The sequence below is a fragment of the Pseudonocardia sp. CA-142604 genome (genome assembly GCF_050948475.1).
Lineage (GTDB): Bacteria > Actinomycetota > Actinomycetes > Mycobacteriales > Pseudonocardiaceae > Pseudonocardia > Pseudonocardia alaniniphila.
The window spans coordinates 5,059,598-5,174,940 of the sequence record NZ_CP192045.1 but is presented as its reverse complement, the minus strand read 5'-3'; the positions used below and the strand labels follow the sequence as shown (position 1 = coordinate 5,174,940).

The 115,343-nt window shown below is 71.3% G+C and carries 100 protein-coding genes (2 of these 100 running past the window's edge); 62 read left to right on the top strand and 38 right to left on the bottom strand.

Features of this window, described 5'->3' with window-relative positions:
- The 5 genes from ACQPZQ_RS23385 to ACQPZQ_RS23365 form a co-directional block, all read left to right on the top strand.
- On the top strand, nucleotides 1-313 hold the final stretch of the coding sequence (locus tag ACQPZQ_RS23385; protein WP_433284006.1) for a hypothetical protein. 734 nt of this gene lie to the left of the window's left edge; the window shows 313 of its 1,047 coding nt (coding positions 735-1,047); its start codon lies off the left edge, out of view; the stop codon is at nucleotides 311-313.
- 104 nt (nucleotides 314-417) lie between these two features.
- Nucleotides 418-741, top strand: coding sequence for an ArsR/SmtB family transcription factor (locus ACQPZQ_RS23380; protein ID WP_433284004.1), 324 nt, complete (start codon nucleotides 418-420; stop codon nucleotides 739-741).
- A complete protein-coding gene (locus ACQPZQ_RS23375) occupies nucleotides 738-1,220 on the top strand; it encodes an SRPBCC family protein (RefSeq protein WP_433284002.1) in 483 nt (160 codons plus the stop codon). The genes ACQPZQ_RS23380 and ACQPZQ_RS23375 overlap by 4 nt, the downstream gene beginning before the upstream one ends.
- Entirely contained in the window at nucleotides 1,221-1,679 is a 459-nt protein-coding gene (locus ACQPZQ_RS23370; RefSeq protein WP_433284001.1) for an SRPBCC family protein, read from the top strand. It abuts the gene before it with no gap.
- 76 nt (nucleotides 1,680-1,755) lie between these two features.
- A complete protein-coding gene (locus ACQPZQ_RS23365) occupies nucleotides 1,756-2,523 on the top strand; it encodes a 3-oxoacyl-ACP reductase (RefSeq protein WP_241035629.1) in 768 nt (255 codons plus the stop codon).
- Between the two features lie 4 nt (nucleotides 2,524-2,527).
- Here ACQPZQ_RS23365 and ACQPZQ_RS23360 read toward each other — a convergent pair whose 3' ends face one another.
- Nucleotides 2,528-4,843 carry a HelD family protein gene (locus ACQPZQ_RS23360; RefSeq protein ID WP_433299319.1) on the bottom strand — a complete coding sequence of 772 codons (2,316 nt, stop codon included), beginning with the start codon at nucleotides 4,841-4,843 and terminating at the stop codon, nucleotides 2,528-2,530.
- A gap of 257 nt (nucleotides 4,844-5,100) precedes the next feature.
- On the opposite strand from ACQPZQ_RS23360, the gene ACQPZQ_RS23355 reads away from it, so the two are divergent.
- Nucleotides 5,101-5,874 (top strand): RNA polymerase sigma factor SigF, encoded by a 774-nt coding sequence (locus ACQPZQ_RS23355; RefSeq protein ID WP_433283999.1) that lies wholly within the window; start codon nucleotides 5,101-5,103, stop codon nucleotides 5,872-5,874.
- Between the two features lie 12 nt (nucleotides 5,875-5,886).
- Here the strand turns inward: ACQPZQ_RS23355 and ACQPZQ_RS23350 are convergent, their stop codons facing one another.
- Nucleotides 5,887-6,441, bottom strand: a complete 555-nt coding sequence (locus ACQPZQ_RS23350) for a DUF6328 family protein (RefSeq protein ID WP_433283997.1) — start codon at nucleotides 6,439-6,441, stop codon at nucleotides 5,887-5,889.
- Nucleotides 6,442-6,513: 72 nt separating this feature from the next.
- Nucleotides 6,514-6,990, bottom strand: a complete 477-nt coding sequence (locus ACQPZQ_RS23345) for a type 1 glutamine amidotransferase domain-containing protein (RefSeq protein WP_433283995.1) — start codon at nucleotides 6,988-6,990, stop codon at nucleotides 6,514-6,516.
- On the opposite strand from ACQPZQ_RS23345, the gene ACQPZQ_RS23340 reads away from it, so the two are divergent.
- Nucleotides 6,935-7,117, top strand: coding sequence for a DUF2945 domain-containing protein (locus ACQPZQ_RS23340; protein WP_433283994.1), 183 nt, complete (start codon nucleotides 6,935-6,937; stop codon nucleotides 7,115-7,117). The two genes, ACQPZQ_RS23345 and ACQPZQ_RS23340, sit on opposite strands and share 56 nt — an antisense overlap.
- A 22-nt stretch (nucleotides 7,118-7,139) precedes the next feature.
- Here ACQPZQ_RS23340 and ACQPZQ_RS23335 read toward each other — a convergent pair whose 3' ends face one another.
- The 5 genes from ACQPZQ_RS23335 to ACQPZQ_RS23315 form a co-directional block, all read right to left on the bottom strand.
- Complete coding sequence (locus ACQPZQ_RS23335; protein WP_433283992.1) at nucleotides 7,140-8,198, bottom strand: DNA topoisomerase IB; 1,059 nt, start codon at nucleotides 8,196-8,198, stop codon at nucleotides 7,140-7,142.
- Nucleotides 8,199-8,258: 60 nt separating this feature from the next.
- The gene (locus ACQPZQ_RS23330; RefSeq protein ID WP_433283991.1) at nucleotides 8,259-8,618 is read right to left on the bottom strand and encodes a TraR/DksA family transcriptional regulator; all 360 of its coding nucleotides are present in this window, start codon (nucleotides 8,616-8,618) and stop codon (nucleotides 8,259-8,261) included.
- A 129-nt stretch (nucleotides 8,619-8,747) separates the two neighbouring features.
- Nucleotides 8,748-11,108 carry a glycoside hydrolase family 65 protein gene (locus tag ACQPZQ_RS23325; protein ID WP_433283990.1) on the bottom strand — a complete coding sequence of 787 codons (2,361 nt, stop codon included), beginning with the start codon at nucleotides 11,106-11,108 and terminating at the stop codon, nucleotides 8,748-8,750.
- The gene (locus ACQPZQ_RS23320) at nucleotides 11,105-11,851 is read right to left on the bottom strand and encodes a beta-phosphoglucomutase family hydrolase (RefSeq protein ID WP_433283988.1); all 747 of its coding nucleotides are present in this window, start codon (nucleotides 11,849-11,851) and stop codon (nucleotides 11,105-11,107) included. Before ACQPZQ_RS23320 ends, ACQPZQ_RS23325 begins: the two co-directional genes overlap by 4 nt.
- Before the next feature lie 25 nt (nucleotides 11,852-11,876).
- On the bottom strand, nucleotides 11,877-13,478 hold the full coding sequence (locus tag ACQPZQ_RS23315) for a histidine kinase (protein ID WP_433283986.1): 1,602 nt from the start codon (nucleotides 13,476-13,478) through the stop codon (nucleotides 11,877-11,879).
- 107 nt (nucleotides 13,479-13,585) lie between these two features.
- Here ACQPZQ_RS23315 and ACQPZQ_RS23310 point away from each other — a divergent pair, with 107 nt between their 5' ends.
- Both ACQPZQ_RS23310 and ACQPZQ_RS23305 read left to right on the top strand, forming a co-directional pair.
- Nucleotides 13,586-16,111 carry a DEAD/DEAH box helicase gene (locus ACQPZQ_RS23310; protein WP_433283984.1) on the top strand — a complete coding sequence of 842 codons (2,526 nt, stop codon included), beginning with the start codon at nucleotides 13,586-13,588 and terminating at the stop codon, nucleotides 16,109-16,111.
- A 94-nt stretch (nucleotides 16,112-16,205) separates the two neighbouring features.
- Nucleotides 16,206-16,589 carry a hypothetical protein gene (locus ACQPZQ_RS23305; protein WP_241035617.1) on the top strand — a complete coding sequence of 128 codons (384 nt, stop codon included), beginning with the start codon at nucleotides 16,206-16,208 and terminating at the stop codon, nucleotides 16,587-16,589.
- Nucleotides 16,590-16,661: 72 nt separating this feature from the next.
- On the opposite strand, the gene ACQPZQ_RS23300 is transcribed toward ACQPZQ_RS23305, so the two are convergent.
- Nucleotides 16,662-17,411, bottom strand: a complete 750-nt coding sequence (locus ACQPZQ_RS23300) for a DUF742 domain-containing protein (RefSeq protein WP_433283983.1) — start codon at nucleotides 17,409-17,411, stop codon at nucleotides 16,662-16,664.
- A 351-nt stretch (nucleotides 17,412-17,762) separates the two neighbouring features.
- Here ACQPZQ_RS23300 and ACQPZQ_RS23295 point away from each other — a divergent pair, with 351 nt between their 5' ends.
- Complete coding sequence (locus ACQPZQ_RS23295) at nucleotides 17,763-18,251, top strand: NUDIX domain-containing protein (protein WP_433283981.1); 489 nt, start codon at nucleotides 17,763-17,765, stop codon at nucleotides 18,249-18,251.
- Nucleotides 18,248-19,246, top strand: a complete 999-nt coding sequence (locus ACQPZQ_RS23290) for a hypothetical protein (protein WP_433283979.1) — start codon at nucleotides 18,248-18,250, stop codon at nucleotides 19,244-19,246. The genes ACQPZQ_RS23295 and ACQPZQ_RS23290 overlap by 4 nt, the downstream gene beginning before the upstream one ends.
- A 49-nt stretch (nucleotides 19,247-19,295) precedes the next feature.
- On the opposite strand, the gene ACQPZQ_RS23285 is transcribed toward ACQPZQ_RS23290, so the two are convergent.
- The 5 genes from ACQPZQ_RS23285 to ACQPZQ_RS23265 all read right to left on the bottom strand — a co-directional run bounded on the left by ACQPZQ_RS23285 (nucleotide 19,296) and on the right by ACQPZQ_RS23265 (nucleotide 26,741).
- Nucleotides 19,296-21,440: an FAD binding domain-containing protein gene (locus tag ACQPZQ_RS23285; RefSeq protein WP_433283977.1), complete on the bottom strand. Its 2,145-nt coding sequence runs from the start codon at nucleotides 21,438-21,440 to the stop codon at nucleotides 19,296-19,298.
- A gap of 7 nt (nucleotides 21,441-21,447) precedes the next feature.
- A complete protein-coding gene (locus ACQPZQ_RS23280) occupies nucleotides 21,448-22,227 on the bottom strand; it encodes an enoyl-CoA hydratase/isomerase family protein (protein ID WP_433283975.1) in 780 nt (259 codons plus the stop codon).
- A complete protein-coding gene (locus ACQPZQ_RS23275) occupies nucleotides 22,218-24,653 on the bottom strand; it encodes a xanthine dehydrogenase family protein molybdopterin-binding subunit (protein ID WP_433283973.1) in 2,436 nt (811 codons plus the stop codon). The genes ACQPZQ_RS23280 and ACQPZQ_RS23275 overlap by 10 nt, the downstream gene beginning before the upstream one ends.
- Complete coding sequence (locus ACQPZQ_RS23270) at nucleotides 24,646-26,154, bottom strand: class I adenylate-forming enzyme family protein (RefSeq protein ID WP_433283972.1); 1,509 nt, start codon at nucleotides 26,152-26,154, stop codon at nucleotides 24,646-24,648. Before ACQPZQ_RS23270 ends, ACQPZQ_RS23275 begins: the two co-directional genes overlap by 8 nt.
- A gap of 95 nt (nucleotides 26,155-26,249) precedes the next feature.
- Nucleotides 26,250-26,741, bottom strand: a complete 492-nt coding sequence (locus tag ACQPZQ_RS23265; protein WP_433283970.1) for an N-acetyltransferase family protein — start codon at nucleotides 26,739-26,741, stop codon at nucleotides 26,250-26,252.
- Between the two features lie 156 nt (nucleotides 26,742-26,897).
- Here ACQPZQ_RS23265 and ACQPZQ_RS23260 point away from each other — a divergent pair, with 156 nt between their 5' ends.
- From ACQPZQ_RS23260 to ACQPZQ_RS23225, 8 genes are all read left to right on the top strand, one after another.
- Nucleotides 26,898-27,458: a PadR family transcriptional regulator gene (locus tag ACQPZQ_RS23260; RefSeq protein ID WP_433283968.1), complete on the top strand. Its 561-nt coding sequence runs from the start codon at nucleotides 26,898-26,900 to the stop codon at nucleotides 27,456-27,458.
- 58 nt (nucleotides 27,459-27,516) lie between these two features.
- Complete coding sequence (locus ACQPZQ_RS23255; RefSeq protein WP_433283966.1) at nucleotides 27,517-28,125, top strand: sulfite oxidase-like oxidoreductase; 609 nt, start codon at nucleotides 27,517-27,519, stop codon at nucleotides 28,123-28,125.
- A gap of 3 nt (nucleotides 28,126-28,128) precedes the next feature.
- Nucleotides 28,129-28,857 (top strand): ferredoxin reductase, encoded by a 729-nt coding sequence (locus ACQPZQ_RS23250; protein WP_433283964.1) that lies wholly within the window; start codon nucleotides 28,129-28,131, stop codon nucleotides 28,855-28,857.
- 328 nt (nucleotides 28,858-29,185) lie between these two features.
- Nucleotides 29,186-30,865 (top strand): purine-cytosine permease family protein, encoded by a 1,680-nt coding sequence (locus tag ACQPZQ_RS23245; protein WP_433283963.1) that lies wholly within the window; start codon nucleotides 29,186-29,188, stop codon nucleotides 30,863-30,865.
- On the top strand, nucleotides 30,862-31,665 hold the full coding sequence (locus ACQPZQ_RS23240; protein ID WP_433283961.1) for a 5-oxoprolinase subunit B family protein: 804 nt from the start codon (nucleotides 30,862-30,864) through the stop codon (nucleotides 31,663-31,665). Before ACQPZQ_RS23245 ends, ACQPZQ_RS23240 begins: the two co-directional genes overlap by 4 nt.
- Nucleotides 31,658-32,677, top strand: a complete 1,020-nt coding sequence (locus ACQPZQ_RS23235; protein ID WP_433283960.1) for a biotin-dependent carboxyltransferase family protein — start codon at nucleotides 31,658-31,660, stop codon at nucleotides 32,675-32,677. The genes ACQPZQ_RS23240 and ACQPZQ_RS23235 overlap by 8 nt, the downstream gene beginning before the upstream one ends.
- Complete coding sequence (gene pxpA, locus ACQPZQ_RS23230; protein ID WP_433283958.1) at nucleotides 32,674-33,438, top strand: 5-oxoprolinase subunit PxpA; 765 nt, start codon at nucleotides 32,674-32,676, stop codon at nucleotides 33,436-33,438. The genes ACQPZQ_RS23235 and pxpA overlap by 4 nt, the downstream gene beginning before the upstream one ends.
- A gap of 115 nt (nucleotides 33,439-33,553) precedes the next feature.
- Entirely contained in the window at nucleotides 33,554-36,400 is a 2,847-nt protein-coding gene (locus tag ACQPZQ_RS23225; protein WP_433283956.1) for an aminotransferase class III-fold pyridoxal phosphate-dependent enzyme, read from the top strand.
- Here ACQPZQ_RS23225 and ACQPZQ_RS23220 read toward each other — a convergent pair.
- Nucleotides 36,390-37,616, bottom strand: a complete 1,227-nt coding sequence (locus ACQPZQ_RS23220) for a PucR family transcriptional regulator (protein WP_433283954.1) — start codon at nucleotides 37,614-37,616, stop codon at nucleotides 36,390-36,392. The two genes, ACQPZQ_RS23225 and ACQPZQ_RS23220, sit on opposite strands and share 11 nt — an antisense overlap.
- Before the next feature lie 229 nt (nucleotides 37,617-37,845).
- Between ACQPZQ_RS23220 and ACQPZQ_RS23215 the strand changes: the two genes are divergently transcribed.
- The 10 genes from ACQPZQ_RS23215 (at nucleotide 37,846) to ACQPZQ_RS23170 (ending at nucleotide 49,991) form a co-directional block, all read left to right on the top strand.
- Nucleotides 37,846-40,680, top strand: a complete 2,835-nt coding sequence (locus tag ACQPZQ_RS23215; RefSeq protein WP_433283952.1) for a hypothetical protein — start codon at nucleotides 37,846-37,848, stop codon at nucleotides 40,678-40,680.
- Nucleotides 40,681-40,719: 39 nt separating this feature from the next.
- The gene (locus ACQPZQ_RS23210) at nucleotides 40,720-41,463 is read left to right on the top strand and encodes a GntR family transcriptional regulator (RefSeq protein ID WP_433283950.1); all 744 of its coding nucleotides are present in this window, start codon (nucleotides 40,720-40,722) and stop codon (nucleotides 41,461-41,463) included.
- An 85-nt stretch (nucleotides 41,464-41,548) separates the two neighbouring features.
- The gene (locus ACQPZQ_RS23205) at nucleotides 41,549-42,961 is read left to right on the top strand and encodes an extracellular solute-binding protein (protein WP_433283948.1); all 1,413 of its coding nucleotides are present in this window, start codon (nucleotides 41,549-41,551) and stop codon (nucleotides 42,959-42,961) included.
- Complete coding sequence (locus ACQPZQ_RS23200; RefSeq protein ID WP_433283946.1) at nucleotides 42,933-43,868, top strand: carbohydrate ABC transporter permease; 936 nt, start codon at nucleotides 42,933-42,935, stop codon at nucleotides 43,866-43,868. The genes ACQPZQ_RS23205 and ACQPZQ_RS23200 overlap by 29 nt, the downstream gene beginning before the upstream one ends.
- Nucleotides 43,865-44,698, top strand: coding sequence for a carbohydrate ABC transporter permease (locus ACQPZQ_RS23195; RefSeq protein WP_433283944.1), 834 nt, complete (start codon nucleotides 43,865-43,867; stop codon nucleotides 44,696-44,698). The genes ACQPZQ_RS23200 and ACQPZQ_RS23195 overlap by 4 nt, the downstream gene beginning before the upstream one ends.
- Nucleotides 44,698-45,828, top strand: a complete 1,131-nt coding sequence (locus ACQPZQ_RS23190; protein WP_433283942.1) for an ABC transporter ATP-binding protein — start codon at nucleotides 44,698-44,700, stop codon at nucleotides 45,826-45,828. The genes ACQPZQ_RS23195 and ACQPZQ_RS23190 overlap by 1 nt, the downstream gene beginning before the upstream one ends.
- Before the next feature lies 1 nt (nucleotide 45,829).
- Entirely contained in the window at nucleotides 45,830-47,032 is a 1,203-nt protein-coding gene (locus tag ACQPZQ_RS23185; RefSeq protein WP_433283940.1) for a CehA/McbA family metallohydrolase, read from the top strand.
- 127 nt (nucleotides 47,033-47,159) lie between these two features.
- Nucleotides 47,160-48,074 carry a sulfotransferase domain-containing protein gene (locus tag ACQPZQ_RS23180; protein ID WP_433283938.1) on the top strand — a complete coding sequence of 305 codons (915 nt, stop codon included), beginning with the start codon at nucleotides 47,160-47,162 and terminating at the stop codon, nucleotides 48,072-48,074.
- Nucleotides 48,075-48,117: 43 nt separating this feature from the next.
- On the top strand, nucleotides 48,118-49,068 hold the full coding sequence (locus ACQPZQ_RS23175; RefSeq protein ID WP_433283936.1) for a sulfotransferase domain-containing protein: 951 nt from the start codon (nucleotides 48,118-48,120) through the stop codon (nucleotides 49,066-49,068).
- Nucleotides 49,065-49,991, top strand: coding sequence for a sulfotransferase domain-containing protein (locus tag ACQPZQ_RS23170; protein WP_433283934.1), 927 nt, complete (start codon nucleotides 49,065-49,067; stop codon nucleotides 49,989-49,991). Before ACQPZQ_RS23175 ends, ACQPZQ_RS23170 begins: the two co-directional genes overlap by 4 nt.
- A 45-nt stretch (nucleotides 49,992-50,036) precedes the next feature.
- Here the strand turns inward: ACQPZQ_RS23170 and cysC are convergent, their stop codons facing one another.
- Nucleotides 50,037-50,657 carry an adenylyl-sulfate kinase gene (gene cysC, locus ACQPZQ_RS23165; RefSeq protein ID WP_433283932.1) on the bottom strand — a complete coding sequence of 207 codons (621 nt, stop codon included), beginning with the start codon at nucleotides 50,655-50,657 and terminating at the stop codon, nucleotides 50,037-50,039.
- Between the two features lie 304 nt (nucleotides 50,658-50,961).
- Between cysC and ACQPZQ_RS23160 the strand changes: the two genes are divergently transcribed.
- The gene (locus ACQPZQ_RS23160; RefSeq protein WP_433283930.1) at nucleotides 50,962-51,105 is read left to right on the top strand and encodes a hypothetical protein; all 144 of its coding nucleotides are present in this window, start codon (nucleotides 50,962-50,964) and stop codon (nucleotides 51,103-51,105) included.
- A gap of 95 nt (nucleotides 51,106-51,200) precedes the next feature.
- Here ACQPZQ_RS23160 and ACQPZQ_RS23155 read toward each other — a convergent pair whose 3' ends face one another.
- The 8 genes from ACQPZQ_RS23155 to ACQPZQ_RS23120 all read right to left on the bottom strand — a co-directional run bounded on the left by ACQPZQ_RS23155 (nucleotide 51,201) and on the right by ACQPZQ_RS23120 (nucleotide 60,061).
- Nucleotides 51,201-52,028, bottom strand: a complete 828-nt coding sequence (locus ACQPZQ_RS23155; protein WP_433283928.1) for a DUF1932 domain-containing protein — start codon at nucleotides 52,026-52,028, stop codon at nucleotides 51,201-51,203.
- 43 nt (nucleotides 52,029-52,071) lie between these two features.
- Nucleotides 52,072-52,875, bottom strand: coding sequence for a metal-dependent hydrolase (locus ACQPZQ_RS23150; RefSeq protein WP_433283926.1), 804 nt, complete (start codon nucleotides 52,873-52,875; stop codon nucleotides 52,072-52,074).
- A gap of 90 nt (nucleotides 52,876-52,965) precedes the next feature.
- Nucleotides 52,966-53,949 (bottom strand): methylmalonyl Co-A mutase-associated GTPase MeaB, encoded by a 984-nt coding sequence (gene meaB / locus ACQPZQ_RS23145; protein WP_433283924.1) that lies wholly within the window; start codon nucleotides 53,947-53,949, stop codon nucleotides 52,966-52,968.
- Between the two features lie 35 nt (nucleotides 53,950-53,984).
- Entirely contained in the window at nucleotides 53,985-56,156 is a 2,172-nt protein-coding gene (gene scpA, locus ACQPZQ_RS23140; RefSeq protein ID WP_433283922.1) for a methylmalonyl-CoA mutase, read from the bottom strand.
- Nucleotides 56,153-58,117, bottom strand: a complete 1,965-nt coding sequence (locus ACQPZQ_RS23135; protein WP_433283920.1) for a methylmalonyl-CoA mutase family protein — start codon at nucleotides 58,115-58,117, stop codon at nucleotides 56,153-56,155. The genes scpA and ACQPZQ_RS23135 overlap by 4 nt, the downstream gene beginning before the upstream one ends.
- A 165-nt stretch (nucleotides 58,118-58,282) precedes the next feature.
- The gene (locus tag ACQPZQ_RS23130) at nucleotides 58,283-58,747 is read right to left on the bottom strand and encodes a Rieske (2Fe-2S) protein (protein WP_433283918.1); all 465 of its coding nucleotides are present in this window, start codon (nucleotides 58,745-58,747) and stop codon (nucleotides 58,283-58,285) included.
- A gap of 10 nt (nucleotides 58,748-58,757) precedes the next feature.
- Nucleotides 58,758-59,354 (bottom strand): DUF6529 family protein, encoded by a 597-nt coding sequence (locus tag ACQPZQ_RS23125; protein WP_433283916.1) that lies wholly within the window; start codon nucleotides 59,352-59,354, stop codon nucleotides 58,758-58,760.
- Nucleotides 59,351-60,061 carry a hypothetical protein gene (locus tag ACQPZQ_RS23120; RefSeq protein WP_433283914.1) on the bottom strand — a complete coding sequence of 237 codons (711 nt, stop codon included), beginning with the start codon at nucleotides 60,059-60,061 and terminating at the stop codon, nucleotides 59,351-59,353. Before ACQPZQ_RS23120 ends, ACQPZQ_RS23125 begins: the two co-directional genes overlap by 4 nt.
- Before the next feature lie 209 nt (nucleotides 60,062-60,270).
- Here ACQPZQ_RS23120 and ACQPZQ_RS23115 point away from each other — a divergent pair, with 209 nt between their 5' ends.
- From ACQPZQ_RS23115 to ACQPZQ_RS23085, 7 genes are all read left to right on the top strand, one after another.
- Complete coding sequence (locus ACQPZQ_RS23115) at nucleotides 60,271-60,810, top strand: sigma-70 family RNA polymerase sigma factor (RefSeq protein ID WP_241035578.1); 540 nt, start codon at nucleotides 60,271-60,273, stop codon at nucleotides 60,808-60,810.
- On the top strand, nucleotides 60,807-61,517 hold the full coding sequence (locus tag ACQPZQ_RS23110) for an anti-sigma factor family protein (protein WP_433283912.1): 711 nt from the start codon (nucleotides 60,807-60,809) through the stop codon (nucleotides 61,515-61,517). Before ACQPZQ_RS23115 ends, ACQPZQ_RS23110 begins: the two co-directional genes overlap by 4 nt.
- 225 nt (nucleotides 61,518-61,742) lie before the next feature.
- Nucleotides 61,743-63,176, top strand: coding sequence for a cytochrome ubiquinol oxidase subunit I (locus ACQPZQ_RS23105; protein WP_433283910.1), 1,434 nt, complete (start codon nucleotides 61,743-61,745; stop codon nucleotides 63,174-63,176).
- Nucleotides 63,177-63,194: 18 nt separating this feature from the next.
- Entirely contained in the window at nucleotides 63,195-64,199 is a 1,005-nt protein-coding gene (gene cydB, locus ACQPZQ_RS23100; RefSeq protein WP_433283908.1) for a cytochrome d ubiquinol oxidase subunit II, read from the top strand.
- Nucleotides 64,196-65,947, top strand: a complete 1,752-nt coding sequence (gene cydD / locus ACQPZQ_RS23095; protein WP_433283906.1) for a thiol reductant ABC exporter subunit CydD — start codon at nucleotides 64,196-64,198, stop codon at nucleotides 65,945-65,947. Before cydB ends, cydD begins: the two co-directional genes overlap by 4 nt.
- Nucleotides 65,944-67,695 (top strand): thiol reductant ABC exporter subunit CydC, encoded by a 1,752-nt coding sequence (gene cydC / locus ACQPZQ_RS23090; RefSeq protein WP_433283904.1) that lies wholly within the window; start codon nucleotides 65,944-65,946, stop codon nucleotides 67,693-67,695. Before cydD ends, cydC begins: the two co-directional genes overlap by 4 nt.
- Before the next feature lie 42 nt (nucleotides 67,696-67,737).
- Entirely contained in the window at nucleotides 67,738-69,078 is a 1,341-nt protein-coding gene (locus tag ACQPZQ_RS23085; RefSeq protein WP_433283902.1) for a hypothetical protein, read from the top strand.
- Nucleotides 69,079-69,186: 108 nt separating this feature from the next.
- Here ACQPZQ_RS23085 and fabG read toward each other — a convergent pair whose 3' ends face one another.
- The 5 genes from fabG to ACQPZQ_RS23060 form a co-directional block, all read right to left on the bottom strand.
- Complete coding sequence (fabG, locus tag ACQPZQ_RS23080; protein WP_433283901.1) at nucleotides 69,187-69,948, bottom strand: 3-oxoacyl-ACP reductase FabG; 762 nt, start codon at nucleotides 69,946-69,948, stop codon at nucleotides 69,187-69,189.
- A 122-nt stretch (nucleotides 69,949-70,070) separates the two neighbouring features.
- Nucleotides 70,071-70,826, bottom strand: a complete 756-nt coding sequence (locus tag ACQPZQ_RS23075) for an IclR family transcriptional regulator (RefSeq protein WP_433283899.1) — start codon at nucleotides 70,824-70,826, stop codon at nucleotides 70,071-70,073.
- A 50-nt stretch (nucleotides 70,827-70,876) separates the two neighbouring features.
- Nucleotides 70,877-72,256, bottom strand: a complete 1,380-nt coding sequence (locus ACQPZQ_RS23070; RefSeq protein WP_433283897.1) for an MFS transporter — start codon at nucleotides 72,254-72,256, stop codon at nucleotides 70,877-70,879.
- A 264-nt stretch (nucleotides 72,257-72,520) separates the two neighbouring features.
- The gene (locus ACQPZQ_RS23065) at nucleotides 72,521-73,450 is read right to left on the bottom strand and encodes an SDR family NAD(P)-dependent oxidoreductase (protein ID WP_433283895.1); all 930 of its coding nucleotides are present in this window, start codon (nucleotides 73,448-73,450) and stop codon (nucleotides 72,521-72,523) included.
- Nucleotides 73,451-73,891 (bottom strand): MarR family winged helix-turn-helix transcriptional regulator, encoded by a 441-nt coding sequence (locus ACQPZQ_RS23060; protein ID WP_433283893.1) that lies wholly within the window; start codon nucleotides 73,889-73,891, stop codon nucleotides 73,451-73,453.
- Nucleotides 73,892-74,229: 338 nt separating this feature from the next.
- Here ACQPZQ_RS23060 and ACQPZQ_RS23055 point away from each other — a divergent pair, with 338 nt between their 5' ends.
- From ACQPZQ_RS23055 to ACQPZQ_RS23020, 8 genes are all read left to right on the top strand, one after another.
- Nucleotides 74,230-76,782 (top strand): ATP-dependent Clp protease ATP-binding subunit, encoded by a 2,553-nt coding sequence (locus ACQPZQ_RS23055; RefSeq protein ID WP_433283892.1) that lies wholly within the window; start codon nucleotides 74,230-74,232, stop codon nucleotides 76,780-76,782.
- Between the two features lie 80 nt (nucleotides 76,783-76,862).
- Entirely contained in the window at nucleotides 76,863-77,486 is a 624-nt protein-coding gene (locus ACQPZQ_RS23050) for an HAD family hydrolase (protein ID WP_433283890.1), read from the top strand.
- A complete protein-coding gene (locus ACQPZQ_RS23045; RefSeq protein ID WP_433283888.1) occupies nucleotides 77,479-78,504 on the top strand; it encodes a LacI family DNA-binding transcriptional regulator in 1,026 nt (341 codons plus the stop codon). Before ACQPZQ_RS23050 ends, ACQPZQ_RS23045 begins: the two co-directional genes overlap by 8 nt.
- 75 nt (nucleotides 78,505-78,579) lie before the next feature.
- Nucleotides 78,580-79,473: a carbohydrate ABC transporter permease gene (locus tag ACQPZQ_RS23040; RefSeq protein ID WP_433283886.1), complete on the top strand. Its 894-nt coding sequence runs from the start codon at nucleotides 78,580-78,582 to the stop codon at nucleotides 79,471-79,473.
- Entirely contained in the window at nucleotides 79,470-80,363 is an 894-nt protein-coding gene (locus tag ACQPZQ_RS23035; protein WP_433283884.1) for a carbohydrate ABC transporter permease, read from the top strand. Before ACQPZQ_RS23040 ends, ACQPZQ_RS23035 begins: the two co-directional genes overlap by 4 nt.
- Before the next feature lie 73 nt (nucleotides 80,364-80,436).
- Entirely contained in the window at nucleotides 80,437-81,828 is a 1,392-nt protein-coding gene (locus ACQPZQ_RS23030) for an ABC transporter substrate-binding protein (RefSeq protein WP_433283882.1), read from the top strand.
- On the top strand, nucleotides 81,825-82,475 hold the full coding sequence (locus tag ACQPZQ_RS23025; protein WP_433283880.1) for a hypothetical protein: 651 nt from the start codon (nucleotides 81,825-81,827) through the stop codon (nucleotides 82,473-82,475). Before ACQPZQ_RS23030 ends, ACQPZQ_RS23025 begins: the two co-directional genes overlap by 4 nt.
- Nucleotides 82,476-82,517: 42 nt before the next feature.
- Entirely contained in the window at nucleotides 82,518-83,171 is a 654-nt protein-coding gene (locus ACQPZQ_RS23020; RefSeq protein ID WP_433283878.1) for a 2'-5' RNA ligase family protein, read from the top strand.
- A gap of 135 nt (nucleotides 83,172-83,306) precedes the next feature.
- On the opposite strand, the gene ACQPZQ_RS23015 is transcribed toward ACQPZQ_RS23020, so the two are convergent.
- Complete coding sequence (locus tag ACQPZQ_RS23015) at nucleotides 83,307-84,416, bottom strand: alpha-hydroxy acid oxidase (RefSeq protein WP_433283876.1); 1,110 nt, start codon at nucleotides 84,414-84,416, stop codon at nucleotides 83,307-83,309.
- Between the two features lie 616 nt (nucleotides 84,417-85,032).
- On the opposite strand from ACQPZQ_RS23015, the gene ACQPZQ_RS23010 reads away from it, so the two are divergent.
- On the top strand, nucleotides 85,033-87,153 hold the full coding sequence (locus ACQPZQ_RS23010) for a GAF domain-containing protein (protein WP_433283874.1): 2,121 nt from the start codon (nucleotides 85,033-85,035) through the stop codon (nucleotides 87,151-87,153).
- A gap of 23 nt (nucleotides 87,154-87,176) precedes the next feature.
- On the opposite strand, the gene ACQPZQ_RS23005 is transcribed toward ACQPZQ_RS23010, so the two are convergent.
- Genes ACQPZQ_RS23005 through ACQPZQ_RS22995 form a run of 3 tightly spaced genes read right to left on the bottom strand, consistent with a single transcriptional unit; the run spans nucleotide 87,177 to nucleotide 91,004 of the window.
- Entirely contained in the window at nucleotides 87,177-87,770 is a 594-nt protein-coding gene (locus ACQPZQ_RS23005) for a UdgX family uracil-DNA binding protein (RefSeq protein WP_433283872.1), read from the bottom strand.
- 46 nt (nucleotides 87,771-87,816) lie between these two features.
- Nucleotides 87,817-89,661, bottom strand: coding sequence for a bifunctional homocysteine S-methyltransferase/methylenetetrahydrofolate reductase (locus tag ACQPZQ_RS23000; RefSeq protein ID WP_433283870.1), 1,845 nt, complete (start codon nucleotides 89,659-89,661; stop codon nucleotides 87,817-87,819).
- The gene (locus ACQPZQ_RS22995; RefSeq protein ID WP_433283868.1) at nucleotides 89,658-91,004 is read right to left on the bottom strand and encodes a PucR family transcriptional regulator; all 1,347 of its coding nucleotides are present in this window, start codon (nucleotides 91,002-91,004) and stop codon (nucleotides 89,658-89,660) included. Before ACQPZQ_RS22995 ends, ACQPZQ_RS23000 begins: the two co-directional genes overlap by 4 nt.
- Nucleotides 91,005-91,141: 137 nt before the next feature.
- Between ACQPZQ_RS22995 and ACQPZQ_RS22990 the strand changes: the two genes are divergently transcribed.
- From ACQPZQ_RS22990 to asnB, 10 genes are all read left to right on the top strand, one after another.
- Nucleotides 91,142-91,435: a hypothetical protein gene (locus tag ACQPZQ_RS22990; RefSeq protein ID WP_433283867.1), complete on the top strand. Its 294-nt coding sequence runs from the start codon at nucleotides 91,142-91,144 to the stop codon at nucleotides 91,433-91,435.
- A gap of 80 nt (nucleotides 91,436-91,515) precedes the next feature.
- On the top strand, nucleotides 91,516-92,130 hold the full coding sequence (locus tag ACQPZQ_RS22985; protein ID WP_433283865.1) for a methylenetetrahydrofolate reductase C-terminal domain-containing protein: 615 nt from the start codon (nucleotides 91,516-91,518) through the stop codon (nucleotides 92,128-92,130).
- Complete coding sequence (locus ACQPZQ_RS22980) at nucleotides 92,127-93,071, top strand: methylenetetrahydrofolate reductase (protein ID WP_433283863.1); 945 nt, start codon at nucleotides 92,127-92,129, stop codon at nucleotides 93,069-93,071. The genes ACQPZQ_RS22985 and ACQPZQ_RS22980 overlap by 4 nt, the downstream gene beginning before the upstream one ends.
- A complete protein-coding gene (locus ACQPZQ_RS22975) occupies nucleotides 93,061-94,536 on the top strand; it encodes an SAM-dependent methyltransferase (protein ID WP_433283861.1) in 1,476 nt (491 codons plus the stop codon). Before ACQPZQ_RS22980 ends, ACQPZQ_RS22975 begins: the two co-directional genes overlap by 11 nt.
- Entirely contained in the window at nucleotides 94,536-95,645 is a 1,110-nt protein-coding gene (locus tag ACQPZQ_RS22970; protein WP_433283859.1) for a hypothetical protein, read from the top strand. Before ACQPZQ_RS22975 ends, ACQPZQ_RS22970 begins: the two co-directional genes overlap by 1 nt.
- Nucleotides 95,646-95,650: 5 nt before the next feature.
- Nucleotides 95,651-96,856, top strand: coding sequence for a methionine adenosyltransferase (gene metK / locus ACQPZQ_RS22965; RefSeq protein ID WP_433299317.1), 1,206 nt, complete (start codon nucleotides 95,651-95,653; stop codon nucleotides 96,854-96,856).
- Entirely contained in the window at nucleotides 96,856-98,556 is a 1,701-nt protein-coding gene (locus ACQPZQ_RS22960; protein WP_433283857.1) for a formate--tetrahydrofolate ligase, read from the top strand. The genes metK and ACQPZQ_RS22960 overlap by 1 nt, the downstream gene beginning before the upstream one ends.
- Nucleotides 98,557-98,644: 88 nt before the next feature.
- Nucleotides 98,645-98,824 carry a hypothetical protein gene (locus ACQPZQ_RS22955; RefSeq protein ID WP_433283856.1) on the top strand — a complete coding sequence of 60 codons (180 nt, stop codon included), beginning with the start codon at nucleotides 98,645-98,647 and terminating at the stop codon, nucleotides 98,822-98,824.
- A 60-nt stretch (nucleotides 98,825-98,884) separates the two neighbouring features.
- The gene (locus ACQPZQ_RS22950) at nucleotides 98,885-99,826 is read left to right on the top strand and encodes a 1-phosphofructokinase family hexose kinase (RefSeq protein ID WP_433283854.1); all 942 of its coding nucleotides are present in this window, start codon (nucleotides 98,885-98,887) and stop codon (nucleotides 99,824-99,826) included.
- Between the two features lie 332 nt (nucleotides 99,827-100,158).
- On the top strand, nucleotides 100,159-101,994 hold the full coding sequence (gene asnB / locus ACQPZQ_RS22945; protein ID WP_433299315.1) for an asparagine synthase (glutamine-hydrolyzing): 1,836 nt from the start codon (nucleotides 100,159-100,161) through the stop codon (nucleotides 101,992-101,994).
- 127 nt (nucleotides 101,995-102,121) lie between these two features.
- Here asnB and ACQPZQ_RS22940 read toward each other — a convergent pair whose 3' ends face one another.
- The 3 genes from ACQPZQ_RS22940 to ACQPZQ_RS22930 all read right to left on the bottom strand — a co-directional run bounded on the left by ACQPZQ_RS22940 (nucleotide 102,122) and on the right by ACQPZQ_RS22930 (nucleotide 105,842).
- A complete protein-coding gene (locus ACQPZQ_RS22940) occupies nucleotides 102,122-103,411 on the bottom strand; it encodes a glycosyltransferase (RefSeq protein WP_433299313.1) in 1,290 nt (429 codons plus the stop codon).
- A gap of 191 nt (nucleotides 103,412-103,602) precedes the next feature.
- Complete coding sequence (locus ACQPZQ_RS22935; protein ID WP_433283852.1) at nucleotides 103,603-104,022, bottom strand: STAS domain-containing protein; 420 nt, start codon at nucleotides 104,020-104,022, stop codon at nucleotides 103,603-103,605.
- Nucleotides 104,023-104,147: 125 nt separating this feature from the next.
- A complete protein-coding gene (locus ACQPZQ_RS22930; protein ID WP_433283850.1) occupies nucleotides 104,148-105,842 on the bottom strand; it encodes an MFS transporter in 1,695 nt (564 codons plus the stop codon).
- A gap of 218 nt (nucleotides 105,843-106,060) precedes the next feature.
- Between ACQPZQ_RS22930 and ACQPZQ_RS22925 the strand changes: the two genes are divergently transcribed.
- The 6 genes from ACQPZQ_RS22925 to ACQPZQ_RS22900 all read left to right on the top strand — a co-directional run bounded on the left by ACQPZQ_RS22925 (nucleotide 106,061) and on the right by ACQPZQ_RS22900 (nucleotide 110,644).
- On the top strand, nucleotides 106,061-107,272 hold the full coding sequence (locus tag ACQPZQ_RS22925) for an acyl-CoA dehydrogenase family protein (protein ID WP_433283848.1): 1,212 nt from the start codon (nucleotides 106,061-106,063) through the stop codon (nucleotides 107,270-107,272).
- A gap of 190 nt (nucleotides 107,273-107,462) precedes the next feature.
- Nucleotides 107,463-108,524 carry an AbrB family transcriptional regulator gene (locus ACQPZQ_RS22920; protein ID WP_433283846.1) on the top strand — a complete coding sequence of 354 codons (1,062 nt, stop codon included), beginning with the start codon at nucleotides 107,463-107,465 and terminating at the stop codon, nucleotides 108,522-108,524.
- Nucleotides 108,525-108,592: 68 nt separating this feature from the next.
- The gene (locus ACQPZQ_RS22915; RefSeq protein WP_433283844.1) at nucleotides 108,593-109,327 is read left to right on the top strand and encodes a class I SAM-dependent methyltransferase; all 735 of its coding nucleotides are present in this window, start codon (nucleotides 108,593-108,595) and stop codon (nucleotides 109,325-109,327) included.
- A 40-nt stretch (nucleotides 109,328-109,367) separates the two neighbouring features.
- On the top strand, nucleotides 109,368-109,751 hold the full coding sequence (locus ACQPZQ_RS22910; protein WP_241035540.1) for a VOC family protein: 384 nt from the start codon (nucleotides 109,368-109,370) through the stop codon (nucleotides 109,749-109,751).
- A 136-nt stretch (nucleotides 109,752-109,887) separates the two neighbouring features.
- Nucleotides 109,888-110,061, top strand: a complete 174-nt coding sequence (locus tag ACQPZQ_RS22905) for a CsbD family protein (RefSeq protein ID WP_433283843.1) — start codon at nucleotides 109,888-109,890, stop codon at nucleotides 110,059-110,061.
- 415 nt (nucleotides 110,062-110,476) lie between these two features.
- Entirely contained in the window at nucleotides 110,477-110,644 is a 168-nt protein-coding gene (locus ACQPZQ_RS22900) for a CsbD family protein (RefSeq protein WP_433283841.1), read from the top strand.
- 80 nt (nucleotides 110,645-110,724) lie between these two features.
- Here the strand turns inward: ACQPZQ_RS22900 and ACQPZQ_RS22895 are convergent, their stop codons facing one another.
- Entirely contained in the window at nucleotides 110,725-111,264 is a 540-nt protein-coding gene (locus tag ACQPZQ_RS22895; protein WP_433283840.1) for a response regulator, read from the bottom strand.
- Nucleotides 111,261-115,343, bottom strand: partial view of a HAMP domain-containing protein gene (locus ACQPZQ_RS22890; protein WP_433283838.1) — the 3' portion only. 342 nt of this gene lie beyond the right edge of the window; the window shows 4,083 of its 4,425 coding nt (coding positions 343-4,425); its start codon lies beyond the right edge, outside the window — the gene reads right to left on this strand; it ends in the stop codon at nucleotides 111,261-111,263. Before ACQPZQ_RS22890 ends, ACQPZQ_RS22895 begins: the two co-directional genes overlap by 4 nt.

Below are 115,343 nucleotides of genomic sequence, written 5' to 3'. Positions count from 1 at the left end.
GTCCGATCACCGTCTGGAGCTCGTCCACGCACCCCTGGCCGCGGGTGGCGAGCCCCCACCGCTCGACCCGGCGTTCTACGCGCGGCTCTCGGCGCTGCGCCTGCCCCCGGACACCCGGTTCGTCGCCGGGCTCCTGCACGAGGGCCGCACGGCCGACGAGCTGCGCTCGACCATGACGGCAGTCGAGGAGGCCCTCGGTCGCCCGGCCGATATCGGCGCGTCGTGCGGGCTGGGCCGGCGCGACCGGGAGATGGCCCGCACGATCCTGCGCCAGGGGGCGGCGCTCTGCGGGCCGGGGGTCTCCACGGCGTAGCGGAGCGTCCGAGCCCGGACACAAGGACCGTCCGCACCAGCCCGGATCTCTCCCGGGTTGACCCCCTTGACACCCGCAGCTCCATTAGAGAACGCTAACCGTTAGTGGATCCTGACCGAGTAGTTGATGGGTGGAGCGCGCTGGCGGACGGCACGCGGCGCGCCATCGTGAGCCGCCTCGCTGAGGGGCCGCAGGCGGTGGGGCAGCTCGCGGCCGAGCTGCCGGTCACCAGGTCCGCGGTCTCCCAACACCTGAAAATCCTCAAGGACGCCGGCCTGGTCAGCGAGCGCGCGGTCGGCACACGACGGATCTACCGACTCAATCCGACGGCAGTGGCCGCGTTGCGAGATCAGCTCGACACCTTCTGGCAGAGAGCTCTGGCCAGCTACGTGGATGTTGCCCAACAAGCGACAGAGGAGAGCTCATGACTCGAACCGAGGCCGCTGTTGTCCGCAAGCAGGTCGTGGTCAACGCGGGGATCAGGCAGGCCTTCACGGCGTTCACCGAACGGTTCGGTGACTTCAAGCCGCCAGAGCACAACCTGCTCGCAGCCCCGATCTCCGAGACGGTGTTCGAGCCGCGCGTCGGTGGGCACATCTACGACCGTGCGATCGACGGCAGTGAGTGCCGCTGGGCGCGGATCCTGGACTACCAGCCGCCGAACCGCGTGGTGTTCAGCTGGGACATCGGCCCGCAGTGGCGGGTCGAGTCCGACCCGGAACTGACCAGCGAGGTCGAGGTCCGGTTCGTCCCCGAGGGTCCGAACCGCACCCGCGTCGAGCTGGAGCACCGCCACCTCGACCGACACGGTCCCGGATGGCAGTCAGTCGGTGAAGGTGTCGACGCAGACCAGGGATGGCCGCTGTACCTGGCCCGATACGCCGCTCTGTTCGAGTCGGAGAGCTGAATGTCGCCGATCACCACCACGGCGGACGTGGACCGTCCCGCCGCCGAGGTTTTCGCCTACGCCACCGACCCGACTCGGTTCAGGGAGTGGCAGGCAGGCGTCATCGACGCCCGCATGGACCACCCCGGCCCTCCCCAAACGGGCACCAGGTGTTTGACCACCCGGCGCATCGGCGGAGCCAACCGGGCCGTCACTTCCGAACTGACCCACATCGACCCACCGAGGACGTGGGGCGTGCGTGGCATCGACGGACCCATCCGTGCCACCGTCGATCTCGAGGTGGATCCACTGACGGAGACCAGCTCCCGGCTGAGAATCACAGTCGACTTCGAGGGGCACGGCATCGGCAAGATCCTCGTCCCGCTCCTCGTCCGCCGCCAAGCGCAGAAGGAAATGCCGGCCAACGTCGCGAACTTGAAGCGACACATCGAATCTCTGCAGGCTCCACCCCAGGCGTAGGACGACAGGTCGCGAGTCCACTCCACGGCGCTCGTGATCACAAGGACGTGACAGCGCCGGGCTAGTGTCCGGTCTCATGATCGAGCGGTTCGCGGGACGCACGGCGGTCGTCACGGGCGGTGGCAGCGGTATCGGGCTGGCGACGGCCCGCAGACTGGCGCAGGAGGGTGCGAACGTCGTCGTCGCCGACATCGACACGGGCCAGGGGCAGGCGGTCGCCGACGAGGTCAACGGCCTGTTCGTGCGCACCGACGTCACCTCCGAGGAACAGGTGCAGGCGCTGTTCGCAGCGGCGGCGGAGCACTACGGCAGCGTGGACGTCGCCTTCAACAACGCCGGCATCTCCCCACCGGAGGACGACTCGATCCTCACCACGGGCCTCGAGGCGTGGCAACGCGTCCAGGAGGTCAACCTGACCTCCGTCTACCTGTGCTGCCGGGCCGCGATCCCGCACATGCAGCGGGCCGGACGCGGGTCGATCATCAACACGGCGTCGTTCGTGGCGGTGCTGGGAGCGGCCACGTCGCAGATCTCCTACACCGCGTCCAAGGGTGGGGTGCTCGCCATGTCGCGCGAGCTGGGCGTGCAGTTCGCCCGGGAGGGGATCCGGGTCAACGCGCTCTGCCCCGGCCCGGTGGACACCCCGCTGCTGCAGGAGCTCTTCGCCGCCGACCCCGAGCGCGCGCAGCGCCGGCTGGTGCACATCCCGATGGGCCGCTTCGCCCGGCCCGAGGAGATCGCCGGCGCCGTGGCGTTCCTCGCCAGCGACGACGCCTCCTTCATCACGGCCTCGACGTTCCTGGTCGACGGCGGCATCTCGGGTGCGTACGTGACTCCCCTCTAGCAGTTCAGGCGTGGTGCAACCGGTGCAGCATCGCCGGTAGCGGCTCCGCGTGCACGACCGCCAGCCGCTGGGTGGAGCGGGTGAGGGCCACGTAGAGGTCGTTCGCACCGCGCACCGACTCGGCCAGGAGCTCGGCCGGTTCCACCACCACGACGGCGTCGAACTCGAGGCCCTTCGCCGCGGTGACCGGGAGCACCACCACGGGCGCAGTGAGGTCGACGTCCAGCTCGGTGCCGGCAACGTCGGCTTCGGTGTCGTTCGTTCCCAGCAGGCGCTCCCGCAGCGAGGCGACCCGACCGGCCGGGGCGAGCACCGCGGTGCGGCCGTCACCCACGGACCCGGTCTCCTCGGCCAGCACCTTCGCGACGGTGTCCTCCAGCGCCGTGGCCGTGCGGACGCCGTCGGGGCCCGGGACGAGGTCGACGCGCACCGCGCGCGGGGGGACACCCGTGCTGCGCACCGAGCGCGGCGCGGCGAGCCCCGGCTCGATCGCGGCGAGCACGTCGTCGGCGACGTCCGCGATCTCCGACGGTGTGCGGTAGTTGACGGTGAGCTGTTCGAGCCGCCACCGGGCGGCCACGAACGGCGAGAGCACCTCGCCCCAGGACGCCGCGCCCGACAGGTCGCCGGTCTGCGCGATGTCTCCCACGATGGTCATCGAGCGGGTGGGGCAGCGGCGCATGACCAGCCGCCAGGCCATCGGCGAGAGCTCCTGCGCCTCGTCCACGATCACGTGGCCGTAGGTCCACTCGCGGTCGGCCGCGGCCCGGTCGGCGGTGGAGTCGTAGCGGCGCACGGCCTGACGCTCGGCCAGCCGGTCGGCGTCGACGACGTCGGTGGCGCGCAGCAACTCGGGGTCGAGGTCCTCCTCCAGGTCGAGCACGTCGAGCACGCCCTGGGCGTACAGCACCTCTTCACGCAGCGCGGCGGCCTCCCGTGCCGCCGCCTCGGCGCCGTCGTCGCCGAGCAGCTCGGCGGCCTCGTCCAGCAGCGGGACATCGGCGGGCGTCCACCGCAGGTTCGCCGGGATGTCGTCGCCGGGGGCGTCGCGCAGCAGGAGCTCCCGGTCGGCGGCAGGGAGCCGCCGGGCCACCATGTTGAGCCGCTTCGACGAGGAGAACAGGTCGGTGAGCAGCTGCTCGGCCGAGAGCGTCGGCCACAGCGCATCGAGCTCGCGGGTGAGCTCTCTGCTCTCGGTGAGCTCTTCCCGGATGTCGGACAGGTCGCCGGAATCGAGCAGCCCGCGGCCGCCGAGCGTGCGCGCCACCTGGTCGGCCAGCAGCCGCACGGCCTCCTTGTGGAAGATCCGCTTCGCCTCGTTGTGGGGGCGCCGCGAGCGCCGGGCGCGCGTGCGCGCAGCGTTGGCGATGTCCCGGTCGAGCCGCACCCGCTGCTGCTCCACGACGAGCTCGATGGGATGGCGGGGCACCTGCTGACGGTCGCGGACGGCTGCGGAGATCACGGCCGCCATCTCGGCGCGGCCCTTGACCGCGGCCGTGAGCGGCGACTCCGCACGCCGGGCATCGAGGCCGGGATGCAGCTGCCCGACGGTGCCGAGCACCACCGCGGTCTCACCCAGCGACGGAAGGACCTGCCCGATGTAGCTCAGGAAGGTGGGGTTGGGGCCGACCACCAGCACGCCGCGGCGGGCCAGCCGGTCGCGGTGTGTGTAGAGCAGGTAGGCGGCGCGGTGCAGCGCCACCGCCGTCTTGCCCGTGCCCGGGCCGCCCTGCACCACGAGAACACCGCTGGGCTTCGACCGGATGATCGCGTCCTGCTCCGACTGGATCGTGGCGACGATGTCGCCCATGCGCCCGGTACGACGGGCTCCGACCGCGGCGAGCAGCGCGGCCTCACTGGTCAGGCCACCGGCCTGCGACGCGGCCGTGGCGTCGTCCAGGTCCAGCACCTCGTCGTCGACGGCGGTGACCTCGCGGCGGCGGGTGCGCAGGTGGCGGCGGCGCCGGATGCCCTCGGGCGAAGCCGCCGTGGCGGTGTAGAACGGGCGCGCCGCAGGCGCGCGCCAGTCCATCAGCAGCGGTTCGTACTCGTTCTCCTCGTCGAGCAGCCCGAGGCGCCCGACGTAGCGGCGCTCGCCCTCCTCGGTGTCGAGGCGGCCGAACGCGAGCCCGTGCTCCGCGGCACGCAGCGCCGCGAGACGGTCGGTGTACATCGCCGCGGCGGCGTCCCGTTCGGTGAGTGCCTGCGGGGTGCCCACCGTCTCGTCGTGCAGCACGGACTCGAGCCGCCGCGCCGTGTCGGCACGACGGGCGTCGAGCCGCTCGTAGAGCATTCCGACGTAGCGGCGCTCGTACTCGATTCCGTCGTCGCCGTTGCGGAGAACGTCGGCGGAGGAGCTGTCGCTGGTACGGGGGTCCCCCGTCGGTGTGTCACCCGCCGGAGTGTCGCTGCCGCTGCGAGCGTGGGACGTGCTGTTCGACACCGGCAATTCACCTTCGCGAAGCGGACGGACGGAATGGCAGCTTACGAACGTACCAGCGCGAGCGTTTTCTCCCGACTGCTCGCGGGTAGCTCACACGGTGCGACCCGATCCCTGCCCCAGGTGCCCGGTGCGCCGTGTCTGACTCCTCCCGCGAATCCGACTACGCCCACTTGGCGCCGTTGTTCGCCGAGTTCGCGTCCCTGCCGCCGGACGATCCTGGCCGAGCCGGGCTGCGCCAGAAGCTCGTGACAGGTTACCTGCCGGTGGCGCAGCACATCGCCCGGCGCTTCGCCGGGCGCGGCGAGCCGGTCGACGACCTCGAGCAGGCCGGCACCGTCGGCCTGCTGAACGCGGTGGATCGGTTCGAGCCGAACCGCGGCGTCGACTTCCTCTCCTACGCCGTACCCACCATCACCGGCGAGATCCGGCGGCACTTCCGCGACCGCACCTGGTCGATGCGGGTGCCGCGGCGCCTCAAGGACCTGCAGAGCGCCATCAACTCGGCCATCGGCCCCCTGTCCCAGGAACTGGGCCGGGCTCCGCGGCCCAGCGAGATCGCGATGCGTATCGGCATCCCGCCCGCGGAGGTCGTCGAGGGCCTGGACGCCCAGCAGGCCTACCGCAGCACCTCGCTGGACGAGCTCGTGGCGGGCGCCGACACCACGTTGACCGACACGCTCGGCAGCGCCGACACGGAACTCGAGAAAGTGGAGTACCGGGAGGCCCTCGCCCCGCTCCTCGAAGAGCTCCCCGAACGGGAACGGACGATCCTGCTGCTGCGCTTCTTCGGCAACCTCACGCAGACGCAGATCGCCGACCGCGTCGGGATCTCGCAGATGCACGTGTCGCGGCTACTGTCCCAGACGCTGGCGCAGATGCGCAGGCGGATCACCGAGGACGACGCGTAGCCGGACCGGCGCCTAGGTTCGCGCCGGGGTGCGTTCCTCGTCCGGCCGGCCGCTGGCCACGGTGCCACCGTTGCGAGGCCGCCGCAGGAGACGCAGCGGGAGCACGAACCACAACCCGAGCAGGATCACCCCGACCGCGCTCGCGACCGGTACCGCGATCTCGTCGGTGGTCGCCACGTCGAGCACGAGCAGCACCGACCCCGTGAGTGTGAGCGCCAGCGTCGCCAGTCCGGCAGTGAAGAGCTTGTGTCCGAGCTGCACCGTCTGCTGCTTCACCCCGCGGCGGAACGTCATGCGGTGGGCGGCGGCAGGCGCGACCAGCAGTCCAGCGGTGATGACCGACAGCAGCAAGGTGACGATGTAGGTCCACCGCTGCATCTCGTCGAGCCTCGTGAACCGGTCCGTGAACGACAGCGACAGCAGGAACGCGAAGAGGATCTGCACGCCTGTCTGCGCCACCCGCAGCTCTTGCAGCAGCTCGATCATGTTGCGGTCGGCCCGCTGCAAGGGGCCCTCGCCGGGGCGCTCCTGCCCGGCTTCCGGCATACCGCGGTCCGGGCCCTTCATGCTGCGAGGGTACCCGGGCCACAGGGCGCGAGTCGTCCGTCGAGAGCCTTCCTGGACCCGCCGAATGCCCGGTCAGCCTGCCGTCGTTCCGCTCGCCTGCACCTGGCGTGCTCCCTCCGCGAACTCCTCGACGATCGTCGCGCAGAACGCCTGCAGGTCGCCCGGGTTGCGGCTCGACACCAGACCGTGGTCGGTGACGACCTCCTCGTCGACCACGGTGCCTCCGGCGTTGCGGATGTCGGTGCGCAGGCTCGGGTAGGACGTCAGCGTCCGGCCGCGCACGAGGTCGGCCTCGACCAGCGTCCACGGGCCGTGGCAGATCACCCCAACCGGCTTCCCGGCACGGAAGATCTCCTGCACGAAGCCGACGACGTCAGGATCCATCCGCAAGCGGTCGGCGTTGACCGTGCCGCCGGGCAGGATGAGAGCGTCGTAGTCCGCTGCGGATGCCGTCCTCACCGCTTTGTCCACGGTGACGGTGTCAGCGGGCTCGATGTCGTGGTTCATCGCCTGGATCTCGCCCTCGGAGAGCGAGAGGATCTCCGTCACCGAGGACACGGAGGCCGCCGGACGCACCGTCCGGGCTTCGCGCGACGATCCTCAGTACAAGGTCCGGAGCGAGAAGAGCGGCGGCTCCGCCGTGCACAAGCCGGGTGCGCTGAAGAAGGAGAGCTGACCCCGCGGCGCGGACGTGGGCGTCAGGAGTCGATCAGGCGCACCACGGCCCGCTCGATCGCCGCCCGGATCGCGTCGTCGGTCAGGTCGGGGACCGGCGAGGAGCCGTTCATCCGGCGCAGCGCCGGCAGCACCGTTCGGCCGTCCTCGAAACGCTCGAGCACCCGCGGGTCGACGTAGGAGCTGCAGGCCACCGTCGGGGTGTTGCCGAGGTGCTCCGCCACCTCCTTGATCGCCCGGTTCACCACGCGCCCCCGCGCCCGCTCCTTCTCCGGGACGCCGCCCTGTGCCACACCCGCCGCCAGCGTGACGGCGGCCAGCACCGTGGCGTTCCAGGTGCGTAGGTCCTTGCAGGTGTGCTGCTCCCCCATCAGCTCCTTCACCGCCGCGTTCAGGTCCTCGGCCCGCACGTCGTGCCAGCCCCGGCCCACGCGGTAGACGAGCAGGTCCTCCCCGCCGCCGCGGCGGCGCAGCAACGAGTTGACGACCTTGTGCAGCAGTGGGTCCCGAAGCGCGATGGTGCGCGGGATCCCGCCCTTGGCCGGGTAGGAGAACAGGACGGCGCCGCGCTTGAGCTGGACGTGCTCGCGGCGCAGCGTCGCCAGTCCGAACGTGCCGTCCTCGTCGTCGTCCCCGGGGGCGTACTCCTCGCCACCCGACCGGAAGACCCCGATGTCGAGCATCCGCACGCCGGCGGCCAGCACGCGGTCCCGGCCGAGGCCCTTCCCCGCCAGCCGGTCCAGCAGCTCGACCCGCACGTCGGGCAACCGTCTCCCCAGGCAGAGGACCCGGTCGTACTTCTCCTGGTCCCGCAGGCGCCGCCATTCCTCGTGGTAGCGGTACTGGCGCCGGCCCGCCGCATCGACGCCGACCGCCTGGATGTGCCCATCCGGGTCCGAGGAGATCCACACGTCCTGCCAGGCGGGCGGGATGACCAAGGCCTTGAGCCGGGCGATCTCCGCGGGGTCGGCGATCGGGCTACCGGCGGCGTCGTAGTAGCTCCATCCGCGCCCACGGCGGCGTCGGCTCATGCCGGGCGTCTCGGGATCGACGCGGACCAGCCCGAGTGGTGCCTCACTCACACTGCGCTCAATACCCGCCCGGACGGCCCCATATCCCACCGAACCACGCGGGAGCGCCAGTCAGGTGACCACGGGGGTGTCCGCGTGCTCCCTGCAGGTCGCCGCCTCGGGCCGGGCCTCCAGCCGCTCGTCGTCGATCTGGTGGTCGCAGACGGCGCAGCGGCCGTAGGTTCCCGCGTCGATCCGCTCGACGGCGTCGATCAGCCGGCGGCGCTGCTCCGCGATGGTGCCGACGCTGAGCTCGGCCTCCATCGTGCTGTTCACCTCGGAGCCGTAGTCGGCGGGATGCTGGCCGAGGGCGCCTTCGTCGCCGACCATGTCGGCCGACGCCTCCGCCAGTCTCGACTGGGCGAACCGTTCACGTTCGCCGAGTTCGGCCAGCTCGGTGGTGAGCAGCGTGCGGGCACGGTCGAGGTCCACATTCGTCCTTCCGTCGGGCACGGGGAGCATCAGTGGACTCGCATACCCACCCCGCCGAGCCGGTACGCCTCCACCACGGGCGGTCCGCCCGATGGTGGAGACGACCAGCTCAGCGGGTTCTCCGGAGGCTCAGCTCCCGGGGTGGCGGGCGTTGGGAGCGCGACCGTAGGGCTGCTCGACGGGCTCGACGGGCTCACACGGCACGATCGGCCGCACCTGCGGGGCGTCGGCGAGGGCCAGCGGCTCGCCGTGGTGGCGCAGTCGCATCGGAGGCCCGCTGACGAGCCGGTACTCGGCCTCGCCGGGGCGGATCTCCACACGCAGCTGCCGGCCCTGCCACTTCAGGCCGAACGAGATCCGCGACAGCGCGGGCGGCAGCTGCGGGGCGAACGCGATGCCGCCGTTGTCGAGCCGCATCCCGCCGAACCCGGAGACGACCGCCGTCCAGGTGCCCGCCATCGACGCGATGTGCACGCCGTGCTCGGTGTTGCCTGCCAGGTTGTTCAGGTCGACCAGCGCGGCCTCGGCGAGATAGTCGTATGCCAGGTCCAGGTGCCCCGTCCACGCCGCGACGACGGCCTGGGTGCAGGCCGACAGCGACGAGTCGCGCACCGTGATGGCCTCGTAGTAGGCGAAGTTGCGCTGCATCTGCTCCGTGGTGAACGCGTCCGGTCGCAGCTGGATCGCCAGCACCAGGTCGGCCTGCTTCGAGACCTGCTTGCGGTACAGGTCGAAGTAGGGCACGTGCAGCAGCAGCGGGTACTTCTCCGGTGGGGTGTTCTCGAAGTCCCAGCCCTGGTGGTTGGTGAAGCCCTCCGACTGCGGGTGGACGCCCAGCACCTCGTCGTAGGGGATGCGCATCGACTTGGCGGCGTCGCGCCAGCTCGCCATCTCCTCGGCGTTGACGCCCAGCCGCCCCGCCGCACGCGAGTGCCGCGCCGCGGTGTCGGCGGCGACCCGCAGGTTCTGCTGGGCCATGAGGTTCGTGTAGACGTTGTTGTCGACGATGGCCGTGTACTCGTCGGGGCCTGTCACGCCGTCGATCCGGAACTGTCCCGCGGAGTCGTGGTGGCCCAGCGAGCGCCACAACCGCGCCGTGGCCACCAGCAGCTCCAGCCCGACCTCACGCTCGAAGTCGACGTCGCCCGTGGCGGCGACGTGCCGGCGCACCGCGTCGGCGATGTCGGCGTTGATGTGGAACGCCGCGGTGCCGGCAGGCCAGTAGCCCGAGCACTCGTGCCCACGGATCGTCCGCCAGGGGAACGCCGCTCCGGAGAGCCCCAGCTGCTCGGCGCGCTCGTAGGCCATCGGGAGGATCGACTGCCGCCACCGCAGCGCGTCCGCGGCCGCCTCCGGCGCGAGGTGCGAGAGCACCGGCAGGCAGAAGGTCTCGGTGTCCCAGAAGGTGTGACCGTCGTAGCCCTCGCCGGTCAGCCCCTTGGCCCCGATCGCCCGCCGCTCCGCCCGGGCACCTGCCTGTAGCACGTGGAAGACCGCCACCCGCACGGCCTGCTGCAGCTCCGCGTCGCCGTCGATCTCGACGTCGGCGGTCTCCCAGAAGTCGTCGAGGTACTGGCGCTGCTCCGCCAGCAGGCCCTCCCAGCCCGTGTAGCGCGCCGCGGCCAGCGCCGCGCGCACCTGGTCGTGCAACGCCGGCTGCGAGCGCCGGGCCGACCAGCCGTACGCCAGGTACTTGATGATCCGCAGCTTCTGCCCCGGCTGCAGCCGGGTGATCACCGTGGTGCGCCCGATGTCGTCGCTGGCCTCCGAGCTGACGCTCACGCCGTCGGGCCCGTGGACCTCGTGGTCCATCGCCGCCGCCACCCGCAGGGCGGACCGGCGTGTGTGATGGATCAGGATCGCGCCCGCCTCGTCGGCGCGGTACTGCTCGGCAACGAGCGGGTCGGTCAGTGCAGCCTCGACGCGCGGGTCGTCGTCGTTGCGGGCCGGCATCTGTTCGTTGGCCACCAGCTCCGACTGCACGACGAGTAGCGCCGGCGCGTCCAGCACCTCGACCTCGTAACAGATCGCGGCGACGGCCCGCTGCGTGAGCGAGACCATCCGTGTGCTGCGCACGGCCACCACCCGGCCGGCGGGCGACGCCCACTCCACCTCGCGGGTGAGCGTGCCGGCCCGCAGGTCGAGCACCCGCTCGTGACGGCGCAGCTCGCCGTAGCGCAGGTCGAACGGCTCGTCCTCGACGAGCAGCCGGATCAGCTTGCCGTTGGTGACGTTGATGATCGTCTGGCCGGATTCGGGGTAGCCGTAGCCACCCTCGGCGTACGGCAACGGGCGGCGCTCGTAGAACGAGTTGAGGTAGGTGCCCGGCCAGGCATTGGGCTCCCCCTCGTCGAGGTTGCCCCGCAACCCGATGTGGCCGTTCGACAGCGCGAACACCGATTCGACCTGGCCGATGGTGTCGAGATCGAGTCTCGACTCACGGACGACCCATGGCTCCACGGTGAAGGGCCGTGCGGTGTCAGGGCTCATCGCTGCTCCTCCAGCAGTTGTGCGAGGTCGGTGACCACCGTGTCCGCTCCGTTCGCGCGCAGGGCGTCGGCATGCCCCACGCGGTCGACCCCCACGACGAAGGCGAACCCGCCCGCCTTCCCCGATGCCACTCCGGCCAGCGCGTCCTCGAACACCACGGCCTGCGACCGGTCGACGTCGAGGTCGGCGGCCGCGGCGAGGAACGTGTCGGGGGCCGGCTTGCCCGGCAGGCCGCGCTCACGGGCCGTGACGCCGTCGACGCGATGGTCGATGAGGTAGCTCAGCCCCGCCACGTCGAGCACCTGGGCGGCGTTGGCCGAGGACGACACGCATGCCGTGGCCAGGCCCGCGTCCTTCACGGCGTGCAGGTACTGGACCGACCCGGGGTAGACGGTCACCCCGACGGTCGTGATCTTCTCCTGGACGAGATCGTTCTTCTTGGTGGCCAGCGCGTAGATCGTCTCGGCGTCAGGCGGGTCACCGGGCCCACCCTCGGGTAGCTCGATCCCGCGTGAGCGGAGAAACGCGTCGGTGCCTGCCAGCCGCGGCTTTCCGTCGACGTAGGGGCCGTAGTCGGCCTTGACGTCGAAGGGCTGGAACGGGGTGCCGTCGCGCTCCGCGCGGGCTCGCAGATAGTCGTCGAACATCTGCTTCCACGCGGCGGCGTGCACGCTGGCGGTGTCGGTCAGGACACCGTCGAGATCGAAGAGGCACGCGCGCGTGCCATCAGGGAGGCCGAGCATGGAACAACGGTACAGAAGCCCATGATCACCTTCGGGGGCGCACGCCCTGGTCACCCGCTCGGTCGGGTACGCCTGTGAGCAGCAACATCGTCGGAGTTCCGGCGCCGGCGGTGACGGTGATCGCGCAGCCCGGGGGCGTCCTGCGTGCGACCACCGTGAGTGTCCCGCCGTTGGGGAGCGGTTCAATTTCCTCCTGTACCGCCCTGCGCACGACGTGGAGCACCTGCATCGCGGTCACCGGCACCGGTTCGAGCCCGCCCTCGACGTCCATCTCGACCTGCAGCCGCGCCCCGAACCTCGCCTGCTCGAGCTGCAGATAGCCGCGCACCGCGTCCAGCTCCTGACCGAGTGTGCTCATCCCCTCCCGATCATTGGCACGGGACAGGTCGGCGAAGCCGAACAGGAGCTCGCGGGCCCGGGACGGGTCGGTGCGGATCAGCGCGGCGATGGTGTTGAGCGAGTTGTAGACGAAGTGCTGCTCGAGCCGTCTGCTCTCCCCGGGCGGCGGGGGCGCGGGAGCTGGATCGAGCTCGTGCGACTGCGACACGGGCGGTGCTCCGGAGCCACGCCTGCTCGGGGCAGGCGGCGGGTCCGGCGTCGCGGCGTCCGGGGTCGGCTCCGGTGGCCGCGCCCACGCCGTTTCTCGCACTGCCGCGGGCGCCAGCAGGCCTCGCCACTGCGGCCGGCGCATCCGGTCGCCGCCGATCCAGCCCGTGAACTCCACGAGCCCCACCAGCTCGGGCACCGCCCAGCTCGCGTGGCGGGCGGCGTCGGCCGGCACGTCCCCGATGAAGGGCGAGACCGGCACCCGGCGCGCCACGAGCGCAGCGGCGAGCTGGCGGCGCTGCTCCAGCGACACCCCCACCCGCCCGACGTAGTGCAGTGAGCTCGGCACCTCGGGCGGCGCACCGCTCGGCACGCCGAGCAGCAGCGTGCCGACGGAGTCCGGACGCCGGGGGTCGGCCGGCGTCCACCCGCCCACGCACACCTGGCGCATGCGCCGGACCGGCACGCGGATCCAGAAGCGGGAGCGCCCGCCGGGGTGGTACCGGCCCCGCAGGTGACGCGCGTGCAGCCCCTCGGCGCCCTTCTGGTCGGCGATGGCCAGCATCGTGTCCAGCTCGGTGGCGGGCAGCGGCGATGTGGTCCAGACCGGCGGGCTGGCGAAACCGAGGCCGTCGAGCAGCGCGCGCCGATCGGCGTAATGCAGGTCGGTGGTGCTGTGCCCGTCGAGCCAGAGCAGGTCGGCCACCTGGAAGTCCACCGGGATCCGCCGGATCGTCTCGTCCGACGGGCGGTTGCGGGCGCTGCGCCGCTTGAGCAGGCGGGGCCGTGGTGCGTGCTCCTCCCCCCGCGCGACGAGCGTGCCGTCGAGCACCATGCCGCCGGGGGGCGAGCGGCGCAGCAGCGGTTCGGTGAGCTCCGGATAGGCGGCGCTCATCGAGTTGTTGCCCCCGCTGAGCAGCCGGACCCGCTTGCCCGGCTGCACGTAGGCGATGCACCGGTGGCCCGTCCAGGCCACCTCGACGACCCAGTCGGGGCCGGACGGCGGGTCCCCCGACACCGTGGCCGGCTGCATGGGCGGGACGAGATCGGGCAGATCGTCCGATCTGGGCCGCCCTGTCACGGGACATACGCTAACGGTTACCGTACGGATCCACGCCCCCGGCGCCGCCGACGTTCGCGGGCCCCGGCGACCACACGGTCGGCCGGACGAGGGACGATCGAGGCATCATGACGCTCACCGACCGGCTCCCCCCGACGCCAGACGACCCCGACGCGCTCGTCGAGGCGTTCACCGACTGGGCGTTCGAGGAGCAGGGCCTCTCGCTCTACGCGGCGCAGGAGGAGGCGCTGCTGGAGCTGGTCACCGGCAGCAACGTCATCCTCTCCACTCCCACCGGCTCCGGGAAGTCGCTCGTAGCGGTGGGAGCGCACGCCGCGGCGCTGGCCCGCGGGGAGCGCACGTTCTACACCGCGCCGATCAAGGCGCTGGTCAGCGAGAAGTTCTTCGCGCTCATCGAGGTGTTCGGGGCCGACAAGGTCGGGATGCTCACCGGCGACGCCGCGGTCAACGAGAAGGCCCCGATCATCTGCTGCACCGCGGAGATCCTCGCCAACATCGCCCTGCGCGGCGGCCGCGACGCCGACGTGGGCTCGGTGGTGATGGACGAGTTCCACTTCTACGCCGACCCCGACCGCGGATGGGCGTGGCAGGTGCCGTTGATCGAGCTGCCGCAGGCGCAGTTCCTGCTGATGAGCGCCACGCTCGGCGACGTCTCGTTCTTCCGCGACGACCTCACCCGCCGCACCGGCCGGGAGACGGCGGTGATCACCTCCGTCGAGCGGCCCGTGCCGCTGCACTTCCGCTACGTCCTCACCCCGCTGCACGAGACGATCACCGAGCTGCTCCAGACGCACGAGGCACCCGTCTACGTCGTGCACTTCACGCAGGCCTCCGCCGTGGAGCGCGCGCAGGCGCTGATGAGCGTCAACGTCACCTCCAAGGACGACAAGCAGGCGATCGCCGACCTCATCGGGCGGTTCCGGTTCACCGCCGGGTTCGGGAAGACGCTCTCCCGCCTGGTGCGCCACGGCATCGGGGTGCACCACGCGGGCATGCTCCCCCGCTACCGCCGGCTTGTGGAGACACTCGCGCAGGCCGGGCTGCTGAAGGTCATCTGCGGCACCGACACGCTCGGCGTCGGAATCAACGTGCCGATCCGCACAGTGCTCTTCACCGCACTGTCGAAGTACGACGGGCAGCGCACCCGTCCGCTCAAGGCGCGGGAGTTCCACCAGATCGCCGGCCGGGCCGGACGCGCCGGGTACGACACCGTCGGCACCGTGGTCGCCGAAGCGCCCGACCACGAGGTGGAGAACGCCCGGCTGATCGCCCGCGCGGGCGACGACGTGAAGAAGCGCCGCCGGATCGTGCGCAAGCAGCCACCCGAAGGCTTCGTCGGCTGGTCCCAGACCAGCTTCGAGAAGCTGCAGAACGCCCAGCCCGAGCCACTGACCAGCCACTTCGTCGTCACCCACGCGATGCTGCTGAACGTGATCTCGCGGCCAGGCGACGCCTTCGCCGCGATGCGGCACCTGCTCGAGGACAACCACGAGCCGCGGGCCCGCCAGCGCAAGCACATCCTGCGTGCCATCGCGATCTACCGGGCGCTGCGGGCCGCGGGCGTCGTCGAGGACCTGCCCGAGCCCGACGCCGAGGGACGCCGCGTGCGTCTGGTCGGCGACCTCCAGCTCGACTTCGCCCTGAACCAGCCACTCTCCCCGTTCGCGCTGGCCGCGATCGAGCTGCTCGACCGGGAGTCGCCGAGCTACCCCATGGACGTGCTGTCGGTGGTCGAGGCGACCCTCGACGACCCGCGCGCGGTGCTGTACGCCCAGCAGAACAAGGCCCGCGGCGAGGCCGTCGCGGCGATGAAGGCCGACGGCATCGAGTACGAGGAGCGCATGACGCTGCTCGAGGACGTCACCTACCCGAAACCCCTCGACGAGCTCCTCCACGCGGCCCTGGAGACCTACCGCCGTGGCGCCCCGTGGGTGGAGGACGCGCGCCTGTCTCCCAAGTCCGTCGCCCGCGACATGTTCGAGCGGTCGATGACGTTCGTCGAGTACGTCTCGCACTACCAGCTCGCCCGCTCCGAGGGTCTCGTGCTGCGCTACCTCGCTGATGCCTACCGCGCGCTGCGCCAGACCGTGCCGGACGAGGCGAAGACCGAGGAGCTCACCGACGTCGAGGAGTGGCTCGGCGAGCTGGTCCGCCAGGTCGACTCCAGCCTGCTCGACGAGTGGGAGGCCCTCGCCGCAGGCGAGGGCACCGGGGAGGAGCCCGTTCCCCCGTCGCTCGACGACGGACCCGCCGGGGTCACCCGCAACGCCAGGGCGTTCCGGGTGCTGGTGCGCAACGCGATGTTCCGCCGCGTCGAACTGGCGGCGCTGCGGCGCTGGGACCTCCTCGGCGAGCTCGACGCCGACGCCGGCTGGACCGCCGAGGCCTGGCGCACCGCGCTGGATCCCTACTTCGCCGAGCACGCCGACATCGGCACCGGTCCCGACGCCCGCGGACCACTCATGATCACCATCACCGAGGAGCCGGAACGCTGGCTCGTCCGGCAGGTGCTCGACGACCCTGCGGGCGACCGCGACTGGGCCATCGCCGCAGAGGTCGACCTGGCGGCGTCCGACGAGGACGGCTCCCCCGTCGTCTGGATCACCGCCGTGGAGCCGCTCGGCGGCAACTGACGCCTGCCTGTTCCTCCTCGCTGCTCGCGATGTCGGCTTCTCCCCTGGTCAACCGATCATTGCCGATTTGCTGGCGTCAATGTATCATTGACCAATGAAGTACGAGGAGGCGCACCGCTGGCTCGAACGCGCAGAGCCGAGCATCACGCAGACGGCCCGCTCGCTCACCGAGGAGCTCGAGACGCTCAAGCAGCGCAGTAAGGAGGGGCCACTCACCCGCGACGCGGCCGCGGCCTGGTACGCGATCGTGCACGAGATGCACCGAGTGGCCGACCGCTACGAGCGCGATCTCATCCGGAAGCTGCGCCAGGACGGGCTGACGTGGGCCCAGGTCGCCGACGCCGTCCAGGCCCAGCTCGGCAGCCGGCAGGCCGCGCAGGCCAAGTGGAAGCGGCTCGTCGACCCCGGCAGGCGTATCACCACCGGCAACATGCAGCGCGGCGGCCGCCGCAAGCAGACCGACCAGCCACAGGCCTGAGACGGCAACAGCCGGCCTGCATCGACCCCCGAGGGGCCGGGCAGGCCGGCTGAGGAAAGCTCGGCGACCGAGTCAGAGTCGGCGGAGCCCGGCGAGCACGCGCTCCATCAGCGCCAGGTCGGGACCGGCGACACCTGCTGTGCGGTGCACCGCCACGGCACCGGCGGCCACGAGGTCGCCGAGGATCACGCGAGCCACCCCGAGAGGCACCCCGAGCAGCGCCGCCACCTCCGCCACCGAACGCGGCTCCTGGCACAGCGAGATGACGGCCTCGTGCTCGGCAGCCGCGGGACCACTGGCGGCCATCGGCACAGCCGAGACCAGCGTCTCGATCGAGAGTTCGTACTGCGAGCGGGTGCGGCCGCGCGTCAGCACGTAAGGCCGGACGAACGACGTGGGGCCCTCGACCGCTCCCGTCTCCGCCCCGAAGCCGCTCAGCGGCGACTCCGCAGAGTAGTAGGGGTATGTGGATGCGGGGTCAGCGCCTGCCGGGTCAGAACCGGCCGATGGACCGTTGATCGGTCGCTCCTCGAGTTCAGTGTCGGTTTGGGTGCTCTCACGGAGGTCGTGCGGAGCGTCCACGGAGCGCGCACCGGTGTGCACTACGGGCGCAGAAGAATACACGACGAATCCGGCATCTGGCGCACGGTCGAACCCGTCCAGGGGCTCCTCGCCGGAGATCACCGCCATCACGGCGGTGTCCACCTCGGCACCGGAGAGGTTGCGGGATCCTCGACGCTTCGGCTTGCGCCGCCGCGCCCGGCCGCCGAACCGCGCGCCGGTGAGCTCGATCGACGGCTGCGGAACGTCCTCGTCATCCACCTCGAGGCCCCCTCCTTCCCGCCCGTCCATACCGTGCCGACGCACCATGTCGATCTTGCGTTACGGAGGCGTTACCTGACAATCGCGTAGTTATAACGATTGGCCCGTTATGCGCAGTTTGCCTGGTACAACTGGCCTACCGGTGTCGGTCCGTTCAGCGCTGCCAGAGACCCATCAGGGGGTAACGCGCACCTCGTACGGCCGTACCGTCGCGCGTCAGGGTTCCTCCCTTCGCCACGTCTGCCATGCTGCGCTGCGTATCGGTTCTGAGACGGCCGCTGTTACAGCGCCCGGATGCGAGGGATGGCGGCACGGAGATGACACGGGCACGGCCACGGAGATGGCACTGAGATGGCGACACTGAGCGCAGGTCTGTTGCTGTTCCGGCCGGATGCCGCCGACGGCGTCGAGGTCCTGCTCGGACACATGGGTGGCCCCTACTGGGCTCGCAAGGACGACGGTGCGTGGTCCGTCCCGAAGGGCGAGCACGGCCCCGACGAGGATCCGCGCGCCGCCGCTGAGCGGGAGTTCACCGAGGAGCTGGGATCACCGCCTCCGCTCGGCCCGCAGGTCGAGCTGGGCACCGTCCGGCAGCGCGCGGGGAAGCTCATCACCGTGTTCGCGCGGCAGGCCGACTTCGACGCCGACACCATCACGCCCGGAACGTTCGAGCTCGAGTGGCCACCACGCTCCGGTGCGCTCCGGGAGTTCCCGGAGATCGACCGCGCCGCGTGGTTCGACACCGATACGGCTCGGCGCAAGCTCGTGCCCGGCCAGGTCGAGTTCGTCGACCGGCTGCTGGGGTCGCTGGCCGCCGCGTCGGGCGAGGCGCCGTCGTGAGCGCGAGTTGGGCAGGCCTCGCACGTGGCGCGGCCGCGGGTGCCGCCGGGACGACGGCCCTCAACGCCACCACCTATCTGGACATGGTCGTCCGTGGTCGGCCGGCGAGCGACGCGCCACAGCAGATGGTGGCTGCGCTCGCCGAAGCGGCCGGGCTGGAGCTGCCGGGCAACCGGCGGGAGCAGGCCAGGCGGCTGTCCGCACTCGGACCACTCACCGGCACCGTCACCGGCGTGACGCTCGGTGGCATCGCGGGCGTGCTGCGGTCCGCGGGGCTGCGTATGCCCACGGCGGTCGGCGGGCCCCTCCTGGGCCTCGCGGCCATGGTGGCCGCCGACGGCCCGGTCGCGGCGCTGCGCATCAGTGATCCCCGCAGCTGGAGTGTCACCGACTGGGTCGCCGACGTCGTCCCGCACCTCGTCTACGGGTTCACCACGCACGCGACGCTCGTCGCCGTCTCGCGGGTGGCCGAGGGTCGCGAAGCGGTGCCCCACAGCAGCCCCGGGACGATCCTGCGGGCCGCGGCGCTCGGCGCGGCCACCGGATCCCGCAGCACCGCGGGCATCACCGCGATCGCCCTCACCTCCGGCCGCGGCGACCACGGAGCCGTGGCCTCCCGGTTGGGCGGACGCACCGGCACCGCGGCCACCACCGTGGCGGCGGCCGCCGAGCTCGTGGCCGACAAGCTGCCGGGCGCCCCGAGCCGCCTCGCCCCTCCCGGACTGGTGTCCCGGCTGGCGCTGGGTGCCACGTCCGCGGCGGCGATGGCGCATCGCGACCGCGCCGACGCGATGCTGCCCACGCTGGTCGGGCTGGTCTCCGCCGTCGCGACCTCGGTGCTCGGATCGCGGCTGCGAGCCAGCGCCGCACACCGGTTCGGCTCCGACAAGCCCGGGGCGTTCGCCGAGGACGCGGCCGCCGTGCTGCTGGGCTGGCTCGGCGCCCGCCGGGCTCCCAAGGACGCGCTGATCACCGCGGAGCCGATGGCCCGCTGAGGCGGTCCCGGCCCGGCACCCGCAACGCACGCACGTGTGAACCGGTGGCTCAGTGCCTGCGGCGCGCTGTGATGCGGCGCCGCACGGCGGCGAGGAGCGAGCCGATCGCGAGCCGGAGTGGGGACGCGCGCCGCGCCGCAGGCGCCTCCCGCCCCGTGGCGGCGGCGTCCACCGATCTCGCGAACTGCTCGAAGAGCCGCCTGCTGACGTCGCCGGCGAGGGCGCGCCCGAACTGGGCGATGCGTCCGGACAGGTAGAGATCTGCGTCCGCCCGGAGCACGGTGCCGCCACCCGGCCCGGGCTCGGCCCGTAGCCGGATGTCGGCCTGCGTGGCGCTGCCGCCCGCGTCGGAGCCCTGGCCGATCAGGCGGAGCCGGTGATCGGCCGGATCGCGGTCGATGATCTGCGCGAGGCCTGCGAACGAGAGCTTCACAGGGCCGAGGGCCACACCGGCCCGGCCCCGGTACCGGTCCCCGCCGAGCACCTCGGTGAGCTCGGCGCCGGGGAGACAGGCGACCATGCGCTCGACGTCGGCGAGCACCGCCCACACGGCGTCGACCGGGGCGGTGAGTTCGCTGGTCACCTCGACCGAGGCGGTCGGGGCCCCGGCCGGGACGGACAGGCCGGTCACGGCGGAGACCTCGCGCCCGTCCGCGTCGCCGGGTGTGGCGGGCTCGCGTCCGGCGGCGAAACCCTCGACCGCTCCCCCGCCGCGCCCCACCAGCGGCCGAGCGACACAGTTCATCGGCTCCGGCACGCCCCCGGGATGCGCGGCGGCGACGTCGGCCACGGCGGCGAGGATGCCGCGGTAGCCGGTGCAGCGGCACAGCACACCTGACATCTGCTCGGGAAGTTCCTCAGGGGTGACCGGCCCGCCGACAAGCAGGTCGTAGGAGCTCATGAGCATCCCCGGGGTGCAGAAGCCGCACTGCAGCGCATGGTGTGCGGAGAACGCCTGCTGCAGCGGGTGCTGCTCGTCGGCGCGGCCGAGCCCCTCGACGGTCACGACCTCGGCACCGTCGCACTGCACCGCGAACAGCAGGCAGGCCCTGGCCGCGGTGCCGTCGACGAGCACCGTGCACATTCCGCAGACGCCGTGCTCGCAGCCCAGATGGGTGCCGGTGAGGCCGAGGTGCTCGCGCAGCGCGTCGGCGAGATGCATCCGCGGGGGCACGCGGACGGTGACCTCACTCCCGTTCACCCGCAGCGTCACAGCCACGAGCTCCTGCGCCTCCACCCGGGCCTGCGCTCGTGCGGCCACACCTGCGCCCGTGGAACGGCCGGCACGGTCGGGCGACAGCTCCGTCCGGTCGGGCCGCTCGTCCGCGGGACGGTCCGGCGCGGCGGTGCGGTGCGCACGGGACAGCTCACGGGCGGCCAGCACCGTCAGCAGCCGGCGCCGGTAGCCCGGGGAGCCGTGCGCGTCACCCGCGGTGTCGACCAGCTCGGCGGCGAGCTCGGCGATCGCGTCCCGCAGCGGCTGCTCCGCCCCGCCGGTGGCCCCGACGAGGTCGGTGACGTCCCTGGTCACCGGGCGGTCGGACACCCCGAACGCCGTGAGCCGGGCGGCGAGCAGAGTGCCGTCGTCACCGCGGTGCACCCGCGTGGCCACCCCGGCCAGCGCGAAGTCGCCGTGGCGGCGGGCGATCTCGCCGAAGCCGTACCCCTCCCCCGGTGCGGCCACCGGGAACCGGACGGCGAGGAGGACTTCGTCGGGGGTCAGGGCGGTGGTCATCGCCCCGGCGAAGAACTCCCCGGCCGCGACGGTGCGCCGGCCTCCGGGGCCGGCGAGCTCCAGCACGGCATCGAGGCAGCAGGCCACGGCAGGTAGCTCCGCCGCCGGGTCGGCGTGGGCGAGGCTCCCGCAGACGGTGCCGCGGCTGCGCAGCTCCCGGTGCCCGACGAAGGGGAGCGCCATACCGAGCAGGGGTACGGCACGGGCGTGCTCGGACCGTTCCACGGCACGCTGCCGGACCGCCGCTCCGACGTGGAGGGCACCGCTGTCGACGCCGATCCGGTCCAGGCCGTCGACGGCGGTGATGTCGACGAGCGTGGCGGGCCTGCCCAGGCGCATCGCGAGCACCGGCACCAGCGACTGCCCGCCCGCGAGCACCTTGGCGTCGCGGCCTGCGAGCTCGGCGAGTGCGTCGTCGAGGCTCGTCGGGCGGACGTAGGCGAACGGTGCCGGTTTCATGGGCTCGTCACCGTCCGGTGAACTCCGGCTTCCGCTTCTCGGTGAACGCGGCGACCCCCTCGGCGAAGTCGTGGGTGGAGCGCAGCATCGCGTAGGCCTTCCGTTCCAGTTCGATGCCCGTGTAGAGGGGGCCGTCGGCGCCCTTGTCCAGCACCTCCTTCGCCGTGCGCTGAGCGGCGGGCGAGAAGGCCGCCATCCGCCCGGCCAGCTCGTCGACGGCGGAGTGGAGCGCGTCGCGATCGTCGTGCAGGCCGGCAACGATCCCCCAGTCCAGCGCCTGCGCGGCCTGGATGCGGGTGGCCGTCATGATGTGGAACTTGGCGCGGGAGAGCCCGATCAGCCGGGCGAGTCGCTGCGTGCCGCCCGAACCCGGGATCATGCCGAGGTTCATCTCCGGCAGCGCGAACTGGCTGCGCACAGTGGCGAGGCGGATGTCGCAGGACAGGGCCATCTCCAGGCCCACGCCGAAGCAGTAGCCGTCGACCGCGGCGATCACCGGCTTCGGGCTGCGCGCGGCGGCGGTGACGTTGTGGCCGAGGTCGGTGAAGTCGATGGGGTCGACCTCCATGAAGCCCGCGATGTCGCCGCCCGAGGTGAAGTGCTCACCGTCCGAGCGGACCACGACGACGCGCACGTCCGGATCGGCGTCGATCACGGCGAACCGCTCCGCCACCGCCTGGCGCATCTCCCAGGTGATCACGGTGTAGGGGCCGTTGGACAGGGTCAGGTACGCGACCCGCCCCTCGTACCCGCGCTCGAGCAGCACCTCGCCGCCGGTCAACGCCATGGTGGGGTCTCCTTCTCGTTCTTCTCGATGAGCTGGTGCAGCACCTCTCCGTGCAGCGGCAGCCGGGTGATCTCGACGCCGGACGGCGCGAGCGCGTCGGCCACGGCGTTCGCGAACGCGACCGGGAAGCTCATCGACGAGCCCTCCCCGCAGCCCTTCGCGCCGAGCGGGGTGAGCGGAGACGGGCTCGCGATGTGGTCGGTACGCAGGTCGAAACCGGCCTCCGCGCTCGTCGGACAGAGGTAGTCGAGGAAGGTCGCCGACGTCGGTTGCCCGGATGGGGCGTAGGTGAACTCCTCGTACTGCGCGCCCCCGAGCGCGTGCACCAGCGCGCCGTGCACCTGGCCGTCGAGGAGCTGCTGGTTGAGCACCGTGCCGGCGTCGTGGACCGAGCAGACGCGGTCGATCGTGATCTCGAGGGTGTCCGGATCGATCCGCAGGGCGACGAGCTCCGCGACGAACCCGTAGCAGAGCGAGGAGTTGATGCGGTCGTCGCGCGTGGCGGCGCTGGTCTCGCGGGGGGTGAAGGCCGCCTCCTCGTAGAGCCGGGCCGACGTGCCGGGCGGCAGCGACGCCGGATCCCAGTGCACCACCCCCGCGGCGTGCCGGAACTGCACGCTCGCCCCGGACGGGTGCGCCACAGTGCCGTCAACGAGGCACAGCTCGTCGGCGGGCAGGCCGAGCATCACCGAGGCCGCCGCACGCAGCGTCGCCGCGATCCGGTCGGCCGCTTGCACCACCGCGCTGGTGACGAGCGGCGCGAAGCGCGAGGAGTAGCTCCCCGACGTCACCGTCCACGGCGTGGTCGCGGTGTCCATGTCGACGACGACGCGCACCTGGTCGACGGGCAGCCCGAGTCGCTCGGCGGCCACCTGGCGGGCCACCGTGGCGTGCCCCTGACCCTGAGGCACCGACCCGAGCAGCACCGTGACGATCCCCTGCACGTCGACGGAGATGCGCACGTGTTCGGTCGATCCGGACTTGTCCCGCCCCGGCTTGCGCTGCTCCGACGGCGTCGCGAGCCCGACGTAGCCGATGTTCGTGCCGGACGGGTCGACGACGAGCGCGACCCCGATGCCGAAGTGCACCCCCTCGGCGCGGGCTGCGGCCTGCCGCTTCCGCAGTTCCCCCAGGTCGGCGACCTTCACCGCGAGGTCGACGGCGGCCACGTAGTCACCGGAGTCGTAGCAGCCGCCGGTGGGCGTCTCGTACGGGAACGAACCGACGAGGTTGCGCCGGCGGACCTCCACGACGTCGAGCCCGGTTCTGGCGGCCACCGCGTCCATCAGCCGTTCCAGCCCGAAGTACAGCTGCTGGCCGCCGAAGCCCCGGTTGAGCCCGGTGGGCATCGAGTTGGTGACCACCGCGCGGGCCCTGATCTCGACCGCCCCGATCCGGTACGGCCCGGTGATGTTGCCGTAGCAGCGGTAGAGCGTGGACGGCTCCGGCGGCCGCAGGTAGGCGCCGACGTTGTCGACCAGGTCCGCCCGCAGGCCCGTGACCTCGCCCGACGCTGTCACGGCCGCCGCGAAGCGCATCACCCGGTCCGCCCCCGACGAGCTCGCGAGCAGGTGCTCGACACGGTCCTCCGTCCAGCGCACCGGCGTGCCCGAGTGCTTCGAGGCCAGCGCCATGAGCACCACGTACGGGTAGATCCCCGCCTTGATGCCGAAACTGCCGCCGATGTCGGCCGGGACGTGCAGCCGCACGGCGGACGTCGGGATGCCCAGTGCCCCCGCCATCACCGGGACCATCGTGAACGGGCCGTGGAAGTTCGCCCACGCCTCGACGCCGGGCCCGCTGCCGGTCTGCTGCCACTGGGCGATGACGCTGTAGCACTCCATCGGCACCGACGAATAGCGCGGGAAGTCGTACTCGCCCTCGACGACGTACCCACCGTCGCGCTCGGCGCTCGCGAACGCCTCGTCCACCGCGCCGAACCGGAAGGTGCGGTCGGTGGCCACGTTCGAACCGGCCTCCTCGTGCAGCAGCGGCGCTCCGGGCGCGAGCGCGGCCCGCGCGCCGATCACGACGTCGAGCGGCTCGTAGTCCACCGCGACGAGCTCGGCGGCGTCCTCCGCGGTGAACCGATCCCGCGCGACGACGACCGCGATCGGCTCCCCGACGAAGCGCACCTTGTCGACGGCGGTCGGGTAGTAGGGCATCGCGGCACCGGTGGACAGCGGGAACGGGCGTAGCGCGGCGCGCACCTCGTCGGGCCCGATCACCGCGGCGACGCCGGGGTGCGACCGGGCCCGGGACAGGTCGACCGAGCGCAGCCGGGCGTGCGGCTGCGTGGACCGTACGACCGCTGCCACCAGCGTGCCGGGGAGCGGGTCCATGTCGTCGAGGAACCGCCCCTGCCCGGTGACCAGCGGACCGTCCTCGATGCGCGACGGCACCCAGCGCCGGGCGTCCTCAGGCATCGGCCAGCGCCTCGAACTCGCCGGCGACCAGCGTGCGCCGCAGCGTCTTTCCCACTCCGGAGCGCGGGATGGCCCCGACCGCGACGACCCGCTTGGGGCGCTTCAACGACGGGAGCACCGAGCGGGCGTGTGCCGCGGTGGCCGCCACGGCCGCCGCCGGGTCGGTGGCCTGCGCCGGCACGACGAACGCGGTGACCGCCTGCCCCCACCGCTCGTCGGGCATGCCGACCACGCACACGTCGGCGACCGCCGAACAGCGCGCGAGTGCCGCCTCGATCTCGTCGGGGTAGATGTTCTCCCCGCCGGAGTTGATCATGTCGTCGACCCGGCCTGCCACCCACAGGTCGCCGTCGTCGTCGGCCGTGGCGAGGTCACCGGTGTAGTACCAGCCCTCCCGGATCGCCTTCTCGTCCGCGTCCGGGCGCTGCCAGTAGCCGGCGAACGCCTCGGGGCTCGCCATCGACACGATGACCTGCCCCTGCTCCCCCGGACCCACCAGCGCGTCCGGCGGGGCGCCGTCCTCGGGGGCGACCAGCCTGACCTCCGAGAAGATCCCGGCGCGGCCGGCCGACCCGGGTTTGGCCGCCACGTCGGGGCCGATCGTGAACGTGTAGATCTCGGTGCTGCCGAAGTGGTTGACGAACGCGGTGGGCGCAAGGGCCGACACGAGCTGCTCCGCGAGCGTCGGAGTCATCGCTGCTCCCGCGTAGGCGAGCCGATCCACGCTCCGCGCCTCGCCGAGGCGACCCGTGTGCAGCAGTGACCAGAAGATCGTCGGCACGAGGTAGAGCGAGGTCACGTTCTCGGTGCGGATCAGCTCCAGCGACTCGGCCGCGTCGAATTGGGGCTGGGCGATCCAGGTCCCGCCGACGACGATGCTGGTCAGCAGCGTGCGCAGGCCCATGGTGTGGAACAGCGGCATCACGCCGAGCACGACCTCACCCTGGCGCTGCTGCGTCTGGACGGCATGTGCCACGGCCGCCGTGTGCTCGGCTCGGTGAGAGCGCGGCACCCCCTTGGGCCGCCCGGTGGTGCCCGAGGTGTAGAGCACCACGCTCACCGAATCCTCGCCCGGGACGTTCGGGAGTGCGCCGTCGGGCTCGTCGGCGGCCATCGCGTCGAGTTCCGCCGCGGTCCGGAGGGGCACATCGCCCGCGGCGGCCGACGCCCGCTCCACCGTGGTCTGGTCGGTCACCAGCAGCACCGCGGCTGAGTCGCCGATGCAGTACCGGAGCTCCTCGGCCCCGAACCGCGTGGAGAGCGGCACGGAGGCCGCGCCCAGCTTCTGCGCGCCCAGATGCAGGCTGGCCAGCGGCTCGCCACCGGCAAGGGAGAACGCCACACGGTCGCCCGGGCGTACGCCTGCGGCCGCGAGCGCCCGCGCGAGCTGGTTGGTGCGGGCGTCCCATTGGCGATAGGTGAGGGCGCGCCCGGCTCCACCGACTGCGCGACGCCCGGGATGACGCCGCGCTGCCCATCCCAGAGTGGTCGCCAGGTCCATAGCCCTCCCCTGTCACACCATCTGTCTCGGACGGTACTGAGGAGAGGTTCGACCGGCAACCGGGAAGCGCCCACAGGGCGACGTGGTGCCCGGGCTCAGGAGCCGAGCGTCAGGTACATCACGTGCAGGCCCACGTACCCGTGCGCCCGCGAGCGGAACGCACCCGGCACCGTGCCGACGATCTCGAAACCGAGGCTCTGCCAGAGGCGGACAGCCGGGAGGTTGGTCTCGACCACGGCGTTGAACTGGATGCCGCGGTAGCCCTCGTCGCGGTGCCACTGCAGCACGTCCTCGCCGAGGCGGCGGCCGACACCGCGGCCGCGCACCGCCTCGTCGACCATGAACGACGCCGTCCCGACGTGGCTGCCGCGGCCGGGACGGTTGGGGCCCATCGTGGCCGACCCGAGCACCCGCCCGTCCTCCTCGAGGACGATCGTGCGGGCCGGTGGCCGCATCAGCCAGCCGTCGCGAGCCTCCTCGGTGGTGAGGTCGGCCCGGTAGGCGTAGGTCTCGCCCGCCTCGATGATCCGCGAGAAGAACGGCCAGATCTGCGGCCAGTCCTCTTCCGTGGCCGTCCGGATCGTCATGACTCGCGGATCAGGTCAGCAAGGAGTTCGTCGGTCCGGTAGGGCGCGCAACTACGGGCTCTCACGTTCGTGACGCTAGCCCCGAGGCCCCTCACGAAGCACAAGGCACCGGCTAGACCGGACGGTCTCACCCGGATGGTCCGGTACGATCCGACGGTGCCTGCAGTCCGACTGTCCCCGACGTCCTACGTCGTACTGGGGATGATCGCGCTACGCGGCCCGTCCACGCCGTACGACCTCAAACGGGCCGTGGGGCACTCGGTCGGCTACTTCTGGAACTTTCCCCACGCCCAGCTGTACTCCGAGCCCGACCGCCTCGCCGTCGCGGGGCTGCTCGCCCTCTCCGTCGAGGACACCGGGCGGCGGCGCAAGACCTACTCCATCACCGGCGCCGGGCGCGAGGCCCTGCGCAGCTGGTTGGCCTCGCCCACCGACGAGCACTTCCAGATGCGCGACATCGCCGAGCTCAAGCTGTTCTTCAACGAGGTCGGCGACCCTGCCAACGTGCCGAATCTCGCCGCCGAGCAGATCAAGCAGCACGAGCAGCGCATCGCCGTCTACGAGGGCATGGTCGAGCGGTTCGGCGACGATCCCGCGAGCCGCCCCCGGATGATCACACTGGAGCTGGGTCTGGAGATGGAGCACGCCGCGCTACGGTTCTGGACGGCGCTCGCGGAGGGCGACCTCGACCGGCTGCGCCGCGCTCGCAAGGCCTGAGGAGCACTCCGCCCGTCGCCAGGAGGAATGAATCCGGCACCCGGAGGCTTAGCAAGGTATGGCAGGCATCACACGAGGATTTCTGGGGCGCCGCGGCGACCGCGACCCACGGCTACCTCCGGGCCAGTACGACGCGCGCGACCAGTGGCCGGTGCTGCATGCCGAGGCCACCCCCCGGATCAGGACCGAGACGTGGACGTTCACCGTCGAGGGCCTGGTCGAACAGGAGGTGAGCTGGACGTGGGACGAGATCCGCGCCCTCCCTCGCGCCCGCTACGAGGGTGACATCCACTGCGTCACCACGTGGTCCAAGTTCGGCATGACCTTCGATGGGGTCTCGGTCGACACGCTGCTGGCCGCGGCACGCCCGCTGCCCAGCGCCTCGTACGTCGTCGCCTTGTCGCACACCGGCTACACCACGAACCTCCCGCTGGCCGACGTCACCGACGGCAAGGCCTGGGTCGTCTGGGACGCCGACGGGCACCCGCTCACCGCGGAGCACGGTGGCCCCGCCCGGCTCCTCGTGCCGCATCTCTACTTCTGGAAGAGCGCGAAGTGGGTGTCCGGACTACGCCTGCTCGACCACGACGAGCCGGGGTTCTGGGAACGCAACGGCTACCACGACCGCGGTGACCCGTGGCTCGAGCAGCGCTACCAGGGAGACTGACCGATGACCCTCACCCCCGGTGGCACCACCCACCGCCGCACGCTGCGCTGGCAGACCGCCCAGGTGCTGTCGGTGCGCGAGGAGACGCCGCGGGCCCGCACGTTCCGCCTCGCGCTGCCCGAGCCCCGCCCACACCTCGCAGGCCAGCACTACGTCGTGCGACTCACGGCGCCCGACGGCTACACCGCCTCACGCTCGTACTCGGTGGCGTCCGCTCCCGACGGCACGGGCGAGATCGAGCTCACCGTCGAGCGGCTGGAGGGCGGCGAGGTCTCGGAGTTCCTGCACGACGTCGTGCGTCCCGGCGACGAACTGGAGGTCCGCGGCCCGATCGGTCTCTTCTTCGTCTGGGAGGGCGAACGGCCCGCGCTTCTCGTCGGCGGTGGTTCCGGCGTGGTCCCGCTGATGGCCATGCTGCGCCAGGCGCGGGCAATCGGCCGCGGCGACCTGCTGCGTCTCGTGGTGTCGGCACGCTCCCCCGGCGACCTGTACTACGCCGACGAGCTGCCCGGCCCCGAGTCCGTGGTGCTCTACACCCGGCAGACCCCGCCGGGCGCGGGTCGCACCGCCGGACGCATCGCCGTCGCCGACATCGCACCGCTGGTGCGCGGCGACGAGGACGTGTACGTCTGCGGCTCCCCCGCCTTCGCCGACGCGGCCACCGACGTGATCATCGGCGCCGGGATCCCGGCGGAACGCATCCGGGTGGAGCGCTTCGGGCCGTCCGGCTGAGCGCCCGCGCGCCAGTGATCAGGTGTCCCTGAGCTGCCGATATTCCGGCGCGCCGTGCGGGCGGGAGAGGGAACACGCCAGGCACAGCCACTCGTCCACCGAGCCCTCGATGCAGTGGCAGCCGTGGTGTTTTTCCTGCATTGCGAAGTCCCGGAACAGTGGCGTAACGGGTGAACCGCCCCACTGTGCACCTGCACAATCCGGCGCGCCGTCCACTGGAACAGCATCCCTTGTTGGCTCTCTTGCTCGGTGATGGGATTTCGATCCAAGCGCGCCGGAAAAGGCCGCCTGGGGGTGCGGCCCTCAGCTGACGCAGCGGAGGGCGACGATGGCCACCACATCCAGCGGAAGCGCCGGTCCCCGGCACGTGAAGGCGGCACTGATACCGAAGGGAAAGCAGGCGCGCCGCGAGGCCGCGGAGGACTACGCGCTGCGTAAGGTTCCGGCGCACTGGAAGCGGCCGGCGCTCAGCTTCGCGATGTCGTTGAGCGGCCTGACGTCGTCGGTGTTCTTCCTGGCGCTCGGCGGCCAGCTGACCCTGACCTTCGGGTTTCCCTCGGCCATGGCCGCATTCGTGGCCGGGACCGTGCTCGGCTGGCTCGGTTCGGCCGTGATCGCGAGGGTCACGGCGATGACCGGCCTGGACCTGGACCTGATCACACGTGGGAGCGGGTTCGGGTTCCTCGGATCGGCGATCACGTCGTTGATCTATGCCGTCAACTGGATGATGTACGCGGCGATCGAGGCGGCGTATCTCGGCACCGCGCTCCACGCGGAATGGCCGGTTCTTCCGGAGCCGGTGTGGTTTCTGCTCACCGGTTTCGTCTCCGTGCCGATCTGCTGGTACGGCTTCACGCAGAACGACTTCGTGCAGCGCTGGCTGGGGCCGATATTTCTGGTGGGACTGGCGTGGCTGGTCATCGCAGGCGTCCAGCATTCCGGCCTGTCCCCGTCGTTCAGCAGCCCTGGTTTCTCCGCGGTCGGATTCTTCGGCGCGCTGGGTGCCCTGCTCCCCAACGTCGTCATCCAGATCCTCGGCACCGGCGATTTCTCCCGTTTCATCCGCAAGACCGAGGTGAAGCGCGCCATGGTCGTCGGCCCGTTCGTCGTGATCGCGGCGGTCTACCTGATCTCGTTCCCGGCAGGCGCGGTGCTCGCGCTGTACACCGGGAGCGACAACCCGGGCAGCTACATCACCGGCGTTCTCGGCCTGTTCGGGGTGATCTGGGTGACCGCCACGCAGCTGCGGATCAACAACATGAACTTCTACAGCGGGTCACTCGCGCTGGCGAACTTCGCATCGCGGATCCTGCACTGGGTGCCCGGCCGCCGCTTCTGGGTGGTCTTCGTCGGCGCGGCCGCTTTCGTCGGCGCGATGCTGCACGTCGAGGAGCACCTGATCGGGGTCGTGTCCTTCATGGGCATCTTCTGCCTGGCCTGGCTCGGAGTGCTCATCGCGGACATCTGTGTGATCAAGCCGAAGCTGCGGGTGCCGCCCACCCACATCGAGCACCGTCGCGGATACCTGGCGAGGTGGGGGGTCCCCGCGCTGGGCAGCCTGCTGGTGGGTGCGGTGGTCGGTGCCGTTCTGTCGATGGCGGCGATTCCCGACGCGTCCACGGGCCCGATCCTCGGCGACGTCCTGGCCTTCGGCATCGGGTTCTGCGGTCCGATCGTGGTCGAGCTGGTGGCCAAGGGCCGTTTCACGCGGCTGGACCGGCTGCCTGACCCGGACTGGGTCGACGACTTCTCCCGCTCGGACGAGCAGATGGAGTCCGACGAGAACATGCTGGCCTGCGGCAACTGTGGCGAGAAGGTGATGCGCCAGGACATGGTGACCTGCCCCGTCACCGACTCCCATGTGCTCTGTTCGGTCTGTTGCGCAGCGCACCGCACGTGTGGCGAACGGTGCAAGACCGACGACTTCGGCCAGTCCGATGCGGACATCCGGCGGCACCTCGACATCGTCGCGGTGCGGCGCGACACGCGGCCGGTGGAACAGTCGTGAGCGATGACGTCGTCTTTCGTCCCCTGGGCGACATGGCGCTCTCCGTCGAGTTCGGCGACCGGATCGAGCTCGCGCTGAACTTCCGGGTGCTGGCGCTGGATCGCGCGCTCACCGACACCGGTACGCCCGGCGTGCGGGAGACGGTGCCGACGCACCGTTCGCTGGGCGTCGTGTACGACCCGGCCGTGATCCGGCGCCGTGACGTGGAACGGCTGATCACGGATCTCGTAGCCGACCTGGCCGAGCTGACCGAGTTCCCTTCGCGGCTGGTGACCATCCCTGTCTGGTACGACGACCCGTGGTCGCAGGCTTGCGCGCGGGCGCACGGCGTGGACAACAACATCGACTACCTCGCGCAGACCAACGGAATCTCCCGTGAGGAGGTGATCAGCCGCCACGCCGGCGTGCTCCACTGGGTGTCCGCGGTCGGCTTCCAGCCGAGCACGTACCAGGCGGTGCCCCTGGGACGGATGAGCCTGACCGGCCCCAAGTACGAGCGTCCGAGGCAGTGGACGGACCCCGGGCTCGTGTGCCTGGCGGGCACCATCACCTCCTACTACCCGGTGCGCAGCCCGGGCGGCTACCAGTTGCTCGGGCGAACCCCGATCGATCTGTTCGACCCGCTGCAACGCACGCCGGCGTTCGCGGAGAGCCCGGTCCTGCCGCGCGTCGGCGACCGGCACCGGTACGTGCCGATCGACGGCGCGGAGTACGCGGAGATCCGCGCGCACGTGGTGGCCGGTGAGTACGAGCACGAGATCGAGGACGGGGTGCAACGGCTGGAGCCGACCGATGCATGAGCTCAACGTTCTCGAGGTGCTGCAACCGGGCCTGCAGACCACGGTGCAGGACCTCGGGCGCCCCGGGTACCTCGCCGACGGCATTCCTCCGTCGGGCGCGTTCGACGGGCCCGCCCTGAAGCTCGCGAACCTGGTGGTGGGCAACGATGTCGGCGACTACGTCCTGGTCGGGACGGATCCGGGTGCTGCCGGGCTGGAGATGCTGCTCGCCGGCCCGACGCTGCGGGCACTGGGCAGCACCGTGATCGCGGTGACGGGCGCCGACATGCAGCCTCGGGTCAACGGCGAGCCCGTCCCGATGTGGACCTCGATCGCGGTGCGTGCGGGCGACGAGATCGCGCTCGGCGCGGCCCGGACCGGCGCCCGCACCTACCTCGCAGTGGCCGGGGGCATCGCCGTGCCGCCCGTACTGGGCAGCCGCGCGACCAACGTGCGGGCGGGTATCGGCGGGTACGCGGGGCGCGCGCTGCAAACCCGGGATGTGCTGGCCGCCCGGCCCCGCCGCCGGCGTGTGGAGGAGCTGGCGGGTCGCCGCATCCGACGCGACCGGCTGCCCGGGTACCGTCCCGTGCTCCGTGTGGTCCTCGGGCCGCAGGATCACCTGTTCACGCCGGAGAGCGTGCGCACCTTCCTCGATACGGCCTGGCGGCTCTCGCCCATCTCGGACCGCATGGGGTGCCGGTTCGTCGGCCCGCCGCTGCACTTCCTGCCACGGCCGGACCACCTGGTGGGCCAGGCGGGATCCGATCCGTCCAACATCGTGGACGACGCCATCTGCGTCGGGTCGATCCAGGTGCCCAGCGGGCTGGAGCCGATCGTGATGGGTGTGGACGGTCCCAGCCTCGGTGGCTACGCGAAGATCGCCACGGTGATCAGCGCGGACCTGCCGGCGCTCGCCCAGCTACGACCGGGCGATTCCGTGCGGTTCTGCGCTGTCGATTCCGACGAGGCGCTCGAAGCCCATATCGCTGCCCGATCCATCGGTTTCCCCGATTTCCTGGAGAAGAAGTGAGCTGGCAGATCAACATCAATTCGGATATGGGTGAGGGCTACGGGCGGTGGCAGCTCGGTTCGGACGAAGAACTCATTCCGCTGGTGCCTACCGTGAACATCGCCTGCGGATTCCACGCCGGCGATCCCCGCATCATGCACCGGGTGACGGCGGCCGCCATCGCCGCGGGTGCCGACGTCGGCGCCCACGTCGCCCTGCCGGATCTGCGCGGCTTCGGACGGCGTCCGATCGACATCGATGCCGATGATCTGCGCGACGATCTGCTCTACCAGATCGGCGCGCTGGACGCGTTCGTGCGGGCGGAGGGCGGCACGATGCGGCACGTCAAGCCACACGGATCCCTCTACGCCATGTGCAGACGGCACGAGCACTACGCCCGCGCGCTGCTGCATGCCGTCGCACGTTACGACACGAGCTTGATCGTGATCGTCGGGCAGGGCTGGCCGGAACGACTGGCCGACTCCTACGGCCTCACCGTCCGGCACGAGGGCTACATCGACCTCGACTACCAACCCGACGGATTCCCGCAGGTGGAGCCGGTCAAGAAGGCCTGCGACCCGGACGAGGTCGCCCGGCGCGCCGTCGCGATCGTCAAGGAACGCACGGCGAGGGCGCTCGACGGCTCGCGGATCGAGGTGGTGACGCCGACCCTGTGCCTGCACGGCGACATGCCCAATGTGCTGGAGGTGGCCGCACGGGTGCGGGACCGGCTGGCCGAGGAGGACATCGAGATCGTGGATCTCGCGTCCGCGGTCCGCTGATCGGCGCGGATTCGCAGCTCTCGAGAACACGGCAGTGCTCGTGCACAGTCCGCCACCCACGACCGATCGCGCACGCACATTGCGCCCGTCGTAGGGGTGGAATTGACTCGACGACGTGGAGCCATTCGATATCGAGACGGCGCTGAAGCAGCATTATGGCCTCGACGTGGCGGAGCAGGAGGTGCTCGGCGGCGAGAGCGATCACAATGTTCGGATCGGCACCGCCGATGGCCGCCAGTTCTTGTTCAAGGCCTCTGCGGGCTCCATTGACGACGTCTCGCTGCGCTGGCAGGCCGATGTGCTGTCGCATCTGGCCGATCGCGCGCCGGACCTGCCGGTCTCGCGGCTGGTTCCCGCCACGTCCGGTGCAGAGCTCGTCGCCGTCGGCTCCTACGCCGTCCGCCTGCTCACCTGGCTGCCCGGCACCCTGTTCGCGGAGATCGAGCAACACCCGCCGGCGCTGCTCACCGAACTCGGCCGCGTCGCCGGCCGGCTCACCCGCGCCTTGGCCGACCTGCCGGTGCGGGCCGGGGTCCGGTCCCACCACTGGGACGTGCGCAAGGCCGCGACGGCCATCGACGCGGGTCTCGGTTTCGTCCCGGACGAGCGCAACCGCAGAACCGTCGAACACGTGCTGACCTGGTTCGACCGTGTCGGCGCCACGCTCGACGGGCTGCCGACGGGCGTCGTGCACCAGGACATGAACGACTTCAACGTGCTCGTGCTCCCCGATGGCGACACCGGGGTGCACGTCAGCGGGGTGCTCGACGTCGGCGACGCACTCTTCACCATCCGAGTGGCGGAGGTGGCGATCGCAGCCGCGTACGCAATGCTGCGGAAGGACGATCCCCTCGCGGCCGCGGCCGCGGTTGTGGCCGGCTTCCATTCGGTCGTGCCGCTCACCGATGCCGAGATCTCGGTGGTCTTCCCGCTCGCCGCCGCCCGGCTGTGCGTGAACGCCACCACCTGGACGCGGCGGCTCACCACCAGCGACAACCGGTACGCCAAGGAACGGATGCGGCACACCTGGCCGGCACTGGCCCGGATCGTCGAGATCAGCCCGGCACTGGCCGAGGCCACCTTCCGCGACGCCTGCGGCTTCGAGGCGGCACCGGCGCCTGCTGTCACCGGGCAGGCGGCCGTGGTGCAGGGAGCGCTCACCGAGCTCGATCTCACCCCCCGAAGCGATCTGTACGACGATCTGGACTGGAGCGATCCCGACGCCGTGACGGCGGCGATCGCCCGCCGGCGCGGCAGGACCACCGGTGTCGCCCGGCATCTGACGGCGTCCCTGCTGCACGCGTCGCAGCGGTCGGCCCGTGCGGCCACGGTGCAGCTCGGGGTCACGTTGTTCCCCTCGGAGGGGGAGCCGCTCCGAACACCGCTCGCCGGCGTGGTCGAGCGCACCGCTGAGCCGCTGGTGGTGCGCCATGACCGCGTGTGGACATGCTGGTGGGGTCTGGAACCGGCCGTCTCCGACGGAATGGAGATCGACGCCGGAACGGCCCTCGGGACCGGCCGGGACCGTGTTCAGGTGCAGCTGGTCACCTCCGCCGAGCTCGCGGCCGAGCCGCCGCCCCGGTGGGTGCGGCCGGACGACGTTCCGGTCTGGTCGCGGCTCTCCCCCGATCCGTCGGCCCTGCTCGGGCTCGAACCCGCCCAACAGCCGCGGATGGACGTCCACGACGTGGTGGCGCTGCGCGAGCGCCGGTTCGGCCGCTCGCAGCGCGCCTACTACCGGCGTCCGATGAATCTCGTACGGGGGCGCGGCGTCTGGCTCTACGACGAGGACGGCTTCGGCTATCTCGACGCGATCAACAACGTGTCGCACGTGGGCCACGCCGAACCGCGGGTGGCCGCAGCGGCGGCGCGGCAGATGAGCAAGCTCAACACCAACAGCCGGTTCATCTACGAGGGCATCGCTGCCTACGCCGAACGGCTCTGCGCGACGCTGCCGGCGCCGCTCGAGGTGGTGTTCCTCGTCTGCACCGGCAGCGAGGCGAACGATCTGGCCCTGCGGATCTCGCGGCAGGTCACCGGGCGCGAGGACATGATCGTGATCGACGGCGCCTACCACGGCAACACCACGGCCGTCACCGGCATCAGCCCCAACCGATACAAGGGACGAGGAGGGGCCGGCGCGCCGCCCACCACGCACGAGGTATCGCGTCCCGACCGCTACCGGGGCGCCTACGGGCACGACGACCCCGACGCCGGCGCCCACTATGCGGCCGAGGTCGCCGCCACGGCTGCGCGGCTCACGGCGGAGGGCCGCGCTCCCGCGGGATTCATCGCGGAGTCCCTGATGGGCACGGCCGGGAACATCGTGCTGCCCGACCGCTACCTGCAGGACGCGTTCGCGGCCGTACGGGCCGTCGGCGGACTGTGCATCTCCGACGAGGTGCAGGTGGGGCTGGGCCGACTCGGCGAGGCGTTCTGGGGCTTCGAGCTGCAGGGAGTCGTGCCGGACATCGTGACGATGGGCAAGCCGCTGGGCAACGGGCATCCGATGGCTGCGGTCGTCACCACACGCGAGATCGCCGACGCCTTCGACACCGGCATGAAGTACTTCAACACCTTCGGCGGCAACCCCGTGTCGTGCGCCATCGGGCAGAGCGTGCTCGACGTGGTGGTCCAGGACGGGCTGCAGGCACACGCCGGAGAGGTCGGCACCTATTTCCTCGGCGTGCTGGAGGACCTCAAGGACCGGCACCAGCTGATCGGCGACGTGCGCGGCCGTGGCCTCTACCTCGGCATCGAGCTCGTCCGTGACCGGGCGAGCAAGGAACCCGCCGTGTCGGAGGCACTGGAGATCGCCGAGGGCCTCAAGGATCGGGGCGTGATCGTCTATCCCACCGGCGCGCTGGACAACGTGCTCAAGATCAAGCCACCGATGGTGTTCGGCCGCGAGCACGTCGATCTCTTCGCAGAAGCACTCGACGCGGTGCTGCTCAACCGCTGACCGGACGGCTGCCCGGGCCGTTCAGCCACTCGACGGCCAGGGTCAGGGCGGCCAGGTCTCGCGGACGGGACAGGCTGAGGCCGGTGATCCGCTCGATCGCCTGCAACCGGTTCCGAACCGTGTTGCGGTGGCGGTAGATCTTCTCGGCCACCTCGCGCACGGAGCCCTCTCCGTACAGGTAGTTCTCGAGGGCCTCGAACATCGCCTCACGCTCGTGGTCCGGCAGCGCGAGGATCTTGCCGAGCACGTCATGGGCCAGTGCACCCCCGAGCTCGCTGTCGGCGTAGACGACGGCCGCCAGCCACGAGGAGCCGAGCATGTGCAGCCCCGGGTCCGGCATCGATCGGATCACGGCCCGCGCCAGGCGCACTGCGCGGGGCACCGCGGCGAGCCCATCGGCCACGGACGCTCCGCAGCGCCACGCCGAGAGGGCATGGAGCGCCGGGAGCACGTCCTCGGCCTGCCGATCTCCGAGCAGGACGAGCAGGCACAGCTCGTCGGCACGCCAGGCCGGGTAGTGAGGCAGCCCGAGCGAACGCAGCAAGGAGGTGACCGTCCGGCCGGCCTCGTGCCGATGCGGTACGTCCTCGGCCACCACGACCAGCAGCCGCCCGTCGGCGGGGAGGTCGAGGCGCTTGGCGGCCTCACGCACCGCTGCCTGGTCCCCGTCCCCCGCGCCGATCAGCTGTTCGAAGGCCGCGTGTCGCAGCTCGTCGAGATCCAGCGCCATGTCGTGCTCGGTGGTGCGATAGGCGTCGACCATCTCCGCCGTGTTCCGCTCGACCGCCTCCCACAGCAGGACCGAGCCCTCGACGAACGACTCGTTGGCCGACACGCCGCTCGCCCGGCCTTCGTCGATGACCGCCTCCCACAGGATCCGCAGATCGATCCGGAACGCGTGCAGCAGGGCGGGCAACGGCAGGCGCTGACGTGCACGCACCTGGCCTGCTTCGACAGCGGCATCGATGATGTCCGGCGGGATGGGCCGCCCCGCTGCCCGGGTGAGCGCCAGCGCCAGGGTCTTGCGCATCATCGTGGCGAGGTCGCCGCGGCTGACCTCCGACGTCGCGTACTCCGACTCGTCGGCCCACAACCGCTCCACCGCGCGGTGCACGAGCTCGTCCAGGCGGGTGTCGAGCAACCGCCCGGCCACGAGCCGCATCGCCTGCTGCGGATCCGACGGATCCGGCACCACGTCCGGCTTCAGCGCGGACACGATCGCCGTCCGTCCGGAAGGAGTCCTGTTGCCGCAGCGCGGTGCGCGTGGATTCGGGTGACCACCTAGGCACTGTATTTTGTGGCCCCGTCGCCTGCCGTTCTGCAGATGTCACCACGGGGATGTCGAGGGACAAATCGGCCAGCATCGACATACTCGCCAAAGATCGTTAGGTTGTCAGGACCAATGCACGGCCTGAGCAATCCGATCGAAGCGAGGCAGTCAGCGCATGACCGGTACGACGACCGGGACGCTCACCACGGGGGCAGCGACCACCGGCGCAGTGGCGCAGGCGGCCGGTGTGGGGACGGTCCACCTGGTGCCGCACACGCACTGGGACCGGGAGTGGTACGAGCCGTTCCAGCGCTTCCGGCTGCGGCTCGTCGACCTGCTCGACGACGTGCTGGCCTGGGCGGAGGCCGATCCCCGCTTCCGCTTCACCCTCGACGGGCAGATGGCCGCGGTCGACGACTACCTCGAGGTCCGCGGTGAGAACCGCGACCGGATCGCGCAGCTGGTCCAGCGCGGCCAGCTCGCCGTCGGCCCCTGGCAGATCCTGCTCGACGAGTTCCTGGTCTCCGGCGAGAACATCATCCGCAACCTGGAACTGGGGCGCGCGCGGGCCGACGAGCTCGGCGGCGCGATGCCGGTCGGATACCTCCCCGACGAGTTCGGCCACTGCGCACAGATGCCGCAGATCCTGGCGGCCGCGGGCTTCGAGCACGCCTGCCTCTGGCGCGGGGTACCGGCAGCGGTCGACGGGCACGCCTTCCGCTGGGTCGCCCCCGACGGCAGCGCCGTGCGCGTGGAGTACCTGGTGCGCGGCTACGGCAACGCGGCGTCGCTCTTCGCCGACCCCACCCGGTTCGCGCAGCGGACCGTGGCCCTGGAGGCCACGCTGCGTCCGGTGTTCGGCGCGGAACCGGTTCTCGGCATGTACGGCACCGACCACTCGGCCCCCGTGCGCTCGCTCGTCGAGCTCGTCACGGGGTTGGAGGACGCCGACTCTCCTGTGCGCATGGAGATCACCACGCTGGGCGACTACATCACCGCCCGCGACGCCGGCGCGAGCGACATCGCCGTGGTGCGCGGTGAGCTGCGCAGCCACGCGGGGGCCAACATCCTGCCCGGTGTGCTCTCGGTGCGTCCGCACCTCAAGCAGGCCATGGCCCGAGCCGAGCGGATGGTGGAGCGCTACGCCGAGCCGTTCGCCGCTCTGTGGTCGCCGGTGTGGCCGCAGCGGTTCCTGGACATGGCCTGGTGGCGGCTCGTCGACGCATCGGGGCACGACTCCGTCACGGGATGCGGCGTCGACGAGACCGCGGTGCAGGTGTTCGCCCGCATCACCGAGGCCGAGCACCTGGGCCAGGCCGTGCGCGACCGGGTGATCAGCGCGATCGCTCGCGACGTCCCCCGGGACGCGATCGTCGTCGCCAACCCGTCGGCGGCCGACCGCACCGACCTCGTGACGCTGGACCTGGAGATTCCCGCTTCCTGGCCCGCGGTCGCGCTGCAGCAGGCCGACGGCACGGTGCTCCCGGCGCAGGTGGAGAACCGCACCGCTGCGCTGCTGCACGAGGAGCGGATCGGCGCCGCGGAACTGCCCACCTTCTTCCCGCGCATCCACGGGCGCGAGCTGTTCGGCCTCGAGATCGTCTCCTGGGCCGTGCACGCCGACGAGCGGGTGCTGCAGTTCGAGCTGGCTCGCCACGGCGGTGAGGAACCCTTCGACATCGACGCCCTGCGCGCCGCTGTGGAGGCGGCGGCCGTGTCGGGCACCTGGACGGTGCGACTGCAGGCGCAGGAACGCCGGGTGGTCACCGGGCTGGTGACGGCGCCGGCGCTGGGCTGGAGCTCGGTGCGACCGGTGCCCGCCGAGGACGCCGCGGCGACGCGGCCCGTGCAGGCGTCAGACCCCGGCATGGACAACCACTGCCTGGACAACGGCCTGGTGAGCGTGACCGTCCACGACGACGGCACACTACGGATCGTCGCGGCCGACGGCACGGTGCTCGACGGAGTGGGCCGGATCGTCGACGGCGGCGACCGGGGCGACACCTACAACTACGCACCGCCCGCCACGGACGCGCTGCTCGAGACACCGGACACGATCGTGATCACCGCGGCGGAGTCCGGGCCGTTTCGAGCCGCGTTCACGGTGGTACGCAGCTACTCGTGGCCCGCCGCGATGGACTGGGCGCACGACCGGCGCGGCGCGGCGAGCGAACCGGCGTCCGTCTCGATGCGGGTGGAGCTGCGGGCGGGCGAGCCGTTCGTCCGGCTGGAGCTCGCGATCGACAACCGCAGCGCCGACCACCGCGTCCGGCTCCACGTCCCGGTGGCCCGTGCGGCCGCCGTCTCGCACGCCGAGGGCCAGTTCGCGGTGGTGGAGCGGGGACGCACGGCCGAGGGCGGCGAGCAGCTCGACGTCCACTCGGCCGCCGGGGCGCCCAGCGGCGAGTACCCGCTCCCGACGTTCCCGGCCCACGGCTTCGTCGACGCGGGCGGTGCGGGGCTCCTGCTCACCCAGGCCTGTGAGTACGAGCTACTCGGTGACGACACGGCAGGCGAGCTCGCGCTGACCGTGCTGCGCTGCACGGGACAGATCAGCCGCAACGTGCACCCGTACCGCGAGGAGCCTGCGGGACCGCAGATCCCCACACCGCAGGCACAGATGATCGGCACCACCACCGTCACGCTCGCGGTGCTGCCGCACGCCGGGAGCTGGGTCGACGCCGAGCTCGTCGCGACGGCCGACCGGTACCGGCATCCGCTGCACGCCGCCGCGGGCCAGAGCCTGCCCGGTGGACCCCTGGAGAGCCACCACGGTCTCACCGTCGACGGTGCGGTCCTGACGAGCGTGCGACGCCGGGACGGCGTGCTCGAGGCACGCCTGGTGGCACAGAGCCCGGAGCCGGTCACAGCGGTGGTGCGCGGCCGGTTCGGCACCGCCCGCACCGTCGACCTGCGCGGCACGCCCGGGCGGGAGCTGCCCGTGACCGAGGGAACCGTGGAGCTGCCCCTGCGTCCCTGGGAGATCGCAACGCTCAGGTTCGACGGATGACCCGAGAGCCGGCGACGCGATGTGGCTGACGAGGAGCCGATGATGCCCGACCGTCCGCAGGTCGTCGTCGACCGTGCCAGCCCGGTGCCGCTCTACTTCCAGGTCGCCCGCCAGCTCGAGCAGGCCATCGAGTCGGGCGAGCTCCCACCGGGTTCGCGATTGGACAACGAGATCGCCCTCGCCGAGGAGCTCGGCCTCTCCCGGCCCACCATGCGCCAGGCGATCCAGTACCTGGTGGACAAGGGCCTGCTGGTGCGCAGGCGTGGCGTGGGCACACACGTCGCCCGGGCGCGAGTGCGTCGCCCCGTGGGCCTGACCAGCCTCTACGACGACCTCTCCGGCTCCGGGCAGCAACCGACCACGACCCTGCTCTCCCACAGCGTGGGGGCCGCCTCGGGTGTGGTCGCAGCGACGTTGGAGGTCCCGGAGGGCACCGCGGTGCTCACGCTGGAGCGCCTGCGCCGAACACGTGGTGAGCCCCTCGCCATCATGCGCAACCACCTGCGAGCCGATCTCGTGCAGCTCGACCCCGCGGTGCTCGAACACCGCGGCCTCTACGAGGTGCTGCGTGAGGCCGGAATCACCCTTGCCGCCGCGCAGCAGAGCATCGGCGCCCGCAAGGCGTCCGGGGCGGAGGCCCGCCTCCTCGACGAGCAGCGGGGCGCCCCGCTGCTCACGATGCGCCGCACGACGTTCGACGACCGGGGCGTCGTGGTGGAGTACGGCGATCACCTCTATCGCGCCTCGCGGTACTCGTTCGAAGTGGCGCTGACCAGACGGTGAGCCGAGACCCAACTGTCATCGACGACGAACATAAGTCATGACATAGTCCCGCTGATCATTGTCGTCACGTACGCACGAGGTGGGTATGCCAGGCAGGACAGCACGGATCGCGGTGGCGCTCTCGGCGGTGGCCGCGCTCGCGCTCGCGGGCTGCGCGGGCGGAGGAAGCTCCGACGCGGGCGACCCGCAGCGCAACGCGGACGCCAAGACCGTCACGCTGACGATCGCGGCCAACGTCGCCCAGGGCGGGAAGAACGCCCAGGAGGCGGACTGGATCGTCAACTACATCATCCCCGAGTTCACGAAGCGGATGGCCGACCAGGGCGTGCAGGCCACGGTCACGCTCCAGCCCTCCGGTGTCGACGACGAGCAGTTCAAGACCAAGCTCTCGCTCGACATGCGCAGCGGCGGCGGAGCGGACGTCGTCTCCCTCGACGGCATCTGGGTGGGTGAGTTCGCACAGGCCGGCTACATCCAGCCGCTCGACGAGGCCGTGGGCCCGGCCGCGGAGTCGTGGGACGGCTGGGCGCAGATCCCCGACACCGTCGAGCAGCTCGCGTCGTTCGACGGCAAGCGCTACGGCATCCCGTACGGCACCGACGGCCGCGTGCTCTTCTACAACAAGGAGCTCTTCGCCCGCGCGGGCCTGCCCGCCGACTGGCAGCCCACGAGCTGGCAGGAGGTCATCGACGCCGCCACGCGCCTCAAGCAGCTGCCCGGCGTCGACCCGATCCAGCTCAACGCGGGCACCGCGATGGGTGAGGCCACCACGATGCAAGGGGTGCTCCCCCTGCTCGCCGGCACGGGCGCGCATCTCAACACCGACGGCAAGTGGATGGGCGACTCGCCGCAACTGCGCGACGTGCTCGGCCTCTACCAGCAGATCTACGGCGGCGGCCTCGGCGACCCGCAACTGCAGCAGGAGGCGAAGGGCCGGGACAAGTCGTTCCAGGAGTTCGCGGCAGGACGCGTCGGCATCCTGCTGGAGAGCGACTACTTCTGGCGCTCGGTCGTCGCGCCGAAGGACGGCATCGCCCCGATGGCGAACCGCGACCAGGTCGTCGGCTACGCGAAGATCCCGGCCGAGCAGCCCGGCAAGGGTCTTTCGGGTCAGGACTTCGTGAGCATGTCCGGCGGGTCGATGCGCGCGATCAACCCGGCCACGAAGTACCCGCAGCAGGCCTGGCAGCTGCTGGCGTTCATGAACTCCGCCGAGGCCGTGCGCGCCCAGCTGGGCGACACCGCCCGCATCACCCAGCGCGATGACGTCAACGCCGAGGTGCTCGGCCGCGACCCGATGCTCAGCTTCGTCGCCGAGCAGGTGCTTCCGCTCACCGCGTACCGCCCGGGACTTGCGGAGTACCCGCAGGTCTCCCAGGCGCTGCAGGAGGCAACGGCGGCCGTGGTCTCGGGCACCGCACCGGACCAGGCGGCACAGCAGTACCGGACCGCTCTGGAGGGTGCACTCGGTGGCGCTGACAACATCACCACCGGCTGACACGGGCGTCAGCAGGGGCGCCGCCCCCACCGTCCCGACGGACGCCGCAGGCCTCGGACGGATCCGGGCCTCGGCGTTCGTCGTGCCGGCACTGGCCCTGATCGGCGTCTTCCTCGTCTACCCCGCCCTGTGGACGCTCTACCTGGGGCTCACGAACTATCGGCTCACCGGCATCGCCGCGGCGCGGCCCCAGGTCGTCGGCCTCGACAACTACACCCACGCGCTCTCCGACCCCGAGTTCCTGAACTCGCTCTGGCTGACGCTGCTCTACGTGCTGGGCTCGGCCGTGATCGGGCAGTCGGTGCTCGGGTTCGTCCTCGCCTGGACGATGCGCAGCGTTCCGCGAGTGGTACGCACCGTCGTCGAGTCACTGGTGATGCTGGCCTGGATCCTGCCCGGCTCGGTCGTCGCCTTCCTCTGGATCGCGCTGCTGGACCGGGACTCGGGCACGCTCAACGCGCTGCTCGGCACACCGGGGATGGCCTGGCTGCTCGAGTACCCGATGCTCTCGATCATCGTGTTCAACACCTGGCGGGGCACGGCGTTCTCGATGCTGCTCTTCAGCGCCGCACTGAACGCGGTGCCGCCCTCGCAGCTGGAGACCGCTCGCATGGCCGGGGCGTCCGGGTGGCAGCAGCTGCGCGACGTGGTGTTCCCGCACATCCGGGGGCACGTGCTCACCAACCTGCTGCTGATCAGCCTCTGGACGTTCAACGACTTCGCCCCGTACCTGATCACGGCCGGTGGCCCGAACGACCGCTCCGAGATCCTTCCGGTCTTCGTCTACCAGACCGCGATCTTCGACGGGCAGCTCGGCTTCGGCAGCGCGATCTCGCTGATCATGCTCCTGATCAACCTCGTCATCGCCGTGATCTACCTACGTCTGCTCCGGGAGCGGCGCACGTGAACCCCGTACTCACACCGCGCGCGCTCGTCGGACGCGTGGCGTTCTACGTGCTCATCGCGCTGATCACGGCGTTCATGGCGGTCCCCGTCCTGTGGCTGCTGTTCGCGCCCTTCGACCGCACGCCGACGCTCAGCGCGTCACTGCCGCAGTGGACCTGGGACAACTTCACGGACCTGCTGGAGAACCCCTACGCGCTGATCTCGCTGGGCAACTCCGTGCTGCTCGCGCTGGGGAGCATGGTGCTCGTCACCGTGTTCGGTGCACTGGCGGCCTACGCCCTGTCCCGCGTGCACGTCCCGGGCCGCGACGTGCTGCTCTACGTGCTGCTGCTGCTCTCGTCGATCGTCACCGGCACGGCGGCGATGGTGCCGATCTTCCTGCTGATGTTCGAGCTGGACCTCATCGACTCCCAGTTGGGCGTCGTGCTCGTGCTCAGCGGCGGGCTGCTCCCCGCGGCGATCTTCATCCTGAAGGACTTCATGGACGCCACACCGCGCTCCTACGAGGAGTCGGCGCGGGTGTTCGGAGCGGGGCCGTTGCAGATCCTTCGTGACGTGGTGCTGCCGGTGGTGCGGCCGGGCATCGCGACGATCGCCGTCTGGACGATCGTGAACGTGTGGGGCAACTTCCTCACCCCGTTCATCCTGCTGCGCAGCCCCGAGAAGTCGCCCGCTGCCGTGGTGCTCTACACCTTCTACACCGAGGGCGGGCAAGCCGATCTGGGCCTGATCTCGGCGTTCTCGTTGCTCTACTCGATCCCCGTCGTCGCGATGTACGTGTTCGTCAACCGGCGCTACGGGTTCCGATTCCACGGAGGGATCAAGCGCTGATGGCCGACATCGAGCTGCGCCGGCTGGTCAAGGAGTACCCGAACGGGGTGCGTGCCGTCGACGGCCTCGACCTCACGATCGCCGACGGCGAGTTCTTCGCGCTGCTGGGCCCGTCCGGGTGCGGGAAGACCACGTTGCTGCGGTCGATCGCCGGCCTCGAGACCGTCACGAGTGGGAGCATCGAGATCGGCGGCCGCGACGTCACCCGGCTCACGCCGGGCGCGCGCGACATCGCGATGGTCTTCCAGGACTACGCGCTCTTCCCGCACATGACGGTGCGCGACAACATCGCCTACCCGCTGCGGATCAAGAAGGTGGGCAAGCCGGAACGCCACGCCAGGGCCGACGAGACGGCGCAGGGGCTCAGCCTGGGCCACCTGCTCGACCGGCGGCCCGGCCAGCTCTCGGGAGGACAGCAGCAGCGCGCGGCGCTGGCCCGTGCCGTGGTCTCCCACCCGCAGGTGTTCCTGTTCGACGAGCCCCTATCCAACTTGGACGCGCGGCTACGACTCGAGGCCCGCACATTCCTCAAACGGCTCCAGCGTGACCTCGGGGTCACCACCGTGTTCGTCACCCACGACCAGGCCGAGGCGCTCGCGATGAGCGATCGCATGGCCGTCATGGATGCGGGGCGGATCCGTCAGGTCGGTACCCCGCGCGAGGTGTTCCAGCGTCCCACCAGCACCTTCGTCGCGAGCTTCATCGGGTCGACCCCGATGAACCTGCTCGACGCCACCGTCGACCGCGACACCCTGCGGGTCGCGGGCGCCACGCTGCCGCTGCCCGCGGAGGCACGCCCGCACGTCAGCGACGGCGAGCGGCTCGTCTTCGCCGCCCGGCCCGAGTACATGGGCCTGCGCACCGAGCCCGATCCTGCCGGGCTCGCCGGGGTGGTCGCGATCGTCGAGAACATGGGCGTCGGATCGCTGGTCTCGCTCGAGATCGCCGGCGCGGAGGGCCCGAGCATCGTCCAGGTGACCGTGCCCGAGGGGGAGGAACCGGAGATCGGCTCCCGCGGCTGGGCGGTCGCTGTGCCGGAGCGCGTGCTCCTCTACCGGCACGACGACGGCGAGCTCGTGGGAAGCGAGCGGACCGCGGACGACGCAGCGCTCGCCGCCGCCGGGACCTGACATGGCGCAGGTCGTGCACCGCGGGCGGTGGACGCTGGAGGACCGCGCCGAAGGCTTCTACCGGGAGCTCCCCGTGGAGGTGCCCGACGGCGCGGGCGCCCTGACCGTCCGGCTGGGCTTCGACCGGAGCGCGGGCGTGCTCGACCTCGGCTGTTTCGGACCCGCCGGTTTCCGCGGCTGGTCCGGGGGTGCCCGTGACTCGTTCACGATCACACCCGGGTGGGCGACGCCCGGTTACCTGCCCGGCCCGCTCGAGGGCGGCATCTGGCACGTCTGCCTCGGGCTGCACCGGGTGCCGGCCGACGGTCTGGAGTACGAGGTGGTGGCCGAGGCCGGGCCCGCCTCGCCACCCACGCCGCCGAACGTCTCGCCCCCGCCGCCCGTCCGGGAGCGCCCGCCGCGCCGGGACCTGCCCGCCGAGCCCGGCATGCGCTGGCTCGCCGGTGACCTGCACAGCCACACCGTGCACTCCGACGGCACGCTGACCGTCGACGAACTGGCCTGCCTCGCCGCCGCGGGCGGACTGGACTTCCTCGCGGTGACCGACCACAACACCGTGAGCCACCACCCCGCGCTGGCCGCCGCAGGGCGACGCGCAGGCGTCCTGCTGCTGCCCGGCCAGGAGGTCACGCGCGACACCGGGCACGCCAACGCCTTCGGCGACATCGGATGGATCGACTTCCGCCGCCCCGCCGCGGACTGGCTGGCCGAGACCGAGCGCCGGGGCGGCCTTCTGTCGGTCAACCACCCGCTGGCGAACGACTGCGCGTGGCGGCACCCGATGCCACGCCGGCCCCGCTTCGCGGAGATCTGGCACTGGACCTGGCAGGACCGGCGCTGGGGCGGGCCGCTGGCCTGGTGGCTCGCCTGGGACCCGGACGTGATCCCGCTCGGCGGCAGCGACTTCCATTCCCCCGCGCAGGGCCGTCCCCTCGGGGCACCCACGACGTGGGTGCAGTGCCCAGGCGACGACGTGCTGGCAGGGATCTCCGCGGGCCGGATCGCGATCAGCTCGGGCCGCGATGCCCCGCTGCTGCTCCGCGTCGGCGACGAGATCGTGGTACACGGGGGAGACGGGACATACCTCGTCAACCCCGACGGTGGCCGCCGGGTGGTATTCGGCGACCGTAGGTCATTCCGCGCAAATCCGGGCCCGTATCGGCTGGAATCCTCCGATAACTCCGTCATCGCACTTGTCGCGTAGGCGCCGCTGATAACCCACGGTGGGTAGCCCGGACGTCGTACGATCACTCACGGGCCGCCCGCGGACAAGGCCGTCTCCCCGCGGTTCAGCGTTTACTGCCGGCTGATGCGCAGAAAGGGACGGCTGTATGGAGCGATACCGGATGGTGGGTTTCGACAGCGCACGCTGGGACGGCTTCGCGTTCCGCGACGGCGACATCGTGATCAGCACACCGCCGAAGAGCGGCACCACCTGGATGCAGATGATCTGCGCCCTACTGGTTTTCGGAACACCGGACTTCGACCGCGAACTGGACGCGCTCTCGCCGTGGCTCGACTGGTCGCTGGAGCCGCGTGAGTCGGTGCTGGCCACCCTGGAAGCTCAGCAGCACCGCAGGTTCATCAAGACGCACACGCCGCTCGACGGGTTGCCCATCGATCCCCAGGTGACCTACGTGTGCGTCGGTCGCGACCCGCGAGATGCCGGCATCTCATTGGGCAACCACAGGGCGAACATCGACCTGGAAGCGGTCGTGCGGGCACGAGAGGCGGCCGGCCTGGCGCACGTGTCCCCCACCAGTGCGCCCGTGAGCGAGGAGGCGTCCGAGCGGGACCGGTTCCGGCACTGGATGCTGGACGACACACCGGTGACGAGCAGCCACTACACCCTGCGCTTCACGATGCACCACCTCACCACCTTCTGGGACGCGCGCGAGTCGGCCGGCGTGATCATGGTGCATTACGACGATCTCAAGGCCGATCTGCTCGGCGAGATGCGCCGCCTCGCCGTACGGCTGGGTATCACCGTGCCCGAGTCGGCATGGCCATCGCTCGCGCGTGCGGCGACCTTCGAGGACATGCGCAAGCAGGCTCCCCGACTCGTCCCCAATGTCAGCAAAGCCGTCTGGCGGGACAATGAGCGGTTCTTCAACCGCGGCGTGAGCGGGCAGTGGGTCGACGTGCTGGACGACACCGACCTGCATGAGTACGCGGCGCGAGTCACCGAGTTCACCGCGCCCGACCTGCTGGATTGGGCCCACCGCGAGCCGATCACGCAATTCTGACCGGCCTGTACTGCAGATCGACGTATGGAAAGGAATGGCCCCTGTGGTGCGATACCGGTCGGTGTTTCAGGACAGCGCGCGCTGGGACGGCTTCGCGTTCCGCGACGGCGACATCGTGATCAGCACACCACCGAAGAGCGGCACCACCTGGACGCAGATGATCTGCGCCCTACTGGTGTTCGGAACACCGGACTTCGACCGCGAACTCGACGCGCTCTCGCCGTGGATGGATGGGCTGACGCAGTCTCACGATTCGGTGCTGGCAGCCCTGGAGGCGCAGCAACACCGCAGGTTCATCAAAACGCACATCCCGCTGGACGGGTTGCCATTCGACGCCCGGGCCACCTACGTGTGCGTCGGCCGCGACCCGCGAGATGTCGGCATCTCGCATCGGAGCCACAGCGCGAACGTGAACGTGGAAGCGTTCCTCGCAGCACGCGAGGCAGCGGTCGGGCCGTCCGACGTGGGCGTGTTCGCCGGCCGTGCGCACACCGCGCAGGAACTCTCCGAACGCGACTATTTCCGGCGCTGGATGCTGGACGACCGGCCGGTCACGGAAAACGACGCCACCCTGATCTACACGATGCACCACCTCGGCACATTCTGGGACGCGCGGAACTCGGCGAACGTCGTGATGGTGCATTACGACGATCTCAAGGCCGATCTGCTCGGCGAGATGCGCCGCCTCGCACAGCGACTCGACATCACCGTGCCGGAGTCGGCGTGGCCGTCCCTGGTGCGCGCAGCGACGTTCGACAACATGCGTAAACAGGCCGCCCGGCTCGTCCCCGAAGCCGGCAGGGCGATCTGGCGGGACAGGGAGAGATTCTTCAACCGCGGTGTGAGCAGGCAGTGGGTCGGTGTGCTGGACGACGCCGACCTGCGGGAATATGCGGCGCGCGTCTCCGAGCTCGCCGCACCTGACCTACTGGGATGGGTCCACCGCACGCCGATCACAACGCCCTCGCGAGCCGCCCGGAAGGAAGCGGGATGACGGTGCGATACCGGATGCTGGCCCAGGACAACGCGCGCTGGGACGGCTTCACGTTCCGCGACGACGACATCGTGATCAGCACCCCGGCGAAGAGCGGCACCACCTGGACGCAGATGATCTGCGCTCTCCTGGTGTTCGGAACGCCGGACTTCGACGGCGACCTGGACGCGCTCTCGCCATGGCTGGACGCGCTGACGCAGTCGCACGATTCGGTGCTGGCGACCCTGGAGGCGCAGCGACATCGCAGGTTCATCAAAACGCACACGCCGCTGGACGGGTTGCCGTTCGACCCGCGGGTGACCTATGTGTGCGTCGGCCGCGACCCGCGAGATGTCGGCATCTCGTCGCGGAACCACCTGGCTAACGTGAATGCGGAAGCGTTCCTGCGGGCACGCGAATCAGCGGTCGGGCCCGCCGACGTGGGCGAGATTCCCACCCAGATGCAAACGGCGCGGGAGCTCTCCGCACGCGACCACTTCCGGCAGTGGATGCTGGACGACGCCCCGGTCACGGAGCACCTCTTCAGTTTGCGCTTCACGCTGCACCACCTCAGCACGTTCTGGGAGGCTCGGAAGTCGGCCAACGTGGTGCTCATGCACTACGACGACCTCAAGGCCGATCTGCTCGCCGAGATGCGCCGCCTCGCACAGCGACTCGACATCACCGTGCCGGAGTCGGCGTGGCCGTCACTGGCGAACGCGGGCACCTTCGAGAACATGCGCCGGGACGCCCGCCTCGTCCCGGAGTCCCGATTCGGCTTCTGGCTGGACAACCAGCGGTTCTTCAACCGCGGGGTGAGCAGGCAATGGGTAGACGTGCTGGACGATGCCGACCTGCAGGAATATGCGGCACGCGTCACCGAACTCGCCGCACCCGACCTGCTGGGATGGGTGCACCGCGAGCCGGTCACGACACCCTCGTGACCGGCTCGCGAGATGCGGACGTGCCGCGTGCTCCCGTCCTCCCGTTCAGGTCGGCAGCAGGGCGCGCACGGTTCTGATCGACTCGTCGACCGTCTGCACGTGCGTCGGGATGGTCAACTCCGGTCCGGCGGGCGGCTCGTACGGGTCGTCCACGCCGGTCAGGCCGGTCAGCCGGCCCGCACGTTGCAGCGCATAGAGCCCCTTGACGTCGCGATCGGCGCACACGTCGGCAGGGGCCGCGACGTATACCTCGAAGAACTTCACGCCCGACTCGGCGTGTGCGGCACGGACCTTGTCCCGAGCCTCTGCATAAGGCGCTATCACCGGGACGAGAACGATGACGCCATTGCGTGCGAGGAGCGTGGCGATGTGACCGATCCGCCGAACGTTCTCCTCCCGGTCGGCACGGCTGAAGCCGAGATCCGGGGTGAGGTTGCGCCGGATCTCGTCGCCGTCGAGCACCTCGACCCGCAATCCCTCGTCGCGTAGCTGCGCCGCGAGTCCCGCGGCGATCGTCGACTTGCCGGAACTGGGCAAACCGGTGAACCACACGGTAATGCCGAGGCCGTATTCTGATCCCGTCACGTCGATCCAATCTAATACCGTAATGACGGTTGATCCGGTGGCGAGCGGCTCACAAATAGTGGTTGACGACGACGATCCCACCGCCGGAACGACTGATAGGGGAGCTTATGCGATGCCGTACTTTTCCGGTGCGATGATTCCGTTCGGGTCGGGTGCCGACGTGATGCCCGACATCAGGCGCCGGAACCCGGTGCCTCGAAGATCGCGCGCACTCGTGCGATACCGGGAGCGACCGCCTCCGTTGCGGGAGCCCGTGGCTACCACCACGGCCGACAACAACCGCCGCCGGTGCGCAAGCACGTCAAGCCCGCTGGTCGGAACACCTTCGAGTGAGATTCTCGGGACGATTGGATCTCATGAGCCACAACAGTCCAAGCTGTCCCACATGCACCGCACGTCACAGGAAACCGCAGCCGTCGTCGACGGCGCGGCAGTTGTCGGCGTGCCGGGCAACCGCGGTTGGAAATCGGTAACCAACCGGGGCTGGAGCCAGGACCCGCGAGACACCGCCGACCTGGTGGACCACTAGCCCACGAGACCGGGGCGACACCCCGCCCCGTCGACCGCCGCCGCCCTACCCTCCCCCCGGTGCGGCGGCGGTCGTTCGGTCCTTCGCGATCCGCCTCAGGAATCCGCCGGGTGGTCCTGCGCCATCCGCCGGTACATCTCGGCGGCAGCCCGGGAGAACCCGTCGGGTACGCCCACGCCGGCCACCGTGTCGGCGGCCTCCTCCATCTCCCCCACCCAGCGCCAGGCCTTCGGACCGGCCTGCGCGCTCAGTTTGTCGAGGACACCGGCGAGGTCCACCCCGTCGCGGGCCAGCAGCTCGCCCAGCGCGTCCTGCACGCCGTAGCCGCGCGCGGCGGCGGCGACCGCGAGCCAGACCGCGGGCATCGCCTTGCTCTGCATCGCGTAGCAGGCCTTGAGCGCGCTCGCCGAGCCCAGGTCGGGGCCGAGCACGCGGGCCTCGAACGGCGAACCGGCGAACAGCTCCGCCACCGTGGCGGCGTGCGCGCCGGAGAGCAACAGCACGGTGTGCCCGGCCTCCCACGCCGGCGGCCCGATGACCGCCCCGTCCACGACGTTCTCGGCGCCCAGGACCGTGCCGATCCGCCGCACGGTGTCCGGGGAGACGGCGTTCGCGTCGACGTAGATCGGCCGGTCCGGGCGGTCGGCCAGCGCCGCGGCCACCTGCTCGGCCACGTCGACGGCGGCGTGCGGCGGGCAGATCGAGACGATCACGTGCGAGCGGGCCGCCAGCGCGGCGACGTCGGGTACGCCGATGAGATCGGCGAGCTCCGCGCGCTTCGACGTGGCGTTGCTGCGTCCGGCGGCCGCCCAGATCACGGCGCCGGCCACGGGCTTGAGGGCTGCTCCGAGGGCCGCACCCATGGCGCCGGGGTGCAGCACGCCGATCACCGGGCGGGGCGGGAGGCCTGCATGTTCGTCCACGCGACCATCATCGCCCCTCGCACAACGGGCACGGCGGAGGCCGTCAGGCACCGGCGAACAGCCGCACCACTTCGGCCTGCAGGTCCAGCAGCATCGGGCGCACGCCGGGTACGACGAGCCCGGCCAGCACGAACGTCGCGACGGTGAGGGCGGGCGCGACCACCCAGGTCTCAACCCGCCCGCCGGTGCGGAAACGCAGCGGGCGCGGGGTCCCGACCGGATACCAGCTGCGCTTGCGGATCCGGATGGGCCACAGCAGCGGTGCACCGGACTCGGTGACCGCGTCGCCGACCGAATGGATCACCATGCCCAGCGCCACAGCCGAGCCGAGCCAGCCGGCCGTGCCTGCCGTGCCGCCCGGCACGAACTCCTCCACCGCATAGGTCAGGAAACCCGCGATCACCAGCGACGGCGGGCCGGGCACCAGCGCGTCGAGCCCCTTGATCGCCAGGGCCAAGCACACGAAGAGCGTGCCGACCAGCACGGGAGTGCCCCAGCGGCCCGACGCGAAGTTGACGGCGAGGCCGATCAGCACGGCCGCCACCACGGTGTGGGTGAGCCCGCGGTGCGTGCCCTTGCCGGTGTCCCGGCGTCCCTTGGTCAGGTCGTAGACGAAGCCGGACAGCGGGCGGACCAGGTAGCAGGCCAACCACGACGCCACGGAGAACCGACGGGTCGCCATCGACGACGGATGGTCCAGGTCGGGCAGCAACGCCGCGCCCGCGCACACCGCGGCGAAGGTCAGCACCGTCCCCGCACTCGGTTCGACGCCCACCCACCGTGGTGCGAATCCTGCGACTGCGAGCCCGAGGGCTGCACCGGACGTTGCGTGACTTACCCCGAGCACCCGGACAACGTAATCGATCTTGGGCGAACATATGTGCGAGGCGCGCCGGACCCTGCCAACCCCTGCTGATCGGCCGCGGCGGTCCGTTGCTCAGAGCCCCAGGCGCTTCAGGATCTCCTGCGCCCCGAGGGTGGGAGTCAGCTCCCCGCCGCGCACGTCGCGCTCGAGCTGGGGGATCGCCTCGCGCACGGTGCGGTCGGACTGCAGCCGGTCCATCAGCTGGTCACGGACCATCGCCCACATCCACTGAACCTGCTGGTCGGCGCGGCGGCCGGCCAGCTCGCCCGCCTCCTCCAGCGCGGCGCGATGGGCCTCGACGACGTCCCAGACCTCCGCCATCCCGGCGCCACTCTGGGCGCTGCAGGCCAGCACCCGGGGACGCCACACGGCGTTCGGGGGCGTCACGAGCCGCAGCGCGCCGGCCAGCTCGCTCGCCGCGCGGGTGGCGTCCTTCTCGTGCGGGCCGTCGGCCTTGTTGACCGCGATCACGTCGGCCAGCTCGAGGATGCCCTTCTTGATCCCCTGCAGCGAGTCGCCGGTACGGGCGATCGTGAGCAGCAGGAACGTGTCGACCATCCCGGCCACGGCCACCTCGGACTGGCCGACGCCGACCGTCTCCACGAGCACCACGTCGTACCCGGCCGCCTCCACCAGCACGATCGACTCGCGGGTGGCGCGCGCCACCCCGCCAAGCGTCCCGGCGCTCGGGGACGGGCGGATGAACGCGTTCTCGTCGACGGCCAGTGCGGCCATCCGCGTCTTGTCACCCAGGATCGAGCCCTTGGTCCGGGTGGAGGACGGGTCGACGGCGAGCACAGCGACGCGGTGCCCCGCGCCGGTGAGCCGCGTGCCGAGCCGCTCGATGAACGTCGACTTCCCGACGCCGGGCAGGCCGCTGATCCCGACCCGCCGGGACGTGACGGCTTCCGGAGCCAGCTCCATCAGCAGCTGCTGCGCCGCCTGCCGGTGGTCGGTGCGGTTCGACTCGACGAGGGTGATCGCACGGGCCAGCACCGCGCGTGAGCCGCCGAGCACCCCCTTGACGAGGGCCGGCACATCGATCTCGCGGGCCACGGCCCTCCTCCCGAGCTCGCCGCATCGGCGGTGGCTCACGCCCTGTGCTGGGCCGCCAGCTTCTGCAGCAGGTCAACGGCGGCCTCGGCGATCACGGTGCCCGGGCCGAACACCGCCGCAGCGCCCGCATCGTGCAGGGCCGGGTAGTCCCCGGGCGGGATCACGCCGCCCACCACGACCATGATGTCGGCGCGGTCCAGCTTCGCCAGCTCCTCGCGCAGCTCCGGGACCAGCGTGAGGTGCCCCGCGGCGAGCGAGTTGACCCCGACGACGTGCACGTCGGCCTCCACCGCCTGCCGGGCCACCTCACCCGGGGTCTGGAACAGCGGGCCGACGTCGACGTCGAAGCCGAGGTCGGCGAACGCGGTGGCGATCACCTTCTGGCCACGGTCGTGCCCGTCCTGGCCCATCTTCGCGACGAGGATGCGCGGCTGGCGCCCCTCCTCCGCCGCGAACTCGTCCACCAGCTCGCGCGCCCGGTCGATCGCCGGGCTCGACCCGGCCTCCTCGGAGTACACACCGGAGATGATGCGCACCTGACCGGCGTGGCGCCCGAACACCTTCTCCAGCGCGTCGGAGATCTCCCCCACGGTGGCCTTCGCGCGCGCCGCGTTCACCGCCAGGGCCAGCAGGTTCTGCTCGTCGCTGCGCGCCGTGCCCTCCGCGATCTGCGCTGCCGCGGTGGTCAGAGCCTGCAGCGCCGCGTCGACCTCGCGCGAGTCGCGCTCCTCGCGCAGCCGCCGCAGCTTCTCCAACTGCTCGCGGCGCACCCCGGCGTTGTCGACCTTCAGGACCTCGACGTCCTCGTCCTGGTCAACCACGTATTTGTTCACGCCGATCACCGGCTGGCGGCCCGAGTCGATCCGCGCCTGTGTGCGGGCCGCGGCCTCCTCCACGCGCAGCTTCGGGATGCCGGCGTCGATGGCCTGCGCCATCCCGCCTGCCTTCTCCACCTCCTGGATGTGCGCCCAGGCGCGGCGGGCGAGGTCGTAGGTGAGCCGCTCGACGTAGTAGCTGCCGCCCCACGGGTCGATCACCCTCGTGGTGCCGGACTCCTGCTGCAGCAGCAGTTGCGTGTTGCGCGCGATGCGCGCGGAGAAGTCGGTGGGCAGCGCGAGCGCCTCGTCCAGCGCGTTGGTGTGCAGGCTCTGCGTGTGGCCCTGCGTCGCCGCCATCGCCTCGACGCAGGTGCGGATCACGTTGTTGTAGACGTCCTGTGCCGTCAGCGACCAGCCGGAGGTCTGGGAGTGGGTGCGCAGCGACAGCGACTTCTCGTTCTGCGGGGAGAACTGCTTCACGAGCTTCGCCCACAACAGGCGCGCCGCCCGCAGCTTCGCGACCTCCATGAAGAAGTTCATCCCGATGGCCCAGAAGAACGACAGGCGCGGTGCGAACCGGTCGATGTCCAAACCCGCGTCGAGCCCGGCCCGCAGGTACTCCACGCCGTCGGCGAGGGTGTAGGCGAGCTCGAGGTCGTTGGTGGCTCCCGCTTCCTGGATGTGGTAGCCGGAGATGGAGATCGAGTTGAACCGCGGCATCTCCCGTGAGGTGAACGAGAAGATGTCGGAGATGATCTGCATCGAGGGCTGCGGCGGGTAGATGTAGGTGTTGCGGACCATGAACTCTTTGAGGATGTCGTTCTGGATGGTCCCGGTGAGCTTGTCGTGCGGGACGCCCTGCTCCTCCGCCGCCACGATGTAGAGCGCGAGCACGGGCAGCACGGCACCGTTCATCGTCATCGACACCGACATCTCGCCGAGCGGGATGCCCTCGAAGAGCCGCCGCATGTCGTAGATCGAGTCGATCGCGACGCCCGCCATGCCCACGTCACCGGCCACGCGCGGGTGGTCGGAGTCGTAGCCGCGGTGGGTGGCCAGGTCGAACGCGATCGACAGCCCCTTCTGCCCGGCGGCGAGGTTGCGCCGGTAGAACGCGTTGGACTCCGTGGCCGTGGAGAACCCGGCGTACTGGCGGATCGTCCACGGCTGGGTCGTGTACATCGTGGGGTACGGGCCGCGCAGGTACGGCGCGATGCCCGGGTACGTGCCGAGGAAGTCCACGTCGGCGAGGTCGGCCGCCGTGTACAGCGGCTTCACCGCGATCCCCTCCGGGGAGTCCCACGCCGGGACATCGGCGTGCCACTGCCCGGTCCCGCTCTCCGCGCCGCTCTCCAGGGGGACCTGGGTGAAGTCGGGCAGGCTCGTCATCGCGCCCCCTCCTGTGCCGTCGCTCGTGGCGTCTGCGCGATCTCCTGGGCCGCGTAGACCGACTCGATCACTGCCAGCGCATCGACACCGGTGTAGAGCGTGTCGTCCACACCGGGGACGGCGACCGTGCCAGCGAGGAGCACGTAACGGGCGCCCGCGTCGCGCAGCGCCGCCACCGTCTCCTCACCCCGCTCGCGGTAGAGCGCGTCGGTGGAACACAGGACCGCCACCGGGGTGGCCGCCTCGGCGAACTCGGCGGCGACCTCGTCGGCATTGGTGGTGGGCCCGGCCTCCGGCACCTCGATCCCGCCCGCCTGCAGCAGGTTGCGGGCGAAGCCGGCCCGCGCGGTGTAGGCGGCCAACGGCCCGAGCGTGGCGAGAAACGCGCGCGGACGGGCTCCGGTGGCGGCGAGCAGGGCGTCGGACCGGTCGCGGTAGGCCTCGAACGGCTCGGCGAGCCGGAACCGCGGCAACCCGCCACCGGGAGCCTCGGGCACGGGGCGACGCTCCACCGGCTTCTCGGCGGGGTCGGCGAACTCGCTCACCCCGGTGATGGCGGCCCGGCGCGTGGCCACGTCGGCCAGCCTGCGCCCACGGACCATCGCCACCTGCTCCGCCAGGAAGCCGGACCCGATCGCGGCGAGCGCACCGCCTGCGGCCTCGATGTCCTGGAAGAACGCCCATGCCGAGCGCGCCAGCTCCGCGGTGAGCGACTCGACGTACCAGGAGCCACCGGCCGGGTCGATCACGCGGGCGAGGTGCGCCTCCTCGACGAGCAGGGACTGGGTGTTGCGCGCGATCCGCCGGGAGAACGGTTCGGAGGCCCCGATCGCGGCATCGAACGGCGCGACGGTGACCGCGTCGGCACCACCGACCCCGGCGGCGAAGCCCGCGAGGGTGCCACGCAGCAGGTTGCCGTAGGGGTCGCGCCGGGTGAGCATCGCCGGCGAGCCGACCGCGTGCTGGCGCTGCGGCTCCGGCGAGCCGCAGACCTCGGTGACACGCGCCCAGAGCCGCCGGGCCGCCCGCAGTTTCGCGATCGTGGGGAACTGCTCGGCGGTGGCCGCGTAGCGGAACTCGAGCAGCCGGCCGGCGGTGGCCAGGTCCAGGCCGGTGAAGTCGCCTTCGCGACCCCCGCTGCCGGTGAGCACGCGCAGGTACTCCAGGCCCGCCGCGAGCGACCAGCCCAGCTCCTGCGCATCGGACGCCCCTGCCCCGTGCACCGGTAGCGCGTTCACCACGATGGCCCGCACCTGCGGGAACTCCTCGGCGACGTGCCGGGCCAGCGGGAGCACCTCGGCGATGTCCGGGCCCTCGCCGGTACGCACCCGCCGTCCGACGGGGTCGAGCCCGAGCGTGCCGAGCAGGCCGGCCGGGCGGACCGCACGCTCGGTGGCGAGCTCGAGGAACACTTCCGCGGCCTCGATCTCGGTGTCGGCCGGGGCGGCGGAGGCGTCGAGGACCACGGGCGCCAGGTCGAGAAGCACGTCGCCGAGCACGGAGGGCAGGTCGGCGACGGCACTGGCTCCCTCGCCGACGACCAGCCAGATCGACCGCACGCCGTTCTCCAGGTCGGCCAGCACGGCCTGCCGCGCGAGCGCGGGATCGGGTTCGGCGTGCCGCTGGCGGACGTCCCATCCGTCCGGCGCAGGCCCGGCGGCCCCGGCACCCCGCACGTACGGGGCCGTGCCGGGCACACCGACGTCGAGCCGTGGTGCGTCATCCGCCGTGTAGAGCGGGCGTATCCGAAGACCGCCGGGACCGGTCCGGGTCAGCTTCTCGAACCCCGCGCCGGGCGGTGCGTCCTCGCCGATCCGCCCGGATCGGCGCACGACCTCGTCCACGAGCCGGAGCCAGTCGTCGCGGCCGGCAGGTGGGAAGTCCGCCGCGAGCGAGAGCTCCTCCGGTTCGGCCGGGGCGCCGGCGTCCAGTGCGTCGCTGTCGACCTTCGCCGTGTTCATCGCTTCGCCGTCTTCGCGCTGACCGTGGCTGTCCTCGACCTGCTCATCACTGCGACTCCTCGCCGCCCGCGGCGTCTGCGCCGTGTACGGGCCAGGTGTCGGAGTCTAGTGAACGGCGCCCGCCGAGGGCCTCTCGCGCGCAGCGTGACGTGCCGCACCGCGGGCTCACGCCAGGACGATCGAGTTGCCCTCCACCTGGATGTTCCTGGCGGGCAACGGCGACTGGGCAGGCCCGCGGACCACGGAGCCGTCGGTAACCGAGAACCGGCTGCCGTGGCACGGGCAGTTGATCGTGCCGTCGGACACCTGGGAGACGGTGCATCCCTCGTGGGTGCAGGTCGAGGAGAACGCCTTGAACTCACCGGCCGTCGGCTGGGTGACCACGACCTGCCGGTCGGCGAAGATCGTGCCTCCCCCGACAGGGACGTCGGTGGTGCTGGTGAGCGCGCCGCCGCCACCGGACGACGCCGCGCCCGGGGCACCGGTTGGGGCAGGCGCTGCCGGGGCCGGAGCGGCGGAACCGCCGGAGCCGTAGCTGCTGCATGCGCTCAGCGCCGCGGCACAGACGCCACAGGCGCCGACCATGACAGCCCGCCGCGGAAGGGCCGGGGTGGGGAGCTTGGCGTGCACGAGGAACTCCTCAGAAAGTCAGGCCCGATGTGGTGAAGAACCACACCGAGGAGGTCAGCCAGAGGGCGGTCATCGCCGTGAACACCATCCCTCCCAGCACTGGAAGGCTCCATGCCGGGGTGTGTGACCTCTGTAGCAACAACATCTTGGTGACGAAGGCGCCGTAGAAGAAGCACCCGAAGAGCGAGTGCAGGAGCGTGCGCAGGCTGCCGCCCTGGAACCCGAGCGCGTAGAGGCAGTGCACCGCAACCGGCACGGTCAGCAGCACCGCCACCCGGCCGGACCAGCGGTGCAGCGCCGGCACCCAGTGCGGTGCACGGATGCGCGGGAACCGCCCGTACATCAGCATCGACGAGCCGAGCTGCACGAGGACCAGCAGGAACGCGGCCGTGCCGAGCCACGCCTTGACCGCGACACCGCTGGAGAAGCCGGCGAGGTTGATGGCGAAGAACGTGGGCTCGTGCACCCGGCCGTACACCCCGAGCCCGACGGCGACGAGCGAGCCGATGGCCGCCGACAGGAGCACTCCCCCGTGGCGGGGGCGCCTGCGCAACCCGCGGCGGGGACGCCTGCGGACGGGCTGAGGGGACCGCATCGCCGCGGTCACCGGCGGATCACCGGGGAGCCACCGTCGAGGGCGGTGACCTCGACGGGCACCCCGTCGATCGTGACACCACCGGGGTTTGCGGGGTCGAGCACCGGGGCGGGCCGTCGCTCCCCCGCCGCGGACGCCACCCCGGTCACCTCTCCGTCACCGGTGACGACCCAGCCGACCCGCGTGGCCACGCCGCGCACGTCGGCCCGGCCCTCGTAGAGCCCCGCAGGCGCGTCGACGCCCTCCGCCGTGTACTGCCACGCTTCCTCGCCGTTGGTCTTCACGGTGCCCGTCGACGACGTGCCGTCCGCGGTGCCCGTGATCGTCGTGGAGCCGTCCTTGCTCTCGAGCGTCAACTGGTCACCCCGCAGGCTTCCCTCGAGCCACGCCTCCATGGCCTTGCCGTCGCAGACGTAGGCGACGGCGCGGCCGTCCTTCACCGCGATCGCCACCGAGGCCTCGCGGCCCGCCGTCCACCCGGCGTAGGCCTTCTCGGCGACGGCCTCGTTCGCGGCGCCGGCGTTCTCGGCCGGGGCGGCGGCAGCCGGAGCGGGCACCGGCGTGAGACGAGCGAGGTCGACCACTGTGGACGGTTCGGCCGCAGGCGCGGCCGCGGACTGCTGCGCCGCGTTCTGCTGGCTCAGCATGTTGGCGATGAGGAAACCGGCGCCGAGTGCGGCCACCGCGGCCAGCGTCAGCAGGGGCGCGTACCTCTTCATGTTCTCCCCGCGAGGTCGGGGCCCGGCCGGCTGCCGGACGTGCTCACTCAACACACGGCCAACGGGCAGGAAGGGTTCAATCGGATATTCTGCGAAATCGGAACACCAACCGCACTGAACCGCCGGACGCCCTGATACGTCCCATGTATAGGTGCTGTTCCCCGTTGGGGTTCCGCGCCCCGTCCGACGTCCCAGGGAGATCCGGGAGCATGCCCGATGCACGTCCTCGAACACCAGACGAGGCCCTGGTGCATGCCGTCTACCAGGACCACGGGCGAGCCCTGCTCGCCTACGCCACCCGGCTCACCGGCGACCGCGGCGCCGCGGAGGATGTCGTGCAGGAGACGTTGATCCGCGTGTGGCGCCACCCGGACGCGCTGGCCAACGGTAGGGGCTCCACCCGGGGGTGGCTGCTCACGGTGGCGCGCAACATCATCACCGACCGGATCCGGGCCAGGGCGTCCCGGCCGCAGGAAGTGCCCGAGGCACCCGACGCTCCACCCGTGGAGCGCGATCACGCCGATCGCGTGGCCACATCCGTCACCGTCCTGGCGGCCCTCGAAGAGTTGTCCGAGGACCACCGGGGCGTGCTCGACCAGATCTACTTCCAGGGGCGGAGCCTCGGCGAGGCCGCCTCTGCGCTCGGCATACCGCCGGGCACGGTCAAGTCACGGTCGTACTACGCGCTGCGCGCCCTGCGGCAGCACTTGACGAGCCGCGACCCGGCTGGGGACGAGGTGCCGGCATGACGCACGCCTATCGATCGCACGACCCGGAGGAGCTGGGGGCCTACGTCTTCGGACTCCTCACCCCGGAGCAGGCACACGTCGTGGAGGAGCACCTCGCCGTGTGCCCGGAGTGCCACCGCGAGTGGGAGGAGCTACGCCAGATGACCGACCTGCTCGATGAGGTCCCCCCTGAGGTGTTCCTCGAGGGTCCTCCGGACGGGGATCTGGTACTGCAGCGAACCCTGCGGCAGATCCGCTCGGAGGTCAGCGCCAAACAGCGGCGCACCCGCCTGACCGTGGCGGCGGCAGCGGTCGTCGGTGTGGCCGTGGTGCTCGGCGGTGGGGTCGCCGTCGGCCGGGCCATGGCGCCCGCGCCCACCATCGTGGCCGCCGCGCCGGCGCCTGGTGACGAGGACGCCGTCGCGGGCACCCGGGTGCTCACCGGCACCGGTCCCGACGGCGTGGCGATGACGGCGAAGATCATCCCGGCCGCGGGCTGGGTGCGGGTCAGCGCCACGGTGCAGGGCGTCCCGGCCGGGGAGCGGTGCCAGCTGGTCGTGGTGGGCCGCGACGGGAGCCGCGAGGTGGCCGGAAGCTGGCTCGTGCCGCAGTCGGGCTGGCGCCAGGGCATGACGCTCGACGGTTCGGCGATCGTCGCCCCGGACCAGGTGGCGGCCGTGGTGGTGCAGAACGAGGCGGGCCACCAGTTCGCCGAGCTGCACGCATAGACACGGCATAGACACGGCACGGACACACGGCCGGGTACCCGCGCGCTGATCACAGCGCGCTGGTGCCCGGCCGTTCTCGTCCCCGGACGCACCGGTCGTCACACCGGTGCGCAGGCACCGTCCTCGGTCGACTTCGAGACCTCCGACACCCTGCTCGACCGCCAGCTTCTACGTCATGTAGAAACTACTACATAAGGTAGAAAATCGGTCGAGCGGAGGCTCTGCGTGGACGCCCTGGACCTGGCGCGCTGGCAGTTCGGGATCACGACGATCTACCACTTCTTGTTCGTCCCGCTGACGATCGGCCTGTCCGTGGTCGTCGCCGCGCTGCAGACGGCGTGGTACCGCACGGGCCGGACCGAGTACCTGCGGGCCACCAAGTTCTTCGGCAAGCTCTTCCTGATCAACTTCGCGATGGGCGTGGTCACCGGCATCGTGCAGGAGTTCCAGTTCGGCATGAACTGGAGCGCCTACTCGACCTTCGTCGGGGACGTCTTCGGGGCCCCGCTCGCGCTGGAGGCGCTGCTCGCGTTCTTCCTGGAGTCCACGTTCCTCGGACTGTGGATCTTCGGCTGGGACCGGCTCTCCCGCCGCGTGCACCTCGCCACGATCTGGGCGGCCGCGATCGGCTCCAACCTGTCCGCCTACTTCATCCTCTCCGCGAACGCCTGGATGCGGCACCCGGTCGGGTTCACCGTCGACCCCGTCACGCGCCGGGCGCGGCTCACGGACATCGGAGCGGTGCTGACCAACCCGCAGGCCTGGTCGACCTACCTGCACGTCGTCTCCGCGTCGTTCGTCGTGGCCGGCCTGTTCGTCGTGGCGGTCAGTGCCTACAAGCTCCTGCACCGCGACCGCGCTCCACACCCGAGCGAGCCCGGGATGTTCCAGAAGGCGTTGCGCGCCGGGCTCGTCACGACCGTGCTGGCCGGGGCGGTGGTGATCTACTCCGGCGACCACCAGGCCAAGCTCACGGCCGAGTACGAGCCGATGAAGCTCGCTTCCGCCGAGGCGCTCTGGGACTCCGAGAACGCTGCGGGGTTCTCACTCTTCGCGGTGGGTGACCCGGCGGTCGGCGAGGCCGGCACCGGGCAGAACGTCTTCGACATCCAGGTGCCCTACGTCCTGAGCTTCCTCGCCACGGGGTCGCCGGCCGGTGAGGTGCAGGGGATCAACGACCTGCAGCAACGCTACGAGGCCCAGTACGGTCCCGGCGACTACGCGCCGAACATCCCGGTGATCTACTGGGCGTTCCGGCTGATGATGGGCCTGGGCCTGGCCGGTGTGGTCATCGGCGTGCTCGGGCTGTGGGTCACCCGGCGCGGCCACCTGCCCGAGCAGCGGTGGATGTACCGCGTGGCGATGGTCGGCCTGCCCGCGGCGATGGTGGCCAACATCTTCGGCTGGGTGCTCACGGAGATGGGACGCCAGCCCTGGACGGTGGTCGGCGAGCTCCTCACGGCCGCGAGCGTCTCCCCCGGCGTGAGCCTGGGCGAGGTGGCGTTCTCGCTCTCCCTGTTCACCGCGATCTACGGGGCGCTCGCGGTGGTGGAGGCCCGGCTGCTCTGGCGCTACGTCAAGGCGGGCCCCGGCCACGTCATGCCCTACCCGGGCGACGGCGAGCGCGAGCCCGACGCCGTGCCGGCGTTCAGCTACTAGCGGCCACGAGGAGCCGAGATGGATCTCCCAACAGTCTGGTTCGTCGCCATCGCCGTGCTGTGGACCGGCTACTTCGTGCTCGAGGGCTTCGACTTCGGCGTCGGGATGCTGCTGCCCGTGCTCGGCAGGGGCGCCGACCGGGCCCACCGGGAGAGCGACCGCCGTGTCGTCATCAACGCGATCGGCCCCGTGTGGGACGGCAACGAGGTGTGGCTCATCACCGCCGTCGGCGCCATGTTCGCGGCCTTCCCCGCCTGGTATGCGGCCACGCTCAGCGGGTTCTACCTCCCGTTGCTGCTGGTCATACTGGCGCTGATCGGCCGCGGCGTGGCGTTCGAGTACCGCGGAAAGGTCGACGACCCGCGCTGGCGGGCGCGCTGGGACGGGGCGATCGTCACGGGCAGCGTGGTGCCCGCCTTCATCTGGGGAGTGGTGTTCGCCAACATCGTGCGGGGCGTGGAGCTGGGACCGGACGGGGTCGTGACCTCGAACCTCGTCGACCTGCTGAACCCGTACGCGCTGCTCGGCGGCATCACGACGGTCACACTGTTCGTCCTGCACGGCGCCGTCTTCCTGGCGCTCAAGACGGACGGGCCCGTACGCCACCGCTCCCGGGCCGTCGCCCGGAGGGCCGGTCCCGTGGCGCTGGTGGCGCTGGCCGGGTTCCTGCTGTGGACCGCCGACCAGCACGGGGTGCCGGTGCTCCCCGCCGCCGTGTCGGTCGCGGCCCTGCTCGCCGCGCTCGTCCTCGTGCTCCGCAGGCGGGAGGGCTGGTCGTTCGCGGCCACGGCCGTCGCGGTCGCGGCCTTCACCGCGGCGATCTTCGGCTCGCTGTTCCCGGTGGTGCTCCCCTCGCTCGTCGACCCGGCGTTCGACCTCACCGTCGCGGGCGCCGCCTCGGCGCCCTACACCCTGGGCGTGCTGAGCTGGATCGGCGCGGTGTTCCTGCCGCTGGTGATCGCCTACCAGGCGTGGAGCTACTGGGTGTTCCGGCGCCGGGTGACCAGGGCGCACGTCGGATGAGGCCCCTGGACCCACGGCTGGTGCGCACCACCCGCGCGGTGCGGGTGCACCTGGCGGTCACGGTGGTCTGCGGCGCCGGCACCACCGGGCTGATCCTGCTGCAGGCATGGCTGATCGCCCACGCCGTCGCGACCGCCACCACGGGAGTGACCGCGCAGGCGGTGGCCGGCACCGTCGGCGCCGTGGCGCTTGTGGCACTGGCTCGCGCCGGGCTGTCGTACGGGGCGGAGACCATGGCCCTGCGCAGCGCGGCGGGGGTGAAGTCGGACCTGCGCCGTCGACTCGTCCGGCACGTCACGGGGGGCGACCCCGCCTCCACCGACGCCGGACAGCTCGTCACGCTCGCCACCCGCGGCCTCGACGCCCTCGACGACTACGTCGCCCGGTACCTGCCCCAACTCGTGCTCGCTGCGCTCGTCCCCGTGGCCGTGCTCGTGGTGGTGCTCCGGGCCGACTGGATCTCCGCACTCGTGATCGCACTGACACTGCCGTTGATTCCGGTGTTCATGGCGCTCGTGGGCTGGCACACCCAGTCCCGCACACGCCGCCAATGGCACCTGCTGGAACGCCTCGGCGGCCACTTCCTCGACGTCGTGGAGGGGCTCCCGACGCTGGCCGTGTTCCGCCGGGCGAAGGCCGAGGCCGGGTTGATCCGGCGGGTGACCGAGGAGCACCGCTCCGCCACGATGGGCACGCTGCGGGTGGCGTTCCTGTCGGCGTTCGTGCTCGAACTGCTCGCCACGCTCGCCGTGGCGCTCGTCGCGGTGGAGATCGGGCTGCGGCTGCTCTACGGGCAGCTCGACCTGGAGACCGCCCTGCTCGTGCTGATCCTCGCCCCCGAGGCCTACCTTCCGCTGCGGGAGGTGGGCGCCCGGTTCCACGCGAGCACGGAAGGTCTCGCCGCGGCCGAACAGGTCTTCGCCGCACTGGAGCGCCCGCAGACCGTGGCGACTCGGACGGGCGACCCGCGGGTCCATTCCACGAACCCGGTTCCCGTGCGCGAGTCGCCCGCTTGCGGGGGGCCGGTCGCCGCCGCTCCCGAGGTCCGGTTCCACGACGTCGGGCTCACCTATCCCGGCCGGTCGCGACCGGCGCTCACCGGGGTGGACCTGACGCTGCGGCCCGGCGCGACGGTCCTCGTCACGGGACGCAGCGGAGCCGGGAAGACGAGCCTGGTGTCGTTGCTGCTGCGGTTCACCGACCCGACGGCAGGACGGATCACGGTCACCGGGAACGACGGCGAGCCCTGCGACCTGCGGGATGTGGATGTCGAGCAGTGGCGCCGGCGGATCGCGTGGGTGCCGCAGCGGCCCTACCTGTTCGACGCCTCCGTGGCCGACAACATCCGCCTCGGCGACCCGGACGCCTCCGACGCCGCCGTTCGCCGTGCGGCCCGGCTCGCCGAGGCGGAGGAGCTGATCGGCGCACTCCCCGACGGGTACGCGACCCTGCTCGGTGAGCGCGGCAGCAGGCTCTCGGCGGGGCAGCGCCAGCGCATCGCCCTCGCGAGGGCGTTCCTGCGGCAGGAGGGAGATGGCGCGCCGATCGTCCTGCTCGACGAGCCGACCGCTCACCTGGACCCGGAGAACGCCGCGGCTGTGCGGGCAGGCGTCACCCGGCTGCTCCGGGGACGCACGGGCGTGATCGTCGCGCACGACGCGGGCTGGGCCGACCTCGCCGACGAGGTCGTGCACCTGCACGACGGGCGGATCGCGGTACCGGCCGAGCCGGTCGGAGCAGTCGGATGAGGCGCCCGTACGACCCGCTGCACCGCATGATCGCGCTGGCAAGTCCGCGCGGGGCCCGCTTCGCCCTCGGCGTGCTGGCAGGCGCGACCGCCACCGCCGCCGGGGTGGGCCTGCTCATCGTGGCGGCCTGGCTGATCGCGACCGCCGCCACCCATCCCCCGATCACCGCGCTCAGCGTTGCGGTGGTCGCCACCCGGGCGCTCGGTGTCACGCGCGGGGTCGCGCGTTACCTGGAACGCCTGATCACACACGACGCGGCGCTGCGGACGCTGTCGGACGTGCGGGTGCGCGTGTACGAGCGGCTCGCGCGCACCGAGCCCATCCACCGCTTCCGCACGGGAGACCTGGTCACGCGGCTGGTGAGCGACACCGACGCCACGCAGGACCTGCTCGTCCGCGGGCTCACCCCACCGCTCGCCGCCCTGGTCACCGGCGCGGGCGTCGTCACGGTCGCCACGGTGGTGCTCGTACCCGGCGGAGTCCTGCTCGCGGCCGGGCTGCTGCTGGGTGGGGTCGCCGTACCGCTGTTCGCGGCGGCCGCCGGCCGGAAGCCGGGCCACCGGCGCGCCGCTGCCCGTGGGGCGCTCTCCACGGCCCTGGTCGACGCGTTGCACGGGGCGCCCGACCTCGTCGCCTACGGGGCGATGCCCGCTGCCATCGCGCGCGTCGAGGAGGCCGACGCCGAGCTCACGCGGGTCGAGCGGCGTGATGCCGGCCTGCTCGGGCTCGGCGCCGGGGCATCCGCGCTGATCGCAGGCCTGACGCTGTGGGGCACGCTGCTGCTGGGGGTCACCGCCGTCGAGAACGGCGCGCTCGGACCGGTGCCACTCGCCGTGCTGGTGCTCACCGCACTGGCCGCGTTCGAGATCGTCGCCCCGCTGCCCGCGGCGGCGGCACGGCTCGGGGCGGTGCGCGCGGCGGGCGCGCGCCTGTTCGACGTCCTCGACACCCCGCCCGCGGTGCGGCTGCGGCGTGCCCGGCCCGTCCTCCCGGAGTACGGCCTGCGGATCCGGGACCTGCACGTCCGGTACGGGCCCGACGAACCGTGGGCCCTCGACGGCCTCGACCTGGACGTCCCACCGGGCCGGCGCATCGCGGTGCTCGGTCCCAGCGGCTCGGGGAAGAGCACGCTCGCCGACGTGCTGTTCCGCTTCCGCGACCCGGACCGCGGCACGGTCCTCCTCGACGGCGTGGACGTCACGACCCAGGACCCCGACGTCGTGCGCGCCGACGTGAGCGGCGTGCCGCAGGACCCGCACGTCTTCGCCAGCACCGTGCGGGAGAACCTCCGGCTCGCCCGGCCCGGCGCGTCCGACGAGGAGCTGTGGGACGTTCTCGACCGCGTCCGGCTCGCGGCCGACCTGCGCGCCACCGACGGGCTCGACACGGAGGTCGGCGCACACGGCGCCCGGCTGTCGGGCGGAATGCGGCAGCGGCTCGCCCTCGCCAGGGCACTGCTCGTCGATCCCGGGATGCTGGTGCTCGACGAACCGACCACCCACCTCGATCCGGATACCCGCGACGCCGTGCTCGACGACCTACTCGCAGCAACCGAGGGCCGCTCCATGATTCTCATCACCCACGACACGGCCCGCCTGGAGCGGCTCGACGACATCATCGTGGTGGTGGGAGGGCGAGTGGTGCAGCACGGCACGCATGACCAGCTGATCAACGCGCACGGATGGTACCGGGATGGGTGGCGCTCTCAGCCGGGCCACAGCGACGATCCGACACTCTCATGTCGATAGGGTCGAGATCATCCACCATCCACCGATTCGATGAGGTCCTTCGTGCGTCGTCCCCAGTTCGCCGCCGTCCTGGTGGCGCTCGCCATGGCGCTGGTCGCCTGCTCCGGTGCGCCCGCACCGACGGGCCCATCGGATCTGTCGGACGCGACGGTACGGGCACTCGGCTTCGGCAATGACTGGAACTGGAAGCAGCAGGTCACGCCGCTCGAGCTGGGCGTCACGCACACTCAGTACAGCCTCGACCCCGACGAGCCCACCGAGGCCCGCCAGCGGGGCGAGGGCATCCTGGCCAACAACGGCGCGATCTGGCAGAACATCCACCTCATGGGCTTCGGCACGCTCAACCCGGAGCCCGCTCCCGGCGAGTTCGACTGGTCGAGCCTCGACGAACGCATGCAGCTCGTGAAGGAGACCGGCGGGCGCACCGTCCTCACGCTGTGCTGTTCGCCCGACTGGATGAAGGGCGGTCAGCCGGGCCAGACCGACTGGTCGGAGCTGGAGACGGCCCCCGAGCCCGCCCACTTCGACGACTTTGCCGCGCTCGCCGCACAGGCGGTGCAGCGCTACCCGCAGATCGAGCGGGTGCTGGTGTGGAACGAGCTCAAGGGCTTCTACGACAGTGACAAGAACCGCTGGGACTACGAGGGCTACACCGAGCTCTACAACAAGGTCTACACGGCGGTGAAGGCGGTTCGCCCCAACGTCGAGATCGGCGGCCCGTACGTCGTGCTGACCAGCCTCGATCCCGGCTCCCCCGACTCCTCGGACGTCCGGGGCCCCTGGGGCGTCGCCGACCAGCGCGCCCTCGACGTCGTCGACTACTGGCTGGCCAACAACGTCGGTGCCGACTTCGTCGCGGTGGACGGAGCCACGGCGACCAGGAACGAGACGCTCGCCGAGCCTGCCGACGCTGCCGCACGGAAGTTCGCCGACCTGACCACGTGGATCCGGGCACGCACGCAGCTACCCGTGTGGTGGGCGGAGTTCTACCCGGACGTGCCCTCCGACCAGCAGGGCGGGGCCACCAGCCAGGCCAGCGCCGCGTCCACGCTCGCGGTCCTGGCCGCCTATGCGCAGTCCGGGGTGTCGGGCGCCCTCCTCTGGGGTCCACAGGGGTCCGACCTCGGGTTCTCCGCCCTCTGGACGGACAGCACCCAGGCCGACGGCGGCCGCCCCACCCCGCTCACCGCGCCATGGCAGTGGCTCGTGCCGCGGCTGGAGGCCGGCCACGTGGCGATCGGGCACTCACCGACGCTGCCGGTGCTCGCGTTCCGGGCACCGGACGGGATGCTCGTGGTGAACCTGACGGAGGACCCCGTCAATCTCTCGGAAGGCGATCCGCTTCCGCCGTGGGCGGTCCTGCTCTCCCAGCGGGCTCCCTGACGTCCGCTCCCGCCTACCGGCCGCGGGCTCGGCACCCACGGCCGGTAGGACGGTCAGCGTTCAAGAATCGTCGGCCATGATGATCCGCGCGAAGCGGATACCCCCGGATCAGGCCTTCGGACCGCCCGCCACGTAGATCACCTGACCGGAGACGAAGCCGGCGCCCTCGCTCACGAAGAACGAGACGGTGTTCGCGATGTCCTCCGGCTGACCGGCCCGCGCCACGGGGATCTGAGCGGCCCTGGCAGCCACATAGGTGTCCCAGTCCTCGCCGATCCGTTCGGCCGTCGCCCTCGTCATGTCGCTGACGATGAAGCCCGGCGCGATGCAGTTGGCCGTGACACCGAACTTGCCGAGCTCGATCGCGAGGGTCTTGGTGAAGCCCTGCAGCCCGGCCTTCGCCGTGGAGTAGTTGGCCTGGCCCCGGTTGCCGAGTGCCGAGGTGCTCGACAGGTTCACGATGCGGCCGAAGCGCTGCTCGACCATGTACTTCTGAACGGCCCGGGTCATGAGGAACGAGCCGCGCAGGTGCACACCCATCACCATGTCCCAGTCCTGCTCCGCCATCTTGAAGATCAGGTTGTCGCGGGTGATGCCGGCGTTGTTGATCAGCACGGTCGGCGGGCCGAGCTCCTCGGCCACGCGCGTGACGGCGGCGTCGACCTGAGCCGCGTCGGACACGTCGGCGCCGACGGCGAGCGCCCGCCCACCCTCGGCCTCGATCGCGCGCACCGTCGCCTTGGCCGCGGACTCCTCGAGGTCGATCACCGCAACCGCGAGCCCGTCACGAGCCAGACGCTGGGCAGTGGCGGCCCCGATTCCGCGGGCCGCTCCGGTCACGATCGCCACCCGGGCGGTGGTCTGGGTCATCTGATCCTCTTCCTGTCGACGACGCCGTCATCGGAGTCTTTCCCCCCACGGCGATGATCGCCAACTCCTGGGCACCGGCGTGGGATGTGGTGTCCGTCGCCGGTGGACCCCCACCGGCCCGCTCAGCCCGGCGCCCCCAGCAGCCGCGAGATCGCCCGTGCGGTGGCGGCGACCTCGGGTCCGAGCTCGTCCGGTGCACGGCCGGCAACGTCGGCGACCAGCTGGGAGACGCTCACGGCACCGATCACGCGGCGGGTGTGATCGGCCACGGCGGCGCCGACGCAGCGCACGCCCGCCTCGTTCTCCTCCTCGTCCACCGCCCAGCCACGGGCCCGCACCGTGCGCAGGTGCTCGACGAGCCGGTCGGGGTCGGCGATCGTGGCCGGCGTGCGAGCGTGCGGGGGCGCACGCCGGAGCAGGGCTCGCACCTCGTCCTCGGGTAGCTCGGCGAGCGCAGCCTTGCCGATGGCCGTGCAGTGCAGCGGCACCGCCATCCCGATCCGCGACGCCATCCGGTAGGGCTTGTTGCCCTCGACCTTCGCCACGTAGACGGCCTCGTCGCCGTCGAGCACGGCGAAGTGGACGGTGCCGCCGCAGCGCTCCTGCAGGGCGTGGAGCTCCGGGGCCGCCCGCTCGGCGGCATCGGTGCGCGCGAGCACGCGACCGGCCAGCCGCAGGATCCGCGGTCCACCCTCGTAGGTGCCCCGCTCCGTGACGCGGACGAAGCCGAGCCGGGCGAAGTCCTGCAGGATCCGGTGCACCGTGGACTTGTGCAGCCCGGTGGCGACGACGATGTCGGCGATCCGCTCGTGGTCGCCCAACGCGTCGAGCACCGCGAGGGTCTTCTCCACCGAATTGCTGCCGACCGGACGTGCCACCCCGCCAGCTTATGCGGCCCGACCAGGCGGTTCGCTCGCCGGCCGCGGGCTCACCGCGGTCCGGCCGGGCCCGCGTCGGCGATGTCGATGTCCTTCATCTCCGGCGCGGCGACGAACGCCACGAACGACACCAGGCACAGGGCGATCAGGTAGGCGGCCACCAGCCACGGGGCGCCGCCTGCGGCGGTGACGAGCGCCGCGGCCACGAGCGGGGTGAACCCGGCCAAGGCTGCGCCGACCTCCCGGGAGGTGGCGAAGCCGGTGTAGCGCACCCGCGCGCCGAACAGCTCGGCGTAGAAGGCGGGTTGCACGGCGATCATCGGCGCCACCCCGAAGGCTGTGGCGACGACGAGCGCGAGCACCACCAGCACGGGTTGCTCGGTGCGCAGCAGCAGGAAGTAGGGGAACGCGAACGCTGCGGTGAACACCACCGAGAAGATGTTCAGCGGGCGGCGGCCGATCCGGTCCGACAGGGCCCCGTACACGGGTTGCAGGGCGATCACGACGAGGCCGAAGACGATGACGCCGGTGAGCACGGTGCCCCGTGGGATGCCCAGCGTGCCGGTGGCGTAGGAGACGGTGAAGGTGGCGTAGAGGTAGACCGCCGCGGTGTCGGCGATGTGGGCACCCACGCCGATGAGCAGGTTGCGCGGGTAGCGGCGCAGCGCCTCCACCACCGGCAGCTTGACCGTCTGCCGCTCGGCGGTGAGCGCCCGGAACACCGGCGACTCCGCCACCCGCAGCCGCACGTACAGGGACACGCCGATGAGCAGGAAGCTCACCAGGAACGGCACCCGCCAGCCCCAGGCGAACAGCTGTTCGTCGGGCAACAGGCCGACCAGCAGGAATGCGACCGTCCCCAGCACGAGGCCGATCTGCACGCCCGTCTGCGCGAACGAGGTGTAGAAGCCGCGACGCTTCGCCGGAGCGTGCTCGGCGAGCAGGGTGGACGCCCCGCCGAACTCCGCGCCGGCACCGAGCCCCTGCAGCACCCGTAGGAGGACGAGCAGCGCAGGCGCCCACGCCCCGATCGACGCGTAGGTGGGCAGCAGGCCGATCACGCCGGTGGACACACCCATCACCAGTGTGGTGATGATCAACGTCTCCCGCCGGCCGATGCGGTCGCCGATGTGGCCGAACAGGATCCCGCCCAGTGGCCTGAACACGAAGCCCACACCGAACGTCGCGAACGCGGTGAGGGTGCCGACGGCAGGGTCGGACTGCGGGAAGAACAGGACGTTGAACACCAGCGCCGCGGCGGTGCCGTAGATGAAGAAGTCGTACCACTCCAGCGCGGTGCCGACCAACGAGCCGCTGACCACCCGGCGCAGCTGGACGGGCGTGGTCGCGGTCGTCGAGGCAGCCGGCCCGACCGGGGAGGGCCGGTCATCCGGTGTCGGTGTGGCATCGGTGGACCGGGGCGTCGTCATCTCTCGCTCCTCGGGCGCTCGTTCCGGCACATGGAACTGCGTTCTAGGATGGCTGCGGACGATACGCCCGGTTCGTCCGAATGGAAAGCGCAGTCCAGCCGGCGCGCAGAAGTGCCCGACAACGAGCGCGAACGTGCTCCGTGCCGTCTTCCTCGTTCGACCACGTGGCCGTCGCCGCGCGACGAGCCCGGCCTCGGGCGGCGCGGTCCGCGCCGGGGAAGATCCGGCCACGCCCGGCGGCGACGCACCACCCCGCGGCGAAGGTCATGCGCTTGCGCGAGTCGCGATCGTTTCGTGGTAGGTCTTCCCGCGGCTCATCCGCAGCAGTCGTGCGATGGGCCGCAGCGTCAGAGCGGTGGCGATCGAGTCGCCGATCCGCGGTGACAGCGCCTCGCCGAGCAGCAGCATGCCTGCCGTCCGCGGCAACACGACACGTCGCTTCCCGCGCCGGACCGCAATTACCACGGCTCGCGCAACGTCGTCCGACGACAGCGGAGTCATGTGCCGGAACGGGGGAGGCATCTCGGCTTCCTCCGCCTCCCGCAACAGGTCCGTGGCGGTGAGCGCAGGATGGATGACGGAGACCCGGATATCGCTGTCGGCCACCTCCTGGCGAAGACTGTCGGAGAATGCGGAGACCGCGTGCATCACGATCGCATACGAGCCGAACCGGGCGAACGCTTTGCGCCCCATCACGGACGACATGTTGACGATCGCGCCCGACCCTTGGCGCCGGAGTATCGGAAGTACGCGCTGCGTCACGTGGATCATTCCGAACAGACTCGCCTCTAGTGTCTGACGGACGTCGTCCTCGAACACGGCCGACTCGACACCGCCCACCTTCCCGATTCCAGCGTTGTTCACCAGCACGTCGATCCTGCCGAATCGGGTCATTGCCTCGTCGACCAGCGCTTCCACCGCATCAGGGGAGGCCACGTCCATCGGGACCGACAGCGCTTCCGCGCCCAGATCGCGGACCTCCTTCTCCACCTCAGCAAGTCGGTCGACCGAGCGGGCAGCAAGAACCAGCCGCGCTCCTTCCCGGGCGAACGCCAGCGCGACGGCCCTGCCGATTCCACGCGATGCGCCGGTGACCAGTACCACCTTGTTCGCGAACGACGCGTTCATATACCCACCCTTTTGATGTATATACAACTTATTACCGCTGGAATGTCCTCGAGCCGACCTGTTCACTCAGCCGCGCGGCATATACCCCATGCCGCTCGCGACATCCTCGACCGCCTTCACGCCCGTCGTGCCGAGAAGCTGTTCAGCCTGCCGCTGAGCGTGCCGCCATTCCGGCATCACCGACGCGATCTTGACCCGACCGGCCCGAGTGAGCGCGACCTCCCGCACCCCTTTCGCATCGGAGGACAGCGCCTCGACCCAGCCGTGGTTCAGCAGCAGATTCAGGTTCCGGCTGACCGTGGACCTCTCCAGCTGCAGCACATCGCCGAGCTTCGACGGCGGGCACGGGCCGACCTTGCCCAGAGCGGCCAGGAGATTGACCTGGGCAATGGTCAGACCATGGCGGCCGAGGGCGCCGTCGTAGAGGCCTGTGACGGCCCGGCCGATCAGCCGGACGCGCACCGCCAGGCAGTCGGACACGATCTCGTCGATGTCGGAAGCACTCACAGCCGCATTGTTGCATATACATCAATTGTCGATCAACCGCTGCGCCCCGCCACCGGGTGACGGGAGGCACGACCATCGCCGTCACATGGTCCTGCAGGGGGCAGCGCCGGGCTCGACGCCGGCACCCCGCCGAGCGAGAAGCGCTGCGCGGAATGCTCCGCCAGCGGTCGGACGAACATGTGGCGAGCGCGCTGATCGATCGGCGTCGTCGTGATCTATCCCTCGGGACCGAGGTTGCTGCGCCTGCCCCGCAAGGCGACCCTCATCAAGGCCCGTTTCATGCTCGGCCCCGCGGGAACGCTTCACCGCGAACCGCATCCGACGGGAAGGCCGTGCTGATGACCAGTTTCACCGGGCCCGACGAGCCAGGCTCGTTCGACGAGTTCCTCTCCCGCTACCTCGGCTCCGGCTCGGGCACCGGTGGTCCCCGCGGTCCGGTGCGGCGGGTCGACTTCAACCGGCTGATGAGCGCGGGCGCCCGAGAGCTCGTCATGGCCGCCGCGCAGGAGGCGATGGACCGTGGCGAGACCGATCTCGACACGCAGCACCTGCTGCTCGCCTCCACCGTGATCGACGCGACGCGCCGGTGGCTCGACCGGGCCGGTGTCGATCCGGACGCCATGGCCCGGCTGCTGGACGAACGATTACGGCGCAGCGAGCCGACCGGCCGCGCTCCCACCCTCACGCCCGCCGCGAAGCGCGCGCTGCTCGACGGGCACCAGGTGGCGCGCTCCCTCGGCTCCACCTACATCGGGCCCGAGCACGTGCTGCTGGCCATCGCGGCCAACACGGAGTCGGCCGCGGGAAGGCTGCTCGCCCAGGCCCTCTCCCGCGGCGGGCCGCCCGGCTTCGGGCCGCCGCAATCGGGGGTGCAGCCGGGCGTGCCCGGCGGCCCGCAGGCCGGGCCGGCCACGTCGAACACCCCGACGCTCGACCAGTTCGGCCAGGACCTCACCGCGGCCGCGCGCGGCGGCCGGCTGGATCCCGTGGTCGGGCGGGCTGACGAGATCGAGCAGACCATCGAGGTGCTGTCGCGACGCACCAAGAACAACCCGGTGCTCATCGGTGAGGCGGGCGTCGGGAAGACCGCCATCGTGGAGGGCATCGCCCAGCGCATCGTCGACGGGGACGTCCCCGACACGCTCCTCGGCCGCCGCGTCGTGGAACTGCAGCTCTCGGGCGTGGTCGCCGGCACCCGCTACCGCGGCGACTTCGAGGAACGGCTGCGGGCGCTCATCGACGAGATCCGCAACCACGGCGACCAGCTGATCGTCTTCATCGACGAGCTGCACACGATGGTGGGCGCGGGCGGAGGAGGTGGGGAGACCGGGGGCGCCATGGACGCGAGCAACATGCTCAAGCCCGCACTCGCCCGCGGCGAGCTGCACGTCATCGGCGCCACGACGCTCGACGAGTACCGCAAGCACATCGAGTCCGACGCGGCGCTCGCCCGCCGGTTCCAGCCGGTCCTGATACCGGAGCCGAGCGCCCAGGACGCGATCGAGATCCTGAACGGGCTGCGCGACCGCTACGAGGCCCACCACCAGGTGCGCTACACCGAGGACGCGCTGCGCGCAGCCGTCGAGCTGTCGGACCGCTACATCACCGACCGGTACCTGCCCGACAAGGCGATCGACCTCATGGACCAGGCCGGGGCGCGGGTGCGGCTGCGCACCCGCACGCCGTCGAGCGACCGGCGCGGGATGGAGCGCCGGCTCGAGCAGCTCGAACGGGACAAGGACCAGGCCGTGGCCCACGAGCAGTACGAGCGGGCCACCGAGCTGCGTGACCAGATCGCCGAGCTGCGCACGCGCCTTGGCTCCGGGGACGAACCGGACGACAGCGTTCCGGAGGTGGGGGTCGCCGACATCGCCGATGTCGTGTCGCGCCAGACCGGGGTGCCGGTGTCCGAGCTGACCGAGAGCGAGCGCGACCGGCTCCTGCGCCTGGAGCAGGAGCTGCACAGCAGGGTGGTGGGCCAGGACGAGGCCGTCACGGCCGTGGCCGAGGCGATCCGGCGCAACCGCGCCGGGCTCGGCGACGAGGGCAGGCCGGTGGGGAGCTTCCTGTTCCTCGGCCCCACCGGCGTCGGCAAGACCGAGCTGGCCCGGGCGCTCGCGGTCGCGTTGTTCGGCGACGAGGACCGGATGGTGCGCCTGGACATGAGCGAGTACGGCGAACGGCACACCGTGGCCCGGATGGTCGGGGCGCCGCCCGGCTACGTCGGCTACGGGGAGTCCGGCCAGCTCACCGAGGCCGTCCGGCGCCGGCCGTACTCCGTGCTGCTGCTCGACGAGATCGAGAAGGCGCACCCGGACGTGTTCAACGTGCTGCTGCAGGTGCTCGAGGACGGGCGGCTGACCGACGGGCAGGGCCGCACCGTCGACTTCCGCAACACAGTGATCATCATGACCAGCAACGTGGGCTCGGAACTGGTCTCCGGCCACGGCGCGACCCTGGGCTTCGGCAGCTCCGCCGACGCCGGAGCTCGTGACGATGCCGCGCTCCGCGACCGGATCATGCCGCGGCTGCGGGAGATCTTCCGTCCAGAGTTCCTCAACCGCATCGACGAGATCATCGTGTTCCGCAGGCTCGACCCCGAGCAACTCGCCACGATCACCGACCTGCTGCTGGAGGACACCCGACGTCGGCTGCGGGCACAGAACATCAGCATCGAGTTCACGCCTGCCGCGGTGCGGCGGCTGGCGGAGCTGGGATATCAGCCCGAGTTCGGGGCACGTCCGCTGCGTCGCACGATTCAGCGCGAGATCGACAACCGGCTCTCCGGCCTCCTGCTGGCCGGCAGGCTCGGGCCCGGAAGCCACGTCGCGGTGGACGCGCCCGACGGCGAGTTCGACATCCACGTCGGTAATGCCGTGGCCGCCGACTAGCCGGAATCCCACGGACCGCGGCCCTGTCCGTCTGCACGGGCGCCCTGCCGCTGCCCGAGGAGCTTCCATAGAGTGGCCACGTGGACCGCATCGGGCCGCCCAGCGCCGTCGTGTTCGACATCGGGGGCGTGCTGGGTGGCTCCGCCGACGGCATCTTCGCTTTCGCCACTGAGCTCGGTGTGGAGGCCACGAGCTTCGCGGCGGCCTACTGGCGCCACCGCGACTCCTACGACCTGGGCAGCGCGGCGGAGGACTACTGGAACCGCGTGGCGGACGACCTCGGCCGGGTCCTGACCGCCGCGCAGGTGCGCCGGCTGGACGTGGCGGACGCACAGCGATGGTCCGAGCTCTCCCCTGGGGCCGCCGACCTCATCGACGCCATCGCGCGGACAGGGGTGCAGCTGGCGCTGCTGTCCAACGCGCCACGATCCATGGCCGAGCAGGTACGCAGCTCACGGTGGGGAGCGAGGTTCCCCACCAAGCTCTTCTCGTGCGACATGGGCCTCGCCAAGCCGGACCCTGGCGCGTACGCCACGGTGGAGGACGCGCTCGGTCTGCCAGCGGCCGAGCTGGTGTTCTTCGACGACCGGCCCGTCAACGTCCTCGCTGCGCAACAGAGCGGGTGGTCGGCGTTCCGGTGGCAGGGGCCGCAGCAGTGCCTCACCGACCTCGCCTCGGCAGGCGTAGCGGTGCCGGGTGCCTGACCCGCGCACGGCTCCGACGATCATCGACGTCGCGCGGCGGGCCGGTGTGTCCAAATCGGTCGTCTCACGCACCCTCAGCGGGTCGGGCGGAGTAGCGGCCGGCGGGCAGGAGCGCGTCCGGCTGGCCGCCGCCGAGCTCGGGTACGTCGCGAACGCCATGGCCCGCGGGATGGTCGCCCGGCGCACGCACACCATCGGCGCGTTCGTGCGCGACGCCTCGAACCCGTACTACGGGCACCTGCTCACCGCGATGCAGGAGCGCGCGGCCGCGCGGGGGTATCGGGTCGTGACGGCCACGGGGTCGGGGAGCTTCGCCGTCGCCGACGAACGACGGGCGCTGGAGACGCTCGTCGGGCTCCAGGTGGAGGGGCTCGTGGTCTGCAGCGGCCTGCTCCCCGTCGCGGACGTCCTGCCGCACGCCCGCCGCGTCCCGACGGTCCTCGCGGGTCGCCCGGCCACCGACAAGGCCCTGAGCAGCGTGTACTGCGACGAGATCGACGGCGGGCGCGGCATGGCCGACCATCTGTGGTCGCTCGGGCACCGCCGGGTCGCGGTCGTGACGCTGCGGCCGGAGCGCTCACTCACGCAGGCCCCGCGCACCGCCGAGATGGCCCGGCGGTTGCGTGAGCTCGGCGCCGACGTGGTCGAGGCGCCCGACGAGGAGGTCCGCGCGGGCGACGACGGGATCAACAGACTCGTGGAACGGCTTCTCGCGGACCGGGCGACCACGGCGGTCATGGCTCCCACCGATCACTACGCCCTCGCGATCCTCGAGGCGATGAACCGACGCGGCCTGCGGGCACCGGACGATCTCTCCGTCACCGGCTACGACGGCCTGCCACCGCTCACGACGCCGTTGCTCGGACTGACCACGTGGGTGCAGCCGGTGGCAGACCTCGGCACCCGCGCGGTCGACGAGGTCGTTTCCCACGTCGAGGGACGCACCACGGATACCCGCCACCAGGCGATCAACGGACAACTGATCAGCGGCCGGACGGCCGGACGCCCACGCTGCTGAGCCGACCCACCTCGTTCAGGGCCTGTTCAGCCCCCATCGGCGCCGCGGCCACCCGTGGGCAGCAACGTTCCTGACGTGTTGGGGAACGTTCCCACGCCGCTGTCCCGGAACCGCTTCGCCGGACCGTTGCTGATGGCGCCGTGCCTGGTGCTGCTCGCCCTGTTCGCCTATTGGCCGACGGCGCAGAGCGGCTATCTCAGCGTGCACGGGAGCGACCTGCTCGGCCGTCCGACGCGGTTCGTGGGGGCGGAGAACTTCGAGCGCCTGGGCAGCGACCCCGAGTTGCGCCGCGTGATCCTGACGACGGTGCTGATCGCCGTGCTCTCCACCGCCCTGGCGACCGGTGCCGGGCTCGCCGCCGCGCTCCTCATGCGCGGGGCCGCACCCCGGGGCGGGCGTGTCGCCTCCCTCGTACTGTCGCTGCCCTTCGCCTACTCCACCGCCGCAGTGTCGGCCACGTTCGCCGGCCTGTTCGCCCCGGCGGTGGGCATCCTCGACCGAACGCTCGCCCTGGCCGGCATCGCCGGGCCGAACTGGCTCGCGAGCCCGGCGTCGGCGATCGCCGCCATCGTCATCACGACCGCCTGGTACGAGTTCGGATTCACCTTCCTCGTTCTGGTCGCGGCGATCTCCCGGCTGGACCGTGAGGTCCTCGAGGCCGCCGCGCTGGACGGGGCCGGGGAGCTACGCACCGCGTTCTGGATCGTGGTGCCGGCGCTGCGCCCGAGCCTGCTGTTCCTCGTGGTCACCCAGACCGTCGCCGGGCTGCAGATCTTCACGCAGGTGCAGGTGCTGACCGGGGGCGGCCCCTCGGACGCCACCCACACGCTGGTCTTCGAGCTCTATCAGCGGGCCTTCGGCGGCGGCTCGCCGCAGTACGGCACGGCGTCGGCGCTGGCCCTGCTGCTGCTCGTGCTCGTCGTCCTGGCCACGGCGGCCCAGTTCCGCCTGGCCCGGGAGCGTTCATGACCGCGTCCGTACCGACGCGCCCGAGAGCTGCCGAACCGCTCTCGCCTGCCGCGGCCCCCACTCGGAGAGCGGCACCGTCCTCCCGGACCGCCGGCGTGCTGCGCTGGGCCGGGCTCGCCGTGCTCTGTGTGATCGTGCTGTTCCCCGTCTACGCCACCCTGGCCACGGCCTTCTTGCCGGCCGGTGACGTCGCCCGCGGGGACCTTCTCCCCGACCCGCGGCGGATGACGCTCGACAACGTCCGGCAGGCCCTGAGCGTGATACCGCTCCTCCAGCAGTACCTGGTCAGCGCGGCCGTCACGCTGCTGCAGACGGGCGCCCAGCTGATCACGGGATCCCTCGCCGCCTACGCGCTGGTCTTCCCCGCCTGGCGCGGACGGACCGCGGCGTTCGCCGTCGTCGTCGCCACGCTCGCGATCCCTGGGGAGAGCGTCGTCATCCCGAACGTCGAGACCGTGAGCGGCCTGGGGCTGCGCGACACCGTCGTCGCGATCGCCCTGCCCTACCTGTGTGTCGCGTATCCCGTGTTCCTCCTGCGGCAGGCGTTCGCCACCCTGCCCCGGGAGGTGTGGGAGGCCGCGCGGCTCGACGGCGCGGGCCATCTTCGCTGTCTGACGCACGTGGTGGTGCCGATGACGTGGCCGCAGCTCGTGACGGCCGCGCTGTGGTCGGCTCTGTCGGCCTGGAACGGGTACTTCTGGCCGCTGCTGATCACCGACTCCGCCGCACACCGCACCGTGCAGGTCGGCCTCGCCCAGCTCGTCGCCGGTGAGTTCGGCGCACCGGGGGTGATCTACGCGGGCACCCTCGTCGTGCTCGCCCCGACCCTGCTCCTGGTGCTCCTCGGGCAGCGGTTCCTCGTGCGCGGCCTGGCGGCGCGGATCACCTGACCGCCGATCCCCGCTCGCCCGTCACGTGTCCTGATCGAGGTGTCCCCGTCGAGCGCGGGGAGAAGGGAAGTCCATGCGCACGGACCACCGCACCCGGAGGCGCCTCGCCGTCGCCGTTCTCGCAACCCTGGTGACCGCGCTGAGCGCCGCCTGCTCGAGCTCGACGGCTCCCGCCTCGGGCCCCGCACCCGGCCCGTCGGCACTCGCGCAGGCGGGGCCCGTCACCGTGACCCTCTGGTACGGCCTCGGCGGTGCGGCCGGCAAGGCCCTGCAGGACGCCGTGGCCGGGTTCAACGCCCACAACGCCGACCACATCACCGTGCAAGCGGTCTTCCAGGGCGACTACGACGACACGCTCGCGAAGTACACCTCGGCCATCCGGGACGGCAGCACACCCGACATGCTGCTGTCCAACGACGTGTCCACCGGCTTCATCCACGACGCCGGGCAGACGGTCAGCGCGCAGGATCTCGCGGCCGCGAACCCCGGCGAGCTGAACCTGCAGGATCTCCGCCCCGCGGCGCGGAACTACTACACCGCCGACGGGAAGCTGCTCTCGGCACCGTTCAACACCTCGATGCCGATGCTGTACGTCAACGACTCGCTCCTGACGAAGGCCGGGGCCGACAAGGCCACGCTCACCACCATGACCGGCCTGGACGCGGCGGCGCGGAAGATCCACTCGGCGATACCGGGGGTGGCGGGGTTCGCCGAGCCGCAGGGCGACGGCTGGTGGTTCGAGCAGATGACGGCTGCCGCAGGCGCCGAGTACTGCACACCGGACAACGGACGTACCGGTGCCGGGGCCACCGCGTTCAGCCTGAACAACCCGGAGCAGCGCGCCAGCCTCAAGACGATCAGCGCCCTCTACACCGACGGCGTGGCCCTCAACACCGGCTCCGACGACGACGCCCTCACCCAGGCGTTCATCGCGGGCAAGGTCGCGATGATGTTCAACTCCTCGGGAGTCATCGGCGACCTCACCACGGGTGGCCTCACCGGGTACACGGCACTCCCGATCCCGGTGGCCGGACCGGCAGGGCAGGCCGGGGCGATCATCGGCGGCGCATCGCTGTGGGTCAGCGGCCCGGGCCACGACGCCGCCCACCAGGCCGCGAGCTGGAAGGTCATCAGCTATCTCGACTCCCCGCCCGTGCAGGAGCAGTTCTCGCACGCGTCCGGATACGCGCCGATCAACGTGAAGGTCGACCAGAGCCCGACGCAGCAACAGTTCCTCGCGCAGCACCCGGCCTGGGCCGCGGTGATGCAGGAGTTCAACCACACTCCCGCGAGCCCGGCCACGGCGGGCTGCCTGTCCGGCGCGCTGCCGAGGATCCGGCAAGCCATGATCACGTCGCTGTACCGCGCCTTCGGCGGCACCACCCCCTTCGACGGGGCGGTCTCGGAGGCCCAGTCCACCGGCACGAACATCATCCGGGACTACCGCGAGCAGGCCGGCCAGTGACGCGCTTGTCCCGCGGCGCGGCCGGTGACCCCTACCGCTACGGCGTCTACCTCCGGCCCGACCCACGCACCTGCCTGGCGGTCACCAGGATCACCACGCACGTGCGCGCCCAGTTCGGTCTCGTCTCCGCCGGGGCGTTCCCGCCGCACGCCACGCTGGTCGGCAGCGAGCACCTCGGTCGCGACGAGGACACGATCGTCGACGCCGTCACCAAGGCTCTGGTCCCACTGACCGCGTTCCCGGTGGTCAACCAGGGGATCCGGCGACCTGGTCGCGGGGTGATCTTCGACGTGCACCATCTCGCCGACGGGGCTCCCAACACGTCGCTCGTGGAACTGGCCGCGGCCGTGGACGCCGCTGTCGCGCCCCTGCGCATCCCCGCCGACGATCCCGAGCCGAACAGGTTCGACCCCGCGACGTTCCGGGCGCACCTCTCACTCGCCTCGCACGACCTCTACGAACGACCCGAGCTGGGCGACGAGGTGGAGGAGTTCGTGCGAGGACTCGGCGTCGAGGCCCCCGCCATGTTCCCGGGCGACACGGTCGCTCTCTACCGCACCTGCTCCGACGACTGGAGCGGCCGGTGGTGGCACACGCTCACGTGGGAGCACCTGCACAACTGGCGGCTTCCGGCGCCCACGCCGTGATCGTTGCGCTTCCCCGAACACCATCGACCTGAGGGACTGCCCATGACCCGCTTCTCGCCCCGCCAGGCCGGGGATCCGTACCGCTACGGGGTGTTCCTGCGCCCGGACCCGCGCACGAGCCTCGCCGTCACCACCGTCACCACACAGCTGCGCGCGCAGTTCGGGTTCATCTCCGCCGACGCGTTCCCGCCGCACGCCACGCTGGTCGGGAGCCAGCACATCGGCCGCGACGAGGACACGATCGTCGAGGCCGTCACCAAGGCCGTCGCCCCGCTGACGTCGTTCCCGGTGGTCAACAGCGGCATCCGGCGACTCGGTGACGGCGGCGCCGTCGTCTACGACGTGCACCATCTCGCCGACGGCACCCCGAACACCCCGCTCGTCGAGCTGGCCGCCGCCATCGACACCGCCGTGGCACCGCTGCGCAGGCCCGCCGAGGACCCCGAGCCGAACCTGTTCGACCGCCAGGCCTTCCGCGCCCACCTCTCATTGGCCTCACACGACCTGCGCCTGCGGCCGGACCTGAGCGAAGAGGCCGAGGAGTTCATCCACGGGCTCGGGGTCGAGGTGCCACCGGACTTCCCCGCGGAGTACGTCTCGCTCTACCGCACCCGCAGCGACGACTGGAGCGGACGGTACTGGCTCACCCTCACGTGGACGCACCTGCACACCTGGCGGCTGCCTCGGGCCGACTGACAGGGTCCGGAGGCCGTCGTGTGGTTGGCCACCCCTCCGGGGCCAACCACAGGAACGACCGGCGCAGACGTTGTCAGTTCGCCGGCGTGCACCACGGCCCTCGAAATCGCGAGAAGCTGCCCGGTGGGCGAACACTCACGGCTGCACCTTCTGCAGATAATCCGGGCCGAGGTCACGCACGCTGCCGGCACCGAGCAGGGTGAGGACCGTGTGCATCTCATCGCGCAACAGCTGGTGGATGCGCCGGACCCCGGCCTCACCGGCGGCGGCGAGCCCGTAGGCGGCGAGTCGGCCGATCACAACCACGTCGGCGCCCAACGCGAGCGCCGTGACCGCATCACTGCCCGAGCGGATACCGCTGTCGAGGGCGATCTGTGCCCGGCCGGCGATCGCGGCGGCGACCTCGGGCAGCTGCTCCAGTGCCGCGGGAGCCCCGTCGAGCTGGCGCCCGCCGTGGTTGGACACGAGGACCGCGGACGCGCCGGCATCCACCGCCGCACAGGCGGCCTCGGCGGTCAGGATGCCCTTGGCCATCCACGGCAGCCGGGTCGCCGCCATCCGCTCGCCCAGCTCCGCCCACGTCCAGACCGGCTCGGTGCGGGTGAACAGCTGCCCGAAGACCTCGTCCAGCGCCACTGAACCACCGGCGGGGTAGTTGCCGGTCAGGACGGCCGGGTCCGGGTCGAACCTGTTCTGCCGGACGCCCTCGCGCCAGCCGACGGTCGGGCAGTCGACCGTCACACACACGGCGCCGTAGCCGGCGTCCTCGATCCGACGCAACATGGTGGCGAAGTTCGAGGGCCTGCCCATCGGGTGGATCTGGGCGATCCGCGCTGCGACCGGGGCGGCGGCCGCGACCGCCTCGACCGCGTGGGTGCCCGCCTCCGGCACGATGCTGGCCGCGCCCTCGGCCGCGTTCGCCCGAGCGACGGCACAGTGCCCCTCGGGGTGGAACAGCCCGTCCGCGCCGAACGGCGCGGTCAGGATCGGGAGCCCCAGCGAGACGCCGAGGAAGGACGTGGTCAGGTCCGGCGCGCCGATGCCGGTCATGATCCGCGGGCGGTAGGCCCACCGTTCGAATGCCTGCTGATTACGCCGCAGCGTCACCTCCCGCCCGGCACCGCCGTCGAGGAAGTCGCGGACGTCCGACGGCAGCCCGGCCCGGGCCGCCTCGATGATCTCCGACAGCGTCGCAAAGTCGGCGTCTCGTGGGAAGTAGCTGATCACGTTGTCGGGTGCCGCCATTGTCAGGCCCTTTCTCCTGGTGTTCGGTCCGCGATCACAGGGCGGCCGATCACCGTGTCGTGGGACGCGGTGACCGACCGACGAGCAGGGAAGCAGTGGTTCCACTCCCGGGTCCGGCTGAGAACGGGTCGTCGGGAGGTGCCGGCCGGGCTCCCCATCTGGACGGTCTCGTGCAACAGAGCCAGGGTCAACTCCGCGACCGATGATTTCGCGGAGCACCTCGAGCCGCCGGTGTGTGCGGCAGTTGGGTGGCAACGGACACCCGGTCCGCTGGGGTGTCCACCTGCGCCGTCGCTGGCGGAAGGGCTCGGCATTGGCATTCCCTTGCTTTGGTTTGACTCAGGAATCGTCGACGAGTGATGCACAAGAGCAATCGTCCGAACAGCCGGAACGTCGTGGCCAGGTCCCGCCGAGGCGGCCGCCGCACTGCCTCGACCGATACGCACAGACCTGCCGGATAACTCACGATTCTCAGCATTCACGACCGATCAGCCGATAATGCCGATTGGTCCTCCGTTCTTCAGTGTTCAGCGCCGTGTTCAGTGCCGTGATGACCAGATAATCAGCCGAGGGCGATAGCTACAATGGATACGGTCTCCATCAGTTGGTTGTTCCGATGGAGAAGTGCACGAGCAGTGAGGTGGGTGTGGACGAGGGCGGCTGGCTGGAGCTGCTTCTGAGCGAGGCGCCGGAGGCCGATTTCGCGGCCCACGAGCATCGGCTGGCCCAGCAGCGAGGCTCGACCGAGCGCGCCGCCGGCGAGGCGGTGGCAGCACTGCGAATCCGGGCCCTGCTCGAACAGCGCACCCAACGGGCCCGCGAGCTGGCCACGCTCAACGAGGTCGCCGCGGACCTCACCGCCACCGGCCGGCGCGACCAGCTCGGGCTGATCGACGACATCGTCGTGCACGCCCGGAGGGTGCTCGGGGTGGACATGGCCTACCTCGGCCTCGAGGAGGCGAGTCGCCGGCTGCGGATCCACGCGGTCAGCGGCGCGCTCACCCCTCACATGGTCGGGATGTCGATGGCGGCCGAAGCCGGGTTGGCCGGCGAGGTACTGAGCCACACGCGGCCGGCCTGGACCGACAACTACGAGACCGCGCCGTTCAACCATCACCCGGACAACGACGCCGCCGCCCGCGCCGAGCACGCCCGGTCCGTGCTCGGAGTGCCGTTGCTCGGCCGCGACCGGGTGCTCGGGGTGCTGTTCGTGCTGGAGCGGCGGCCGCGCCGATTCACCGGGGAGGACATCGCGCTGCTGGTCGCGCTGGCCGCGCACGCCGCCGTCGCACTGGACAACCAGCAATTGGTGCAGCGATACCAGGACGGGCTGGCCCAGCTCAACCAGGTCAACTGCGAACTGGAACGGCGGACCGGTGAGCTCGAGCAGGCGCTGCGCTGGGACAACATGCTCACCCAGGTGGTGTTACGCGGCGGTCAGGTCGCTGACCTGCTGGCCGAGGTCCGTACGCTGGCCGGCCGCCCGGTACACCTGGTCACTGCTGACGGTCCACCGCCGGAAGGCATTCCGGCGGACCGACTGGCCGCCGTACACGCCACCCTGGCCGATCTCTCCACCAGTTCACCCAGCCGTTCCGCCACCGGTTCGACTGCCCCCGTCGCCTCGGAGCCCGGTCTGTACCCGGTGGTCGCCGGTCGCCGCGTCCTCGGCGCACTGGTCACGGAGCCCGCAACCACGCTCGCCCACACCGAGCCCGCGCTCGGGCCCGCGCTCGACGCCGAGAGCCTCGGCTCCGAGGTTGCCACCGGGTCCGAGGCGTCCGGTGACATTTCGGGAGCTCAGCCGTGGAGGCCTGGATCCGTTGGGGCGGGCTCGGCGACGGCAGCAGATGGATCGAGGTTCCTGGACGACCAGTACATCGACCGGTTGCTCGCTCGCGCGGCGCCGGCGCTGGCACTCACGCTGACCAGGGCCGAAGCGGTCGACGAGGCCGCCCGCCGGGCTCGCGACTCGTTCCTGTCCGACCTGCTGAACAACCCCGGCGCCGACCCGGCCGTGCTCGACCGCCAGATGCGGTTCGCCGGTCTCGACCCGTCGACCCGTTACGACGTGCTGGTGGCCACGGCCGGCACCACCACGACGGGCGACGGGCTGGCCGCGTTGCGGGCAGCGGCGCCCAAGAACGCGGTGGTCGCCGACCTCGGGTCGCGCACGGTCATCGTGCTCCCTCAGGATGCGGTCGCGGCGGTCACGGATTCCTGGAGCACCCGCTTCGGCTCCGTCACCGCCGGTCTGGCCGGCCCGGTCGCCGCCGGGGCACGTGGCACACACACCGATGGTGCGGATGGTCCGGGGCAGGCAGGCGCGCGGCTGGGGCGGACCTACCGCGAGGCCGGTCAGATCGTGGACGCGCTGCTCGCCCTCGGACGGGTCGGCGAACTCTGCACCGCCGAGGACCTCGGCATCTACCGCGTGCTGCTCAGCACGGCCGGCCGCGCCGGCCTGCGCACGGCCATCGAACGCAACCTCGGCCCCCTGCTGTCCGCTGAGCAACGACGGGGCGTCCCGCTGAGCGCGACCCTCTTGGCCTACCTCGAGCACAACCTGCGTCCCGGTGCAGCAGCCGAAGCGCTCGCAGTGCACGTCAACACGCTCTACCAGCGGCTGGAGGCGGTGACCGCGGCGCTCGGAGACGACTGGCGCCAGCCCGCCCGCCGACTCGACCTCCATCTCATGCTGCGCCTCCGCGCCGCTCTCCGGGCGCTACCCGACTGACGCCGCCGTCCCGACACCCCGGATCAGCAGCGCAGACCGGCCACCACCCGGAGATCGGACACCAGAGCGTCGAGCGCCTCGTCGCGGGCCTCCGGCGGTCCGCGCAGGATCGCCGACGGGTGCACGGTGGGCACGAGGCGGCGGCCCTCCCACTCGATCACCTCTCCACGCACCTGGCTGATGCGGAAACTCGGCCCGAGCAGCGACTTGCCCGCGACCGCGCCGAGAGTGGCCAGCGCGGCGGGCCGCACCAGGCGCAGCTCGCCGTCCAGCCACGGGCGGCAGGCCCGGATGTGCATCACGCCGGGCGTCTTGTGCAGTCGGCGGTTGCCCCGCTGCTCGAACCGGAAGTGCTTGACCGCGCTGGTGATGTACACCTCGCCCCGGTCGATTCCGGCGCGCTCCAGAGCCGTGTCGAGCACCCGCCCGGCCGGCCCGACGAACGGCTTGCCCGCGACGTCCTCCTTGTCGCCCGGCTGTTCCCCCACCAGCATCAGCCAGGCTGCGGGTGGGCCTTCGCCGAACACCGTCTGCGTGGCGGACTCGTAGAGCTCGCAGGCCGTGCAGTGCGTGGCCTCGCGACGCAGCGCGTCCAGGCCGATCTCGGCAGTCTCCACACTGTCGTGCTACCCGCACCCGCGGCCGCGGAACCGTGGCGCCATCTCAGTCGCCCCGGGCTGCGGCCAGCAGTTCTGCGGCGGCCTCGGCATCGGAGGGCAGCGCGAGCACCACGCCCGCCGCGAACGTCCGGGCCGCTCGCACGAGCTCGGCCGCCAGCTCCACGCCGGCCCGCGCCGCCCCGCCACCCGCTGCCCCGTCCCGGCCGCTGTCGGCGCGGTCGAGCGCGACGAGGGTGGCCGCGGGCACCGCCGTGTCGGGCACCTCGTGCGCGAGGTACTCCGCCTCGGCGAAGCTGCGCAGCGGCCGCACCGACACGAGCAGCGGGGCCGGCTCGCCCAGCACGTCGCGCAACCGCTGCAACGAGTCGAAGTCGTAGACGGGCCGCGTGATGAGGAACTGCGCCCCCGCCTCCACCTTGCGCAACGCACGGGCGGCCTCGGCGTGCAGGTCGTGCGAGCCCGGCGCCACCCGGGCCCCGATCTCGAACGCGGTCTTGCCCGCCAGCCGCAGCCCGTTGCAGTCACGGCCGTCGTTGAGGCCCGCCAGCAGCTCGACCAGCCCGATCGAATCGACGTCCCACACCCCGTCGACGTGCGGGTAGTCGCCGAGCAGCGGGGGGCTGCCGGTCTCGCACACCACGCGGCGCACCCCGAGCGCGTGCGCCCCGAGCAGGTCGGCCTGCAGCGCCATGATCGTGCGGTCCCAGGTGGTGACGCTCGCGAGTGCCTCGACGTCGAGCTGGTTCTGCAGGTGAACGGCCAGGTTCACCGGGTTCAGCTGGGCTCGTGGGCCGTCGCCCGCGGGCACCCACACCCGGTTCACGCCCAGAGCCTGGACGGCCTCTGCCTGCGTGAGCGCCTCGGCGACGTGCCCGGCCTGCGGTGCTTGGATCTCGGCCAGCACGTCGAAACCCGGTCCGGACCGCTCGGCGGCAGCCCCGGCGGCGGTGGGCTCGGCCACGGCGGCGGCACGGCGCGAGGCCACGCCCGGGACGGTGCGCGCGATCGCCCGGACGACCGCATCGAGGTGCGCAGGGGTGGTGCCGCAGCACCCGCCCACCACCGAGACGCCCGCCGCGACGAGCAGCTGCGCATAGCGGGCGAAGTAGTGCGCGTCGACGTCGTAGGAGAAGCGGGGACCGCTGGTGCGGCGCGGGAGCCCGGCGTTGGGCAGCGCCGACATCGGGAGGTCGGTATGGGAGCGCAGTTCCTGCACCACCGCCAGCACGCCCTGCGGCCCGAGCGTGCAGTTGGTGCCGAGCGCCGCAACGGGCAGGTCGGCCAGCGCAGCGCACACCTCGTGCGGGGTGTCCCCGCCGAGGGTGCGCCCGTCGGCGGCGAACGTGGCCTGGGCCATCACCGGAACGCCGGTCGCCACGGCGACGCCTGCCGCCTCCACCAGCTCGTCGAGGTAGCCGAAGGTCTCGAGCACGAGCACGTCGACCCCGGCCGCGACGAGCGCGGCCACCTGCTCGCGCACCGCCGCCTCACGGTCGGCGGGGGCCACCCGGCGCCGCTGCTGCAATGTGACGGCCGGGGCCACCGACCCGGCCACGAACACGGGACGGCCCGCTGCCGACACTGCCGCCCTGGCGACCCGCACACCGGCCATGTTGATCTCGGCCGTGCGATCGCCGAGGCCGTGCACCTCCAGCCGCAGCCTGCTCGCACCGAACGTGTTGGTCTGGATCAGCTCGACCCCGGTGGCGAGGTAGCTGTCGTGGATCCGCTGCACCTGGTCCGGATCGGACAGGTTCAGTTCCGGTAGCGCCCGCTCCAGCGGATTGCCCGCGGCGTGCAACACCGTGCCCATCGCACCGTCGGCGACGAGCACCCCCTGTGCCACCCGCTCCCGGAATCCCTCGGGCGACCCGTTCGACCCTGTCATGGCACGTCCCCCAGCACCTGCATGATCTCGCACGCCAGCTGCGCCATCAGCCGGTCACGGTAGTGGTCCAGCCGCAGGCCCGCGATCTCCTCGACCCGCCGGATCCGGTAGGTCACGGTGTTGGGGTGCACGTGCAGCTCCCGGGCGGTGCGCTGCGGGCTGCCGTTGCAGCGGAACCACTCGCAGAGCGTGCCCACCAGGTCGGCGCGGTGCTCCCGGTCGCGCACGAGCTCGCCGAGCACGTCCGCGGCGAATGCGCGCAGCTCGCCGAGGTCGGGCACCTGCAGCAGTAACCGGTGTACGCCCAGGTCGTCGAAGGCGAGCACGGCGGGCGCCCGGCCCATCCGACGCGCCGCGTCGACCGCGCTGCGCGCCTCGGAGTAGCTCCGCGAGATCTCACCGGCCGTGCGGCAGCACCCGCCGACTCCCGCGACGACCGCCGCCTCGGGATGGCGGTCCAGCACGGCCGCCCGGCATTTCTCGGCAAGTGCGCGGACCCCGTCGAGGCCGCCACCGCGCTCCGGGGGCGCCGGCACCACGGCCACGACCTCCGTGTCCCGCAAGGCGACGATGGCGCCCGGCATCCGGCGCGCGATCACGTGCTGGGCCGGCGTGAGCACGCGGGCGGTGTCGGCCGGTGCGCGCCCGGCGGCCGCGCTGCCGTCGAGCAGCCCCACAGCGAGGACGTGATGGTCGGTGCCCCGGACGAACCCGAGGTGCCCGGCCCAGCGCTGGGCCTCCTCGTCGTCGCGGTCCTTGGCGAGGAGCAGGCCCTCGATCAGGTCGGTGCGGGCCCGGCCCGCGGCCGCGGCGACCACCCGCTCTCGGCCCAGGATGATCCCGCAGATGGTGGCCGCGTGCTCGGTCAGCAGGAGGTTCAGGTCGTCGTCGAGCTCCTGTTCCGGCGCACGGGGCTGCACGGGTGGCAGCGTCACGAGGTAGGCCGCGACCTCGTCGCCGACGAGGATCGGCGCCACCACGACGGGTCCCACGACCGGCCCGGCGTCGACGCCCAGTCCCGGCAGCGACACCGGTCTGCGGTTCTGCGCTGCCGCCGCGAGGACGGGCCCGAGCGACGCGGACGCCGCGGTCTCCGCCAGCCGCTCCCCCGTGTCGGCGGGCGCGGCGGCCAGCACCTCGACCGCGGGCCCCAGCACGGCCACGGCCGATCCCGTGCGGTGCGCGACGAGCCGCACGACGCCGTCGACGTCGGAGTCCTGCGAGGCGAGGCCCGACAGGTGGCTGTAGACGGCCACGAGCTCGCGCAGGAGCACGTTCTCCCGCCGGTCGCCCGCCGCCGTCGCGGCCGGAGCGACCCGTGACGGATGCGCCGACGCAGGCATGGGGGGAAGCGTAATCACCTCTGTCCGATTGACCCAAGGATCAACGGTCTCTCTTTGTGTTCCGGCACATGTGATCGGCGCCATGGCCTGGATAACGTCAACAGCACCCACCGGGACGATGAAGCGAAGGAGCGGGCGTGGACACGACTTCGAGGCCGCGACAAGATCTGCGCACCGCCGCCGAGACCTCCCCGGTCGGCCCGCTCCTGCGCGAGCTGGAGCGCATCTCCGGGCACGCCGACACCGAGCGTGCCGCCGCTGACCAGGCTGTCATCGCCGCACTGCGCGCAGAGGTCACCGCTCTGCGGGCGGCCGTGGCACACCTGCGCGCAGGCACCGCGGCACTGCCGAGGCACCTGCAGCCCGTCGTCGCGCGCGCCATGGTCGCCGCGGAGACCGCGGGCTCCGACCCGTCCACGCCCACAGGCTGAGTGCCCGCGCGGGCTGTAATCGGCCACAAACGCGCTGACCGCTCGCGATTCGACGGCACTTGCGAGGGAGAGGCACCCCGATGACGGAACGGCCCCACCCCACTCCGCCGGCAGCATCTGCGCGCGGCACCTATCGCCTCGCTCCGTTCCTTCGGCCGAACTCCGCGTATCGACGACTGGCCGCCTGGCTGGAGCGCTCCCCGTGGGCGTTGCGCCTGTTCACCGCGACGGAGCGGCGCACCAAGGAAGCCGCGTTCGGCTGCCGGATGTGTGGTCAGTGCGCGCTCCCCGCCACCGGCTACGCCTGCCCGATGACCTGCCCGAAGCAGCTGCGCAACGGGCCGTGCGGCGGGGTGTCGCCCAGCGGGGCGTGCGAGGTGTACCCGGCCGAACGCTGCGTCTGGGTGATCGCCCATGAACGGGCCGCGAGCGCGGGCCGCGCGGACGACCTCGCCCTGCTGCAGCGGCCGGTGGACCACCGGGCCGGCGGGTCGAGCTCCTGGGTCAACTACTGGCTCGGCCGCGACCAGGATCTCTGGACCGGCGACGACGGGCTCGCCGACCGTCCCGCGATCCACCGCTCCCCCGTGGACCTGGGGTTGCCGGCGGTGCGCACGCGCGAGCTTGCGAGCGAATCATCGGACACAGCAGCCCCGCGAACGCGGCCGCCGAGCGTCAGCGAGGAGGACTCGTGAGCGCGCCCCCGCAGCTGCGCACGGCTGGCGGCCTGCGCGGAGCGCTCGCGTCGGGCCGGTTCGCGGTGACGGCCGAGATCGGGCCGCCCCGCGGCGTCGACCCGCACTCCGTCGGGCAGTCGGCGGCGCTTCTGCGCGGCTGGGTCGACGCCGCCAACGTCACCGACAACCAGGGGGCCCACGTCCGGCTCTCAAGCCTCGCCGGGAGCCTGCTGGTGGCCGAGGCGGGTGTGGAGCCGGTGATGCAGCTGACCTGCCGCGACCGCAACCGGATCGCGCTGCAGTCCGACCTGATCGCCGCCGCGACCCTCGGCATCCCCAACGTGCTGCTGCTCACCGGGGACCACCCCCGATTCGGTGACCATCCGGACGCGAAGCCGGTGTTCGACCTCGACAGCGTCCAGCTCGTGTGGACCGCCCGCACCATGCGCGACGACGGACTGCTGCTCTCCGGACGGCCGCTGGACCCGCGGCCGGGGTTCCTGATCGGCGCCGTGGAGAACCCGTTCGCGCCGCCGACCGACTTCCGCGCGGCGCGGCTGGGCAAGAAGGTGGCCGCGGGCGCGGAGTTCTGCCAGACCCAGTTCGTGTTCGACGTCGCAGGGTTCGCCCGCTTCATGGCCGAGGTCACAGACCGTGGCCTGGACACCCGCTGCGCCGTGCTCGCCGGAGTGGGCCCGATCCGGTCGCTGCGCGCGTACGAGTTCATCCGCACCAAGGTCCCCGGCATCCACGTCCCCGACGAGGTCGGCCGCAGGCTCCGCGGTGTGCCGGCCGACCGCGTCGCCGCGGAGGGCGTGGCGATCTGCGTGGAGACCATCCAGGCGTTGCGCGAGATCCCCGGTGTCGCCGGGGTGCACATCATGGCGTTCGGCTACGAGCGCGGGATCCCCGAGATCCTCGAGCGGGCCGGGCTGGAGAGGAGTGCACGTGCTGGTTGAGATCCGGCCGGCGGCCCGGCTGCGGGGCAAGAACGCCGTGGACATCACCGCGGCGCTGGCCCCGGTGTTCGGCGCCCTCGGCACCGAGAACGCCGACGACGGGCCGGTCACCGACCTGTCCCGGCTGCGGGTGGTGGCCGACTGGGTCCAGTACCGCAACAACTTCCGCACCCCCATCGAGCTGCGCCCCGTCGTCGGGGGTGGACCGCCCGAGCTGGCCTTGGACCTGCGCGGACTCTCCGGGGCGGACCCGGACGCCGTCAGCTCCGGGGTGGGCGCCGCCCTGCACGCCCACCGCGGCGGGGGCGCGAACGCCCGCCACCTGATCCTGGAGGAGTGGGCGCCCAGCCGCTCCAGCCAGATCTGGGCGTTCAACTCGCTGTACTGGCAGCACCTGCAGCTGTGGGAGGAGGCGACGGGGCAGGGCTACGAGTCCGCGCTGCCAGGCGGGCAGAGCGACGCGCGCCACCTGGAGCCGGTGCGCGAGACCATCGGCAGGCTGTTCGCGATCTGGGACTCGCTGGCCGAGCGCCGGGCGCTGCCCGAGGAGCTCTACGTCGTGGAGCTCGGCGTGGGCAACGGCAACCAGGCCAGCACCTGGCTCGACACGTTCGTCGAGATGGACCGGGCGCACGGCCGCGAGTACTACCGGCGCCTGCACTACCTCATGTGCGACTACTCCCCGCACGTCCTGGAGATGGCCCGAGCCACCGTCCGCGGCCACGCCGAGCACGTCAGCTCGTTCGTGCTCGATGCCATGCGCCCGCTGACCTCGCTCGCCTTCCTGAAGTTCAAGGTCTTCTTCGTCTACATCTCCAACGTCTACGACAACCTGCCCACCGACGAGATCGCCACGATCGGGCAGCGTGAGCACCTGGTGGAAGCGCGGGCCTACCTCCCCGAGCCCGAGGCCGATGCGATCGCCGCGGGCCTCGGGATCGAGCAGCAGGCGCTCGCCGCGCTCGTGCAGAAGCTGCTGCGCCTGGGCCCCGCCCTCCTTGCCGAGGCGATGCCGCAGCACTTCGCCGACGTCCCCGCAGCGGTGCAGTTCTGGCGGGCCTGCTGGCAGGCGCTGAAGCTGCAGGAGCGCTACGTTCCACTACACGGCCTCGACACCTACGAGATCGCCCCCGGCATCAACGGAGAGCTGTTGCGGCCGCTGCTCTCCACCGGAGGGGACGTGCGGATGCACGTGTCGAACGGGGCGGCCACGAGCTTCGCCGAAACACTCCCGCTGCTGCACCCCTACGGCACGCTGCAGTGCCACGACATCGTCGTCACCGACCCCCACCAGTTCCGCAACAGTTTCCGCGGTCCGGGCAAGTACGACGGGTCGGTCGTGAACTGGGTGAACGGGCCGCTGCTCGCCCACATCGGCGCCCGCAAGGGCTTCGACGTCTCGTTCGCGCCGTTCCGGCGCAGCGGCAGCAACATCACCACGATGACGGCGGACGTGAGGGACTGATGACCGTGACGACGGCCCAGGAGACGATCCCGGACACGACCCCGGCGGGCCCGCCGGCCGCGCCGGAACCTCAGCCCCGGCCCACCCGCACGCTGCTTCCCACCACTGTGATCGGATCATGGTCGGTGCCGGACTGGCTGGAGCGAGCCAAGACCGGCGTCCACCACGGCAGCGTGAGCCGAAGCCAGCTCGCGGACATGCACGACATGGCGGTGAAGGCCGCGCTGAAGGACCAGGAGGTGGCAGGCATCGACATCGTGTCCGACGGTGAGCTGCGCCGCGACAACGACATCGACTACCTGCTGGCCCGCGTGCCCGGCGTCGAGGTGCGCGACGCCGTGAAGGCGTTCTACTTCGACTACCTGGACCTGCACCTGCCCAGGCCGATCCCCCACCCCGGGGCGGGGCCGCTCGGGCTGGTCCCGGATCTGGAGTTCACCCTCGCCCACACCGACCGGCCGGTGCGGTTCTCGGTCACGGGCCCGTTCTCCTTGTCGCGGCGGCTGCGGTGCGGAGGCGCCGCCGCCTACTCGGAGCGGGCCGACCTCGTGCGCGGGCTCGCCCGCGTGCTCAACGCCGAGGCCCGCGCGCTCGCCGCGGCGGGGGCGCAACTGTTGCAGATCGACGAACCGCTGCTCGCGGGGCACCCTGAGGACGTGGGGCTCGCTGTGGAGGCGGTCAACATCGTCACCGAAGATGTCCCGGTCACCTGGGCGCTGCACGTCTGCTATGGCAACCGCTACGCCCGTCCCCTGTGGGAGGGGCACTACGACTTCCTGTTCCCCGCCGTCCTGGACGCCGCGGTCGACCAGCTCCTGCTGGAGTTCGCGCGCAAGGGCGACGAGGACCTGCAGCTGATCGAGCGTCATGGATGGGACCGCGTGCTCGGCGTGGGCGTCCTCGACGTGAAGACGCCCGACGTCGAAGCGGTCGACGTCATCGAGAAGCGCATCGAGCGGGCCCTGCAGGTGGTGCCCGCCGACCGGATTCTCGTCACCCCCGACTGCGGGCTCCGGCATGTGCCGGCCGACGCCGCCCGCGCGAAGCTGCGCGCAATGACCAGCGCGGCCGCCGCTGTCCGCGACCGTATCCAGAAGGAGAACACGTGATCCCCCTGGCCGAGAACGAACACCTCTTCACCTCGGAGTCGGTCACCGAGGGCCACCCCGACAAGATCGCCGACCAGATCTCGGACGCGATCCTCGACGCCGCACTCGCCGAGGACCCGACCTCGCGCGTGGCGTGCGAGACGCTCGTCACCACCGGGCTCGTCGTCGTGGCGGGCGAGATCACCACCAGGGCCACGATCGACTTCGCCGGGGTCGTGCGGCGCACCATCTGCGACATCGGCTACGACGACGGCGCCTACGGGTTCGACGGCAGGCACTGCGCCGTGATGATCACGCTCGACAAGCAGTCGCCCGACATCGCCCAGGGTGTCGATGTCGCCCATGAGCACCGCGGCAAGCTCTCCGAGGACGAGCTCGACAGCGCGGGCGCGGGCGACCAGGGCATGATGTTCGGCTTCGCCACGCGCGAGACCCCCGAGCTCATGCCCCTGCCGATCGCGCTCGCCCACCGGCTCTCCCGGCGACTCGCGGCCGTGCGCAAGGACGGCACGCTGCCCTACCTGCGTCCCGACGGGAAGACGCAGGTCACCGTGCGCTACCGCGACGGCGTTCCGGTCGCCGTCGAGAAGGTCCTGATCTCCACGCAGCACGCCGAGGAGGTCTCCACGGAGCAGATCCGCAAGGACCTGTGGGAGCACGTCGTCACCCGCGAGATCCCGGCCGAGCTCTACTCCGCCGAGGTCCTCAAGGAGAACTACTTCGTCAACCCGACGGGCCGCTTCGTGATCGGCGGCCCGGTCGGCGACGCCGGTCTCACCGGCCGCAAGATCATCGTCGACACCTATGGCGGGTTCGCCCGCCACGGCGGCGGTGCGTTCTCCGGCAAGGACTCGTCCAAGGTCGACCGGTCCGCCGCCTACGCTGCCCGCTACGTGGCGAAGAACCTGGTGGCCGCCGGGCTCGCCGACAAGGTGGAGGTGCAGGTGGCGTACGCGATCGGGGTGGCCAGACCGCTGTCGGTGCTGGTGGAGACCTTCGGCACCGAGCACGTGCCCCTCGCGAACATCCGCAAGCTCGTCGACGAGCACTTCGACCTGCGTCCGGCCGCGTTCCGCCGGGATCTGCAGCTGAACCGCCCGATCTTCGGCAAGACCGCCGCCTACGGCCACTTCGGCCGTGACGACCCCGACTTCACGTGGGAGCGCACCGACAAGGCCGACGAGCTGCGCGCAGCGGCGGGGCTCGGCTGATGGCCGGATTCCCGACCGACCTGGAGATCGCGAAGGCGGCGAAGCTACAGCCCCTCGGGGACATCGCCGCCGAGATGGGCATCGGCTCGCACCTCGTCACGCCCTACGGCCGGCAGGTCGCGAAGATCGAGCTCGCGGCGATCGACGAGCTCGCCGACCGGCCGCGCGCCAAGTACATCGTGGTCTCCGCGGTCACCCCGACGCCGCTCGGTGAAGGCAAGACCACCACCACCGTGGGGCTCGGCCAGGCGATGCGCCACATCGGTAAGCGCGCCACCATCGCGATCCGCCAGCCGTCCATGGGGCCGACGTTCGGCATCAAGGGTGGCGCCGCCGGTGGTGGCTACTCGCAGGTGGTGCCGATGGAGCAGCTCAACCTGCACCTCACCGGCGACTTCCACGCCGTCACCGCCGCCCACAACATGCTCTCGGCGGTGCTCGACAACCACCTGTTCCAGGGCAACGAGAGCGAGATCGACCAGCACAACATCACCTGGCGCCGGGTGCTCGACGTCAACGACCGGGCGCTGCGCAACGTCATCGTCGGGCTGGGCTCGAGGCTCGACGGCGTGCCGCGCCAGACCGGGTTCGACATCACGGCGGCTTCCGAGGTGATGGCGATCTTCGCGCTCGCCCGGTCGGTTCCGGAGATGCGTGAACGGCTCGGACGCATCGTCGTGGCCTACACCCGCGACGGGAAGCCGGTCACGGCCGAGGACATCGGCGGCGCCGGAGCGATGGCCGTGATCATGCGGGACGCGATGGCGCCCAACCTGCTGCAGACGCTGGAGAACACTCCGGTGCTGGTGCACGCCGGCCCGTTCGGCAACATCGCGCACGGCAACTCGTCGGTGGTGGCCGACCTGATCGGCATCCACTCGGGCGACTACCTCATCACCGAGGCCGGGTTCGGCGCCGACATGGGTGCCGAGCGGTTCTTCAACATCAAGTGCCGCGCGTCGGGTCTCACCCCCGACGCCGCGGTCGTCGTCACCACGGTCCGGGCTCTCAAGGCGCACTCGGGCAAGCACCGCATCGTGGCAGGCAGGCCACTGCCGGAGGCGCTGCTCGCCGAGAACCCCGACGAGGTGCACGTCGGCGGGGCCAACCTGCGCAAGCAGATCGAGAACATCCGCCTGCACGGGATCCCCGCGGTCGTCGCGATCAACGCCTTCCCCGACGACCACCCGAGCGAGCACGCCGCGATCGCCGAGATCGCGGAGTCGATGGGTGCCCGCTCGGCGGTGTGCACGCACTTCGCCGACGGCGGGCGCGGCGCCACCGACCTGGCGCGTGCGGTGGCGGAGGCAGCCGACGAACCGTCGGACTTCCATTTCCTCTATCCCGAGAGCGCCCCGCTGCGGGAGAAGATCGAGATCGTGGCGCGGGAGGTCTACGGCGCCGACGGGGTGGACTACGACCCGCCCGCCGCCCGCCAGCTCGACTCCTACGAGCGCAACGGGTTCGGGAACCTGCCCGTGTGCATCGCGAAGACGCACCTGTCGATCTCGTCGGACCCCTCGCTCAAGGGCGCGCCGACGGGGTGGCGACTGCCGGTTCGGGAGGTGCGGGCGTCGGTGGGAGCGGGCTTCATCTACCCGATCTGCGGCGACATGCGCACCATGCCGGGGCTCGGGGCGCATCCCGCGGCGCACAAGATCGACCTGGACGCCGACGGAAACATCATGAACCTGTCCTGACGGCTGATCGAGCGTGCACCGGTTCCCCGGAACCGGTGCACGCTCGTCACTCGCGAGTCGGTCATGACGGGCCGGGGTACCCGAGCGCATGACCGAGCACGAACACGAGCCCGTCGAGAGCGCACGACCCCGGCTCGACCCGAGCGACCATCCCAGCAGCGTCCGGCCGGATGCGGTCGAGCCCGAGGACGACGAGGACGAGGACCGTCAGGACACCGACGGCCGAGCCGAGCACGGTCCTCCGTCGGAGGCGCCCGACCCCGCGTGACGCTCTGCGACCCGGTATGTCCACCGCGTAGCAAAACGGTGATATGGGTACGAACCGGACATGCCACCGACAGTCGTCGTCTTCGCTCCCTCTCCCCTGCTGACCGTCACCATCGAGGACCGGGCCGGTGTGCCCGACATTCACGTCCACGCCGGCGGGCAAGCGGTGTGGCAGGCCCGCATGATCTCCAGCCTCCGAGTCCCGGTGGTGCTGTGCGCCACCCTGGGCGGCGAGGCGGGGGACGTGCTCGGGCACCTGCTCCCCAGCGAGGGCGTGGAGCTGCGCGCCGTCCCGGTCGACTCGCGTAACGGCGGCTACGTGCACGACCGCCGCGACGGCGACCGCGACCCGATCGCAGAGGCGCCCGGCTCGCCGCTGGACCGCCACGAGCAGGACGCGCTCTACGAGCTGATGCTGCACGAAGGCATCACGCACGGCACGGCCCTGCTCGGCGGCCCGAACTCCGACGACGTGATCCCGGCTGCGCTCTACGCCCGCCTCGCCACCGACCTCGCCCGCAACGGCTGCCGCGTGGCGGCCGACCTCTCGGGCAAACGTCTCGACGCCGTGCTCGAGGGCGGCCCGTTCGTCATCAAGGTGAGCCACGAAGAGCTGCTCGCGGACGGCCGCGCCGAGAACGACGACCCGGCGACGCTGGTCGCAGCGATGCGGCAGCTGCGCGCGGAAGGCGCCGGCACGGTGATCGTCTCGCGTGCCGCCGAGCCCACTCTCGCGCTCCTGCCGGAGGGACTCCAGGACGGGAGCGACGTCCTGGAGATCCGCGTGCCGGAGCTGACGCCCGCCGAGACCCGCGGGGCGGGCGACTCGATGACGGCTGGCGTCGTGGCGTCACTCGTGCAGGGAGAGCCGGTGCGGGAGGCGTTGCGCACCGGCGCGGCGTGCGGGGCCCTGAACGTCGTCCGGCGCGGGCTCGGTACGGGCGGTGCGGAAGCGATCCGTGCGCTCGCCGAGCGGGTCGAGCTCAGCGACTGGAAGAAGTGACGCACGCCGCGCCCGTATCCAGGCTTCCCGGTGACCGCCATCCATCACAACCTCAGCTGTTTCAAGCAATCAGCTTTTCTCATAACTAGGAAGCAAGAGTGATATCGCTCGAGCGTCCAATTCTCGTGAGCGAGATCACTGTGATCCTGCGACGATGGCGCCCCGCGATCCATGCGGCGTACGTTGGCCTGGTCGCTCGCTTTCAGCTGCATCCGACATCGTCACGGTCGACGATCTGCGGACAAATAGCAGCAGCCGCGATCATCACCGATCGCGATTTTGGCACAGCTCTCGCATCCTCGTTCCGAGGATCACGGATCCGGGAGACCTCCATGTGTGGAATAACCGGCTGGGTGGCGTTCGACGCCGACCTGCACGCCGAAGTCGAAGCCATCAACGCGATGACCGGCACGATGGCCTGCCGAGGCCCTGATGACGAGGGCACCTGGGTGCGCGGGCATGCGGCACTGGGACACCGGCGCCTGAGCATCATCGACCTGGCGGGCGGGCGGCAACCGATGGTCGAAGAAACCGCCGACGGCCCGGTGGCGCTCGTCTACTCCGGCGAGACCTATAATTTCACCGAGCTGCGCGTCGAGCTCGGCTCCCGGGGCCACTATTTCGAGACGTATTCAGACACCGAGGTTGTGTTGCGCGCCTATCTGGAATGGGGTAGCGCCTCGGCGGAGCGCCTGAACGGGATGTACGCGTTCGCCGTCTGGGACGCGCGGATTCAACAGCTCGTCATGATCCGTGACCGGATGGGCATCAAACCTCTGTACTACTACGAAACCGAGGACGGCGTGCTGTTCGGCTCGGAGCCGAAGGCGATCCTGGCCAACCCGCTCGCCGAACGTGTCGTCGGCCTGGACGGGTTGCGCGACATGTTCGGCCAATCCAAGTCGCCGACGGTGGTCGTGTGGGAGGGCATGCGTGAGGTCGAGCCCGGCTGTGTGGTCACCACCCACCGTGGCGGCCTCCAGGCCACACGCTATTGGAGCTTGCCCACCCGCGAGCACACCGATTCCCGAGATGCCACCGTCGCCCACGTCCGGGAACTGCTCGAGGACATCGTGGCGCGTCAGCTGGTGTCGGACGTGCCACGATGCACCCTGCTGTCCGGTGGCCTCGACTCGTCCGTCATCACCGAGATAGCCGCCGGCCGGCAGGCGCGCGCAGGTGAGACCATCCGCACCTTCTCCGTCGAGTACGCCGGCCAGACCGAGCGCTTCGTCGCCGATACCGCCCGCGACGCCCCGGACACCCCGTTCGCGCACGAGGTAGCTGCGCATGCCGGCACCGAGCATCAGGACATCCTGCTGGACCCCGACGCCCTGACCGACATCGATGTCCGGACCGCAGTCGTGCGCTCCCGGGACATCCCGCAGGGCCTCGGAGATATGGACACGTCGATGTACCTGCTGTTCCGAGACTTGCGGGCACACTCCACGGTTGCGTTGTCCGGCGAATCGGCCGACGAGATCTTCGGCGGCTACCGCGAGTTCTTCAGCCGAGAGGCGCTGCAGGCCCACAGCTTTCCCTGGCTGACGGACGTGACGCCCATGAGGGGCCTCGACGTCGAAACTCTCGATCCCGGACTGCAGGCCACACTGGCGTTGCCCGAGTACACCAGGGATACATATGACAGTGCGGTCGCAGCGGTTCCACGCCTGGACGTCGACGACGATCACGAGTATCGGATGCGCCAGCTCAGCCATCTCTACCTGACCCGTTTCCTTCGCTTGCTGCTGGACCGCAAGGATCGGCTGTCCATGGCCGTCGGCCTGGAGGTCCGGGTCCCGTTCTGTGACCACCGGCTGGTCGAATACGTCTACAACGCACCGTGGTCTTTGAAGGTATATGACGGGAGGGAGAAGTCGCTACTGCGCGGGGCCGTCGGTGACCTTTTGCCCCGCTCCGTGCTGGAACGGAGAAAAGCGCCCTACCCTTCCACTCAGGATCCCGCCTACGTGACCAAGTTGCGGGGCATCTGCCGAGACTATGTCATCGGCTCAGCCCACCCGGTTGTCGAACTGGTCGATCGCAACTGGTTGGCCGGGGCCGTCGTCGAGGATGGGCCGGCGCGGCCGAGCACCCGCCGCAGCCTCGAACGGACCATCGACCTGGCCATCTGGCTCGATATCTACAACCCGACCCTGAAAATCTGATCCCGCGAAAGTCGATCGGGGTCACCGCCGTCGCCGGAGAATGAGGAGGAGGCGATCAGCGTGGCCACTGTGCCGGTCGACGTGGTCGGCCGGCACCGGTACGCCCGGCACAGGCGCCGCGGCCGGCTCATCGGCCCGCGCCTGCGGTCTTCGTCCGGTCCATCTCGGCACCCTCCATCTCGGCACCGTCCATCTCGGCACCGTCCACGTCCGGCTCGGGATTCGTGGCGGCACGGACGCGGCCGTTGCGCACCTCGATGACCTCCTCGTAGACGGCCGCGGTGGCCGCGGCCACCCGTGACCAGTCGTAGCGGGCGAGCACGCGGTCGTGCCCGGCGATGCCGTAGGCCGCGCCCCGCGTCGGGGAGGCGAGCAGGTCACGCACCGCGGCGGCCACGGCGTCCGGACGACGAGGCGGGACGAGCAGCCCGGTGACCTGGTCCACCACCGTGTCCTGGATGCCTCCGACGGCGCTGGCCACCACCGGACGCGCGCACGCCATCGCCTCGAGCGGCACGATCCCGAACGGCTCGTACCACGGCACGCACACCACCGCGTCGGCCGAGCGCAGCAGGGCGGGGACCTCTTCCCGGCCGACCGGCCCGATCAGCCGCACCCGATCGCCCACCCCGACGGCCTCCGCAAGCGAGCGCAGGCGCTCGGCGTGCGGATCGCCGGCCTCCGCACCGCCTGCCACCACCAGCTCGGCGTGCGGAATGCGGCGCAGGGCCTCGATCACCTCGTCGACACCCTTGTGCCGCGCCAGCCGGCCGAGTGAGACGAGGCGCGGTCGCTCGGAGCGTTGCGCCACCGGTCCGTCGGGAGCGAACAGCTCGGTGTCGACCCCGCGCGGCACCACGCTGATCCGCCGGCGCGGCGCACCCAGCCGCGCCAGCTCGAAGACCTCGTCGGTGCAGGTAGCGAGCACGCGATCCACTGCGCGAGCCACGGCGAGCTCCGCGCGTATGCGTCCTTCCGGGCTCGTGTCGTCGCTTCCGTGGTGGCGGCGCGTGACGCTCCCGAGGGCGTGGAAGGTCTCCACGACGGGTATCCGCCCACCCGCAGCGGCGAGCGCCACCATGCCGGACATCCAGAAGTGCGCGTGGACGACATCGGGCCGATCGGTCGCCCAGGCCGCCTTCACCGTGTCCGTGAAGGCCGGGAGGTGCGGCACCAGCTCGTCCTTCGGTAGCGGTTCGGCCGGGCCTGCTGATGCATGCCGGACCACGACACCCGGTCGCAACGGCACCGTGTCGGGGAGCGCGGGATCGTCGCGGCGCGTCCACACCGTCACGTCGTGGCCCATCGTGGCAAGGGCGGAGCTCAGCTCCAGCACATGCACGTTCTGGCCACCGGCGTCGGTCCCGCTCAGCGCACCGAGGGGGCTGGCGTGCTCGGACACCATCGCGATACGCATCAGCAGCAGCTCCTTCCGACGATGGACGTCGTCCACGAGCCGTTCACGTGCCACAGCAGGATGTTCACGCAAGGGGGTTAACTCTTGCCACTGCGAAGAAAACCTCACAGCCGCAACTGCTACTCGTCGGAGCCAATTACTACGCTCCGTCGCGTTCCGGAAGCCGAGACCTCATGGGCGCGGCTCTCGGCTCAGGCGATCTCGGCGATCGCCTCGTCGAGGCTGTCGCAGTGCCGGAACACATCGAGCAGGTTGGTGATCTGAAGGACGCGGCGCACTGCCCGTCCGGCGGCTGCCGTGCGGAACGAGACCCCGCCTGCGTCTGCGCGGCTGCGGGTGTCCATCAGCACGACGAGCCCTGTCGAACCGCAGAACAACAGGCCGGAAAGGTCCACGACCAGTCCTTTCGGGCCGGCGTCCACGGCCCGGAACGCCACCTCACGCAGCAGCCCGGCGGTCGAGAGATCCACCTCGCCCGCCGGTGCGACGACGAGCACTCCGCTCCGCGGCTCGGACACCGGCACCGTCAGCAGATCGGGGCGCAGCGACACCGGAGTGCGCGGCTGCGGGACCTCGGAGCCGGCCGAGGCGAGCTCGAAGCGCCGTGTCATCCGATACTCACCTCCGGTGGTGAGGTAAATGAGGGGCACCACCAACCCCGAGCAGCCTCAACGATGCTCTCCGCCGACCTGGGGCGCAACCACGCCACTCGGTCGGCGGGTGGGTGATCTGGCCCTCAGTCCTGGAAGCGGGCCCGCACCGCGCCGTCCGGCCCGTCCTCGGTCAGCGCGCCCACGGCCAGCCCGTAGCGCAGCGCCGCGGCGAACCGGTCGGGCGCCCAGGCGTCCGCGCCGACGCGTTCGCCCAGCTCCGCCGACGGCAACGGGCCGCTGCGCAGCGCCTCGAGGATCGCGCCCAGCTCGCGGTCCCGTTCGGGATCGTCGATCAACGGCGCCTGGTTGTAGCTGCGGGCGGTGACGCCCGGACGGCCTGGTGGTCGCCCGTCGGTCTCCGCATGGTGCGCGGCCCGGCTTCCCGCCGTCTGCGCCGACAGCGGCGTCGCGACGTCCTCCAGCGACCGGCCGGCAGCCTCGACCCCCAGCAGGAGCTCGGCGAGCCCGGCGAGGATCATGACCCCGGCGCCGATGTAGTAACCGAATGCGACGTTCTCTTCGCGGCCGCTCGCGGCGAGCGAGCTGAAGAGCACCGGCCCGATGATCCCGCCGAGTCCTGTTCCCACGGCGTAGAAGAGCGCGATGCACATCGCCCGGATCTCCATCGGGAAGATCTCCGACACCGTGAGATAGGCCGCGCTGGCCCCGCAGGACGCGAGGAAGAAGACGGCGGTCCAGGCCGCCACGAGGGTCCAGGCCGACAGCGCGCCCACCGAGAACAACCACGCCGTGCCGACGAGCAGCAGACCCGAACCCACATAGCTCACCGTGATCATCACCCGGCGGCCGATCGTGTCGAACAGCCGGCCGAGGACCAGCGGCCCGATCAGGCTGCCCAGCGCCAGCGGGATGAGGTAGAGCCCGGTGGAGGCGCTCGGCACCCCGAAGAAGGTGGCCAGGACCAGCCCGAAGGTGAAGTACACGGCGTTGTAGAGGAACGCCTGGCCCACGAAGAGCGCGAGCCCGAGCAGCGCACGCCGGGGATAGGTCCCCAGCACCGTCCTGGCGATCTCGCCGAAGCCGGTGCTGCTTCGCTGGGTCACCTCCAGGAAGTCCTCCACCGGGGGCAGCGGCGCACCGGTCTCCCGCTCGACCCCGCGCTCGATGTCTCCGACCAGGGCCTCGGCCTCGTCGTTGCGGCCGTGTGTGTAGAGCCAGCGCGGGCTCTCCGGCACGTGCCGGCGGACGATGAGGATCACCACGCCCAGCACGGCGCCGAGGGCGAACGCCACCCGCCAGCCGACATCGGCCGGGATGAGCACGGGATCGAGCAGCAACAGCGTGAGTGCGGCTCCGACCGCGGCGCCTGCCCAATACGAGCCGTTCACGGCCAGCGACACGGTGGCACGCATGCGGGCGGGCACCAGTTCGTCGATCGCCGAGTTGATGGCGGCGTACTCCCCGCCGATGCCTGCGCCCGTCAGGAACCGCATGACGAGGAAGAACCAGGCGGTGAAGGAGAAGGCGGTGGCGATCGTGGCCGCGAGGTAGAGCCCGAGCGTCACGAGGAAGAGCTTCTTGCGGCCGAACCGGTCGGTCAGGTAGCCGAACACCAGCGAGCCGACAACCGCGCCTGCGACGTAGATCGCGGCCGCGAGCCCGACCTCCGTATCGGTCAACGCGAGGCCGCTGTCCGGTTCGGTGAGCCGGGCGGCGAGCGCGCCGACGATCGTCACCTCGAGGCCGTCGAGGATCCAGACGGTGCCCAGGCCCAACAGCACGAGCCAGTGCCAGCGCACCCACGGGAGGCGATCCATCCGGGCCGGAACGTCCGTTCGTACCGTGCTCGCCCCCGCCATGCCGGCGATTAGCCGGGAGCCCGGACACCGAAACATGGCCGACGACACGCGCCCGACAACTCCGTGAGCGCTCCGTCGCTGTGACCCCGCGCATTGCCCATCACCGATCCGGCGCCAATACTGCGAAGGTGGTCACCCATTCTCGTCAAACGTCGACCCGAACGCTGGAGGAAACTGTGATCGGTCCTCCACCGTCGATTTCGACGGAATGCACGAGTTCGTCCGGCGAACTGCTCGATCGGGCCCGGGAGCTCGTACCGCTCCTGCGCGCGAACGCCGCCGAGACCGAGCGCCTCTGCCGGCTCCCCGAGGACAACGTCACCGCGCTGCGCGACGCGGGCTTCTTCACACTCGGCGCCCCGCGCTGCGCCGGAGGACCCGAGGTCGACTTCCGGACATGGGTCGACGTGGTCGCCGAGCTCGCCCGCGGATGCGGCTCAAGCGCCTGGGTCGCCACGCTCCTCTCGATGGGCGCCCACTGGACAGGCCTGCTCGGGGACCGCGCCCGCGCCGATGTCTGGGCCGCCGACCCGCATGCGGCGGTCTGCTTGAACCCGAACCCGAGTGCAGGCGGCCGCGCCGTGGACGGTGGCATGGTCGTCAGCGGGCGGTGGCGGCCCATGTCCGGCTGCAACCACGCCCAATGGGTCATGGGGGGCGTACCGGTTCAGGACGAGCAGTGCGCGGTCGTCGACCGGAAGCTGGTGCTCGTGCCGATGACCCAGGCCCGCATCGAGGATACCTGGAATGTCGCCGGAATGCGGGGAACGGGCAGCAACACCGTTGTCGTCGACGAGGTCTTCGTGCCCGAACATCGCATCCTGTCGCTGCCCAGGGCGCTCGCAGGCGACTACGCGCCCGATCATTCCGACGAGCCGCAGTACGCCATTTCGGCGTCCTCGTTGGTGGCCGTCGCCCAGGCGGCCCCGGCGCTCGGCCTGGCCGCTGCGGCTCTGGAACACACGCTGGACGTCCTCGGCGCGGGCCGGGCGGTCGGGACGTCGATCTACCAGAACGCGATCGACTCACCGAGCGTGCAGTTCGACGTCGCCGACGCCGCACGGCTGATCGACACCGCCAGGATGCACGCCGATCGGGCCGTCCGGGACATGGAGCAGGGGGTCCGTGAGCGGCACCCACTGGACCTGGCCACCCGGGCCCGCATCCGGATGGACGTCGGCACGGTCATGCGGAGCACGCAGCAGGCGGTGGGCCTGCTCCTGGACGTGGGTGGGGCAGGCGGATTCGACATGGGCAATCCGGTCCAGCGGATCTGGCGCGATCTGGAGACGGTGGTACGGCACCAGATCCTCTCCCCCGACCTCAGCCGCGAGATCTACGGACGCGCGCTGCTCGGCGTCGAGCCACAGGTCAGCAACCTGATCTGAGCCGCCGGAGTGCGGACTGTCCGCTCCGCGGCCTGGTAGCCGGTGCGTCCACGCGAAGATGGTCGGGGTCGCCAGGACCAGTGGGGGCGGCGGGGTGGAGTAGCCCGCACTGTTCGTCTCGTCACTGAGGTGGGCTTTGTCGGCCCGTCCATAGTGCGTCGCGGCGCACTCGTAGCCGAGGATCGAGGCGATGAGATCGCGCGGCTGGGCACGGTGGGCACTGTTGGTCGCGCTGACGGCGGTGGTGACGGGCGGGATGGCCCTGCTCGACGTGCCGTCTCCCGGCCTCTTCGCCGGGCTGGTCGTCGCCACCGTGCTCGCTCTCGTCGGCTGGGCACCGAAACAGGTGGCGCCGTCGGCCACCACCGCCGCCCAGGCGGTGATCGGGGTGGTCATCGGCGTGCTCGCCCAGCCCTCCACGCTCACCCAGCTCGCGGCGGACTGGCTGCCCGTGCTGCTGGTGAGCGTTGCCACGCTCGGCGTCAGCATGGCGGCGGGCCTGCTCCTCGGACTGCGGCCCGGTGTCACCCCCCTGACCGGGATGCTCGCGCTCACCGCGGGCGGGGCCTCCGGGCTCGTCGCGGTCAGCCGGGACCTCGGTGCCGACGACCGGGTCGTGGCCGTCGTGCAGTACCTGCGCGTCGGCCTGGTCACCGCGACGATGCCGATCGTGGCGGCGCTCGTGTTCGGCGCGTCCGGCTCGACCACTTCGGGCCCGGACACGGGAGGGCCGGCCTGGTACGTCGACCTCGGCTTCCTCGTGGTCTGCGCCGGCGTCGGGCTCACGCTGACCCACCTCGCCCGGGTGCCGGCGGGCGGGCTGCTCGGGCCGATGGCCGTCGCGATCGCGCTGAACCTCACAGGCTGGTCCTTCGGCGCGACCCCGCCCACGCTCATCGTCGAGGTCGCCTACGCCGTGATCGGCTGGCAGGCGGGCGTGCGTTTCACCCGCGAGAGCCTGCGCATGGTGCTCGGCGTGCTGCCGCTCGCCGCAGCGCTCATCGCCGCGGTGATCGTCGCGTGCGCCGGCCTCGGGCTGCTGCTCACGGGCCTGACCGGTGCCACCCCGCTGGAGACCTACCTCGCGACCACACCGGGCGGGATCTACGCGGTGCTGGCGACAGCGGTCTCGTCCGGCGCGAACGCCACCTTCGTCGTGGCGGTCCAGGTGCTGCGGCTGATCCTCATGCTCCTGGTGGCGCCGCTGCTGGCCCGGCTGGTGGGCCGGCGCGGCCGCGCACCGGAGCCCTGACCGCACGAGCGGCACACCCGTCCGAACTCGCTGGACGAACGTGCCGCCCATACGGTCGGGTGTGCGCCATGAGCGTCGAGAATGCGTTTTGGCTGGCCCATGACGGGCTCGCTCAGCAGGCACCGGGGTCGGCCGCGACGACCCGCCTGCTGCTCCGGCTGGCGGGGCCGTTGCCGGCCCGGCCCCGCGCGGTGGACATCGGCTGCGGTGGTGGCCAGGCGAGCGTCCTTCTCGCCGCGGAGGCGGGCGCCGAGGTCGTGGCCGTCGACACGCACGAGCCGTTCCTGGAGCAGACGCGGGCAGCCGCTGCCGCGGCCGGTCTCGGCGGCCGGGTGCGCACCGTGGCCGCGCGGATGCAGGACCTGCCGCTCCCCGCAGGCTCGGCGGACCTGATCTGGGCCGAGGGCTCCGTCTATCTCATGGGGTTCGACGAAGCACTCGTGGCATGGCGAGACCTGCTGGCCCCGGGCGGCGCGCTGGTGCTCACCGAGTGCGAATGGACCACCCCCGAGCCCGCCCCGGGTGCGCGCGCGTTCTGGGCCGCGGCGTACCCGGCGATGCGCACCACCGACGGGAACGTCCGCGCAGCGCTGGCGGCCGGCTGGATCGTCACCGCCACCTACCTGCTCCCCGACTCCGACTGGGCGGCCTACTACGACCCCCTCGCCGCACGCATCGAGGCGCTGCGGGCCGACGGGATCGACGGAGCATCACTCGACGAGGTGGCGCACGAGATCGAGATCCGTCGTGCGTACGGCGGCGACTACGGCTACACGGGCTACGTCCTGCGGCCCCGGCCCTGATCGGCCCGAAATGTCGGGTGGCCCCGCTACCGTCCGCTCCATGACGACCACCACCGGAATCGCCACGCTGAGCGTCATCGCCCTCGACTGCCGCGAGCCCAAGGCCCTCGCCGAGTTCTACAGCGCGCTCTCCGGCGCTCCCGTCGTGCGCTCGGAGGACGACTGGGTACAACTCGCCGGCCAGGGTGGGGTCGCGCTGGCCTTCCAACTGGCTCCCGACCACGTTCCGCCGCAATGGCCGAGCGAGGAGCAGCCGCAGCAGATCCACCTCGACTTCGACGTGCCCGACCTCGACGCCGCAGAGGCCCAGGTGCTCGCGATCGGTGCCCGCAAGCACGAGCACCAGCCCGGCACCACCTTCCGGGTCTACCTCGACCCCGCCGGCCACCCGTTCTGCCTCTGTCTGGCCTCCCCGGCCTCGTAGTCGCACCCCAGCCGGCCGCCCCCTCCCAGGGCCATCGGGGGCGGCCGGTGTGTGGGATCACCGAACCCCGGGTAGGCCGGTTCCGGCGATAGATGCCGGGGGCGCTCCCCGGGCATCCGAGGAACGGAGGCTCCACATGGGTACCGACGACAAGATCAACAACAAGGCCGAGCAGCTCAAGGGCAAGGCCAAGGAGAAGGTCGGCCACGCCACGGGCGACGAGGAACTCGAGGCCGAGGGTCACGCCGACCAGGCCAAGGGCAACCTCAAGCAGGCGGGCGAGAAGATCAAGGACGTCTTCCGCAGCTGAGTCTCGTCGCTCCGCTCAGCGCAGAAAGGGCCCGGTCGCTCACGGAGCGGCCGGGCCCTCGCGCGTCCGCGTCCCGCGTATCGGCATGTCCCGGCCCGCCCGCCGGTCTTTCGAGCTCGGCTCGGGCCCAGCAGCCGTGTGTCGCTCGCGGCTGCCGGGCCCCCGAAAGATGATCACGGTCGGCCGCCGTCGAAGGCGGGCACTCGCGATCGGTGCCCGCCAGCACGAGCACCGGCCCGCCATCACCTTTCGGGTGTACTCGCCCCGTCCGACCACCCGTTCTGCCTGTGCCGGGATGACACGTCCGAGTAATCCCTCGCGCACGGAGTGTGGGCCCAGCGGGCCCCGGGGTAGCTCCTGACCGCAGGTGATTCCGCGGGCGTCCGCGGCATCCGACGAGAATGGAGACCGAGGAATGGGCGACAAGGTCCGCAACAAGGCCAAGAAGCTCAAGGGCAAGGCCAAGGAGAAGGTCGGCCAGGCCACCGGCAACCAGCAGCTCCAGGCCGAAGGGCAGGCCGACCAGGCGAAGGGCGACCTGCGGCAGGTCGGCGAGAAGATGAAGGACGTCTACCGCAGCTGATCCCGCGCCAGCTCAGCGATACCGGGCCCGGTCGCTCGCAGGAGCGGCCGGGTCCGTGGCCGTCAGGAGGGTGCGCGGCGCTACCGGGGCCGGGGCGGGCGGGCCACGGCAAGGCGTTCCCGGGCTCGGTCCTTGCCGGTCGGGTCGCCGCCGTCGAGCAAATCCAGCGCGTCGTCCACGGCCGCACGCAGCATGCCGCACTCCGCGGCGCGCTCGGCGAGCTGCGTGTGCATCGTCCACAGGTCGACGAACACGGTGACCTTGGACCGAAGCACCCACGGGTCGAACGGCTTGGTGATGTAGTCCACGGCGCCCGCCTGGTACCCGCGGAACGCCAGGTGCGGGTCGTAGTCCACCGCCGTGAGGAACAGGATCGGGATGTGCCGCGTGCGCTCACGCTGCTTGACGTGGCCCGCGGTCTCGAAGCCGTCCATGCCAGGCATGTGGGCGTCGAGCAGGATCACCGCATAGTCCTCCACCAGCAGCCGCTTGAGGGCGTCCTCGCCACTGGTGACCGACACGATCTCGATCGGGAGTCCTTCGAGGATCGCCTGCAGCGCCAGCAGGTTGTCGCGGCGGTCGTCCACGGCCAGCACCCTGGCCGCCTGTCGTCCGGTCATTCGGCCGGCTCCCCTGCACGTACGGACACGGATCTCGGCCGCACCCACTCAGCCATCAGCGAGAGCAGCGCGTCGAGATCCACCGGTTTGGTGACGTACTCGGTGGCGCCGGCCGCGAGGCTGGACTCCCGGTCCCCGGGCATCGCCTTCGCGGTGAGGAACACGACGGGCAGGTCCCGCCCCTGCGGCAGGGTCCGGATCCGCCGGGTCGTCTCGTTGCCGTCGATATCGGGCATCATCGCGTCCATCAGGACCACGTCCACCTCGGGGTGCTGGGTGAGCAGCCGGATCCCGTCACTGCCGTTGTCGGCGTAGAGCACCGTCAGCCCGTGCAGCTCCAGCGCGCTGGTCAAGGCGAACACGTTACGCACGTCGTCGTCCACGATGAGCACGGTGACACCGGCGAGCTCGGGTGTGTGCCGCCCGCCCACCGGGCCGTCGCCAGACGGGGGCCGCAGGATCGGCTGTCCCGCGGAGGTAGGACGCTCCAGCGCGGGCATGTCCGGCACACGCCGGGGCATCATCCGGGCGGCCGCCGCCGTGACGGGCGGGAGCTCGTCGGGCAGCAGCAGGGTGAACACCGATCCCTCCTCGACCTCGGAGGTCACCTCGATGCGGCCGCCGAGCATGCGGGCCAGCTCCTTGGAGATCGAGAGCCCGAGCCCCGTGCCCCCGTACTTCCGGCTTGTCGTGCCGTCGGCCTGCTGGAACGCCTCGAAGATCATGTCGAGCTTCGCGTTCGGGATGCCGATGCCGGTGTCCCGCACGGAGAACGTGATAACCGTCTGTGCCGCGTCGAGCGCCGGCACCCCGTGCAGCGTTCCCGGTGGGGCGACCCCGATCGACAGCTCGACGAACCCGGAGTCGGTGAACTTGACGGCGTTCGCGAGGAGGTTCCGCAGGATCTGCTGGAGCCGCTGAGCGTCGCTGATGATCGTCTCGGGCAGGTCGGGATCGATCCGGACGCGCAGCTCCAGGCTCTTCTCCTCGGCCTGCGGACGGAACGCCTGCTCCACGTAGCTACGGATCTGAACGAGGTCCACCGGGGCCGGGTCGACGTCGACGCGCCCCGCCTCGATCTTCGAGAGGTCGAGGATGTCGTCGATCAGCCGCAGAAGATCCGAGCCCGCGCTGTGGATGGTGCTGGCGAACTCGATCTGCTTGTCGGTGAGGTTGTTGTTCGGGTTGTCGGCGAGCAGCCGGGACAGCAGGAGCAGGGAGTTGAGCGGCGTGCGCAGCTCGTGGCTCATGTTCGCGAGGAACTCCGACTTGTACTGGCTGGCGAGCGCGAGCTGCTGGGCCTTCTCCTCGACGCCCCGGCGGGCCGCGTCGATCTCCATGTTCTTGATCTCGACGTTGCGGTTCTGCTCGGAGAGCTCCTCGGCCTTCTCCTCCAGCTCGGAGTTGGCCCGTTGCAGCTCCGCCGACTGGTCCTGCAGCTCCATCGCCAGGCCCTGGGACTGGGCCAGCAGCTCCTCGGTGCGGCGGTTGGCCCGGATCGTGGTGATCGCGACACCGATCGTGGCGACGAGGCGCTCGAGGAACGTCAGGTGCAGCGGCGAGAACGGCGACACCGAGCCCAGCTCGATCACGCCGAGGCACTCGCCCTCGAACTGGACGGGCAGCACCACCACGGCCTGTGGCGCGGCGGAGCCCACCCCGGAGCGGATCGGCAGGTAGCCCTCCGGCACGGCTTCCACACGAACGATCCTGCGGGTGGCCGCCGCCTGCCCGACGAGGCCCTCCCCCGTACCGAACGACAGGGGCGGGTCGCCCGGCGTCATCGCGTATCCGCCGCTCATCACCCACCGCGCGCCCCGGGCGCCACTGACCGGCTCCGCTGCCAGGAAGAACGCCCCGACCTGGGCGTTCACCAGCGGGGCGACCTCGTTCATGATCATGCGACAGACCTCGCCGAGGTCGCGCTGGCCCTGCAGCAGCCCGCCGATGCGCACAAGGGTGGAGTCCAGCCAGCCCTGCTCGGCGTTCTGCCGCGTGGTCTCGCGCAGGTTGGCGATCATCTGGTTGATCGTGTCCTTGAGGTCGGCGATCTCACCCCGCGCCGCCACCGCGATCTGCTGGGTGAGGTCGCCGTGGGCCACGGCCGTGGAGACCGCCGAGATCGCGCGCAGCTGTGTGGTGAGCGTGGCCGCCAGCTGGTTGACGCTCTCGGTGAGGTCGCGCCAGGTGCCGGACACCCCGTGCACCTGCGCCAACACGCCGAGCTTGCCCTCGGTGCCGACCTCGCGGGCCACGCGCGTGACCTCATCGGCGAAGCTCGACAGCTGATCCACCATCGTGTTCACCGTCGACTTCAACTCCAGGATCTCGCCCCGGGCATCCACCGTGATCTTCTGGCTCAGGTCGCCCCGCGCGACGGCGGTGGTCACCTGCGCGATGTTGCGCACCTGGTCGGTCAGGTTCCCCGCCAGCTGGTTCACGTTCTCCGTCAGGTCCCGCCACGTCCCCGCGACACCCTTGACCTCGGCCTGCCCGCCCAGCTTCCCCTCGGTGCCCACCTCACGAGCCACCCGCGTGACCTCATCAGCGAACGACGACAGCTGATCCACCATCGTGTTCACCGTCGACTTCAACTCCAGGATCTCGCCCCGAGCATCCACCGTGATCTTCTGCGTCAGGTCACCACCGGCCACCGCCGTGGTCACCTGCGCAATGTTGCGCACCTGGTCGGTCAGGTTCCCCGCCAGCTGGTTCACGTTCTCCGTCAGGTCCCGCCACGTCCCCGCGACACCCTTGACCTCGGCCTGCCCGCCCAGCTTCCCCTCGGTGCCCACCTCACGAGCCACCCGCGTGACCTCATCAGCGAACGACGACAGCTGATCCACCATCGTGTTCACCGTCGACTTCAACTCCAGGATCTCGCCCCGAGCATCCACCGTGATCTTCTGCGTCAGGTCACCACCGGCCACCGCCGTGGTCACCTGCGCAATGTTGCGCACCTGGCTGGTCAGGTTCGAGGCCATCGAGTTCACGTTGTCGGTGAGATCGCGCCAGGTGCCGGCGACGCCCTCCACCTCGGCCTGCCCGCCGAGCATGCCCTCGGTGCCCACCTCGCGGGCCACGCGCGTGACCTCGTCGGCGAAGCTCGACAGCTGATCCACCATCGTGTTCACAGTGGACTTCAGCTCCAGGATCTCGCCCCGGGCGTCCACCGTGATCTTCTGGCTCAGGTCGCCCCGCGCGACGGCGGTGGTCACCTGCGCGATGTTGCGCACCTGCGCGGTGAGGTTGCCGGCCAGCTGGTTCACGTTCTCGGTGAGATCCCGCCAGGTGCCCGAGACGTTGGGCACCGCGGCCTGCCCGCCGAGCTTGCCCTCCGTGCCCACCTCGCGGGCCACGCGCGTGACCTCATCGGCGAAGCTCGACAGCTGATCCACCATCGTGTTGACGGTCTGCTTCAGCTCGAGGATCTCGCCCCGCGCGTCCACGCTGATCTTCTGCGACAGGTCTCCGGTGGCGACGGCCGTGGCCACCTGGGCGATGCCGCGCACCTGGTCGGTGAGGTTCGCGGCCATCAGGTTGACCGCGTCGGTGAGGTTCTTCCAGGTGCCGGCCACGTTGGGCACGACGGCCTGGCCGCCGAGGCGGCCGTCGGTGCCCACCTCACGCGCCACCCGCGTGACCTCGTCGGCGAACAGGCGCAGGGTGGCCGTCAACGCGTTGATCGTGTCGGCGAGCTCGGCGACCTCGCCGCGGGCGTTCACGGTGATCGTGCGCGACAGGTCGCCCTGCGCGATCGCGGTGGCCGCCGACGATATCGAGCGCACCTGGTTGGTCAGGTTGCTCGCCATGGTGTTGACCGAGTCGGTCAGCGCGCGCCACGTGCCGGCGACGCCCCGGACGTCGGCCTGGCCACCGAGCCTGCCGTCGGTGCCGACCTCCCGCGCGACGCGGGTGACCTCGTCGGCGAAGCTCGAGAGCTGGTCGACCATCGTGTTGACGGTGCGGCCTATGCGCCGGAACTCACCGCGCAGCGGGCGACCCTCGATCTCCAGCGCCATGTGCTGCGAGAGGTCGCCCTCGGCGACGGCCTCGATCACGCGCGCGATCTCGGCGGT

Bases quoted from the DNA above. Each gene is read 5' to 3' on its own strand.
- ACQPZQ_RS23375 (WP_433284002.1), top strand. From the start codon at position 738: ATGACTCGAACCGAGGCCGCTGTTGTCCGCAAGCAGGTCGTGGTCAAC.
- ACQPZQ_RS23370 (WP_433284001.1), top strand. From the start codon at position 1,221: ATGTCGCCGATCACCACCACGGCGGACGTGGACCGTCCCGCCGCCGAG.
- ACQPZQ_RS23365 (WP_241035629.1), top strand. From the start codon at position 1,756: ATGATCGAGCGGTTCGCGGGACGCACGGCGGTCGTCACGGGCGGTGGC.
- ACQPZQ_RS23350 (WP_433283997.1), bottom strand. From the start codon at position 6,441: ATGAAGGGCCCGGACCGCGGTATGCCGGAAGCCGGGCAGGAGCGCCCC.
- ACQPZQ_RS23340 (WP_433283994.1), top strand. From the start codon at position 6,935: ATGTCGTGGTTCATCGCCTGGATCTCGCCCTCGGAGAGCGAGAGGATC.
- ACQPZQ_RS23325 (WP_433283990.1), bottom strand. From the start codon at position 11,108: ATGAGCCCTGACACCGCACGGCCCTTCACCGTGGAGCCATGGGTCGTC.
- ACQPZQ_RS23320 (WP_433283988.1), bottom strand. From the start codon at position 11,851: ATGCTCGGCCTCCCTGATGGCACGCGCGCGTGCCTCTTCGATCTCGAC.
- ACQPZQ_RS23310 (WP_433283984.1), top strand. From the start codon at position 13,586: ATGACGCTCACCGACCGGCTCCCCCCGACGCCAGACGACCCCGACGCG.
- ACQPZQ_RS23305 (WP_241035617.1), top strand. From the start codon at position 16,206: ATGAAGTACGAGGAGGCGCACCGCTGGCTCGAACGCGCAGAGCCGAGC.
- ACQPZQ_RS23295 (WP_433283981.1), top strand. From the start codon at position 17,763: ATGGCGACACTGAGCGCAGGTCTGTTGCTGTTCCGGCCGGATGCCGCC.
- ACQPZQ_RS23285 (WP_433283977.1), bottom strand. From the start codon at position 21,440: ATGAAACCGGCACCGTTCGCCTACGTCCGCCCGACGAGCCTCGACGAC.
- ACQPZQ_RS23280 (WP_433283975.1), bottom strand. From the start codon at position 22,227: ATGGCGTTGACCGGCGGCGAGGTGCTGCTCGAGCGCGGGTACGAGGGG.
- ACQPZQ_RS23275 (WP_433283973.1), bottom strand. From the start codon at position 24,653: ATGCCTGAGGACGCCCGGCGCTGGGTGCCGTCGCGCATCGAGGACGGT.
- ACQPZQ_RS23270 (WP_433283972.1), bottom strand. From the start codon at position 26,154: ATGGACCTGGCGACCACTCTGGGATGGGCAGCGCGGCGTCATCCCGGG.
- ACQPZQ_RS23265 (WP_433283970.1), bottom strand. From the start codon at position 26,741: ATGACGATCCGGACGGCCACGGAAGAGGACTGGCCGCAGATCTGGCCG.
- ACQPZQ_RS23255 (WP_433283966.1), top strand. From the start codon at position 27,517: ATGGCAGGCATCACACGAGGATTTCTGGGGCGCCGCGGCGACCGCGAC.
- ACQPZQ_RS23250 (WP_433283964.1), top strand. From the start codon at position 28,129: ATGACCCTCACCCCCGGTGGCACCACCCACCGCCGCACGCTGCGCTGG.
- ACQPZQ_RS23245 (WP_433283963.1), top strand. From the start codon at position 29,186: ATGGCCACCACATCCAGCGGAAGCGCCGGTCCCCGGCACGTGAAGGCG.
- ACQPZQ_RS23235 (WP_433283960.1), top strand. From the start codon at position 31,658: ATGCATGAGCTCAACGTTCTCGAGGTGCTGCAACCGGGCCTGCAGACC.
- ACQPZQ_RS23215 (WP_433283952.1), top strand. From the start codon at position 37,846: ATGACCGGTACGACGACCGGGACGCTCACCACGGGGGCAGCGACCACC.
- ACQPZQ_RS23210 (WP_433283950.1), top strand. From the start codon at position 40,720: ATGATGCCCGACCGTCCGCAGGTCGTCGTCGACCGTGCCAGCCCGGTG.
- ACQPZQ_RS23205 (WP_433283948.1), top strand. From the start codon at position 41,549: ATGCCAGGCAGGACAGCACGGATCGCGGTGGCGCTCTCGGCGGTGGCC.
- ACQPZQ_RS23190 (WP_433283942.1), top strand. From the start codon at position 44,698: ATGGCCGACATCGAGCTGCGCCGGCTGGTCAAGGAGTACCCGAACGGG.
- ACQPZQ_RS23185 (WP_433283940.1), top strand. From the start codon at position 45,830: ATGGCGCAGGTCGTGCACCGCGGGCGGTGGACGCTGGAGGACCGCGCC.
- ACQPZQ_RS23180 (WP_433283938.1), top strand. From the start codon at position 47,160: ATGGAGCGATACCGGATGGTGGGTTTCGACAGCGCACGCTGGGACGGC.
- ACQPZQ_RS23170 (WP_433283934.1), top strand. From the start codon at position 49,065: ATGACGGTGCGATACCGGATGCTGGCCCAGGACAACGCGCGCTGGGAC.
- ACQPZQ_RS23160 (WP_433283930.1), top strand. From the start codon at position 50,962: ATGCACCGCACGTCACAGGAAACCGCAGCCGTCGTCGACGGCGCGGCA.
- scpA (WP_433283922.1), bottom strand. From the start codon at position 56,156: ATGACGAGCCTGCCCGACTTCACCCAGGTCCCCCTGGAGAGCGGCGCG.
- ACQPZQ_RS23135 (WP_433283920.1), bottom strand. From the start codon at position 58,117: ATGAACACGGCGAAGGTCGACAGCGACGCACTGGACGCCGGCGCCCCG.
- ACQPZQ_RS23120 (WP_433283914.1), bottom strand. From the start codon at position 60,061: ATGAAGAGGTACGCGCCCCTGCTGACGCTGGCCGCGGTGGCCGCACTC.
- ACQPZQ_RS23115 (WP_241035578.1), top strand. From the start codon at position 60,271: ATGCCCGATGCACGTCCTCGAACACCAGACGAGGCCCTGGTGCATGCC.
- ACQPZQ_RS23110 (WP_433283912.1), top strand. From the start codon at position 60,807: ATGACGCACGCCTATCGATCGCACGACCCGGAGGAGCTGGGGGCCTAC.
- cydB (WP_433283908.1), top strand. From the start codon at position 63,195: ATGGATCTCCCAACAGTCTGGTTCGTCGCCATCGCCGTGCTGTGGACC.
- cydD (WP_433283906.1), top strand. From the start codon at position 64,196: ATGAGGCCCCTGGACCCACGGCTGGTGCGCACCACCCGCGCGGTGCGG.
- cydC (WP_433283904.1), top strand. From the start codon at position 65,944: ATGAGGCGCCCGTACGACCCGCTGCACCGCATGATCGCGCTGGCAAGT.
- fabG (WP_433283901.1), bottom strand. From the start codon at position 69,948: ATGACCCAGACCACCGCCCGGGTGGCGATCGTGACCGGAGCGGCCCGC.
- ACQPZQ_RS23070 (WP_433283897.1), bottom strand. From the start codon at position 72,256: ATGACGACGCCCCGGTCCACCGATGCCACACCGACACCGGATGACCGG.
- ACQPZQ_RS23055 (WP_433283892.1), top strand. From the start codon at position 74,230: ATGACCAGTTTCACCGGGCCCGACGAGCCAGGCTCGTTCGACGAGTTC.
- ACQPZQ_RS23035 (WP_433283884.1), top strand. From the start codon at position 79,470: ATGACCGCGTCCGTACCGACGCGCCCGAGAGCTGCCGAACCGCTCTCG.
- ACQPZQ_RS23030 (WP_433283882.1), top strand. From the start codon at position 80,437: ATGCGCACGGACCACCGCACCCGGAGGCGCCTCGCCGTCGCCGTTCTC.
- ACQPZQ_RS23020 (WP_433283878.1), top strand. From the start codon at position 82,518: ATGACCCGCTTCTCGCCCCGCCAGGCCGGGGATCCGTACCGCTACGGG.
- ACQPZQ_RS23015 (WP_433283876.1), bottom strand. From the start codon at position 84,416: ATGGCGGCACCCGACAACGTGATCAGCTACTTCCCACGAGACGCCGAC.
- ACQPZQ_RS23010 (WP_433283874.1), top strand. From the start codon at position 85,033: ATGGAGAAGTGCACGAGCAGTGAGGTGGGTGTGGACGAGGGCGGCTGG.
- ACQPZQ_RS23000 (WP_433283870.1), bottom strand. From the start codon at position 89,661: ATGACAGGGTCGAACGGGTCGCCCGAGGGATTCCGGGAGCGGGTGGCA.
- ACQPZQ_RS22995 (WP_433283868.1), bottom strand. From the start codon at position 91,004: ATGCCTGCGTCGGCGCATCCGTCACGGGTCGCTCCGGCCGCGACGGCG.
- ACQPZQ_RS22985 (WP_433283865.1), top strand. From the start codon at position 91,516: ATGACGGAACGGCCCCACCCCACTCCGCCGGCAGCATCTGCGCGCGGC.
- ACQPZQ_RS22970 (WP_433283859.1), top strand. From the start codon at position 94,536: ATGACCGTGACGACGGCCCAGGAGACGATCCCGGACACGACCCCGGCG.
- ACQPZQ_RS22960 (WP_433283857.1), top strand. From the start codon at position 96,856: ATGGCCGGATTCCCGACCGACCTGGAGATCGCGAAGGCGGCGAAGCTA.
- ACQPZQ_RS22955 (WP_433283856.1), top strand. From the start codon at position 98,645: ATGACCGAGCACGAACACGAGCCCGTCGAGAGCGCACGACCCCGGCTC.
- ACQPZQ_RS22950 (WP_433283854.1), top strand. From the start codon at position 98,885: ATGCCACCGACAGTCGTCGTCTTCGCTCCCTCTCCCCTGCTGACCGTC.
- asnB (WP_433299315.1), top strand. From the start codon at position 100,159: ATGTGTGGAATAACCGGCTGGGTGGCGTTCGACGCCGACCTGCACGCC.
- ACQPZQ_RS22940 (WP_433299313.1), bottom strand. From the start codon at position 103,411: ATGCGTATCGCGATGGTGTCCGAGCACGCCAGCCCCCTCGGTGCGCTG.
- ACQPZQ_RS22935 (WP_433283852.1), bottom strand. From the start codon at position 104,022: ATGACACGGCGCTTCGAGCTCGCCTCGGCCGGCTCCGAGGTCCCGCAG.
- ACQPZQ_RS22930 (WP_433283850.1), bottom strand. From the start codon at position 105,842: ATGGATCGCCTCCCGTGGGTGCGCTGGCACTGGCTCGTGCTGTTGGGC.
- ACQPZQ_RS22920 (WP_433283846.1), top strand. From the start codon at position 107,463: ATGAGATCGCGCGGCTGGGCACGGTGGGCACTGTTGGTCGCGCTGACG.
- ACQPZQ_RS22915 (WP_433283844.1), top strand. From the start codon at position 108,593: ATGAGCGTCGAGAATGCGTTTTGGCTGGCCCATGACGGGCTCGCTCAG.
- ACQPZQ_RS22910 (WP_241035540.1), top strand. From the start codon at position 109,368: ATGACGACCACCACCGGAATCGCCACGCTGAGCGTCATCGCCCTCGAC.
- ACQPZQ_RS22905 (WP_433283843.1), top strand. From the start codon at position 109,888: ATGGGTACCGACGACAAGATCAACAACAAGGCCGAGCAGCTCAAGGGC.
- ACQPZQ_RS22900 (WP_433283841.1), top strand. From the start codon at position 110,477: ATGGGCGACAAGGTCCGCAACAAGGCCAAGAAGCTCAAGGGCAAGGCC.
- ACQPZQ_RS22895 (WP_433283840.1), bottom strand. From the start codon at position 111,264: ATGACCGGACGACAGGCGGCCAGGGTGCTGGCCGTGGACGACCGCCGC.